This window comes from Hydrocarboniphaga daqingensis, from assembly GCF_900129825.1.
Taxonomy (GTDB): Bacteria; Pseudomonadota; Gammaproteobacteria; order Nevskiales; family Nevskiaceae; genus Hydrocarboniphaga; species Hydrocarboniphaga daqingensis.
Genome location: NZ_FQWZ01000003.1, coordinates 339,012 through 454,354, shown reverse-complemented (window position 1 = coordinate 454,354; position 115,343 = coordinate 339,012). Strand labels below are relative to the sequence as shown.

The following is a 115,343-nucleotide window of genomic DNA, read 5'->3' as shown; positions in this document are numbered from 1 at the left end:
AAGGCAATTCAAGTAATCGATCGCCTGCGAAGCGTCGGGAATGTGCACTTTGCCGATGACGTTGCGGGTGCGATCGACAAGTTCCGTAGTAGCTCCTTGGTTTACATAAACTCCGCTGCGTCATTGCGTGTTCCTGCCATTCAACGTCTTATTACGCTCAATTGCGTTCTCCATGTGCACGAAATGGCACATACCATAAACAAGTTATTAAGCGCTGACCAGCTTATGATGCTCGTCAATGGAACATTTCCACTTATCGCGTGCTCTAACTCCGTTCGTGACTCTCTTGCAAATGATCTGGGGATTGCCAGAGATCGACTCCGGGTGGTCCACTCGTTTGGACCGGTGGGTAAGTGCAACATAGACGCTGGCCAACGACTCGCAGCCCGAGCGCAAGTCGGAATCGACTCCAAAGATTTTGTTGTATTGCTTGTAGGATCAGTAAACTGGCGTAAAGGGCAGTATCTGGTTTCGCAGATCGCACATCACCTGCGGGCCTTTTATAATATAGATGCACGCTTTGTTTGGGTCGGCGAGAAGGGCGCAGAATTCAGTTTCGATGAGGTGAACTATGAATTTTCGATCGCGAATCTTGGTAAGATCGAGTTTATCGGTTATCGAACAGACACCGAATTGTATTATTCGGCGGCAGATATTTTCTTGCTTCCTTCTGTAGAAGACCCGTTCCCGCTTGTCATGATCGAAGCCGCATCGTTTGGACTACCAGTGTTTGGCTTCAGGCAATCGGGTGGCGTTGCGGAGTTTGCTGCAGCGGGGGGAGGGTTTGTAAGTGATTTTCCTGACTGCCACGGCCTGGCGGGACATATCGCCACTTTTTTCAATATGGAGTCAGGGAACAAACAAGCAGTAATGCAGAACGCATTAAATGCAGCGAATCAGTTCTCAACCGCTAATCTTGCAGATGAACTGTTGGGCCTGACGGAAAGCCTTCGCGACAATAACTTCTTTTAGTTTATGCCAAATGTAGCCGTTATCGTACCGAACTACAATCACGCAGCTTATCTCGATGCCCGCCTTCGCTCTGTGTTCAATCAAAACTACGTTGATCGATCCGTGTTGCTGCTCGACGATTTCTCAACCGACAATAGCCGGGATATTCTTTCGGCTTATTCGCATCGTTATCGAGCCAAAACTATTTTCAACGAGGTAAATTCAGGAAATGTTTTTAAACAGTGGCAAAAGGGCATCGACGCTACGGATAGCAAATATGTATGGCTCGCAGAATCTGACGATGCTGCGTCTCCGTGGCTTCTTACTGAGCTTGTATCGCTATTGGAGTGCAATCCATCAGCCGGGCTTGCATACTGTCAGTCGTGGCTAATGTCAACTGACGGACTGATACTGTCGGATGCGACCGGTTGGACTGCCGATCTTTCAGCAACCCGTTGGCGAGAGTACTTCGTCAATAGCGGCCTAGATGAAATTCGTTCTTATCTTGTACACAAAAATACTATACCTAACGCAAGCGGTGTTCTTATACGGCGAAGCTGCATACCAGATAGGTTTTCAGATGCGTTATCTCAATACCGGCTGTGCGGTGATTGGTTACAGTGGATTAATGTTCTTGAAAAATCGGACATCGCTTTCTCACCGCTACGACTCAACTTTTGGCGGCAGGCGAGTTCGAATGCACGCCTGAAAATCCACGGACTGCTTGAGTGGGAAGAGGGGCTTAAGATACTTAATCACGTTGTAGAAACTTGCAGTATCCACGAGTCAGATGCGCGCAAGCTCGAAAATGCGCTTGCTCGAAAATGTATCGGCTGGATCAAGGAATCTGTCATTTCGTTAACGTACTAGTCATTGATTGTTTTCTGCTATCAATATCATACCAAGGCGTACTGATCGGAGGTTCCTTACCTGACAGTACATTGGCTCAGGCAATCTTGATCTTTTCACTGCCACCTATTTCAGGCAGATCAGATCATCGGGCGGTGCTTTTCTGTTGGACACACGACGCGTCACGTTCGATCAACCTTTCATCGGAATCACTGACCATGGCCTTGAATGGTAGAGACAGCAAATGGTTACTCGACTATCCTTGTACGGCGACTGCCGATGAAACTGCCATGATGCTTCCGATTGCGTCCCGTACCAGTCAGCATTGGGCCGATGACTTATACTCTCGTTTGTACGGTGGCACCGTGCGCGCAATTCGATAAATTGTCGTATCTATAATTTTAGCTTAGTCTCCACATTCGTTGCGAGAAACTTGTGAGCAATCCCTACAGCAGTCTTTTTTTAAGGTCACAAACCGCACTAGTTCTTCCCAATACAAATCAGGATGCTTTTGACAGAACATTCGTAATTTATATCACTGGCCGCTGTGGAAGTACCCTGCTCACTAGGTTGCTAACAAAGCTCCCCGGTATAGGGTGTGTCGACGAGTTTTTTAATGAAGATTTCGTTAAGCCTTATCTCAGTAGAAATCCAAGCATTAGTACAATTCAAGAATACTTTTCTCACATTAGGCTGACAGAGACTGGCGATGCCGGTTTTGGCTTTCAAATTGACCCGGGCAGGCTTTCTGCACTATTCAACACTGGGCTGCTCGACGAGGAAACCACGCTATCATCCAGCAGGCCAAGCGTTTGGATGACGCGTAACGATATCTGTGCGCAGGCGCTTTCTTATGTTATCGCAAAAAAAGCACACCTATGGCACGATTTTTCGGCGGAATCCGATCGAACGTCGCGCGATATGCCACAGCTAAATGACATAGATCTTTGGAGTGAGATATTTTCGATACTTTATTCTGAAAGGTGGATGCAAGATAGATTTAGGCGTCATGCTGTTCAGCCACTGTCTATAACCTATGAGGATCTGATTACGGACCGCGCCGCAACGCTACAAAAAATACTGGTGCTTCTGGGCCAGGGCGATAAACTTAGCGAGTCGTTTCTTGAAGATATCAGCGATGCGGGCATCTCCAAACTTCGCTACGACGGCAAGTTCCTACTTCTGCAACGATTTCGCGAAGAGTACGAAATTGGCATCCGTAGAGTTGAATATTTACGAAATGAGCGTGCAAGCTTTGATCGAATTATATTGGAAGCCTCGACCACAAACATTCCCGTTAGCTCGCTTTCTATCGTAAAATTTTGATGTAGAGAGCGTTGTAGTATGACTTGTCAACAATCATGAACGTGACCGCGAATGAAGAAGAAGACGAAACAAGCATTGAATATAAAAACGCGACATCCATCTTTTTTCTCTGAAGATTTCTTTAAGATCGACGATCTTCGAGTTTTCCCATGCTCGAATTATTCCTTCAAGCCGAGTGTCATTAGAGTTGGCGTCGCGTCAGTTAAAACATTCGAGCCCGTTGTTCTCATCAGTTTAGACAACTTGGAAGAAGGGTTTTACGATACAGTCCAGAGACGTCTTGTTGCATCTTTCTCTGCTCCGATACTATTCAGACATGGTGAAGTCACGAGCGTAGCCGTGGTGGATTTCAACGGCGTTATTCGCCAAGAGAACTGCCTTGCAGCTGTAGTCGGATCACCTTTATTGGCACAGATGAATCCCAATATTGAGTGGGCTCACCACTCCCGGCTTGTGATTAAGGTCGATTGCTTTGTCACCGCGGAGGCACCCGTAGCACTTTTGTTAATTGCCTTCAGCAAGGGCTCACCATTCCCAATTAGTGTTATCAAGTCACCATTGGATGACATTGAACGCTCAAGTTAAGTGTTAGCGTAAGCGTGCCCTGCTGGCGGGGAATCCCCCCACTTTTAGCTGGCGTGAGAAGTTGAGCGGTAATCCCCCATTTGTAGCTAGCGTGAGATGTGGAGCTATATGGCGTTTGCAAGTTTCTGTAACGACCACTGAAACCTGCGCAGATCAGGCCGCTAAGGCGAATGCCTCAGCGGGTGTTTTCATCTTCAGCGCCTGATGCGGGCGCCGATGGTTGTAAAACGCGATCCAGTTACTGATCACTCGGCTGGCATGCTGCAGGGTTTCGAAGAGATGCCGGTGCACGCATTGCTCCTTCAGCGATCGGATCACACGCTCCACCATGTCGTTCTGCTGCGGGCAGTGCGGCGTGATGAATTCCTGCTGCAGACCGTAGCTGCGAACCAGTGCCGTGTACTTCCGACTCGTGAAAACCAAACCGTTGTCGGATCGAAGCAGAAACGGCACTGAAACACGCCCCAGTGTGCCGAAACGGGCGATCAGGGCAAGCTCCAGGGCAGCGCTCGCCGTGGTTGCACGCCCGGTTCGTGACAAGTGCCAGCCCAGCAACTCGCGCGTGTGGCAATCGATGACCAGCGCCAGGCTCGCCCAGCCGTCCCGGCCTGCCCAGACGCGGCACAAGTCGGTTGCCCAGCGCTGATTCGGCGCCTGTGCCTTCGACGGCAGGGCTTCGATCCGCGGTCGGCGCCCGATCGGTCGCTTCTTCACTTACCAGCCTTTGATCTGAAACAGCCGCTGCACCGTGTTCTTGTTGAAGCCCAACAGCGCAGCCACGGTGCGGTAGCCGAAGGACGGCTCCTACTCGATCAAGGCTTTGACCGGCTCGGCGAAGCGGGTCTGCACTTTCGGCGCTGCCTTTTGCGGTCGGTAATAGATCGTCCGCCGTGCAAACCCGAATCAGCGGCACAGGTGACTGATCGATACCTCTAAGCCGTAGGCTTTAAGTGCCTGGCGGATCGCTTCGATCACTTCTCGTCCTCGCCCAGCAGGGACTGCATTTTTTTCGCGAGCGCAACGCCAGCATCGCCTCGCCGTACGCTTCTTGCAGATCCTTGAGCTTGCGCTCGCACTGCTTGCGAGCGTCTTCGGGTTTTGCCCTCAGCGCGTTTTCCATCCCGGCCTTGGCTTGGTCAACCCAGTCTTCCAGCGCCGATGGAGGCAGATCGAACTGCCGAGACGCCTCCGCCACTGTCTTCTTACCCTGGATGATCTCCAGCACCAGCGCACTCTTGCGCTTGGCCGTCCATCGTTTGATCTCGTCTTCCATCGCAACGCTCATGGCTCACTACTTTCAAAGTATCGCCTGAGCAGAATTTCAGTGGGTCATTACATGACCTGCAGGATGAGCCGGTCCGACAACGTCTGGGATAGCTCAGCGATGGAGAGCTTGCTCTCGTCGCTAAAGACCGAGCGCACGGCGCGGAAGGTTTACCGAACCAGAAGGGATGCCAAGGCCGCTGTCTTTGACTACATCGAGCGATTCTACAATCCGACGCGGCGGCACTCGACGCTGGGCAATCTCAGCCCGATTAAGCACGAGCAACAAACGCAATTAGCTTGAAGGTGTGTATACGAAACCGGCAGCAGCTTGTGAGTTACTAACCTAGCAGAACATGGGGTGGGTGTGAGAACGCTAATGGCATTTGCTGGACACCGCAATATGGCGACTGCACCACATATTGAATTGCACCCAGCAATACTTAGCGGCCGCTAAGTTGATTTACATTCTTTCGTGTAAAAACGACTTCCAAATACTCGGCATCTATTCCTAAACTATCATCACGAGTTATATAGGTTACGGTAGGTTATCCGCATCATTTGTTTAGTAAAAACTCAAAGTCATCCCCATAGTTCCAAGTGACAAGTCACCTGCCGTCACCAAAAGAATTTCTGTGATATCGCTCTTCTTTAAGTAAGTGGTTTTGCCATTTTATAATGTAGCTCTGACGCTGAATTTTCTTAGTGACTTGTGCTGCGGTGCGTTGACGACGTGCGCGCCACCTTTTCAACACAGTGTTATCTTATTTGCTGCTACTTCTGGATTGACAATATGCTCACCCACATCTTGCGTAATACAAATATCAAACGTCTCGTCGCTGAAAGTCAGCATTTCCACGTTTTCACATCTTGTATTGTTGCGATATTCACCAAGCTTGACGTCATTAAAAACCCGACTAAAAGAATAGTTTTCACCAGCATAGCGCGCGAAAAGGCTATTAGAAGGAGACGACTCGTGTATTTTTTACTGTCCCAGCTTGGAAAACAAATAATCTAAAATATGCTGTAAATGCCTTTGTCGAGGTATAGAATAACAACATGAGCACTTATAGCGATCCCTTAGCCAAGTTTCACTGCTGGAAAACTCAACGTTACTTAGGCAGCAGTGACAGTATCCTGAGTTTTTCTTAATGATTGCTTTATCATTCATTTTTTCTCAAATCTTTGAACCACCCCAGTTTTTCCGTAGACTCGTTGGGTTGAGTCACGCCGCGATGGCAAGGCTCGGGATTTGCGAATAGTAACGTGCTTTTACCTAGGCTGGTGTGGTTTAGCCGAGCGGTCCCATTAATCGCCGCTTGTTGTGCCAGTCGACCCACCGCAGCGTGGCCCATTCGACTTCTTCGAGACTGCGCCAGGGCCTGCGAAGGTGGATCACTTTGGGCTGCTGTCGATTTCGTAAACACCACCGCAAGCTAATCATGTCTGCTGTTCGCACTTAATCGGGCTTGGACAGCCCAGGGTCGAGTGCCGCTGCGTCGGCCTGTAGCAGCCGCGATGTAGTCAAAGACACCGACCTTAGCACCGCTTCTGGATCGCTAAATCTTGCGCGCCGTGCGCTCGGTCTTTAGCGACGAGAGGAAGTTCTCCATAGCTAAGTTATCTCAGACGTTGCCGGACCAGCTCATGCTGCAGCTCACGCCGGGAGACCGAATCTTAAGCGTCAACGAATCCGAAAGTCCCAGGGCAGCTACAATCTCCTCGAACAACTTACAAGAATATTCCATCTCCCAACTCAGCAAGTAAGCGGACGGATCACCCTACACATTATCCTTCGAGTATCTCCTCGAGTATTGATCCAGCGCTACTGGGTTTCTAGTCCAAGTCCGATTACTCTTTATTACTCGCGCTGGGCAACCTACAGCTATGGCCATTGCAGGCACTGATCCGGTTACGATGGCGCCAGCACCTATAATTGAGCCGTCGCCAACATTCGCAGAAGCCGTTAAAATGCTTCGCCGACCCAACCAAACATGATCTCCAAGAATTATAGTTCTATATATATTATTCACTATTGAACCAGTTTCAGTGTCGACTATTCCATGTTGATCTGCAGACTGTATCAGTATCTCGTCTGAAAACATGCAATCCTCACCACAGATGAATGCTAAATTATCGCAAACTATTCTTACACCGTTTGATGTTGTCGCCCTACCTATGCTTACTTTACTGCTTCGCCAAAGACGGAGCTCGTACGAGCCGGATGACATCGGATTAAACACTATGTCGGCTCCATCCGCGCCGACGAAGATATTTAAGTAACCGGATACAGCAGCGATACAAACTGACAAGTTTGAGATTACCGCCTGGCCACCTTGCTTGGTTATAGCAACCGACAATTCGCTTCGATTAATTGCACTCAATGCCTCCTCACTAAAACTTAAACCACAACTTTCATCAAAAGCCCCACTCACACGAACCTTGTCAGGTGGATTCAAAGCAGAACAAGAAAACATCGCCAACGCAGCTCCCAATCGATTTTATGTATAACTTGAGTTGTGCAGTATCCATCGAAATATAACATATCATTATCAGGCGATACTGGTTATAAAAGATTTGCATTATATTTTGGCGGATCACAAACTGATCTCGCAATGCGCTCGGCACCCAGAACTGCAAGGCGAAAAGCAAAATCACAGCTTCCCCTACAGGCACCAATAAATCCTGCAATGACTTCACATCAAGAAGCAAGCAGTATAAAAGCCACCTCCGTTCATTAATGGTTGATTGTCATTTATATAAACCAAGCGAAGAACTTAATCAATCTGCAAAGGAACGGAAAAATATTCGATCTCAACATACAGTTTCCTAGCTTCACCCCATCGAGCAATTATCCAATTTGCTTAATGCACCATTGAAGCTAGATTGGTCCGCAGTCCTGTCGATAGATACGAGAATCCGCGATCACAGGTCTGCATAGCGCCTGATCCACCGAACCACTTCATTCTCGTTGCTGATCTTATCGATCTTATACCGACTCAAATGAGGCAAGCCAACGACGGCAATATCGTCACCGTTGGCGCGATTCCACTTGAACGCCTTACATTGCCAATTACCGTGGCCAGCTGGCTGGTACGTTTCCGGCGTGCGATGGCCGCTGATGCTTCGGAGATATGCATAAGGAGATACGCCCGAATTTCCATACGCAATAATGAGCTTTGGTTTCACCATCTCGATAATTTTTTCATGGACTGGCCAACATATATCGGCGTAGCTTGGATACCCGCACCCACTGGCATCAACACTCCGCACGAATATCAGATTTGATGCGCAAACTTCTTTCGGATCGCAACCGAGGCCAGCAAGCAGGTAAATGATCCGCTTCTGCAACGGACTCGCAGCCTTATTACGATTAGCGCATCTGTACTGCCAACGCTCCTCCACATACGAGTTCTTTTCGCGTGTAGCCAGTTCGTCGATGGCATTAGCGATCGTCGAAGTCGGGTGATCATTTGGGTTTCCACCGGGATTGAGGCCAAGCAGGTAAATCGGCCCGAGCTTTAATGTTTTGTGGCTACTGTACAGAATTGCACCATTGATAGACATCAATGAAGCCAGCTGCACTTTAGCAAATCTCATAAGATCTGCAACGCCCATTTATCCCCATTTTTTAAGTTAATTATCTCGGCCGATGATCGCTTTTTGCGGGACCTGATAACAAGGCAACAAATCAATAGCTCATTCGCCTGCAAAGGTTGTCACAGCATGTTCGCAACCAAAGCGAGTTGAAATAGATTTTCCTGCTTCATGCGTGACGCCGATACCTGATGAATAGCAACCGAGCTACCAATATTGAGATGCAGCTGATCGGCGGCGTCCGTTTTCACATTGAACCGAACATCATTATAGGCGACAGGACTACGCAGCTCGTCCAGACCATGTAATCGAAGATAGCGTGCGCGATTCAGGGCCACCAGCGCGTAAGTATTTCCAAATACAGCTCGAATCGTCTGGCTCAGATACGGATCATGCGCTTCATCCACAATCTTATGTGCACATAAAAAAGGCGAATTCCTTTCGACATGGCCGTAGCAATTTCGGGCCGGATCATCGTTGATCAGCGTGCAGCCAACGGTGCCAATATCGGGAATTAGCGCCCAGGCCGCCATGTCTTCCAGCGCGTTGCGGCTGATCAGCTCCAGGTCGTTGTTGGCCAGTACGACCACGTCGCCAGTGGATTGCCGGACCGCGAGGTTGTTTTGCCTGCTGTGGTTGAATGGCTCGTCAAAATCGATCCACTGCGTTGTCCAGGCGGCGTCCAGTGTCGTCAGTTGCGCCTTCACACTGTCGACGGCTGCGGTTGCGGACCGGTTGTTAACCAAAATTAGCTCCACCTTTCCGGCGGTAACAGCCGTCTGTTCGGCCAGGGACTTCAAAAACGTTTTGGTTAGCTCGGGTTTGTCGCGAAAGCACACGATGACCGAAATCCGTTGGGCGTCAGCCCGGGGACGAGCCAGAAATGGGCTCTGGGAGCCGGGCGGCGGCGGACCCAGCGTCATTTCGGGCGCGCCGTTTTCTAGCAGCCTTCGGTAGAACATCAACGGTCTGGGTGGTGCGTTCCGATAGCGAGCCAGCGCCGGAGCTGAGCACTGCGCCATGCAGCCGGCGAAGACTTCCCACCGTTTCTCGATCCGCGTGCTGAGCCAGATCAGAATTGGGTGCAGGTCGCCCTCCACTAGCGCCTTGATTGCGGCATTAGGGCATTCGGCCAGACTGTTGCTGCGAACGGCGTACACCAGTGACTGGTCCCGCACGTGCCATGCGGTGTAGCGGTCAAAGCGCCGAAGCCGGATCAAGGTCTCGTCTTCGCTAAGGCCGTCCGGAGCCTGCGGCAGCGACAAGCCGGGAGCGGCGGATGTCTCGTTGACGTACACCGGCCAACTTATCGCGTCAGTGTCGGCGCCAGCGGATGCCACGAGGTAAGCCGCTGATGGATGCAGGTCCACTCCCGGTGCAGCCAAGATCAACCAGTCACTGGCGGCCAGCACTTGGCGCGCGGCCCCAACGGTCAGGCCCGCAACGCTGCGCTGGTCGCAGTTGACGTGCGATTGCAGAGCCCAGCCCCTACACGCGGCCGTCGAAGCGGCAGCATCAACGTCAATCAGTTGCACACGCACCGAGCCGAGCAATGTTTCGCACAACTCGCGCTCAGCGCGCAGCCGCGTTGCCATCCGCTGGCGCCACGACGCCGCTTTCTTGGGAGCCGCTGTGCGCATAGCGGCATCGACGTGCAGTAGCCGCCAGTTGTCCAGCACGGCCTCGTCGGTCAGATACACGGATGACTCCTTTTGATGTTTTGGTCGCGACTCAGGCGGCATCACGCTCAGGTGCGCCATGCGCCAACAACTGGCGCCACAGCGCTTGGTTCACATCCAACATCCGCCTCGCGTCAATACGCTCAAGGTTGGCTTGAGCGAGCTCCAGCATCCGGGCTGGGTCGGCGACTAACGTACTTAAGGAGTCGAACCACGCATCGGCCCTGTTGGGCACCATCAGGCCGCTGATGCCGTGCTGGACGCAGGTGTCATACGGCTCGACAGCCGATAGCACGGGCGCAGCGCCGAGCGACGCGCAGTCCAGAACTTTGACGATCGAGCGGCTGTCGTTGTACGGGCCGGGCAGCAGCGGCACCACGGCCGCGTGAGCCGGGTGGGCTTGAGCATGCTCGATGTAGTCCGGCCAGTTGAGTTGCTTGTGCAGGCGCACCCGCGGGTGGTCCGCCACGAAGCCGGCACCCCGGTCGGACACGATCACATCTAGATGCAGGTCATCGACAGCTTGAACCAGGCGCATTAACACCGGGGCAATGAAGGCGGCGTCATCGGCGTGTGACGCGGTGGCGTGATACGCCAGCCGTACGGACCCGGCCAGCGTGTGATGCGCAAAGCTGGCCGGCCGCCGCAGTAAACACGGCTCGATTAACTGGGTTTTGGGCGACCGGTAACGGCGCATCAAGCCCGGCGACGTCACCAGCAAGTGGTCGCAGGCACTCAGCATCAGCGCGAAGTCAAAACGCGCGGACTCGACCATCCGCTGCCGGTAACTGGGTGGCAGGCCCACCGCATCGGCGGCCGCCGGAAGGTCGTCGTCGATCAAATACACGAGCCGGGGGCGCTGTGGCAGCGCTAGCAGTGCCGCAAGCCACTCGGCAGGCAGGTAGCGGACCACAACGATCGCGTCGCTGGCGCGCGGCGCATGTTGCAGCCAGCGCTGCAAGGCACCGGTCTGGGACACATCGAACCGGCGGACCTTGATGCCGCTACCGTCGGAAGCCAGCGCTTCGAGCGGTGCGGTGACGTAGAGCGCTTCCGTCGGCGTGCGCTTGTGTGTCAACACGAAGATGCGCCGACTAGCGGGCAGCGTCCTGCGCGGCGGGACGGCCAGCACGACGGGGCTCGGCGGGTAGCAAAGCTGGCGGGCGCTGTCGTCCACCACGACCGGGCTTTTGACGTGATGCCCCATCTTTGCCGATGGCGGCGGGCCACCGGCGAGCGGCGCGATGTGGGCGGCGGCATCCAGCCGCACCCATAGCGGCGCTGATGGCGAGTAAGCCTGTCCGCGTAGTTGCCATGTCGCGTTCTGCAGGACGAGTTCGGCCCGCTCCAATCGATGACGCTGCCCGTCGAGCAGATCAACCTGCAGCGTGCTGCTGGTGCCCAACGCAACGCCGGCCGCGCGGAAGATGCCGTGAGGATCGTTCAGCAGACGCTGTTCCAGCACGGAGCGTCCAGCCGCATCGATCACGTCCAGCCATAGGTCGACGGGCTGATCTCGCAGGTGCAGGGTTGCAGGTAGCACTGCCATTGGGCCTGCCAAAGGACGGCCGTTGATGATCAACGCCCCACCCGCCCTCAGTTCAGCGTCGGCGCGTTGGCGCCACGGGGTCGATGGATTCCACTGCCCTAAGGCTGCCAGTTGCGGCTCCGCTGCCGACTTGCGCGGGGTGTCGGCAGCCGCGGGCAGGCGCCGATCGATGCGAGCGACGAACAGGTTGGCCGGGGTCGCCGCGTCCGCGCACACCAGCCACAGATAGGCAACCGGCGCCGCACCCGCAAGCGTTAATGCAAAGTGGCCGTCACCTTCGACCCTGGCTCTTGCCAGCACCTTGCCGTTAACCCACAACTCGGCGGCGCTGACGGTCGTTGCAACGCACCGGACGCAGCCGCTTAACGTTGATCCAACCGCTGCCGAAGGCGCTCCCTGCACCGGCTCGACCGACCACTCGACCACCACGGTGGATTGCGAACCGAGGGCAGACGGCAGCAGCGAGCGATCAGCAGGGCGCGACTCTGCGGCGCCCGACGGCGCCGTGGCGCGCGCCGCCCTCAATGGCGCCAACACGCGACGCTCGATCGCTGCCGACAAGCTCTGCCGATCGCGCACGTTGACCAACACGTGGCGGCGCATCCAGTACAGGAAGCGCTTGATCGTGTCGTCATCAACCGGCGCTCGTAATGGGCTGGACAGCTCGACTAGCTGCTCGTAGCGGTGGATCTCGTGACACACATGGCGGTAGTCCGCGCGGCCAAACAGGTACACCGGCTTGAGATGCAGCAGCGCCTCCGAGCCCACGCCGGAGTTGACGGTGAACACGGCCAGCGCCGGCTCGATCAGTTGATGGATCGACGCATCGCTGATCAGGATCTCGCCGCGCGCCGCGAGCTCGCGCATGCGATGCACCACGCGAGCCGACTTGCAGCGCGGATGACGTTTGACCACAACGCGGATATCGGTGCCACGAAAGCGCTCAACGGCCCAGTCGAGCATCGTCAGCATCGGCACATGCGCTAGGGTCTGCACGTGGTCGACGCTGGTCTGCAAGGCGACAAACACGTAGCGATCGGGCAACGACAGTGGCGCGCCCAGATCGCGCTGGGCGTACTTGGATACGTTGCCCGCGAGCACCGTCGCGCGCTCGCCGGCAAAGAAGCGCTCGACATCGTCACCATCCAGCGTCTGCAGCTGTTCACGCACATCGTGGCGGAACGTCAGCTCCGACCATCCCGAATAGCCCTTGCCGTCAAAGTAGGCCAGGTGGGGCAGATCCGCCTCCTTGATGCTGACCAAGCGAGGCTTGTCGCTGATGGCGTGGTAGGCCACCGTCAGGTGATCGCCCTGATCGGTCACGACAAACTCATTGGTACCGATCTGCGGCACCAGCTGAATCGAGAAGCCCTCCGCCTGCACCCGCCGCAGCACCTCGAAGAATGGCGGACGGACGTCGGCGCCTTCTCGGTCCAACCGGGGGTCGGTGGTCATCCACCGCCCGGGCATGTGCATCAGCAGATCAACAGGCGTGTCCACCTGCCCCAAGCTGGCAACGCGACCGTCAGCAAAGTCGCGCAAGCGCCGTCGGGCGCCATCAATCAGCGGCATCAGACTCGCCAACTCGTTGGCGACAATGGCCAGATGAGCGCGCTCGGCTTCGATTGAGGCCGTGTTGTCCACGCGTGAGGCGACACGCTCGATGATCGCGGCCGCGGCCGCCACGTCAAAACAGCGGAGCCGGAACTTGTACAGCGCAAACCAATCGTCGACCTCGTCGTCGGTGCCCATCACGGCATCGGCATGAGCAAGCGCCCAGCGCAAGGCGTCTTCGGTTTTACTCGGGGAGCCGGCCATGCATGCGGCCATCGCCACGTCATAGGCCAGCGTTGGCGGCGCCGCATTCGGCGGCCGAATGTGGTCGAGGCCGAAGTCCACCGCCAGCGCGTAGCGACGCTGACTACGGAGACTGCGGTACATCTGTCGCGGAACATCAAGGTCGTGGTACGCAGGCGCCGGTATCGAGCGCGCAATATCGGCGGCCTGTTCGTACTGGCCAACCGCAACGAGCCAGCGCGCTCGCAGCAGGCTACGGCCGTGCTGATCAATCGGCGCCCGCTCGACGAAGCGCTCGGCCTCTTCCAGATTGGCGCGGCCGATCAGGTCTCGCTGGATGGCCGACGCGATGACAGGCTGCTGCCAGCCGGTCTGGGCCAACGCCGCAGCAGCGCGCGCAGCGGCTATGGGCTGGCCTTCGAGCATCGCGCGTCGACAGAAGCGCTTCAATGGCGGCAATTGTCGCGGCAGCCGCGTCATGCGCTGCCACGCCTCATCCGTCAAACGCTCGGCGATAGCGGCCAGCGTCGGCATATCGACGGCGTCCCAGTCGACGACCGTTGGCAGCGGTGTTTCGGATGCCGGGGCGACAGCACGCGACGTGGTCGCGGGGGGCGCCGGCATGACTGCTTCTGGATCGATCACGCCCAGCAGCATCACGACGCGCTGTTCCAGCGCCGGACGCTCTGTGTCGTCGTTGGGCACACAGGCCAGCAGACGCTGGCAGACGGCGTGATCGGCGGGCTGCGCGCGCAATGCAGCGCGCAATGCCGCTTTGACCAGCGGAGAGGCGTCGTCGGTCGCCGGCACGGCCGACCCCCGACCGAGTGCCGCCTTCGCAACGCTCAATAGTTGATGCAGCCGCGCGGCGGCAGGCCGCAAAAGAAGCAGGCGCTCAGCGCGTTCGATGGTTTCTTCAAACGCCGCCCGCTGCAGAGCAGAACGCGCCAGCGCCGTTTGTTCAGCAAAGTCATCCACTCAAGCAGTCTCGATCATGCAGTGCGGTCGGCGCCAAGGTGGTGCGGCCGTCGATTCAGCCGGTGCGAGGCGCCATGCCATGCTGACGTTAACTCGCCGGCGCCCCCGGTTGCGCTGCGCAAGCGTACCGCGCCGGCCATTGCGCGCGTCACGTCGCGGTGTTCGGCGCCGCGCAATGCCGACACGGCACTCGCTCGGTGCAGTGTTGTAGAAACAGACTTGCGGCGGCATCTCGGCAACAGCCGCCGGCAATGCTTCATCTGTCGAGACCCCTTTGAAGGCGGCCGCTGCGCCATTGACCGCTAGCGACGTGACGCGAAGCGAACCGCCTGCCCGCGCAACTCCGCGTCCTCCCAGCTCGCCTCGGCTTTGACGGTCCACAACATCATGTAGCGCTCGGCCCCATCGGCGCCCGCAATCACGTTCAGACGGGGATACTTGTTGGTGTAGCCCTTGGGGGCCGGCCCGATCAGCACTTCGGGGTCCGTCCAGGCAAGCAGGTCGCGGGAATAGCGCACGGCGATGTCACGCTCAGGCCGTCGCAGTGCGGTCATCACGTAGAGGTCCTGCCGAGGCAGCCACGTCACGTTGGGCGTCGTTTCGCCGCGATTCTCAAACCGGTCGACGATTGGCGTGTAGCGCCCGCCCACGCCCGCTGACCCGGCTGTCTTACCCACGGCCTTGGAGCCGGATCCGAGCAAGCCGGGCTGGGTGAACGCGCCCTTGTAATACTTGAACCACGGCGCCGGACTGCCGGTTCCGGCCGCGCTGCAAACCTGGCTCACGGCGGCGCGGGCGACGGCGGTGCATGCGCGCTTGTCGCAGTCTTGGCCTTTGGCTTCGTACGCGGGATCGTCGGTGCGGTCGGTGTAGTACAGGTACAGGTACTCGCCACTGCGATCCGGCACGACATTCGGATTGCCGCTGATCGGCGGGCCCTGCAAGGTCTTGTAGCGGCCGTTTTTGTCCTTGCGCCATGTGTTGTCGACCGCCATGCCGATGATCTGGCCGTCTTTGGCGAAGCGGCCGGCACGGGCATTCCACGTCGCCATTCCGATACCAGTCCAGCCATTCTTGGGCCCGCGGATGTACCGACCTGTGGGGTCGGTGTGGTTTTCACCATGGTAGAAGTACAGCGTCTTGCCGTTTGCCCCCGGGCAGGTGAACACATCCCCGCCGCCAGCGTAGTCATAGTCAAAACCAGGACTGCGGCGGTCTGCCTGCAGCACCACGGTGGCGCGTGGCGCGGCGAGGTCGATCTTCAGATCGGGCCCGACCCGCACGACCATGGTGCCGCGCCCCTGCTCCAAGTGCGATCCGGAAAAGATCAGCTGTAGCCGCCCCGGCTCGGACCGCCAAACATCGACGATGCTATCGGGCCCGTTGCGAATGCCAGCAGCGCGGCGCTGCGCGTTGGTCATCAGCGGCGCGGATACGCCGTCGATGACCAGCCGGTCACCAATCATCGGTGCCGGACCCGACCCCGCCGGCGATGACGGCGAAAGCAATGCCAGGGTCGCGATACCGAGGACGCGCCATGCGTTAACTGGGAAGTTCACCGTGATCCTTATTTGACGTTTGAGCGCGGCGACGAAGCCGTGCCGATACCGACACCTGCAGAACTACCGTCTGCAGTGGGTAGCACACGCGCCATGACAGCCCTCCAAACGCGGCGCAGCACCCGCGTTGCCGGAGGATCGTCGTCGCACGATCCTTGATAAGCTTAGAAGATTCTGCTTTCTGGGGCCCTTGATGCGGTGCGTCGTTCATATCGGGTGTGAAAAGACCGGCACAACACTCCTTCAGCGCTGGCTTTATCAGAATCAGGCCGCCCTCTCGGAGCATGGCATCGCGCTCAGCGACTGCTTGGACAAGCCCGAAAACCGAAAGCTTTGTGCCTACTTTCAAACGGCTCCGGATGATTATTTTCTGGACCGTCAGCTATCGAATCCAACCCGGCGCAGCCAGTATTTCACCAACCTGCTCCAAGACTTTTCCGCTGAGGTTGCAACCAAATCGGTCAATCACGACTGCTTTGTCATTACGTCGGAGCATTTTCACAGCCGACTCCGCACGCTTGGCGAAATCGAAAAGTTTGGCGCCTACCTGAAGAGCATTTTCAGCCGCGTGGAAATCGTGGGCTATTTCCGTGAACAGTCTGCGGTCCGCGATAGCTTGTACAGTACCGAATTGCGATCAGGCTACTGGGGAGCCATCGAAGGTTTTCAGCGCGATCTCACGCCGTCGGACCCTTACTATAACTATTACACCTTGGCCGTCCGGTGGGCCAAGGTATTTGGCCGCAACGCGATTAAGGCAGTCCTATACAACCGGTCTGAATTTTCCGGCGGCGATCTCCGGCGGGATTTCCTTGAGCGCGTTTCACCCGGGCTCTCGTTCGATACTTTCGACCCTTCGGTCAAATCGGCCAACGAGAAGTTCACGCAGACACAGGTGATCCTCGCCAGAGCCGTCAATAGCGTCCATCGTCGCTACCTCGCCGATGGCACAATTAACGATCAGCGCTGGAAGATGATCTATGAGATCGACGCGTTAAGGGACGACAGCAAACTGGCTCGTCGCATCATCGACCCGCTGCCGATCTATGAGCGGTTTTCTGCTTCCAACATCAAGTTCGCAAACGAGTTTCTAGGACGTTCCAGTCACCCGTTCGCAAAGCCGGCACCGCTGCAATCGACGCAACGGCCCAACGCGATGACCTGGGGCATGGAGGACGAACTCGTGCGGGCTTACGCTCGACTGCTGTTACCGCTCGTCGACAAGTCACGGTTGCGTCCGACGGAAAGCCTGTGCAGTACAAAAGTATCGGCTTGATCGCTGCTTGGCGGCAATCCAACCTCCGCTGACGGCCCAGCATTCGCAATAAAGGCCAGGGCTCTAGTCGAATCCTGTTGGCGTCAGCACCTATATAAGAATCATTGCGGCACTGGAATATTAATGATTATTTGTAACTCAAAAAAATTCATATTTATCCATATTCACAAAACGGGCGGCTCCAGCTTCGAGTTGGGCATGGAGCCTTATATGGCATGGAATGATCTCATTCTCGGCAGCACTGAGCATGGGGAGCGAGTCAATAAATACTACAATTCCCGTTTTAAGCTGGGGAAGCACTATTCGATTCGTGACGTCGAAACGGCCTGCGGCATAGAGCTCGTTGATTCGTATGTGACCTGCACAATGGTGAGGCACCCTGTCAATCGAGCTGTATCGCTCTTCAATTTTGTCGGCTCGATCATTCAGGAATGGGCCAATAAAAACTCGCTATCACTGGCAGACGTGCGCAAAGGCTTCCGGAGGCACGCCAAGCGGTTTCCTGTTCTTGAATGGCCTGCTTCGCGGGCCTTTATTGAATCAAGCGACTTTTCAGATTTTATCCGGTCGCCGCATCTGGAAAAGGAAATTGCCTTCCGTCCACAGCTCGGTCGCATCCAACGGGCCGATGGATCGCTAGTTCAACACGTCTGGAAGCTCGAAGAGGTTCGTACTTGGGAACCCAAGGTGGCGGACTTGCTGGGCCTTGGTAGCGCCTTCGCGCTGCCCCGCGCCAATGAAAGCAAGGCGACGTTGATCAAGAGCAGCGATATCCCCGCCAAAGATCATCAGTTCATCGAAGATTTGCATCAAGTGGATCTGAAAGCGTTTTCCTACTGACCGCTCGGAGCGGCCCGGCAACTGCTGTTACAGGAGCGCGACGTTAATGATGACGCCCCGAGGGGCGTCATCGTGCAATTCGCCTTCCCGCCGATACCAACCTGAATGCAAAATGAGGGATGATATGACCGAACACGGCGTTTAGCCCGATGATGGCTCATCGGTGACAACGACCTCACGCGGGTTTACGTGACTTGGTTGTTGGTCCTCACTGGGCTGGCCGCGCCGACCGAATCAATCTCAGATGCCAGGAATGTCATTGGTGGAAACGCGCAAGGCGACGGCAATTCCGACAGCCAAAACCAAGCCCTCTACGTCATCCCGAGTACGTAAAAGAGAGCAATCATCGCCCTCCGGCGAACTGATTTACATCCACATCGGCAAGTGCGGCGGCACGTCCCTTTGGGACGCAATCCAGCGAAGCGCGCCCGTTGCCAAGCGATATCCGTCGATCCGCAAAGTGCACGTCGCGACCCCTCCGATCAGTCACGACGCAGACTATCTGATCGTAGTGCGAAATCCGATCGACCGCGTTGTTTCAGCCTTCAATTGGCGGCTGAAACTGGTCGTAGCGGATGGCGAGCAGAAGGATCGGTTCCCCGGTGAATACTCGGTATTGACGAAGTACCGCAGCCTTAATGCTCTGGCGGAAGCGCTGTACAAAAACGGAGTACTGGTGCCCTCGGTTGCCGAGGATTTTTTAAAGATTCACCATTTGCGAGAGAGCATCTCGTTCTACTTGAGTGACCTGCTAACAGCGATTCGTAGAAAGCAAGTATTCGCCGTTATGGCCACAGAACTTTTGGATGCAGACGTCGAGCGCGTATTGGGCGTCAAGCAAGTCAAGCGCATCCATGACAACAGGGCCGGGTCCAATGCGGAGAAATCCGCCCTCAGTGGTACGGCTCGGCGCAATCTCCGGCACTTTCTTGCACCGGACTACGACGCATTGAATCGCTTGACCCGCCTGTTTCCCGTCGCGCCAGAGACACTGAAGCTCTTGATGCAATAGCGTGCCCACACTCGCACAAACCGCTGACGACAAGAGACATTCGCAAGATGGCGGCCGGCGCCAGGGCACCGACACAAGTGAACAATGCCGAGCTCGTGAGCAGCGAAGTGCCAGGGCCACGCTCGTGGCGACGAAGCGGATAGGAAATCTATCCGCCGCAGCATGTAATGACGCTCGAGCGATACGTTACGAGCATCTCCGAAGCACGTATCACCCGTATTGCCCTGCTCTGTTCAGTGCAGCGCTGGGCGTGGGACCTTCGCACCCATTCGAACGACCCCATGCCATGCCTGACTCCGATCGTATTCACCACAACGAACTTCGAATTTTTTCGCTTCGAGCGAAAGCCTTTGGATCCAACTGGCGTCGACCATGAAAGTTTCTCTGATTATCCCTACCCGCAATCGCGCCCAGCAGCTCATGCGCTGCCTCGATTCGGTCAAGGCCGCATACGATCCATCGGTCGAACTGGAGCTGGTGGTGGCAGACAACGGATCGACCGACGATACCAAGGCCGTCGTCGACCGCTTTGCGGGCGAAGCCGGATTCGAGGTGCGCTACGTCTATGCCGAAAAGCCAGGCGGCAGCCACGCTCGTAACCGAGGCGTTGAGGCAAGTTCGGCGGAGATGCTGATTTTTACCGACGACGACTGCCTACTGCGGGGCGACTACTTCTCCGAGTTTGCGCGCACGGTCGATCTGGATCAGTTTCAGTACGGCATGGGCCAGCTGCTGCGACACAACAAGGCTGACGATATTCGCGTCGCGCACAAAGCGATATCAAACCTGCGATTGATTCCGGCCCACACTCGTGTGCTGGCGACAGGCTTGATTCACAGCGCCAACATGTTCTGCCACCGCCGCGTGTTGGACCGCTGCGGCCTGTTTGACGAGAACATGGGCGCGGGAACCCCTTTCCCCTGCGAAGACATCGAGCTGGCGAGTCGTGCATCACGGGCGGGTTTTGTTGGCGCACTGCTGCCCAGCATCGTCGTGTTTCATGACCACGGTCGCCGGACCGGCAGTCTGGAGGCTCGCAAGACCATCGAATCTTACGACTTGGGGCGCGGCGCTTATTACGCCAAGCTGCTGACCGAAGATATGCACGAGATCTGGGCGCACTGGGCGGTATCGTTTTCGCGCAGCAACGACTTGGGCGCCCTTTCTCGGGAGTTGCTGGCAGCGAGCCAATATCTGGCGCTTGCCGCCGAGCAGCGAGCACCTCAGAAGCCTGCCAAGCCCGGCGTCGGCAAGAAGCGAACGGGCCGCCCCCACCCCGGCTGACCGCCATATATCGGAGACGATAGCGCCGCCCGCTTCACACGAGGTACCTCAGCCCTGCTATACGAGGGATATGCGCGATCGACGCGAACACTCGTCGTGACGGCGCCAACCCGAGGCGTTGCGGTTCGAGCGCTTGCCGCCAACATGACCGTAAGGTCATGCTTTGCAGTATTCCCGCCTCGATCTTGTGGAGATCCACCGGAATGATGACCAGCAGCCGGACGAGTGTGCAATGAAACTGTCGCTAATCATTTGCACACGCAACCGCGCCTCGAGCCTCACCCCTTGCCTGCAGTCGATCGCCAAGGCACATCGACGGCTCAACGTTGATCTGGTCGATGTTGAACTGATCGCCGTCGACAATGCCTCGTCCGATGCCACACAGGCCGTCATCGAAGCATTCGCGCAGCGCCAGTCGTTTCCCGTTCGATATGTGCAGGCGCCGGTGCCAGGCTTGAGCCGTGCCCGCAACATTGGCGTCAAGGCCAGCAGCGGAGAGTGGCTCGCGTTCACCGACGACGACTGCATTGTCCGCCCCCATTACTTTTTGCGGCTGCAAGCGCGGCTCGATGTTCGCCGATTCCAGTATGGAATGGCGTCCATCGTGCGCTACAACGAGCTAGATGATCCGCGCATTGCCCAGTGCCAGATTGAGAAGGAAAGCCTGATCGCGAAAGGGACGCGGATACTGCCCGCCGGCACGATTCAAGGCGCCAACATGTTCATGCACCGGTCGGTCTTCGATCAATGCGGGCTGTTCGACGAGGCCTTGGGAGCCGGCACGCCATTCCCCTGTGAGGACATCGACTTGGCCTGCCGGGCGTCGCGCAGTGGGTTTACCGGCGCGCTGCTGCCCGACCCCATCGTCTACCACGACCATGGACGCCGCACCGGAAGCGCCGAAGCGCAGCAAACGCTGGAATCCTACGACGCCGGCCGTGGCGCTTACTACGCCAAATTGCTTATCAACGGCACGCCCGAAATCTGGGACCTGTGGCGCCGCTCGTTTGAGTACTTCAAGGACAAGAAGCAGTTCTCACGCGAGCTGATCGCCGCCGGTGAGTATCTTGCCCAGGCCAGCCTTTCACCGGGCCCCAATCGGGCGAACTAGTCCCGGACTTGAGGCCGCACCGCACATGCCGCACCCGCCGGAAACGCTTTACTCAAGCAATGCGCTCGATGTCGTCGCCTACAAGCAAGAGGCTTCCGCCGATGCGAAACCTCTGATTGTCATCAGCTTCCAGCCGCGCGGATCGCTAGCCGCCAAGGAGCCATGGGGTGCGACGTTTCTGCTCGAGGCCGGTTACGCCGTGGTGGGAATACAGCCCAAGCAGAACCACTGGTATCAGCCGCTGTTGCGAGCCGAGGTCCGATCCGCGATCCGCAGTGCAATCGACGCCTACTTTCCCGAAGATTACTCGAGGCTCACGTATGGCTCATCGATGGGAGCCTATGCGGCGTTGCGGTTTGCCGCCGATCTGGGCGCGACCAAAGCGTTTGCGCTAAGTCCACCAGCCCGGACCAAGGTGTGGGCACGGTGGCAGAACGACGTCGAAACCGAAATCGATCCCGTCAGCGCCGACTCGGTACTACCGGATTCGCATGTGCTGATCGCATATGACCCGATGCTAACCCGGCCTCGGCTCGGCCCACCCGACGCGATCGACGCACGCAACTTTCGATCAGCACTGATCAGTCGCAGCACCGTCGACATGCTGGAATGCCCCAACTTTGGTCACCCGGTGACCAAGGGGCTGTCCGACCGTCGCCAGCTGAAAAGCATCTTCCTGGCGTTTGCCGACGAGTCCCGCGTTCTGCGGCCCGACCTGAACGAGGAGACCGATCTAGGTCACAAGGAACTCAGGACCCGCGTCCGGAATCTACTGCTTGCCAATCAAGCGCCCAAAGCCGTCGACTTGGTGCTTAAAAACCAGGCGCTGACACTGCGCCACAAGAAAGTCGGAAGAATCGCGCTCTTGGCGCTACGAAAAGTCGGTCACTCAGGGCCGCTGATGCAGGAGTTGACCCAAAAGTTCGGCGCCAGCACGGGCACGATTGAGATTTCGACCGCGACACCAGCGCCGGCGAAGCCCAGGCCAAAGAAACTACAGGCCGGCGAGGCAAAAACACGCGACAAGTCGCCCGGCAGCGAAGCAAGCAAGCCACCACGCCTGCAAGCCAAGGACAAAGCGCAATTGCGATTGGCCCGGCAGGCTGAGCGCAAGGCAGCACGTCGAGCAGCCCGAAAGGATGACAAGCGCGGCCGCAAGCCGGCGTAATTCGATAGCACTTGCCAACAGAGGCTATCGGTTCACCCCCCGTTGCTGCCCTCGATAAGGTCAGCCTGCTTTGAGCGCTGCACCAGCCTTATTCGGCTTCAACGGCGTCGGCTTGGCGCCTCCCGCCTTACGCGCCGCCACTTTGTCAGTGCGCTTAGGCTTGGCGGCCGATAGCTTCATCGCGAACGAAAGTGCGGCGATCCATTGCTTGGGTGCCAGCAGAGAGCTCGGCATAGCCTGGCGCGGCACGTAAACCTTTTCGGGAAACAGCGCCGCGTCAGATGGAAAGAAGGCCGCGGCGACACGCTGGTTCGAGGCGGCAAACTGCTGGTCACATAGCGCCAGTTGCGCCTCGGTCAGCAAGCTGCTGCTGTCGCGAGCGCGTGTATCCAGAAAGTGCGTGACGAGCGGGTCGAACTGCTTGCGCAGTTCATCGTCGGGTACAGCACCATGAAGCTGCCAAAGTTGCCGTAGTACCTCAGCTTGGACGATCGAGATCGAGCGGTTGATGTCCGGCACCGCAGTCCAACGCGGATCTTTTCTGAGATCACCGGACTGCCCGACCGCCTGCAGAAAATCAGCCACGACATCTTGGTCGGGCAACAGCGCCCGGTCATAGCGGCGCACGACAATGTCGGCAAAGCCAGCGCGCTTCCAGCGATCGATCAAGACCTCATAGTCGAACCGCGAACGTCCGCCAGCGCCAACGGCGAACCGCTCAAACCAAGCGTCGAACGGCATCCGGGTTGCACAGCGCTTGATCTGCTGCAGGTAGGCCGACTGGATCGCATCTGGCTGCCGTCGCAAGTAAACAACGACGGTTGCCGGCTGGCGGCCCAAATGTCGACGCAAGGCTTTGACGCCATCGGCAGAAGCGGACTCGAAGGCTTCGGACGAAATGACCTTGACCGCCGCTTTTGACTTGGCGATTTGCGCAATCGCCGAGTCAGCCGGCAGCGGCGCCTGCATTGATGCCCCACGCAGGCCTTGGGCCAACCGGTGAACACCGCCGCCGTTGCCGTCAGCAATAAATTCACAGCCCTGCGCCAGAAGCAGCGCGCGGTTACGGATAAATGCCTGCTGGATGGCAGAGCTGCCGGTCTTGTGGCAGCCAATATGGACGTACAGCAATGAGTCTCTCCGTCAGGACGATTTCGAAAACTGGCGCGCCGACGAGTAGACGCGCCGCCAATGAGCGTCGATGGCGTCGCGCCCGCCGCCGGCGGCCAGGATCGATTGAATGGCCAGCGCAATCAGCTTGCGCGGCCCAGGTTTATCTATGCTGCCGACGCGCTGAAGCGCTACATCCGATTGCAACGGGGCGGCTACGCGCCAAGCCGCGATGACATCCGTGATGGCGCACGCCGGCGTCTCGCTCGAAGCAGTGGCAGCACCACCCATGACGCGCGGCCACGCCAGACCGATGCACAGGCACGCACCGATCACGGCGTTCGCTTGTAGCGCGAGGCGGTCCGCGATGCCAGAACAGCGGACCGCTGACATCCAAGCCGCAGCGGCCGCCGGAATCCGGCGTTGATCATCCAGCGGTGCCAGCCTTTGCAGTGCGTCTCGGGCCAGTGGGGTGGTTTGGTCGAGCGCGGCGATCGTCGATTCGATGACCAGTTGCGCTAGCGCAGCGTGTGGCACCAAGCGAATGTTCCAATCGAATGACTCGGCGGGCAGGCGCGTCCAGTCAGGCTCAGAAAACAAGGCCTCGTCGCCAAGCCCTAGCCACTGCCGCGCAATGGCCTGATGCGGCGCTGCTGCTGCGGCCTGATAACGGCGAACCTCGGGTGCCGACAATAAGGATGCGCGACCGTGGTCGATGGCCAGCGACTTCGACGCGCGCAACAACAGACCGCCGACATGCTTATTGACTTGCTTGTCGGCCCTGCGCAATTCGCGTGGCGGCTTGTCTCCCGGGGCCACGATCTCGGATGCGCAGCGAAGAATTCGCAGCTGATCGATACCGGGCATTTCGTTCTGGACGGAAATCGAACGATGCGCCATCAGAGCCGGGTTATCTGCGGCACCAATGGCGTCAATGAAATCGGCGATCAGATCGCCACCGACCAGTCGGGCACGATCAAGAACCCGAAGCTTGATGCTCGGCTTTCCAAACACTTTGGACCACGTGCCCAGCATCGACGGCAAGCTGCTGCGCCCCGCCAAACCGGGCAGCGCATCATCGGCGACGTCGTCCCAGTCACGTCCCCAACGGGTACGGTTCAATCGCTTTAAGTGCTCACCTAACATCGACGCCGAACGATCCCAAGGAGCGCGTGCATAAATGACGACGGTAACGTCACGATCACCGAACCAGCCACGGATGGCCTTGACCGTCCCCTCGTCAAGCGCGTCGAGATGCTCGGTGCTGATGATGCCGTTGACGGCGCGATCGGTCTCGCGCAAATAGGCAACCAAGCTGGGAGGAACCAAACCCTTGCGGGCTGCCACAATGGCTTGCCGGCCCAGAACGTGGTGATTCTCCTCGGTACCGGGATAGCAATAGCCAGCCGAGAGCAGCAGCGCACGATGGGCGGCGAGCCAAGCTTGCAGCGTTGATGTGCCCGTCTTGTGCGGGCCGATATGCAGATAAATCATCGGGAGCAGTCAATGAGGGTCCGCACCGGAATCAGAGCGGTCGGCCCCACTGATCGTTGGCGAGTCAAAAGTGCACACCAACATCGCCGGGCTCGGGAGTGCGGTCAGTACCGAACACCGGCTGTCCCTTGCGCTGGACTCGCGACGGGGCCAAGTCGTTGGCGATGCGAGACCCGTTGGCGCCCAGCATGACGCGACCTTGGCATAAGCTGGCATCAGTGAATGCACCGAGCCCGTCCTGCAACTGCCGGTCGTTGAAAGCGATCATGCAGACCGGCGCTGGATTCGTCGCGTACTGGTAAAAGCCGTTGGAGTACGCATGAACCGCCTCGGGACCACGCTTGTGCAGGATCAGCAGCAGCGACCCCGAAAACAGCGCGCATTGATGAGCGCCACCGCCCTGCACCGAAATGAAGTGGTGGCAGGCTGCATACAACTCGTTCTTGTACTGATTGATGGCAACGCCACCACCGTACTCGCGATGGTGCTGTTCGAAGTCGATCACTTCCGGATGGCGTTGCATCACCGATGTTTCATCAAAGTCGATCAACGAGTTATGGTCTGGGCTGTAGCCGTCTACGCTACCGCTGCGACCATGTCGGAGATAAACGATCTGGTAGTACCCTTTCAGCCGCGAGAACATCTGCTCCAATTGATCAATGGAGAAGAAGTTGACTGGCGTATCGGAGTTCCATTCGCGGTTGAACTTGTTGTGAACCACGAGCAAAGGTTTATCGAACGAAAAACGCGTCGACTGAAATTGCTTGCGATAATTCGGAAAGGCCTCATAGGCGTTCCGGGTTGCGATCAGTTCGTTCGGATTGGGAATGAATCCCCATATCGAAGGATCAGTGCGCTTTTGGTAGCCAACGAATCGACGCGGCTCGTCTTTTTCGATCAACTGATCATCGCTCAGAAAAAAATAAAGCGGGCGCATACCGCGATAGGTCGACACTTTGCGGTCACCTAGTTGGCCGGCGCGATATAGCCAATAGACGAAGGGCAGAAACGTAACCAGCTCCGCCCCAAATTCGCCGACGTAGTCAATCACGTCCGGCAAATCGCGCGCACCGAAATAGGCAGCCGTTTTGTTGTCGTGACTCATGCGCGCATCCCCAACCCGCGATTTATTGAACAAGGTGAACTGGCAACTCCGCCATGCCGTACTTCGCTGGCCGCTTGGGCTTGAACCGGTGCGGCGACAGACGCTTCATTCGGTTGATGTGCTTTGATCCGGGAATGAACCGTCCGCTGAACACGAAGCCACTACCGATAGCCTGCACACCTGCCATTAACTCAGCGCGGTTGGTTGCTACCAGCAACAACGGCGCTGGATTGGCGGTTCGCGTGAAGAATCCCTTGGAATACGAATGATGAATCTCAGGGCCGTCCTTGTGATAGATCAGCAGTCCCGACCCAGAATACATTGCGCATTGGTAGGCGCCGCCGCCCTGTACCGATATGAACCGATAGCTTTTGGCATAAAGCGCCGCCTTGAAGGCGTTGACCGAGAAGCGATCTTTGAAGCGTTCGTGGAGCGCGTTGAACGATAATACTTCGGGATGACGCGTCAGCAGATCGGCATCGCCGAAATCCATCAACTGATTGTGGTCCAGGCTGTATCCCTGCGAAACGCCGCCCATGCCGTGGCGGATGTACACCACCTGATATCCGCCCTTCAGTAGATTGAACATCTCCTCGAGGTCCTCGAGCGAGAAAAAGTTGCGTGGCGGTTCGTTGTTCCACTCAAGATTGTATTTGTTGTGAATGACAACCAGCGGCTTATCAAACGTCAGCTCCCCGGTTGAAAAAGCAGACCGATAATCAGGGAAGTATTCCATCGGGCTGCGCACCGACGTGTGTTCGTTGGCATTGGGCAGCACCAGCCACTGATCCGGCGATTTGCGCTGAGCAAACGGGACCCAATGCCGAGTGTCGTCCCGCTCGATAACCTGGTCGTCGCCTAGAAAGTAATAGAGAGGGCGCATGCCCTTGTAGGTCGACACCTTGCGTCCTTTGAACAGGCCGATGCAATGGCACCAGTAAACGAACGGGATGAAGGTGACCAGTTCCGCGCCGAATTCGCCTTCGTACTTGAGAGTCTCGGGCATTGCCGCGAGGCGGGCGAGTTGGGTTTGGTCGATCTGAAGGTGCATGGGTTCTATCGTTATTATTGGAGGCGGCCGATGTTGTCTGACCGGTCTATGAATCGTACTGCGAAACTCAATCCACCCAGAGGTGGCCGAGGCCTCGAGTGGCAAGATGCGCCCGGGCGACCTCGGGATTGACCAACTTGAGAGCCGTTTGACGCTTGTTTTGCTTGCCGATCCGCGGCGCCATATTGTCAGTCGGCTGAACCTGCAAGTAATGACACAGCGGTTCGTACCGATTCGCCTCTACGTCGGAATATCCAATCTCGAAAAACGGTTGCTGCGTCTGCTGCAGAAAAGCGCGGGTTTCGCTGCCTTGACGCTCGAGCCGCTCGACGAACAGATCAAACTGTGCCGGCACAAATCGGATCCGCGACACGCTTTTGACGGCGACATTGGTCGTGTCCCACATCTCCGAGCCCGCGGCGATTTTGTGAGATATGAACTGATCCAACACATTCTCGCGTTGGAGGATGACCTTGGCCCAGGAACGATCGTTGAGCAGGTACTCCCGCGCTTTGCGGTTGTGCGTGAAGAAAATCTTGAAGCCGTAAACGCGAGCCGACGGCTTGTGTTTCGACGCATTTAGAATTAGGTCGTCGAGAAACGCCTTAGGGTCACGATTGCGTTGCTGGATGGTCTTCTGCGTCAGACCGGCTGTGCAGTAAATCTGCTCCGGGTGAAACAGCTCGTAATCACAGTGGATCTCGCTGCTGGCGGCCAGAGATGAAACCAGGGCATTGGATCCGGTTCGCGCCGCCGTAAAGATGACGAACCGACGCTCAATCGCCATAGGTACCCCAGACGACCTGATCCGGAGCAGCACGGCGCTCGTCGATACGGTCCATCAACGCCGACGACAAATCAGGGTGCACTTTTCGGATAAACAGCTGCGACACCCAGTCCACTTTGTCGAGCGAGTCGACATCCAGATACTTTTTCCTGGCGATGCTGGCCGGTGACCAGTCAACGTAGTGGAACGCCTTCATACCCTTCTTGATTGGAAATGAGGAGTTGGCGATTAAGGTATGGACCATGGATTCGTCGGCGTGCAGCGAAAACCTGAAGTAGTCGACAAATGCAGGGTGCTGATCGCAATAATCGAGCACATAGCGAACGGCATCCGCGGTCAGACCCCACCATGTCGCACCACCGTGAAACGGCATACCCAAGTCGGGCTTGGGCGGGAGCTTTTCGAGGAACTCGCCGATGTATTGCTGTAGTTCCAGCAGCACGTTTCGGTCGGTGCGCTCACGCGCCATGTTCACCCACCGCTTGTTGAGGTACGGGTGGTCGGAGATGTTGTAGCGACTGGCACGCTCAGCGCGCGGCGTACCCGGCTTGAAAAACTTGGCCTTGATCAGCTGATCGTCGGTGTCGCAGGTCGCTAGCAACTGCGTATTGGACGCCAGGGGATAGCACGAGCCGCTGATCAGGTACATACGCTTCGAATCAGGCCAACAGGCCAGCGCCGTGCGCATTAATCGCATGATGGCTTCGGTCTGACTGAACCCACCCCAGTTGACCGATACCCGGTCATCGACGAACTGAACGTTCGGCATCCCGGCAAGCTCGATCATGAATGGAGCGAGGCTCGCCTTCTGGTCGATATGAATGCAGAACGCCACATCGTCGCAATTGAGCGCAGAAACCAGACGTCGCAATTGTTTCGGCTGATCGTGCGCGAGCAGGAGATAGATAAGTTTCATTTGGATGCGCTATCAAGGCGCCTCTGTTGGGGCGCGCGCTTGGTCGAGCCGCTCGAGCAGCTCAGCCGAACCTGCAGGATCGACCTTTCTTACGAACAACGCCGTCGGCGGGATGCGATCGAGATCGCTGATGTCGAGCGTTCGGCAGTGTCGCTTGGGGTGCTCCTCCCAGACATAGTAGTGGCCACAGCCGATACTCGCCTCGGCCCAATGCGAATTGCCGAGAATGGTATGGACCAGATGCTCGTCAGCGTGGGCGGAGTAACGGAACTCCGTTAGCAGTTCGGGGTGCTCTCGGCAGTGTCGCATCACGTACTCCAGTGCCGGGCGAGTCAATGACCACCACGTAGGCCCGTAGTAAAGCGGCACCGGGAACGGTGGCCGTGGCGGCAGTGATGACACGAAGTCCTTGATATAACGAATGTAACTGCGCTCGCGCGGACTCCGGTCGGTGCTGCCGCGCCGGTTGGTCAACGGATGGTCCGACAGGTGATAGTGCCGAACCCGCTCGTAGCGGGGCAGTTCGGGCGGCGTCAGCTTCAGGTCGATCATCAGGGCAGGAGATGACGCCAGCGCCTGCAGCCGCGCGTTGCTGGCGACCGGATAGCAGGCGCCACTTAGCAACGTAAAGCGATGAGCGTCGGTACATTGCTCAAGCCCTGCTGCGCAAAGATTGAGCATGGCCTGCGTCTGGCTATATCCGCCCCAGTTGACCGCGACACTCGCCGACGGCGGCAGCACGTGCACACCCGAAAGCCCACGCAATGCCACTACAAACGAAGCCCTGTCGGCCTTGGCATCGACATGAACGATGAAGCTAACACCCGGGCCCTGCAGCGCCGAAACCAGCCGACGGACCTGTGCAGGCTGGTCGTGAACCAGCAATAGATAACCAGTACTCATATCGCGGCGGTCGGGCGAGGTGCAGCAACCTGGTCGGCAACCGAGATCAACTCTAGGCCGCCAGCTTGTCCAAGCTGCTGAAGATCGGCCTCGTACAATCGGCGAAACGCGGCTTTGTCGTCATCCGACCAGGGACTGAAGCCCAACCGCGTTGCCGATTTGGGCAACAGCGCATCTAGCTCGGCAAACACCGACGCCGCTGCCGCAGGTCCGAGCGTTTGACTCAACAGTTCGGCGACTCGCATGGCGTCAGCCGACGATGAGGCACGAACGGCCTCTTCGATGTATACAAGCCGGGCGGCCCCCTCGCCGATCAGATGGCGTATTACCGACCGGTCGTCAGCGACGAACTGTTCAAACGCCCAAACCCTGACACGGGCGCCGGGAAACACGGTTCGGACATCGGCCAGAACTTGAGGCCAACGTCGACGCGACAGATCGACTCGGGCCGCCGTTGCATCCCATGACAAAAACTCTTTGGCATGTCGGTTTGCTTCGACATAAGCAGAGGCCAAAAAGTGGTCATAGGCCCGGACGGCAAACCAGATCTCGCGCGGCTCCTGGCCCAGCAACTCACGTAGGCGCCGTAGCCGAGTCAGCACGCGCGGATACAACTTCCCGGAGCGCATGATCTCGGCGCAGTCGCCAATAAGGTTTTCGTCGGAAAGCAGAACTCTGCGGCCGTCGGATGCGAGGCCGACGCCATAGCCGCGCAGCGCCTCGACCATCTGCGACCGCTCCGGCTGCGAATCGGCGCGATCCAGACGCGTGGTGACGTCAGCTCGAAGGCGGAACATGGGCACGTAGCCAAAACCGAGATCTGATTCGAGCAGCTGCCGATTTTTGAAAAACAGCCGCTGGAGGTAGGTCGTGGCGGTCTTATGCGCCCCGAGGTGAAGCACCACGGAATGGTCAGCCATCACCGAACCTCGGCCCCGGATACCAGACTCGGGGTCACGGGTTGACGAGTGGCCCAAGTGAAATCTCTGCAACTCAAAAATGCCTCCCATCGGTGGCGCGGTTTGCTTTGACGACACGCTGCTGTGCCAGTGGCGAGGCGCACGCACCGCGGTTCGCTGGACACCACAGACCTCCGAACATCTCGCCCGGCATCGTCAAGTGCTTGACCAAATTGTAACTTTATTGATTTGTTTGAGCAGAGCCAACTGGACGCTCGACCGGTATCGGCTGGGCGGCGCATGAAATGAACGCCGTTGACGCAACGAAAGCGGCGCAGGCAATATATTGCCCGTTATCGGCCCCAGCGGCATCGACTTTGCTGCACATCCCACATCACGTAGAGCTAACGCCCATGCATATCCGGCAGCGGAACAAGGTCATCCAACTGATTCGCACTGTGTACGACAACGAGTCGAAGAAGGGACGCGCCGTGCTCGTCGGGCACATGGCAGTCAAGAATCCGGAATTGTCGGCCGACCTCAAGAGTCAGTTGACGGACGACGAGAAGAAGCAGGTCGTCGCATGGCTGGCATCGCGGAACGCCCAAACCAACCTCGCGCGGGAGTACGCCGCGCGCACTCTGACCGAACAGCTTGCACAGGCTCGCGCATGGTTTAAAACGCAAGGTACCAGCGCCGACGCAAAAGCCTTAGCGCAGGACGTTGCGAGCTCGGCGAACAAGTTGATTCGCCAGTTGCGTTCTCAGAACCTTCTGACCATTAAGGAAAAAACGGACAGCAAGCCGGCTGAACAGGCCGGCGTACCGGCAAAAGCGCCCGCGGCGACGGAGTCCGCCAGCGCAGCCGCCGCCAGCGCCGAAGGTACATCTACCTTCCGAGCGCCGAAGAAATCAAAGTCGAAAAAGTCTCGCTGACCACCCGGCAGCACACCTCGGCAGCCGGCGCTTGTGATGCTGCTTGCGGCGGCGGCAATGCCAATGGTGCGCTCGTAATCAGCCTCGGTGTATAGACTTTTATGCGCGTAATTGGACACCTGGATCGTGTCAGCCCCCGCGAAATCCGCGGCTGGGCGATGGACGCCGAGGGCGACGGCGCGCCGCTCAGTCTCGACGTCAAGATCAACGGTGTGCCCTACAAGACGATTCTGGCGGATCGTCTACGGGCCGACGTTAAAGCGAAGGGACTCCATCCGACAGGGCTGTGTGGCTTCTTTTTAGCCATCCCCGAGGGCGAGCAACTCCAGGCTTCTGATCTTGTGTCGGTTCGGCCCGTTGGGGCAGAGCGCGATCTTTCGGGTAGCCCGGCCTTGTGCAAAGGCGCGGAGCATCAGACACCGGCTCCACCGCCGCAGTCGCCCACTCCTTCGCCTCCCGCTGCAACGGCAGCGGCCACCGAGACAGGCCAGCCCAAGATCAGCTCCGCTGTACTGACTTTGCCGGAGTTGCCGCCGCTGCCGCCTCCACCGCAACGCAACAGCTTGCGGATTTTCGCGGACTCATTCACGGCGTTGTTCCTGCGGCAAATGAAGCTGCGTTATGGCAGCCAGCGCTTCGGGTACTTTCTGGCGATCGCCGAGCCCCTGTTTTATATGGCCTTGCTGCGTGGCTCACGCATGCTGGCCGGCCGAGGGGGCGGCAAGTTCGGAGGAGAGGAAGGCGGCGTAGATGGGTTTTATTATCACTCCATCGGCGTGATCTCGTTCTTTATCTTCATCCGCGTATTCAATAGCTGCATGGGATCGATTTCGGCAGCAAAGGGCATCTTTAGCTATCGTCAGGTTCGTCCTATCGATGCAGTTTTGGTTGCCGCAGTCATTGAGTTGATGATGATGCTGGCACTCAAGTTTGTCATCGTATTCGTATTACTGTGGATTGGACGTCCTGTCGAGGCGGATAATCTGCTCGGATTCTTCGCCGCCATCGGTCTACTCTTTTCTCTGGCGCTCGGACTTGGTTTGTGGGCTGACGTCTACATCACCAAGAACCAAGAAATCCGCCGATTTGTCGACATGATGAACAGGCCATTGCTTTTTCTGTCGGGTGCCTTTTTTACAATGGAACAGATTCCGGATCTGATCGCGCCCTACATCATCTGGAATCCGATTCTGCACGGTGTCGATCTTGCTCGCGGAGAAATGCTGTCCGCATATGATTCACCGGGGAGTTGGGTTTACATCGGATTGTGGACACTGTTTTCGCTGTGGATCGGCTTTGTCGCCTACCGCAAACACCTTTCTCATTTGACCAACTAATGATCAAAGTCGAGGGCGTATACAAGTCGTACAAACTGCCGAACGGCAAGCGGCATCACGTCTACCGTGATCTATGGCTGACGCTGCCGGGCAAGACCAACATCGGAATCGTGGGTCGAAATGGTGCCGGCAAGAGCACGCTGGTCCGCTTGCTTTCAAAAATGGATCAGCCTGACCAGGGTCGCATCACCTGCGAAGGCTTGATATCGCCGCCGATCGGCTTGCAATCCGGCTTTTTACCGCAGTTGTCGGGGCGCGACTCAGCTCGGTTTATCTGCCGCATCCGCGGCGATGACTACAAGACGCAGGCAGCGCGAGTCGAGTACATCCGCGCACTGGCTGATATCGGCCCCTTCTTCGACCAGCCCACGCAATCCTATTCAACCGGCATGCGTGCGCGCTTGGCCTTTGCGATCAGCATGGCCTACGACTACGAGTATTACCTGATCGACGAGCTCACCGGTGTCGGTGATGAGTCTTTCAGACTCCGATCTGATGCTATTTTTCAAAGCAAACGCGGTCGGTCTAGCATTATCCTGATCAGCCACAGTCTTGAAACGCTTCGCCAGTGGTGTGATGTCGGGCTGTATGTTCACAACGGTACTGTGAAGTACTTCAATGACATCAATCAGGCAATTACTGAATACAAGAAGGAAACCGCGTGAAGGGCCTTATTGAAGCACCAATGCGACTGCTGAAAAGCATCGTTGATTATATTCGCGGACACCGGGCATATTCGACACTCGTCCTGTTGCCCTGCTTTTTGTTCGCGATTTATTACGGGTTCATCAGCACCGATCGGTACGTGAGTGAGGCTTCGGTACTGGTTCAGAATGGATCGGCCTCGACGGCTCCGTCGATCGCACTCAATGTGCTAGGACTCGGTGGTGGCAATGCCCTGCAGGACGCCCTGCTGATCCAACGCTTTATCGAGTCGCCGGCGATGTTGGATTACCTCGAAAGTGAGGTTCAATTACGCGCGCATTATTCAAGCGATGCATCCGACTGGTTTTCCAGGATGTCGCCGACGGCATCGAAGGAAGACTTCCTTGCCTTCTATCTCGACCGCGTTACGACGGAAATCAATGAAGAGTCGATGACCATCGAGTTGGCGGTGCAAGGGAGTTCTCGTGAGTACGCCCAGAAAGTCGCGTCCGCAATCGTCAAACGCTCGGAACAGTTTGTAAACGAAGTGAGCCAAGCCTTGGCCCGCGAGCAAATCGACTTCGCTCAGCGCGAATTGGAATCGGTCTACGAGCGGCTTAAGAAGGCATCCGCGGATGTCATTGACATTCAAGACAAACGGAACATGTTCAGTGCGGAGGTCGAGAACGAAACGCTGACCCGCATTATCGGTTCGCTTCAAGGCGACCTGGCGCGCGAGCGAACCACGCTGAAGGCACTGACCACCTACCTGAGCGAGTCAGCGGCCGAGGTTGTTGCCACCAAGACCAAAATCGCAGCCCTGGAACGGCAGATTGCCCAGGAGCGCGACAAGCAGGTCGGTGGACTCGAGGACAAGAAGATCAATCAACAGATGCTGGACTTTCAGGAAGTCAAACTGAATCAGCAGATCGCCGCCGATATCTACCAGACGGGTGTGCGTACACTGGAAACAGCACGCATTGATGCGACCCGCAAGGTCAAGTTCCTGGTGCTGATCTCTCCGCCGACGATGCCGGACAAGTCGACGGAGCCGGAATCGCTGTACAACGTGGCGACGATTTTCATTGTGTTGAATCTGCTCTATGCGATCGGCGGCCTGATCATTGCCACGATTCGCGACCATCAGGAATAAGAAGCATGCGTACCCGCCATTTGGTTTTCATCGCGAGCCTTGCGGCCATGTTGGGCAACCCGGCATGGGCTCAGACTGCCCCTGCACGCCTTGCGCCTGCCTCAAGTAGCAGTGCAGCGCCAGCGCCGGCCGGTGTCGCTCCTCGGGCCGGCACCGTCAATCTGCCAACGCCGTCTGACTTCGATGACTTCGCAACGACGACGGGGGTGACGACCGCCTCTCAGATCGTCGAGACCACGCTCAGTACGAATCCGGTCTTTGGCCAGGTCTTGTTCCAAGGCAATTTTGCGCGGGAGTCGTTCAAAGGCTTCAATCCCAACTACATCATCAGCGTCGGCGATACGATTGCGCTGCGGATGTGGGGTGCCGTCGAAAACCAACTGGAATTGACGGTCGACGCCCAAGGCAATGTATTTGTGCCCAAAGTAGGCCCGGTTCAAGTTGCCAACGTCCCCAACGAACGGCTCAACGAGACGGTGGAAAACCGCATTCGCTCGGTATTCAAGGCGGACGTCGGCGTTTACGCGACGCTGGCAGCCGCCGTACCGGTCAAGGTATTCGTGTCGGGCTTCGTGCAACGCCCTGGCCTCTACCCAGGCTTTGCATCGGATTCGATCCTGACTTTTCTCGATCGCGCCGGCGGCATCAATCCAAAGACGGGCAGTTACCTGGACGTCCGCCTGCTGCGCGGCGGTCAGGTCGTCAGCCAAGTCGATCTGTATCGGTTCATGACCGAAGGCTTCCTGCCGGCCCCCCAGCTCAAGGATGGCGACAGCGTGTTCGTCGGGCCGTCTGGGCCGAGCGTGAAGATATCGGGCCTCGTCACCAACACGGCTCAGTTCGAGTTCAAACCCGGGACCGTGATCCGCGACTTGCTATCGATTGCCGGCATCAGCGGGCGCGCCACTCACGTACGCCTTGCTCGCAACGTCGGCCCCAAGCGCGACGCGTTCTACGTCCCGGTCAACGATCCATTTCTCGATACCGAGGCCAAGACCGGCGACGAGATCGAAGTGACGGCCGACCGGCTGGTAAAGCAAATTGCCGTCGCGGTAGAAGGTGAACATGAGAGCGCTGGTTTTTACGTTTTGCCCTACGAGGCCACGCTGGCCGACCTGCTGAAGCAGATCCAGTATTCCGCCCAGTCCAACAGCGCCGGCCTACAACTGTTTAGAAAGACGGTTGCCGAGCGTCAGAAGCAGGTTCTCGATGAGACACTGCAGAAGCTGGAGCAATCCGTGCTCAACGCCAGATCCTGGACGCCGGAGGAAGCAGAACTCCGGTCCAAGGAGGCGGCGCTCGTGCTGCAGTTCGTCGAGCGCGCGAAGTTGATCCAGCCCAAGGGCCAAGTTGTGTTGTATGCGGGCGTCGACCCCAGCACGATTGCGCTCGAAGACGGCGACGTGCTGCGCATTCCACGCGTCAGCAACGTGGTGCAGGTCCACGGCGAGGTGTATTTGCCCAACTCGTTCATCTGGCGCAAGCGGCAGGATGCGGGTGATTACGTTGAGCAAGCCGGCGGTGTGCTCCAGAGGTCGTCGAGCGATAGAATCCTCGTGATCAGTCCATCAGGTGAGATCACGCAGGGCTCCGGCACTCTGGTCAATCCGGGAGACGAAGTACTGGTGCTGCCGACCGTTGACAGCAAGAAGTTCCAGTTCTCGAAGGACATCATCCAAGTCATCTACCAAATCGCGATTGCGGCCGGTGTCGTAGCTAGGCTGTAATATCGACCGCCAATCTACAATCAAATAAGAAGGGATCAATTGATGGAAACTCAGTCCAGCACGATGGACATCGCCTGCAAGATCGTGGTCGCGGCGCTTGAGTCGAAGACGCTGTCTTTGCAGCCCGACCCCCGCGTGCGGCAGAACACGCTGGATCATGATGCAGCCCAGATCGCCCGCGCGTTCACGCTGATCCACGACGCCGTTTTCAACGAACACCGGCGTATCTCCGGACAGAAGTGACCCGACTTCGCAGTGGCCTGAGTTGCCAACCAACGGGCGACGGCTGTACAGGCTGGTAGGGGATGCCGCTATCGGGGATCGCGCCCTCCTTACGCTCCGTACTTCGGCATAGCCTCGCCCGCCTCGATCACGGGGCGCTTGGTTTTATTGTCCGGTGGTGGGTTGGGCTGATTATTCTGTTGTTCAAGCCGTTTGCCCGATCGGGCGCCTTGCCCCTGCGCCCGTTACGCGGTCTGGAAGAACATCCCGAGTACGAAGAAGGGCTGCCACTGGAACCAGTCGGGTCGGCCTGGGTCGCCATCGATGCCGATCCATGTTTTGCCGTCGCGCTGCCATGGTGGCGCCTCCCACGGGGCTGGTGTCGCGTTCGGGTGTCGGTCGATGCGCTACGAGGCAGCGGCTGCGTGAAGCTGTATCGAGACAGCCGCGGGGGGTTCAGCGAGCGCACTCAGGTGTTGTTGGGTATCGCAGGACACCGCGGCGAAATCGAATGCGTCTGCTTCATGCCGCTGGGCTTGCGCCGGCTGCGTTTAGATCCGACCGAGCACGCTGGCCCGTTTAGCTTGGGCTGCCTTTCGATTACCTCTCTAGGCCTCGCGGACCAATTCATCCTGACGCTACGTGGCATCTACCGCCGCACACGTCACCGTCTTTCACCTCTTTACTGGCAGCTTCGTGGTGTGGCCAATCGCCCCCTGCTGCAGCCCTATCAGCGCATCGTTGACTACCGCGATTGGGTGAATTCTGTCGAGCCCACCGAAGACGATTGCGATCGGATGGCGATGAAGGCGGCCAAAGAGGAAGGTCCTACATTCTCGATCGTAATGCCGGTCTATAACCCAGAGCTTGCGCAGCTGATCGAGGCCATCGCGTCGGTGATGGCACAGACCTATCCCCACTGGGAACTGTGTATCTGCGATGACGCATCAACCGAACCCGATGTCTGGACCCAGATTTCCGAGCTGGCGGAGCGGGAGCCCCGGCTCAAAGTTCAGCGCCATGTCGTCAACGGTGGTATTGCGCGTGCTTCATCCGCCGCGCTGACATCGGCGACCGGGGACTACATCGCGTTCCTCGACCAAGACGACACCCTTGCGCGCTGGGCACTGGACCGTATGGCCCGTGCGCTTCGACAGTTTCCTGAAGCCGCGTTGCTCTACTCCGACGAGGATAAGATCGACGAGAACGGTCAGCGCTGCGAGCCGCATTTCAAGCCGGCGTGGAATCCGGACTTACTGCACTCAATCAACTACTTCGGTCATATGCTGGTGGTGCGACGCGACGTGGTCGAAGCGGTCGGCGGCTTCAGAGCCGGATTCGATGGCAGTCAAGACTACGACCTCGTACTGCGCTGCGTTGATGCCATAAGACCGGATCAGATTGTTCATGTACCCGGTGTGCTCTATCACTGGCGAAAGTCACACGGCTCGACCGCCCAAGTCCTCGGAGCCAAAGCCGGCGCACATCCGAGCGGGATCGCTGCGCTGAGTGAGCACATGGCGCCGATCGGTGCCCACGTTTCTGACGGGCCGTTTCCGACCAGTTATCGGGTTCGGTACCCAATGCCGTCGCCCGCCCCCCTCGTGTCCATCATGATTCCGACGCGCGACGGGGGTGATGCGCTTGAGCGCTGCATCGACAGCATCCTGAGGCGCACGCTGTACCCGGCTTACGAGATTCTGATCATCGATAACCAGTGCGCGGACCCCCGCACGCTGTCGTTGTTGTCGCGCTATCAGCTGGATCGTCGTGTTCGCGTGATTAGCTACGACGCTCCGTTCAATTTTTCCGCGGTCAACAATCTCGGAGCAAAGGAAGCGATAGGCGACGTCCTATTGATGCTCAATGATGACGTCGAAGTTCTGACAGGTGACTGGCTCAACGAGATGGTTCCGCGGCTTTACCAGCCCGGTGTCGGCGCTGTCGGTGCCAAGCTGATGTACCCCGATGGACGCATTCAACATGCAGGCGTCATCCTTGGGGTCGGCGGCGTCGCCGGCCACAGCCACAAGTACTATCCGCGCCACCATTTGGGTTACTTCGGCCGGCTGGTCCTGCCACAGACCGTCTCCGCCGTAACGGGCGCCTGTTTGCTAGTGAAGAAGGCCGACTATCTAGCGTTGGGGGGCCTGGACGAAGTCAATCTGGCGGTGGCGTTCAATGACGTGGACTTTTGCTTGCGGTTGGCAGAACGCAAGCTACGGACCGTGTGGACCCCTTACGCCGAACTCCTGCATTTTGAGTCTCTGTCCAGAGGGCAGGAGGACACTCCCGAAAAGCGGCTGCGCTTCGCCGCCGAAGTTCAGTACATGAAAACCCGTTGGCGTGATCTGCTGCTGCATGACCGGAGCTACAACCCGTGCCTGACGCTGGAGCACGAAGACTTGTCACTGTCTTTGGAAGCGCCCCATTACCTGCAACTCGACGCACGCTGATCCCAACTTGACCGCCCAAACCACCCAAGCTCCACCCGAGCTCGACCTCTCCAAGCTCGATAACACGGGCTTTCTTCGCATCAACTGGCCCGGCCCGCCGCCCGCCGAACGGACGCTGATCGTGCTCGGCGTGGCGCGCAGCGGCACGACGATGGTATCGGGCGCTCTCCATCACCTCGGCATCGATATGGGCATGGGCGGTAAGCCCAATACCGTCTACGAGGACGTCGCGCTGAGCGAGGCGGTAGAAGGCAAGGACACGAACCGCCTCAAATCTCTAATCGCACAGAAGAACGCTGAAAGGAAGGTTTGGGGCTGGAAGCGCCCATCGGCCTATGAGCACATCGAGCGCGTCAAGCGTCAGTTCCGCAATCCCGAGTTTCTCGTGATTTTCCGGGACGTCTTCGCCATCGCGAACCGCAACCGAATCTCGGTGCGCAGCGATCTTCTGGCCAACATGGCTCACACGGTAGAGCAGTACCGTCAATTGATGGCCATCATCTCCAAGAGCAACGAGCGAATGGCGTTGATCTCCTATGAGAAGGCGATGCTGAATCCGGGACGCTTCGTGGGGCAGTTGGCCGCCTATGCGGGTGTTTCCGACCAGAAACACATTCGAGCCGCACGCCGCTTCGTCCGCGAAACACCGGCCGATTATCTGATGACGTCGCGCACCTGGGGAGGATACGGCTTCCTAGACCGCGCAGAAGCCAGCTTCGTATCAGGATGGGCCATGATGCGAGGCACCACGGAACCCGTGTCGATCGACGTCTGGATCAATGACCAACACGCGGGAACGGTGCTCGCAAACCAGTTTCGCAAAGACTTGGCACAGAAAGCTCACCCCACCGGCGAATGCGGCTTTCGGCTGGTGTTGCCCGACGACCGTCGACTCAAGGAAGGTGACGTGGTCCGCGTGCGCATCAAGGGCGAGGTTAAGGACGTCAACAACAGCCCCCGAACCTACGTCGGCAAGGCCTAGGCTAGCGCCCACGGCGCACGCACGACGTAGCGCTGGCAACGATATCCCTGTCTGAGAAAGGCCATGTCTGAGTTGCCGCAACCACCATCGTTTCTGTTGCTTTGCTCGACCGGGCGCGCCGGCAGCACGCTGACGATGCGGATTCTGTCGCAGCACCAGGATGTCATGGTGCGTGATCGCTTCCCATACGAAACACGATTTCGCCAATACGCCGAAGCAGGCGCACTCAACGGCAGCGTCAGCGTCAGCCAGGCGCCCGAACCGCATGGTCCGGTGGCCTACGCCCCGTGCCAGGGTGAAGACCAAGAGGCAATTGAATGGATTCGGGAACAGGGTGCCCGGCACGCACCTTCAGCCGGCGCCGCCCTGGCTTTTTACAAGCACCTCGCCGACGCACAGGACAAGACCACGCCGAGATGGATCGCCGAGAAGGCCATCGGGATCAAACTCAGCACGCACCTGCTGGAAACCGACCCGCAGTGCCGCGCTCTGTTTCTGTTCCGCGACCCGCGCGACGTTTACTTTTCCATGAAGGCTTTCAACCGCAAGGCGCCGTACTCCTCCGGCTTTGGCGAGACGAACGGCAACGAGGCCATGTTTCGCAGCATCGTGTATTCGTGGCGCCGGTTCACGCAATTGCGCCAAGCATTTCCTGGGCGCATCTACCGGTGCAACTACGAATCGATCACGGCAGGGCGTGCGGCCTACTTTCAGCGCTTGTTCGAATGGCTCGGCGTCCGTAACGACTTACCGTATCTGCGGCAGATGCTCAGACAGGCTCTCGAGCGCGATCCACTGACCGAGCATCACAGCACCACCGAATCCGCAGAGCAGTCGATCGGGCGATGGCAGACCGAGGCGGACGACCAAGACCGCGCGCTGTTTCTGTCGTTCGCGTCGGATATCGCGGCGATGGGCTACGACGTTTAGCCACTAAACTGTCACGGATGACGCCGATCAGCTCCGCCTTGGATTACGTGCGCGCCACCGGCGGGCCAATCACGACGTATGCGACGTCGCAGTCCTATCGACGCCGCCCTGCAAGGCTCTGGAACCAAGCGATTGCACCCCAGTTCGCGGCGCGCTACGGCCAACTCGACGCGGTGCTGGGCTGGCAAGGCTTAGTGAGGTTCAGCGAGGCCACCGTCGTCGGCGACGGGTATCTGTTCACGTCCGACGGCACACTGATCAGCGATTCGATCCCTGGTGGGCCTCACGCGCCGTGGCCCACCAACCAACGCGCTGCACACGAGCAATTCGATCGATTGCGGGCGAGCACACAAGCCATCACCAGCGAGCGCCCTGCCCTGTTACTGCGTCAAGTCGGCGCTGGCAACTACGGACACTGGTTGATGGATGCGCTGCCCCGATTCATCGCGGCACAGCGTGCATTACCCGAGCTTGACGCGGTGTGGGTCCATCCTCGCAATCTGGATCTTGCGCAGCGAACGCTCCAAATGATCGCGCCTGGGGTCGCCGTCAGGCCCCTCGCCGATAGCGTACGGTTTGCTCAGTTGTGGTGGCCGGCGCTTTGCAGCGATCCACCGGCCGTTCACAGTCCGGCCAGCGTTCCTGATCTGCGGCGTGCCTTCGCTGGTTGGGCTCGCAGGTCTGCATCGCCCCGGCGCCTGTTTGTCGGACGCGATGATGTCGGCAATCGACGGCTGACCAATGACGACGCGGTGTGGACGGCGCTGGAGAAGCGAGGATTCACCCGAGTCAACTGTGGTTCGATGTCGATCAGCGATCAGATCGATACCTTTGTCGGTGCCGATATCGTCGTGGGAATTTTGGGAGCTTCGCTGACCAATGCCCTATTCAGTCACAGTCTGAAGCGATTCATCGTGCTGTGCCCGTCCACGATGCCTGCGCTGTTCTACTGGGATCTGGCGCACCACTTATCAGTCGACATCGATCTGATCTTTGGCCGCGCGATCGACGCACATAATCCGACCGGCAGTGACTTCGAGTTGCCCATTTCCGTGCTGGAGCAGGTCCTGGACTCAACATGCTGAATCGCAGTCGCAGCGAAAGATCGTTCGGTATCGTGGTCGTGTGTTACGGACCGCCAGCCGATCTCGCCGATCGCCTCTCCCGCCTGCTGGATCAAACGCCCCACTTGGTACTGGTCGACAACGGACCTGCGGAGGAACAGGCGCAACGTGGCGCCGAGTACGCATTCTTTGCCTGCGACCGCTTCACTTGGATTCGGAATCCGCGCAATGAGGGCATTGCCAAAGCACTGAATCAGGGTGTCAGACATCTGCAATCGCTCGGACTGCATTGGGCACTGACGCTCGACCACGACAGCATGCCGATCGGCAGCATGATCGACACACTGCTTGACCAAGCCGATCAAGCGGTACACACCGACGTCGCCGCCTTTGTTCCGCGGGTGCGGTACCAGTTAGCTGACGTCGAATGCCGATGGCCGGTTACATCGGGCCGCTGTCGGCTGCGATTCAAACTGACATACGCAAACCGAATGACAGGGCCGACCGCTGTTGATCTGGCCATCAGCTCCGGCATGTTGCTGAGCGTAAAGAGCTGGGCCGAGATCGGCGGATTCCGGGAAGGCCTTTTTATGGACTTGGTCGATACCGAGTACTGCTTGCGCGCTCGCCATCATGATCAACGGATTATCGCCGTTCCCCGCGCGGAGCTACAGCATGCGATCGGGAACATGGAGCGGCGATCGATGCTCGGCCTACTGAAGGCGTACCCCACGCACCATGCAGCGATCCGCCACTACTACCTCGCAAGAAACCGAGTGTTTCTGTGGAAGGCACACGGCCGACGCTTTCCGAGTTGGGCCGCTTACGAGTTGATCTCAGGCGCGAAGCTGCTCGCCAAGTCACTCGCGTACGAACCAGATCGCTGGACCAAGCTCAAGGTGACGGTCCGCGGCACCTACGATGGCTTGATGACTCGAGTACCTCCGCTACAGGGTGGCGGTGCTGCGGCAACGCGTCGCGACTAGCGATGCATCGGAGTCCTAGTCGGCAATCTCGCGGAGATAACGGCCATAACGGGTTTTGCCGAGTGATGCGGCGCGCGCCAACAGGTCTTCGCGGCCGATATTGCCCATGTTGTAGGCAATCTCTTCGGGGCAACAAATCAGCTGGCCCTGACGCTCCTGGAACACCTGTATGAAGTTGGACGCATCGAGCAGGGCTTCCGGCGTTCCGGTGTCGAGCCACGCAAAGCCGCGACCCATCCGTTCGACATAAAGCTGTTGCCGCTCCAAGTAGACAGCGTTCACATCGGTAATTTCCAGCTCGCCTCTGGCCGAGGGCTTGAGCTTTTGCGCGATCTCAGTGACTTCCGCGTCGTAGAAATACAAACCGGTGACCGCGAAATCGGATTTCGGATGCTTGGGCTTTTCTTCGAGACTTACCGCACGGCCAGTGGAATCAAACTCGACGACGCCGTAACGCTCCGGATCTCTCACTTTGTACGCATAGACCGTGGCGCCCGTGGTACGCATCGCGCCTTCTAGCAACAACTCCTGAAGGCCGTGACCAAAGAACAGGTTGTCGCCGAGCACCAATGCACAGGGCTGCCCCTGCAGGAAGTCGCGGCCGATGACGAAGGCCTGAGCGATGCCGTTCGGACGTCGCTGAATCGCGTACTCGATTTTCAGCCCAAACTGACTGCCATCGCCGAGCAGGGACTGGAAGTGGACTCGGTCGCGCGGCGTGCTGATCAGCAATACCTCGCGAATGCCCGCGAGCATCATTACGCTCAGCGGGTAGTAGATCATCGGCTTGTCGTAGACCGGCAGCAGCTGCTTGCTGGTGGCGATGGTCATCGGATGCAAGCGGGTACCGGAACCACCCGCGAGGATGATTCCCTTGCGCGGCGGCACTGTTGAGGCGATCGGCTTCAAGTCTTCTCCAATTCGATTTGGCAGTAAAACGCGGGATTAGGGATCAGAGTTCAATCGGCCGCTCGGACGCTAGAACGCATGCGACGGCCAACACCGCAGTGCTGCGTAGCAGCGATCAAGCCTCAGACGGCGCTTCGATGCTGGCTTTCTTGCTACGAAGCAACGGAAGCGAGACCGAGCGAAAGCGAACCAGGGAGCGGTAGAGGACGACATAGCTGAGGGCAAACAGGCCGCAGCACAGCATCAGGCTTTGAGATTCATCCCAGAACAACAGCGCAGGAATTGCACAGGCGATCGCCAGAAGCCAGATATGCGCCGAGGTCGTCGAACTACGCAGTACCTGACGCCGTACCAGATCGGTCGTCACGTCGACACGCGGGACAACCCGGAAGTACACCAAGTTGTGCAGGTGTAACCGGTCCGCCGTTCCGGGGGAGATTTTTTGAATGACGACCCGGCGATAGGCAGAGTAAACCGTCTCCCACACCGGATACATGACCAGCAGCATCGGGAACCAAGGGGATACATCGGGATTTCGTGACACGAGCATGATCGACAGCACGGCTATCAACATGCCGGTGAAGTAAGCCCCGCCATCACCCATGAAGAGGCGGCCAAACGGGAAGTTCCAAACGAAAAAACCGAACATCGAGGCAGCGCCCACGGTAGCAGCGCACATGACGAACGTATCGTCGACCTGAAATGCAACGGCCGCCAAACTGCTCAACACGATCATGGCGATAAAGCTGCTCAAACCGTTGCAGCCGTCAATGATGTTGAAAGCGTGCGACACACCAGCCACAGCAACCAGCATGAATCCGAAGCCGACCGCCGGATGCAGCAGCAGCAGATAATCAAGCGCATCGATACCCAGGCTGAGCAACGAGACATCAAGCAACCAGTACGCGAGCGCGGCAGAGATCATGGTCACCAGCAATCGGATCATGGTGCTGACCGATTGGGTAAAGTCCTCAAGGAGCCCAATCAGCAGCGCAGGCATCAAAGAGAGCGAGAGAACAAAAAATACGTCGGTCTGATAGTTGCCCAACCAAGACAACACCGCCCCACCAGAAAAAAATCCAGCCGATACGGCGATGCCGCCCAGCCGAGGAACACAGTGATCGTGGCTCTTATATTGAGCTTGGTTGCAATCGACGCCGATCCCAAACGCACGAGCGCCCAAGATGGTGACGTAGCCGACGATTATCCCCAGCACGGTCGCTGCGGTAGCCCCAATGAGCAGCTCCACTCCCACCCCCAAATCCCTCAATCGTCGACGACGGCCGGTTCGCGGCCGACCCCAGGCATCAGTCGTCACACCTTCGATGATAGCAGAGCGCCCTACTCACACCTATGACGACGCCGTCACTCTTTCGCCTCACGACCTAGCAACTTTCTCGCCATGGCGCGTCCGACCCTGCACCGGCTAGCAAGCCACCGGCACCCACCATGGCCTGTTGCTGGGGTTGCGATATCGATCCAATCGTCAAGCCGTGCACCACCGAAGAAACAAAATACATCGAATCGAGTGTGGCGCAGGACCGAGCCAATAATCGACACAATTCGTTAACCAATTTGATATCCCACTGGCGGTCGTTGAGCACACCGGAATAAAATCAGGCGGGAATTGACAATAGACATTGATTCCCGTAATAAAACCAACGCATTCTCCCAAAAAACTGGATTAATAATGCCTTCCTATAACGATCTTTTGAAGCAAATTGAGTCACTGACCCAGCAGGCTGAGGAACTGCGCAAGCAGGAAATCGCAGCGGTTATCGCCGAAATCAAACAAAAGATGCATCAGTACGGGCTGAGCATGTCCGACATAACCGACGGTCGTGGCGCAATCCGTTCGGTTAAGAAAAGCATGTCCAAAGGCGCGAAGGTCGCCGCAAAATATCGCAATCCGGCATCGGGTGAGACTTGGTCGGGCCGCGGCCGCACGCCCAAGTGGCTGGCAGAAGCTGAATCAGCCGGCAAAAGCCGGGACTCCTTTGCCGTGTAACGGTGCCGCAGCAGGTTTGCTGATGTAGCCTAAGTCTCGTTAGAGGCGCGGAGAGCCATGACGGTGTCGGCTTGTTCGACTTAGACTGTCCACGTCCACCTCGAATTATCCCTCATGACTCTTATCGTGACCGGCGCCGCCGGCTTTATCGGATCCTGCGTCGTACGGCAGTTGGTCGCCGAAACCGACGAGTTGGTGGTCAGCGTCGATGCGCTGACCTATGCAGGCAACCCGCTGTCCTTGGGCGATGCGCAAGCATCGCCCAAGCACCGCTTCGAGCACGCCGACATTCGAGACCAGCCTCGGATGCAGGCCATTTTCGAGCAATATCAACCGCGTGCGATCCTTCATCTGGCCGCCGAAAGCCACGTGGACCGGTCCATTCATGGACCTGCAGAGTTCGTCAGCACGAACGTCGTCGGGACGCTGACGCTGCTGCAGGTTGCGCTCGATTACTGGCGCGGTCTGCCGGAACCCCGCCGTAGCCAATTCCGGTTTCAGCACATCAGCACCGACGAAGTGTTCGGCTCGCTGTCTGCGACCGACCCTGCGTTCGAGGAAACCACGGCCTACCAGCCCAACTCGCCGTATTCGGCCAGCAAGGCAGGATCGGATCATCTGGTCAGGGCTTGGCACCATACGTATGGTTTGCCGACGCTGATGACCAACTGCAGCAACAACTACGGGCCTTACCACTTCCCGGAAAAACTGATCCCGCTGATGATTCTGAATGCCTTGGATGGCAAGCCGCTCCCGGTTTACGGAGACGGCCAGAACGTGCGCGACTGGCTCTACGTGGAAGACCATGCCCGCGCGCTGCGGCTGGTACTGGAAAAGGGCCGCCCTGGCGAGACCTATAACGTCGGAGGCGCAGCCGAGCGCAAAAACATCGAAGTCGTCGATACGCTCTGCAACATTCTGGATGAATTGCACCCGCAGTCCGGTCCTCATCACCGCCTGATTACCTACGTAACCGATCGACCGGGACATGATCGGCGCTACGCGATCAATTTCACCAAACTGGAATCCGAACTCGGCTGGCGGCCCCAGGAAAACTTCGAAACGGGACTGCGTAAAACGGTCCAGTGGTATCTGGATAATCCGGAGTGGGTCCAGTCGGTCCGCAGCGGCGAGTATCGAAACTGGCTCGAGATGAATTATGCGGGGCGAACACAAGCGGCCTGAAGCCCGCCCCACTTCGTCGTGCTCCGCCAACCACCCTGATACCCCATTCGATGAACGTCCTTCCAACCGCCATTCCTGATGTCGTGATCTTTGAGCCGAAGGTTTTCGGCGACGCCCGCGGATTCTTTTTTGAAAGCTTCAACGCAAAGGTGTTCTCGGAGGCGACGCGTACGAGCGCCGAGTTCGTCCAGGACAACCATTCTCGATCCACACGAGGTGTACTCCGCGGGCTCCACTATCAGATCGTGCAGCCCCAGGGAAAACTGGTGCGCGTGGTCAGTGGCGAGGTGCTCGACGTGGCTGTCGATCTCCGGCGCAGCAGCAGCACGTTTGGCCGCTCGGTCGCGGTTCGTCTGTCGGGCGACAACAAACGCCAGCTTTGGGTCCCGCCCGGCTTTGGCCACGGCTTCGTGGTGCTGAGCGAATCGGCCGATTTTCTGTACAAGACAACCGACTTCTATGCGCCGGCGCATGAGCGCTGCATCGCCTGGAACGATCCCGACCTGGCAATCGATTGGCAGTTGCCCGCCGATCTTTCACCGTCGCTGTCTGCCAAAGACGCGGCGGGCGTTCGGTTTAAGGATGCCGAGGTTTACGCCTGATGCGCCATAACAAGCCGACCATTCTGATCACCGGGAAAGACGGGCAGGTCGGCTGGGAATTGCGCCGGACGGTTGCGGCACTGGGCAACGTGGTGGCGCTCGACCGTCACCAAATCGATCTGTCCCGGCCCGAGATGGCGGCTGATGTCGTGCGCCGTCTGAAACCCAGCGTGATCATCAATGCGGCCGCACATACAGCGGTCGACAAGGCCGAATCTGAGGAAGCGCTCGCCTATCAGATCAATGCGGCGTCACCGGCCGCCATGGCCGAGGAAGCCCGGAAACTCGGCGCGCTGTTCGTGCACTACTCCACCGACTATGTGTTCAACGGGCGTGCGTCCGAGCCTTACACCGAAGGCGCCGCAGTCGCACCCGTTTCGGCTTATGGACGATCCAAGGAGGCTGGAGAAGCGCTCGTGCGCCAAACTGGTGCGCGCCACCTGATTCTGCGTACTGCTTGGGTCTACGGAACGCGCGGCAAGAACTTCATGCTGACGATGCTGCGCCTTGCCAAAGAACGCGACCGCCTTCGAGTCGTGGGCGACCAGGTTGGCAGCCCGACCTGGAGTCGACTCATTGCCGAGACCACCGCTGCTTTGGTCGTCAAAACGCTCGACGAGCCGGTCGCCGACACCCTGAACCTGACCTCGGGCGGTCAGACCAGCTGGCATGGCTTCGCCTCGGCCATCATCGAATCGGGCGCTCGGCATGGCCTGTGTCCCCTGATCCCCGTTGATCCAATCGCATCGTCGGAATACCCGACGCCGGCGCACCGGCCGGCATACTCGGTGCTTTGTCCCGACAAGCTCCGCAATCAGTACCGGCTGGAAATGCCGCACTGGACCGATACACTGGAGCTGGCACTGGCCGATCTAGCCCAACGCTGATCCGCTTCGAGACTGCCCGGCAGGGGGCCGGCAGTCGTTTCAACATCACTACGATAATAACGAACCAATGAACGATCTTTGGCTGAACGCCGGTGCTGGCTTGGGCGTGGGCATCCTGGTGGGGCTGACCGGCGTCGGAGGCGGCTCGCTGATGACGCCGATCATGGTGCTGCTGTTCGGCGTCGCGCCTGCAACCGCCGTCGGCACTGACCTTTGGTTCGCCGCCATCACCAAGATCGTGGGCGGCTGGGTGCACGGCAAAAAGGGGACGATTGACTGGGAGGTGCTGCGTCGTATGTTCTACGGCAGCCTGCCAGCCGCGATACTGACCTTACTGTGGCTGCACTACTCGGGTGCCGGCACCAGCCACAGCAAACTGATGATGCAGACCTTGGGCTTCGTGCTGATCCTGACCTCGGTTGCAGCGGTCTTCCGCACCAAGTTCCATGCGCTCGGCGAACGCATCCGCAGTCGCAAGCCGATCGAGTTCAAAACGGCTCAGCCCGTGATGACCGTGGTGGCCGGCGCGGTGCTCGGCTTTCTGGTCACGTTCACGTCGATCGGCGCCGGCGCTTTGGGCGCGGTGATGTTGCTGTACCTGTATCCGCGCCGGCTGACTGCCAGCAGCTTGGTGGGTACGGACATCGTGCATGCGATCCCGCTGACGATTCTCGCGGGCACAGGACACCTGTTGATGGGCAACGTCAACGTGAATCTGCTGGGAGCCCTGCTGATCGGCTCAGTGCCCGGCATCATCATCGGGTCTCTTGCCAGCGCAAAGGTGCCAGAGAAGCTGCTGCGCTCGGGCATCTCGCTGATCTTGGTCGCCGTCGGGCTGAAGATGATCCTGAGTTAGCCGCCGTCCACAGCGCCGGCGCGGCCGCCTCAGCGGCCGGCTTTGTACTCCGGAATCTGGAACGTCTTGCGCATGATCGTTTCGAGCTGCGCGTCCGACAGCAGGCGCTTCATGATGCCCATCGGTTTGACGTCATTGCCGACGTAATGCATCGGCTTCCACTTCTTCAGGTCGAGAATCTTCAGCGTCTGTTCGACGGCCTGTTCCGGTGAGCTGCCTTTGGCTTCCAGGAAGTCAGGCAAAACCTGCAGCACGGTCTTGCCGAGCACGGGTTCGTAGATCTTGCGGATCGCCTCGGGCTGCTGATTCCAAGTGACCTTGGAATTGGCGTGTGAATTGGCCGACATCGCGGTCAGCACGCCGCCGGGGATGATCGATGTGACCTGAATGCCGAACGGCGCCAGCTCGTGACGCAGCGTCATTGTCAGGCCGTGGATGGCGTGCTTGGTCATGTTGTACGCACCCGCCGACACCGGGTTCGACAAGATCGCGCCCGAGCTGTAGTTGGCGATGCGCGAGCCTGGCGCGTTCTGCCGCAGCATCGGCAGGAAGGCCTGCACGACACGTACCTGGCCGAACAAGTTGATCTGGAACAGCCGTTCCATCGCCTTCAAGTCCGCCGCCTCGACGACACCGACGGCGACGTTGGCGACGCCGGCGATATTCATCAGCAAATCCAGGCCGCGACCGCCAAGCGCCTTGCGCACGACTTCGGCGCTGGCGTTGACCGACTCGGTGCTGGTGACGTCCTGCTCGACGACGGTGATGTTGGGCCCGTTGACCAGATCGGTCGGCGCGCCCGGCAGCACGCCGGCAAACACATGCCAGCCGCGTGCGGCGAGTTGCTTGGTCAGGAGGTTGGACTGGCCGACGTTGGCGCCGGTAAGGAAGGCGGTCTTGTTCATGACGCCATCGTCGAGCACTGCCTGCGCGCCGGCTTCGTCCGAAGCAAGTAGCGCCCGCCCGCCACCGCTGCGTTAACCCGGCTTGGGCGCCGTAACCAGCATGGACTGCGCGACGGTCTTGACCTGGGCCGCGCTGCTGCCAAAGTCGACCGGCTCGGGAATCACGATGCCGCGCTGCACCGCCGGGCGGGCGCGGATGCGCTCGACCCAAGCCTGCAAGGCCGACAGATCGTCGATCGACACGCCCGCCCAGTCGTGCAGCGATACCCAGGTCCAGTTGGCGATATCGGCGATCGAGTAGTCGCCACATAGAAACTCGCGGCCCTGCAACTGCGTATCGAGCACGCGATACAAGCGCTTGGTTTCGGCTTGATAGCGGTCGATCGCGTACGGAATCTTCTCCGGCGCGTAGCGAAAAAACACGTTGGCTTGGCCCTGCATCGGCCCGATGCCGCCCATCTGGAACATCAGCCACTGGATCACTTGCGACCGGCCTTTGACGTCGGCCGGCAGCAGGCGGCCGTATTTTTCGGCCAGATAGATCAGGATCGCGCCCGACTCGAACACCGCAAAGTCGCCCGCGTCACGGTCGACAATCGCCGGAATGCGGCCGTTGGGATTGATCTTCAGATAATCAGGCTGCTTCTGGTCGCCGCGACTCAGCGACACGGCATGCACCTGATACGGCACAGCCAGCTCTTCGAGCAGGATCGAGGCCTTCCAGCCGTTCGGGGTTGCGGCGGTGTAGAGGTCAATCATCGGCTGTTCTCGTCAGAATCCAGCAGTGGCACCCGCTGGCATTGCACCCGATCGCCAACACGGATGACGCCACCCGCGATCACTCGGGCTGTGACGCCGCCATGCCCGCGCATCGCGTTGTAGGCGCCCTCGCCCAGCGTGGCTTCCATCTTCGAGCAGGGATCGCAGGGGCCGGTGATCTGCACGCGGACCGCCTCGCCGATACACAACTCCAGCGGCTGGTCCTTGAACAGTGACCGCGCGGCGACCAGGTTCAGGCCCGACACCACCAGGTTGCGCCGCAACAGCGCCGGATCGACGGCGGGCACCCCGATCAGCGCCGCGATCACCGGCAGATGCTCGGCCTGGATCAACGTCAGCTGCCGGTTGCTGCCGCCAGCGCGCGACGATGCCCGCGCGGCGATCCGGTCACCCTGCAGCCCGCGGCCGGCTATCGCCAGCACCTCGTCGACGGCCGAAATCGGCACGTCGCGCGCCGGTCGTAGCAGGATGGCGTCGATGCGTCCATCGCGCGGAAAGCAGCGCGTCAGTTCTCGTAGTTCAGACATTGCCAGAGCATAGAGGAAGGCGCGCACGATTCCTGCGCCGACCCGTTATTGAGGCGTCGCGTAAACTGCCTACCGTTCCTTCCCCTCATCTTGGCTTTGAACATGATCACCACGGCATCCGGCTTGACCTACGAAGACACCATTGTCGGCACCGGCGCCGAAGCGGTCGCCGGGCAGCGCGTCAAAGTGCACTACACCGGCTGGCTTTATCAGGATGGCGCGGCGGGCGCCAAGTTCGATTCGAGCAAGGATCGCGGGCAGCCTTTCGTGTTCGGCTTGGGCGCCGGGCAAGTGATTCGCGGCTGGGACGAAGGCGTGCAAGGCATGAAGGTCGGCGGCACGCGCCGCCTGGTGATTCCGTCGGATCTCGGCTACGGCCCGCGCGGCGCTGGCGGCGTGATTCCGCCCAACGCCACGCTGCTGTTCGAAGTCGAACTGCTCGGCGTCTGATCGCAAGCCGGTTCGACCGATACCCGGCGCCGCGGTGCGGCGCCTCCATGCGGATGCTTCGACGATGAATGTTCTGGTGTTTCTTGGTGCGCTGATCGGCGCGCTGTCCGGAGGATGGCGCGGCATGCTGATCGGCGGTGCCATTGGCTATCTGCTGGCCCGCGTGCTGCCGCCGCTACTGTTCAAGGCGGCGGCCGGCAAGCTGCAGCAGGTTCAGACCCAGTTTCTCGATTCGACATTCGCCGTGATGGGCGCGATGTGCAAGGCCGACGGCCAGGTGACGCACAACGAGATCGACGTCGCCGAGCGGCTGTTCGCTCAGCTGCGCTTGTCGCCCGCGATGCGTGAATCGGCCATCGCGGCGTTCAACCGCGGCAAGAGCGATGGCTTCGACCTGGACGCCGAAGTCACCCGATTCGCCGCCGCATCGCGCGGCCAGCGGATGCTGCATCAGATGTTCATTCAGGTGCAGTTGTCAGCCCTGGCAGCCGACGGCCAAGTACACCCGGCCGAGCACGCGTTGCTGGTCCGTATCGCGCGCGGGCTGGGCCTGAGCGAACAAGAGCTGCTCAGCCTGGAAGCGATGCTGCGTGGCGGCGGTGATGCGGGCAGCAGCAGTAGCGGCCGAGCCCATCAAGCCAGCGCGCTGGAAGACGCCTACCGCGTGCTCGGCGTGTCGCCGTCGGCCAGCGACAGCGAGGTCAAACGTGCCTATCGCGTGCTGATGAGCCAGAACCACCCGGACAAGCTCGCGTCCAAGGGGCTGCCGGACAGCATGCGTGAAATGGCCGAGCAGAAGACCCGCCAGATCACCACGGCCTACGATCGCATCGAGCGCTCGCGCCGTGCGTCGGCGGCCACAGCCGCCGGATGAACGCGGCTCCGGGCAAAGCGGCGCGGCCCAACCAGATCAACCCCGACAAGCTCTACCTGAGCAAGTGGACGGCGGTGGTACCGCAAAACCGCGAGAAGCATTTTCTGGTGACCAAGCTGCTGCTCGACGAAGAGGAGAACGTCATCGGCTGCGTGCTGGAAGCGGTGCTGACGAATCGCGAACAGCGCCTCGACTGGCGTGTGCTGAAGGACCGCGCCTGCTGGCAACCCGGCTGGCGCTGAACCGCGCAGCGCCGCCGTGGAAGATGGTCAGCGTAGTTGCAGGCTGTCGCCGACGACGCGCACCTTGGCGCCGATCGCGATGCCTTGCAGGTCGGTGAGCTTGACGCTGCGATAACTGCCGTCATCCATCGTCACGCCGACGCTGTACAGGTTGCTGGCGCGCACGCCGCGCTCGATCTGGTGACCGGCCATGCCGCCGGCAATGGCGCCGACGCCGGTGGCCACGTCCTTGCCCCTGCCGCCGCCGAACTGGTGGCCGATCACACCGCCGAGCACGGCACCCGCAACCGCACCCAGGCCCGAACCCTCGCCTTTCTCGCGGACTTCGTCGATTGCGCTGACGGTGCCGCAGTCGGCGCAGCGCATCGGCTGCGGCGGAGGTGGTGGCGCGTACTGCGGCACTGCGGCTTGCTGCTGCTGCGCCAACTGTGCGGCGCGCGCTTCGGCAGCGGCCTTGTCGCGCGCGGCTTGGGCGCGCTTGGCGGCGGCAGCCTTCTGTTGCTGCTCGGCACGTGCCGCAGCAGCGGCAGCTGCCGCCTGTTCGGCCTTCAACTGCTCGGCCTGTTGCTGCGCCAAGCGCGCTTGTTCCTGCGCCGCCAGCGTTTCGGCTTGAGCCTTGGCCAGCGCCTCGGCATTGGCCTTGGCCAGCGCCGCTTGCTCCGCTGCCAGCGCTTCGGCGGCGGCCTGCTCGGTTTGGCGATCGGCAGCGGGCTGGCAGCCGGCAACGAGCGCGCCGAGCAGCAGGCTGGTCAGCCACAAGCGAATCGGTCGTGATGTCATCGGCAGGCTCCGGCCGCAGGCTTCCAACAAAGAGAGTTCAAGCAGGCGAATGCGACTTGCGCGGGGTCCATCACCGCACTCGATCGCTCACCACATCAGGTCATCGGGAACGACGAAGTCCTTGTACGGATCGTTCTCGTCGACCTGGGCCGGCTCGTCGTTGCGGGGCGGGATCACGGCGTGCGGATCTCGCTCCTTGATGCGCTCGGCGACCGCGGCCGGCACCAGCTCGTAACGGCCGTCGCAACGGACGATCGCGATCGTGCCGGCGATCAACTGATCGCGCTGCTGCGGCGTCACCGGCAGCCGGCGGATGCGCTTGCCGTCCTTGCCGTCGACGAAGTTGTACAGCAGGTCGCTCTCGACTTTCGGCAGCCGGTTCTGGTCGACCAGCTGCTTGACCTGGGCGCGGCGTGCCTTATGCTCGGCCTTTTCTCGCTGAATGCGGTTGAGTTCGGCGTCGCGCGCAGCCTTGGCCTCGGCGGCTTTCTGCGCCGCCAGCTTTTGCGGGTCGACCGCAGCGGCGGCCGGATTGCGGGCTTGATCGCGCCGCTGATGATGCTGCTGCTTATTAGCGGCTTTGGCCTGCTTTTCGTTGATCAGGCCGGCCTGCAACAGCTGGTCGCGTAGGGACAGACTCATGGTGTGCTCGCATGCAATGACGGGTCCCAGTGGCGCCGTGGCACCGCCGGACGTGCATCGTCGGCGCAGCCGGGGGTCGGTCGCAAGCGCAGAGGCTCACACACCGGCCGCCAATACCCGGTGAAGTCCTCAGGCGCCGACCTCGCGGAGGGCGTACAAGCCCTGATGCGCCGCGGCATTGCATCGCCGTGTGTGGCCGCCGTCCACCGCGCGCGCAGAACGGATGCACAAGGGACGCATCACTGGATCGGCACCCCCGATCGCTCAATCAAAGGGATTTTGCGCATGCAACACCACAAGCTTCTGGTCAGCCTCGGCTTGGCCCTCAGTCTGCTGGCCGTCAACAACGGCGCCCAGGCCGCCCCGGATCTCAATGCCGCGCCGGTCAAGCGCGCTTTGGCGCTGATCGCGGCCCAACCCAAACGAATCAACGGCAGCGGCGCCGACACCTACGCCGCGCGCGATTGGATCGTCGACCGCAGCGGCGCCGAACATGTGCGCTTCGACCGCCGGTACCGCGGCCTGCCGGTGCTCGGCGGCGATTTCGTCGTGCATCAGGACGCCTCCGGCCGGCTCGCCAGCGTGTCGCAGACGCTGACGCGGCCGCTGAATGTCGATCTGAAGGCCGCGTTCACCGAAGCCGATGCGATCCGGGTTGCCGAAGCGGCATTCACCGGCACGCGCGAAGGCCGCGCGATCGTGTCCAAGCTGATCGACGCACGGAGCACGCCGGCCGTACTGGCCTACGACGTGCGCTTGGCGGGCGTTACCGAAGACGGCACGCCAACGCGGCGTCACTGGCTGGTCAACGCCGGCACGCTGGCGCTGATCGACGGCTGGGACGAAGTCCAGACCGCTGCCGCCACCGCGACCGGCAACAGCCTGCTGTCCGGCGTGATCGCCCTGACCACCGACAGCCAAAGCAGCGGCGGCTACGTGCTGCGTGATCCGAGCCGGGGCGGCCAAGCCACGGTCGACCTGCGCAACACGCGCTTGGCGGTGCTGGCCAAGGCCTACACCGACAGCGACAACGTCTGGGGCGACTTCACCAACAGCGACCGGGCGACGGTCGGCGTCGACGCGGCCTACGGCGCCGCGCTGACCTGGGATTACTTCCTCGCGCAGTTCGGCCGGCGCGGCATTGCTGACGATGGCGTGGGTGCTACATCGCGGGTGCATTACGGCCGAAACTACGTCAACGCGTTCTGGGACAACGGCTGCTTCTGCATGACCTATGGCGATGGCGACGGCGGCAGCTATCTGCCGCTGGTGGCAGTGGATATCGCAGGCCACGAAATGACCCATGGCGTGACGTCGCGCACCGCCAATCTGACCTACTCCGGCGAGTCAGGCGGCCTCAACGAGGCGATGTCCGACATCTTCGGCACGCTGGTCGAGTACGCGGCCAACAACAGCATCAGCACGCCCAACTATCTGATCGGCGAACGCATCTATACCGCCAACAACGGCAGCCCGACGCCGACGCAAGCGCTGCGCTACATGTTCAAGCCCAGCCTCGACAACAAGTCGCCGGATTGCTACGTCGGCAACATCGGCAACCTCGACGTGCACTACTCGTCCGGCGTGGCCAATCACTTCTTCTACCTGCTGACGCAGGGTGCGGTATCGCCCCCTGGCTTCACGCTGGCGCCGTCGGCACTGGTCTGCAACGGCAACACCGCAATCCGTCCGATCTCGCGCGACCAAGCCGCCCAGATTCTGTACCGGGCGCTGACGGTCTACATGACCTCGTCGACCGGCTATGCCGGCGCGCGCAGCACCACGCTACAAGCAGCAGCCGACCTGTACGGCACCCAGTCAGCGGCCTACACGGCGGTCGCCGCGGCTTGGGCGGCGGTCGGCGTCAACTAACGGGCCCCACGGCACCGCAAGTCGCCACGGCAATCAAAGCGACGTTTAGGCCGCATCGCCCCCAAACCGGCGATGCGGCCCTTTTTGTGCGTGCGACAAGCTCATGAAACTGCTACTCGAGGCCGGCCCGCTGCTGGGCTTTCTGCTGGTCTATGCCGCGGCCGGGATCTATGCGGCGACGGCCGCGATGGTGCTGCTGTCGACGCTGGCCGTGTTGATCGGGCGCTGGCGCAGCGGGCATTACAGCCGGCTGTCGCTGTTCACGTTACTGGTATCGGCGCTGCTCGGCGGGCTGACGCTGACGCTGCGTGACCCGCGCTTCATCCAGTACAAGCCGACGATCGTGCTCGGCGCGTTTGCGCTGGCACTGGGCGCCACGCAATGGACCGGCCGGCGCGTTGCGCTGCAGACGATGTTCGGCGCCGTGCTGACGCTACCCGAGCCGTTGTGGCGCCGCTTGAATCTGGCGTGGGCGCTGTACTTTGCGGCCCACGCGGTGATCAACATCGCCGTCGCGCACTACTGCAGCCTCGAAACCTGGGTCTACTTCAAGGTGTTCGGCTTCGGCGCACTGACCGCGCTGTTCGCGGTGCTGCACTTGCCACTGATCTGGGGTCCGCTACGCGCGGCGGTCCAAGCCCGCCGCGCGGCGACTGCGGTGCGCTAGACCACGACCCGATAACACGGCACATAGGCCTTGCCGGGCAGCTTCATCCGGTTCTGGCGGACGAAGGCTTGCAGCAAGGCGTCAAGCGGCTTGAGCACCGCCTCGTCACCGTGGATGTCGAACGGCCCGTGATCCTGCACGGCCTGGATCGTGTCGGCTTTGACGTTGCCGGCGACGACGCCCGAAAACGCGCGGCGCAGGTTGGCGGCCAGCTTGTGCTTGTCCTGGTCCAGATGCAGATCGAGCTGTCGCATCGCCTCGTGCGTCGGTCGGAACGGCCGCTGCAGATCGTGCGGTACTTTCAGCGCCCAGTTGAAGTAGTAGGCGTCCTTGCTTTGCTTGCGAAACGCGCTGACGGTCTGCATGTCGTGGGCGATGCGCTGCGCCACCGCGGCCGGGTCGTCGAGGATGATCGTGTAGCGGCGACGCGCCGCCTCGCCGAGCGTGGTGCCGATGAAGGCGTCGATTTGCTCGAAGTACGCCGCTGCGCTGGCCGGGCCGGTGAAGATCAGCGGGAACGGCACATCAGCGTTGTCCGGATGCAGCAGGATGCCGAGCAGGTACAGGATTTCTTCGGCGGTGCCGACGCCGCCCGGGAACACGACGACCACATGGCCGACGCGCACGAACGCTTCTAGCCGCTTTTCGATGTCGGGGCAGACGACCAACTCGTTGACGATCGGGTTGGGTGATTCGGCCGCGATGATGCCCGGCTCGCTGATGCCGATGTAGCGGCCGGTCTTGATGCGCTGCTTGGCGTGGGCGATCGTGGCGCCCTTCATCGGCCCCTTCATCGCACCTGGCCCGCAGCCGGTGCAGATGTTGAAGCCGCGCAAGCCGATCTGATAGCCGACCTGCTTGCTGTAGTCGTATTCCTCGCGCGATATCGAATGACCGCCCCAGCAAACGACCAGGTTCGGCTCGATCCGCGGCAGCAGCAGGCCGGCATTGCGCAGGATATGAAACACCGCGTCGGTCAGACCTTCGGTCGTTTCGAGATCGAAGCTCGGGTTCTCCATCAGGTCGTTGCTGACGAACAGAATGTCGCGCAGCACAGCGAACAAGTGCTCGCGAATGCCGCGGATCATCTCGCCGTCAACGAAGGCGATCGCCGGGGCACCGGTCAGCTGCAGCTGGATGCCGCGCTGTTCCTGCACGATCTTGATGTCGAAGTCCGGATAGCGCTCCAGCAACTCTTTGCCGTCGTCGAGAAAGCTGCCGCTGTTGAGCACGGCCAGCGCGCTGTTGCGGAATACCGGGTACAAGCCACCGGCGCTGTGGTCGAGCAGCTTGTGGATCTCGGCTTTGGACAACACGCGCAGCCGGCCTTCGGGCGAGACTCGCGCATCAACGACGTCGTGCTTCATGAGCAGGGCGCTCTCCTGGATAGTTGGGTTTTGTTGCGACCGCGGCCTGCGTGATACGCGCAAGTCGCGGCCAGGGCAAGCCGGCAAGGCCGCGCGCCGTCAGGCGGCGGCCGCCAGCCGATCGCGTACCTGCGCGGCGATCTCGAACGAGTGCAGGCGCTCAGCATGGTCATGGATCATCGCGGTCAGCATCAGCTCGTCGGGCTGGTACTGCTCGAGGAACGCGCGGATGCCGCGTTCCACGGTCGCGGGCGACCCGACCACCGAGCAACGCAGCGCTTGGGCGACACCGGCTTCCTCCAGCGGCGACCAACGGCCGTCCATCGTCGTCACCGGCGCCGGCAGCAGGCCCGGCCGGCCTTGGCGCAAACGCAGAAACTGCAGCTGAAGCGAGCTGAACAGCTGCTGCGCGCGCTCGTCGGTGTCGGCGGCGTAGACGTTCAGCAGCAGCATCAGATGCGGCCTTGGCTGCGCGGCGGACGGCTCGAAGTAGCGGCGGTAGATCGACACGGCCGCGTCGATCTGGTCGGGCGCGAAGTGCGAGGCAAACGCATAGGGCAAGCCCAGCTGCGCCGCCAGTTGGGCGCCGAAGGTGCTGGAGCCGAGAATCCAGACCGGCACATCGAGCCCGTGGCCGGGCACGGCGCGCACCGACTGCTGCGCGGTGGCCTGGCCCAAGTAACGACGCAACTCGATCACGTCCTGCGGAAACTGCTGGCCGGCCGTGGCCAGGTCACGGCGCATCGCCCGCGCAGTGACGCCGTCGGTGCCGGGCGCGCGGCCCAGGCCCAGATCGATGCGGCCGGGATACAGCGATTCGAGCGTGCCGAACTGCTCGGCGATCACCAGCGGCGAATGATTCGGCAGCATCACCCCGCCGGCACCGACGCGGATCGTCGTCGTTCCGGCCGCAACATGGCCGATCACCACGGCCGTGGCCGCGCTCGCGATGCCCGGCATGTTGTGATGCTCGGCGAGCCAGTAGCGCTGGTAGCCCCAACGCTCGGCGTGGCGCGCCAGGTCCACCGTGTCGCGGAACGTGTCGGCGGCGCTGCCGCCTTCGACCACCGGGCACAGGTCCAGAACCGAATACGGAGTGCTCGTCATGTGCGTCCTTGCCGAATCAAGCGTCTCGACAACATGGGGACGCCGCCGCTCGATCAAACCTTGCGCGCCGACAACAGAAAAATGCCGCCCAGCACCAGCCCGGTGCCCGCGAGCTGCAAGGCAGTGATCGGTTCGGCCAGCAGCCACCAGCCGAGAAACAAGGTCGACACCGGGCCGACCATGCCGGCCTGCGCGGTCAAGCCGGCGCCGATCCGGCGCACGGCGAACATCGTCACGAACACTGGCAACACGGTGCACAACGAGGCATTGATCAGCGACAGCTGCCAGACCGCCGCGCTCTGCTCGAACAAGCCGGGCAGCGGCCGCAGCAGCGCGTACTGCAGCAGCGCAGCGACCGACGAGCTGCTCATCGCCAGTGCGACCAGCCGCAGCGTGCCGACTCGCTCCAGCAGCTCGCCGGACAGCAGCAGATAGACCGCATAGGCCAGCGCGGCCGCCAGCACCAGCGCACTGCCCAGCGCCACATCGCGGCCGCCGACACCCAGGTCGTGCCAGAACACCAGCACGATGCCGGCGTAGGCGCACAGCAGCGAGGCCAGTTGCCGGCGAGCGACGCGCCGCTGATAGAACAGCACGCCCAGCAGCAGCACGAAGCTCGGCGTCAGGAACAGGATCAGCCGCTCCAGCCCGGCGCTGATGTACTGCAGGCCCATGAAGTCGAGCATGCTCGACCCGTAGTAGCCGACCAGCCCCAGCGCGACGATCCGCAGCCGATCGCGGGCACCGAGCCGTGGCGGGCGGCGCCAGGTCCAGATCGCAACGCCAACGAACACCGGCATCGACAGCAGCATCCGCAGGCCGATCAGCGTGACGGCATCGATCCCATGCTGATACAACAGCTTGGCAACGATGGCCTTGCCCGAAAAGAACACGGCGCCCAGCACCGCCAGGCCGAGCCCGGACAGCAGGCTGACGTCGGGCGAACGGATTTTGACCTCGGACACGGCCGATACCGGCAAAAAAGTTGGCGCAGTTTAGCCGCAGACCGATTGTCGCCCCCGACCGAGCACCCTATAATCCGCGGCCGCGCCGGGATAGCTCAGTCGGTAGAGCGACTGATTCGTAATCAGTAGGTCGGAGGTTCGATTCCTCTTTCCGGCACCAAACAAGCGGTTCAAGACGTCTGCGGAAATATTACAAGCCCACGGAAACGTGGGCTTTTTCGTTTCCGCAGCGCGCCTTCGCAGCGCCGTGCGTGCCGGCACCGGCCCTCAACGCGGCGGTAGCAGCGAAGGCCCGCGGATCAACGCCAGAGACGACAACGGCGGGTCGCTGACCGGGATCGCCGTCCGCAGTTCAAGCTGCTGGCGCCCGGCGCCGGACGCGCCCCACTGCAGTTGCACGCTCAATTCGATCAGATCAGGCCGGCTGCGATCGGTGCAGACGCCCGGCGACGGGCCAGCGCCAAGCTCGCACCACGACAGCGGGGCCGTCTGCCAGTGTCGATCAAACACGAACCCTGACAAGGCGACGCTACCCGCCGGCACCAGCAAGCTGCCGTCGGCCGCCTCGGCACCGCCGCGGTCGGTGCCGATCTCATCGAATCCGTAGACGCCATTCGGCCCGGCCGGCAGTTGTGTGTACTGGCGCAGGTCGTCGAGTTTTTCGCGCGCCAGCAGCATCGCGATGCTGCGCGCACGAGCGTCCACGCCACTGACGACGATCACGCCCTGCAGATGCAGCAGCGCGCAGAGGCCGACTTCGATGACCACCAGCGCGATCAGCACGTCGATCAGTGCCACGCCGCGCTGGTGTATCGGCCATGACATCAGTAGTCCCGCCAGCTGCCCGGAATCGGCAGCACCCAATACGACGCCGTCGCGCCCGTTCTCAGCGCATCGATCGCGGCGGCATCGGCTTGCAGCTGATAGTCACCGGCAACGACCCTCAACGGGCCGTCGGAAAGCAGCGCGCCTTCCAACCGCAAGCGTCCGTCGAGCCGTAGCGCACCGGGCGGGTCCGACGGTGGCGACAGCATCAAGACGATGCCGCGCAGCGTCGCCACGTGGCTGATCAGCCGGCCGTCGGCGACCACCAGCAATAAGGGCCCGAGCAAAGCACCCGCCGGCAGTTCGCAATCGCCGTCGATCCAGTAGGCCGCGTGCGATTGCGAGTCGAGCTGCAGGCAACTGTCGAGCCGCTGCATCGCGTCGCGCAGCGACGCACGATAAGCCGCGCCGACACCGAACAGGCGCTCGACGACGTCACCCGGCGCCACAACGCCGTCGGGCGCCCCCAGCCCGCCATCGACATCGACGATGTCGACGGCGTCGATGCCGGCCGTACTCAGCGGCGCACCGCAGACGCCGGCTTGCATGATGCAGCTGTGAGTCGCGTCGGCCAGCTGGGCGTCGCCCGATGACCAGACCGATATCGACTGCGATGACGCCAGCCGCAGCTGTCCCTGTCCGCCGAGCCGTGCCGAAGGCGCCGTCAACAACGCCTCGGGCGCGCGATACAGCAATGGTGTCACGCGAACGTCTTGGCGGATCAGCGCGGCGGCGCCGGTGTCACCGCCACGGCCGTCGCCGACGATCTGCAGCAGGCCGTACTGCGGGGCTGCGTTGAGATCATCGGTCGCCAACGCAAGGTAATGCACTCGCGATTCGATGCCGTCGGCCTGCAAGCGTAAGGAGGCGACATCGCGTAACGCGGTCCAGTGCGCGCCGTAACGATTGACGACGCCATCGCCGCAGGGCACGGCGATGTCGCCGGCATCGCAGCGCTGCCAGCCGATGTCGTCACTAAGGGTCAGCGTCGTGACGTTGCGGCGTGCATAGGCCAGACCGCGTGCCAAGGCGGTCTCGGCAGCGGCTTGTACCTGCTGTGCATGAACCTCGGCAGCCACGCTGCGCAAATCGCCGATACCGATTTGTGCCGCGCTCAGCGCAATCAGCGTCAGCATGACCAACAGCATCAATGCCGTGGCCAGCGCGATCGCACCCGTTTGGCCTTCAGTCGTGGACATCGTTGCGCATCGCAACGGTCGACTGCAGCCGCAGCTCCATTGTGCTGTCGCGTCGCGATCGCACCTGCAGACGCCATGACAAAGACGGGCGCTGCAACGACAGCGTCGCGCCGCCGATCATGCCGGAGCGCAGCGACAAGGCCAGTGAGCGCACATCGAGCACGCGCTCGTCGCTGATGTTTTCCCAACTGCCGGCGCTGCAACTGGCGCTGTTGTTGACGGCGCGGATCACCCGATCGGCGCTGTGATAGCGATAGCCGAAACGCTCGTTGCTGTCGTTGCGCTGGCCGTTGCTGTCTTCGTCGTAGCTGAGCAGCAAACAACTACCGTCCACCTGCATGCCATCGAACGGATCGAGCACAGTCCAACTGCCAGCGGCGATCAAGCGTGACGGCAGCGGTGGCGACGAGGCCGGCAGACTGATCTGCAGCGACTGCGGATCGAGCCGCCGATCGATCTGCATCGTGTAGGGCCGCGTCGATCCGCCGACATCGCGCAGCAGCGCGGTCAAGCTGCGACCTTCAAGGACGCTGGCCGACAGGGGCTCAGCGAACGCAGCCGTATCAGTGGCGCCGTCGATCGCGGCCGCCACGGCCACGATGGAGCCCGAGTCGGCGCTAAGTTGCAGTTGATGGCGCATCGACACGCTCGCCACGTCCGCTGCCAAGCCCCAGCTGCCGGCACGAGCCGCATCGCGTTGTAGCGCATCGGCGATCTGGCGGATGTCCTGATTCATCCGCGTGCGCTGGACGGCGCTGCCGTGCATGGTCAGCGTCGTGGTCAGCAAGGCGATCCCGGCCGTGATCACGAGCAGGCCCAGCGCCAGGCCGATGATCGCTTCGGTAACGCTGAAGCCATGCTGCGAGGTCAACACGCGGCGGCACCGACCACGGCTTGAGCACCGGACGGCGAGCACAGCCGTACACGCCCCTGGCGACTCGCCAACACACGCAGCACTTCGGTCGGTGTGCGAGTCGTGCTGAAGCTGGCGCTGCCGGCGATCAGATCGGCACGGACCGGCGACAACCGCAGCAGGCCCGAGAACGGCAGTGCGTCGAGGCGCACCCGACCCTGGTAATCCGCGCTGACGATGCGGCGCGGCAACGGCATGTCGTCATCGGCACGCCGTTGCACCGCACACAAACGCGCATCGCTTGGGTCGGACACGCGGCAGTCGCAGTCGGCCGTCACGCTCAAACCCCAACACCAGTACTGGCCGTCGCTGCTGCGCTGAAAACTGACGTAGATGAACTGGCGTCGCTCGCGTGCCAGCGCGCGCGCTTCGGTTAAATCGCTACGGAGTTGTTCGGCGACCGACCGGAGCGCGGCGCGGTACAGCATCGACTGGAACGACGGCAGCGCGGCCGTGAGCAGCAAGGCCGCGATCGCCAGCGCGATCGCGATCTCGGTCAGCAGATAGCCGCGCCAACAGGGGACTACACGATGGTGGGCGTGGAGGGCGAACATCGGGGCTCGGCGTCCGGGACGGCCCAATCTAGGCCCGCCATCACGGACGAAATGCGCGCCGGTTCACCTGCTGCCCCACTCAGGGCCGCCGAACTGCGAAACGGCGCGCGAAATCGATCGCGCAACCGCTTGCGACGCCCCGCCTACAAGCGTCCGGGCTCCAGCGCATACGGACGCGCGTCGATGGCCGGCGTCACGCCGCACAGCAAGTCGGCCAGCAGCACGGCCGATGCCGGCGCCATAACGAGGCCATTGCGGAAATGCCCGGTGTTGACCCACAAGCCCGGCAGCGCGGGGTGCTCGCCGATCAGCGGAACGCCGTCCGCGGAGCCGGGCCGCAGCCCGGTCCAGTGCGCTTCGACCGCATCGGCAAGGCCTTCGTCACCGAGCAGGCCGGTAGCGAAGGCCAGCAGCTCGTCGCGCGCCTCGGCTGTGGTGTGCTTGTCGAACGAGCCCGGCTCCACCGTGCTGCCAACCAGAATGCAGCCGTCGCGGCGCGGGATCAGATAACGGCCGCGGTCAAGCACGATGCGCTTGAGCCGGCTCGGCGCGGCGCGTATCGCCAGCATCTGGCCGCGCACCGGCTGAACCGGGACCGGAGCCAGCGCGCCGCTCCATGCGCCGGCCGTCAACAACACCGCATCGGCGCGGCATTCGCCCGCTGCCGTGACAACGCCGACGATGCGGCCGTGGTGTTCGCACCAGCCGGTCACGGCCGTGTGCTCATGTAGTTGGACACCATCGAGACGCAGCTGCGCCGCCAGCGCGCGGCCCAAGCGGGGCGTGCGGATTTGCCCGATCCACGGCAGCAACAGCCCAGGATGCAAGGGCCCGCGCGTTCGCAGGATCGCGTCCATCTCCATCGCCGTAAGGCCGGCGTCGGCGCACCAACGCGCACCGACCGTCAGCGCATCGGGGTCGAGCACCAGGGCACCGGACGGCGTCAACTCCGGATCGATACCGGTCGACTGCGCCAGCGCCGGGGCCAGTGCCGCATACAGCGGCAAGCTCGCTTGGGCCAAGGTCCAGACCGCTTGCGGATAGTGCCAGGGCAGGATTGGGCTCAAGATACCGCCGCCGGCCCAGGACGATTCCTGCGCCGCCTGACCGCGATCGAATACAGAAACACGCCAGCCGCGACGACGCATCTCGAGCGCGCTGAGCATGCCGACGACGCCGGCGCCGACGACGATCAAGTGCCGCGGAGATGAGGATTCAGACGACGATGACAAGACCCGTTTCCTTGGGAGGGCAAGCCGGCCGGCGATTCTCCGGGCTTTCCCTCCAGCCTGCAAAGCCGCACCGCCCGTCCGCGCTGAAACGAGGCTCGCGCCAGCGTTGGTATAACGGGCGTATGACCGACACCTTTGCGTCCCTCGACAACCAGGCTGGATTCACGCTGCTGGAACTGCTGGTGGTGCTGGCCATTGCGGCGATCCTGATGGCGACGGCGATGCCGCATTTCCGCCTGATGATGTTGTCGTCGGCGCGCGCACAAGGCAGCACGCAGCTGGTCGCCGCATTCAACCAGGCGCGCAGCGAGGCGATCGAAAAGAACAGCAACGTCGTCGTATGCCGCCGCAACTACTTCGCCAGCAGCAGCTACCCGACCTGCGGCATCAGCAGTGGGACCTGGGCACAGGGCTGGATCGTCTATCGCGACAGCGACGGCGTCGTCGACGCCAGCGAGCCTGACGCCGCTGGCGACATCTTGGCGGTCTACGAGCCGATCGGCCGCGTCACGGCATCGGGCGACAATGCATTCAACGTGCTGCCGAGCAGCAATCCGGCCTTTCTGGCGTTCGGCAGCAACGGTCGCCCGAGCCAGGCCCTGAGCTTCACGCTGTGCGACAGCAACCGGCAACTCGACAAGGCGCGCCGCGTCGACGTCGCGCTTAGCGGTTATGTCAGCTTGCAAGCGCTGGACGTGGCGACCACGACCAGCGTCTGCGGCTGATGGAGCGCCACATGCATCGCGCTCCGGCCATGGGCTTCACGCTGGTGGAGGTATTGATCACGATCGTCGTCACCGCGATCGGCTTGCTGACGGTTGCCGGCCTGCAGGCCGCTTCAAAGAAAGTGAACTTCGAAGCCGCGCAGCGCACCGTGGCCACGGCATTGGCGCAAGACATGATTGAGCGCATTCGCGCCAACCCCAGCGCCAAGACGTCCTACCTGACCAGTGATGCCACCGCCGTCAGCCTGAGCACCGACTGCGGTGCCAGCGGCGCAACCTGCAGCAAGGCCGACTTGGCCGCGTACGACTTGTACCAGTGGGGACGCAAGCTCAGCGGCAGCGCCGAAACCGACGCGTCCGGCAACCTGACCGGGGGCCTGCTCAACCCGACCGGCTGCATCACCGTCGCATCTGGCGTTTATCGAGTGGCCGTCGCGTGGCGCGGTCTGAGCGCGCTTGGCGCCATTCCCAGTTCCACTCCAAGCAATTCGCCATTGCGCAGCACCTGTGGACAGGGCCTGGGTCGCTATGACGACCCACAGACCAACGGCAGCGACGAGCGCATGCGGCGACTGATCGTCGTGGAGTTCATATGAGGCGCTCCTTCACCGACCACCAGCGAGGACTGACGCTGGTCGAACTGATGATCAGCCTGACGCTTGGCCTGATTCTGGTCACCGCGGTCGCGACCCTGTTCATCTACAGCAATCGCAACAACCGTCAAAGCGAATTGCTGAACGGCATGCAGGACCAAGCACGCTTTGCGCTGTCGCAACTGTCGCGCGACATCACGATGGCGGGCTACTGGGGTGGCATGTCGTCAGCGGGCCTGATCCGCCCGAACTTGAACAATACGATCGTCACCGACGATGACAGCACGGCCAGCACCGCGTTTGGCACCAGCAGCGACTGCGGTATCAATGCCACGACTCGCTGGGCTTTCGAGCTGACGGCAAAAGCGTCGTCGACACAGACCACCAACGGCGTCACGACGACGACGGTCACCACGTGGCCGAGTCGCCTTGAATTCCGTAATCAGGACGCCAGCAGCACGGTCGCCTCGCAGTGGCGCTGCATCGGCAATCACCGCAGCGGCACCGACGTGGTCGCCATGCGTCGCGTCGCAGCACAGGTGACGGCCACGCGCAGCGCCAGCGCCACATCGGAAACGCTCCGTCCGTACCACTACTACCTGAAGACCAATGGCCTGGTCGGCACGATGATCCGCTGGGGTTCGTCGCCAACGACGCCGCCGTCCGACACGCTGACGGAGGAGCCGCTGAGCGCGCCCTACGGCTTCTACCGTTACGTTCCCCGCATCTATTACGTGCGCAACTACGCGCGCACTGCCGGCGATGGCATACCGACGCTGTGCCGCAAGGAGCTGTGCTCCAGCGGCTACAGCGCCGGCAGCGACAGCGAGAACGGCAGTTGCAGTGCCGGCGGCGGCAATGCATCGGCAAGCGGTTTCTACAGCGAATGCCTGGCCGAAGGCGTCGAGGATATGCAGATCGTCTGGGGCATCCGCAGCAGCGAGGACAGCTTCCGCTACACCAGCACGCCCAGCGCGCAGGAACTCGCCGAGAACGTCACCACCGCACAGATATTCTTGCGGATGCGATCGGTACAAAGCGACCCACTGTATCGCGACCTGAAGAGCTACACCGCCGGCGACAGCGGCACCTATACGCCGAGCTCGATCACCGATCCCTCCGGCACCGCAGAGGCCGACAAGACGGTGCATTTCTACCGGCGCATCTACTCGACGACTGTTTATGTCCGCAATCCGTCCCGACTCTGAGCTTCGCGCAGTCATGCGACGCCAACACGGCGCCGCCTTGGCGACGTCGCTGCTTTTTCTGGTGATCATGACGCTGCTCGGCTTGGCCGCAATGCGCTCGGGCACGATTGGCCTGCGCTTGTCACAGAACGAAGGAAGCCGACTCGACGCCCAGCAGAACGCGCAAACGCTGCTCGAAGCGATCAGCAACCGCAGCGCGTCGTTCACCGTGCTGCCCGGTTCCGACTACATCCAGAGCTGCGTGATCGGCAGCAGCCTGAGTGCGTCGAAGCTGTCGACGCAGCAAGGTTTCTCCTGCCCCAGCGCCAATGCCGACACGGCGCTGCTGCCGGCCACGCATTACAGCAGCTACCTGTACGGATCAGTCCGCCGCGAGGCCATCAATGGCGGTGATTTCGCTCCCGTCACGGCGATGCGGGAAGGCGACAGCGGCGATCGCTATGACTACGCGTTGTTCACCGTCACCGCCGGCTATGACCGCGTCGCCACCACCGACGATGAGATGGCGCAAGGCGGTGCCGAGATCGCGCAAGGGGTTTACGTCAAGGTGGCGCGCGTGCGCGGCTTGACGCAGCAGTAGGAGCAACACGATGGCGATTCGTAAACTCAGGCACCGGTTGCTCGCGCTGTTCATCGGCATGTTCTGCTGCATTCCGGCTGCGCTGCCCGACGACACCGAGATCTACACCAACCCAGCGGTCAACTCGGTACAAGCGCCCTACACGGTGCTGGTGATCGACCTGAATCTGCTCGGCATCTGCAACAGCGTATTGACGCAGACCAGTAACCCGAATAATCCCGACTCGCCGCAGCTGTGTCTGAACGTGACCAGCTCGATCATCCTGAGTGACTTGCTCGGCGGCGTGACCTCCAATCCAGTCGACTACCTGTACAACCTGCTGTTCGGTGCCTACGGCTGCACATCGGGATCGACCCCCGCGCAGTGCAGCGCCAAGGCCCAAGGCTTGTGCAATCTGTATGGCGTACTCGGACTGATCCCGCCCGCGATCCCAATCCCCGGCATCTCGTTTCTGCTGTCGCTGGTACTCAACGGGGTCACGACGCTCAGCTGTACAACACTGAGCTTTCTGCTCAGCGTGCCGCTGGTCGGCACAATTCTGAACAGCATCATGGCCAGCTTCGTCGGTGACCTGATCCAGGGCTTGATTACACCGCTGCTGAGCACGGTGGTCGGGCAGCTGCCATCCGTGCTGCTCGGTGTTCTGCAATCGACGATCAGCGGTGTGCTGAACCTGGGCCAGCAGAGCCTGGTCACCACGCTGGAGTCGATCCTGAACAATCTGATCGGCAGCAACGTCGCCATCATGGTGTCGCACGCCGACCGCGCGACGCTGCTCGGTGCGCCAGCCAGCAGTTGCGCATTCGGCGACTTGGCCGCGATACCCGGTACTCGGCGCAGTACTTCGGGCTGCAGCAACGGCGCTTATATGATCGCCGGCTTCACCCAGTTGGTCGACGTCGGCTCGGTCAACTCGATGGTGTCGCTGGTCAGCAATCTGCTGACCAATGCGCTGAGTCCCACCAACCTGCTCAATGCAACGACGGCGATCGCCGGCACCGCATTGACCACGCCAGCGAGTCTGCTGCCGCCGTACCAAGGCAAGGAAGTCTATGCCGAACTGGCGCAATTCCTGGCCGGCAAGGAAGTGTTCAATGCACCGCTGGCACGCTGGGACGGCCTGACCGGCCTGATCACGCGGGACACGTCGATCGAGCTGTCCAACGGCAACTATCGGAAGCCGGCACTCGAATGCTCGACCGCCAACATTCTCAATCTGATGTTGACCAACAACATCCGCGACAGTGAGTCCGATGCGCGGCTGCGCAGCATCTGGCCGGCGCTGCCCAGCGGCGCGATCACGCTGGCCGATGTCGTACGACAAGCCGCCGATGTCGGCGTCACCGACATCAACGGGCGCCAAGTGAATATGCGCTCGTACTTCCTGATTCAGAACCTGCTGACCAGCACCACGACACTGGGCAATGCCGGCGCCACGTTGCTGACGTATGCCAACTCGCTAGGCTTGCTGAATCTCGGCAAGTCCACCGCCTCGCTGCTCAAGCCGGTGATCGACATCGACGCCTCGCTGCTGACGCCGAGTCTGACGGTGGATCTGACCACGCCCAGCGCCGTCCGACCCGAATCGTTCTTCGGCTTGTTCAAACCCGACACGCTGCAAAAGCCGCGCTGGAACGGCAACCTCAAGCGGCTGCGCGTCGCCGCCGACAGCAGTGGCAACTACCAGTACTACGATGCCAACAGCACGCTGGCGATCGACACCGACGGGCGCATCAAACCCACGGCGCTGAGCTTCTGGACAACCAGCAGCCAGCTCGGCACGTCCACGCGCGACGGCCGCAGCGTGACGCTCGGTGGCGCCGGACAGAACATCCCGGGCTACCAGTTCGGCGGCGGTGGCAATCCCGGCCGCGTCAATAGCGACGGCAAGCGAACGTTGTACTACGACAAGATCGCCAGCGGCAGCTTTGCGTTGGCGGGGCTGGACGCCGACACCCAAACGGTGCGCGACGAACTGGCGACCGATCTCGGCGTAACCGGCACCACAACAGCCGACGACAAGCGGCGGCGCGAACTGCTGCTGTACGCACGCGGCTTCGACGTCGGCAGCGCAGCAGCACCGCTCGGTAGCGGCGACACCGTCACCGGCGTCACGGCTCGTAGCTGGATGCACGGTGCCGTGCTGCATTCGCGGCCGGTGGCGATCAACTACGGCGCTCGCGGCACGGCCACGACGACGAGTCCCGACATCCGCGTCGTCTACGGCGCCAACGACGGCCTGCTGCGAATGGTGCGCAACAGCGACGGCGTTGAAACCTGGGGCTTCATGCCACGCGTACTGATGTCACAGCAGAACACGCTGCGCGAAAACACCGCAGGCAGCGCACTGCCCTACGGCGTCGATGGCGCGCCAGCCGTGTTGCTGCAGGATCGCAACAGCAGCGGCGGTCCTGCCGACGGCAAGATCGAATCGAGCAACAGCAACGACCGGGCCTGGATGTACTTCGGTCTGCGTCGGAGTGGCCGTTACTACTACGGCATGAATCTGACCAACCCGGACGCACCGTCGCTGCTGTGGCGCATCGGACCCGACGGCTTGTATCGCAGCACCGGCTTGATCAGCGGTACCTCGGGATTTTTCAGCGAGTTGGGGATGACGTTCAGCAACCCGCAGATCGGGCGGATGCGGGTCACCGACAGCGGCACGACGACCACGCGCTCCGTCGTCGTGTTCGCCGGCGGCTACAACGGCGGCGTCAGCGGCAGCAGCAAGGTCGGCAAGGACTTGAACCGTGGCAGCGACAACCGCGTGGGCACCGACGATACGGTCGGCAACGCGATCTACATCGTCGATGCGCAGACCGGCGACCTGATCTGGAAAGCGCGGCAGGGTACGTTCAGCAGCAGCACGCCGTACAACAGCAGTACGCGCGCGTTCCAGCATCCGCTGTTGCTCGACAGCATCCCGTCGGACGTCAACATTATCGATACCGACGGCGACGGCTTGATCGACCGGCTCTACGTCGGCGACACCGGTGGCCGTTTGTGGCGCGCCGACTTCCCCGCCGCCGATCGCAGCGCTTGGGTGCTGACGCCGCTGGCGAGTCTGGGCCGCCACCGCAACAGCAATGTCGCCAACGACCGGCGCTTCTTCCAAGCGCCGGACTTTGCGCCGCTGCGCAGTAACACCGGCAATTACGACGTGATCACGATCGGCTCCGGTGACCGCGAAGATCCGTTGAACACGGCCACGCAAAACTTCCTGTACTCGTACCGGGATTTCCGCGTCGTCAGCAACCGGACGGCCAGCGAGGTCATCACCAGTGACAGCACGCTGAAGGGCCAGACCGACTTCGTCGATCTGACGACGACCTGCGCCTCGGGCAGCACCAGCTGCGGCTCGACACTGGACCTGGGCACCGGCTGGCGCATCCAGCTGACCGGCAGCGGCGAAAAGACGTTCTCGCAGCCGTTGAGCGCATCGGGCACGACGTTCTTCAGCACGTACACGCCACCCAGCACCAGCACGGTCACTTGCACGCCGAGCGAGGGCACGAACCGGATCTATGGCGTGTCGCTGACCAATTCGCGGCCTACCGTCGCCAGCTTCATCAACGACGGCGACGGCACGCAGCGTAGTCAGGCGACGGCGACGCCGGGCCTGCCCGGCGAGTTCAACGCGCTGACGGCCGATGCACTGGCCGTCAACACCAGCACGCAGAAGATCGAGTCGACGCCGCGATATACGATCTACTGGCGCGAACGTCGCAGTGATGAGGAGACCGCACCATGACCAGCGCAGCCAGACAACCGAACCGCCAGCGCGGATTCACGCTGGTCGAGTTGATCGTGGCCGTGAGCATCGTCGGCCTGCTGACGGCGATCGCGCTGCCGACGTACCGCACGTACACGATGCGCGCGAACCGCGCGGTGGCCAAAGCCGCGCTGGTCGATCTGGCAGCACGCCAGGAAACCTATTTCGTCGACCGAAAGGCCTACGCCAGTAGCCTCAGCGACATCAACGCCAACGGCTTTCTGTCGCGCGACAGCACGATGACGTCCGCTCAAGGCAACACGACGATCTATTCGCTGAGCATGGCCGCTCACAATACGTCGACCTGTCCGGCAACGGGCTCGGTCGGCAGCACCAGCTATACGCTGATCGCCACTCCGGTGGGCAACCAGGCGTCCGACAGCTGCAGCTCGCTGTGCATGACGTCGACCGGCATACGACTGACGTCGGCGAGCACGCCGGCCGATTGCTGGTCGCGCTGACCGGTTCGCGCCAGATGTGGCGCCGATCGCATCGGCGCCACATCTGGCCGCTGTGACTCAGTCCGCGGTGTCGCTGGATGAGTCGATGCTGGCGTTGCGGACCGACGTGGCTCGACGCAGAGCCGGCGGCAGCGAAAACACGATGTGCTCGGCGCGGCCCGGCAGCTCGCGTGCCGTCGACAGCTGACCGCCGAGCTGCTTGAGCCGCATCACCACCTGCTCGACCAGAATCTCGGGCGCGCTGGCGCCCGCGGTGACACCGACGCGCGGTTTGGCGTCGAGCCATTGCGGCTGGATGTCCTCGGGCCCGTCGATCAAGTAAGCCGGGGTGCCGCGACTCTCGGCCAGCTCGCGCAGACGGTTGGAGTTGGAGCTGTTGCGGGAGCCCACCACCAGCAAAACGTCACACTGAGACGACAGCTCTTTGACCGAGTCCTGGCGGTTCTGCGTGGCGTAGCAGATGTCGTCTTTGCGCGGCCCGCTAATCATCGGAAAACGCTGGCGCAGCGCATCGATCACGCGGGCGGTGTCGTCCATCGACAGCGTGGTCTGCGTGACATACGCGATATGGTCCGGCCGTGGCACCGACAGCTTCTGCACGTCGTCGGGGGTTTCGACCAGATAGATGTGGCCGCCGTAGCTTTCGTCAAACTGCCCCATCGTGCCCTCGACTTCGGGGTGGCCGGCGTGCCCGATCAGCACCACTTCGCGGCCTTCGCGAGAGTAGCTCTTGACCTCGATGTGCACCTTGGTCACCAGCGGGCAGGTCGCGTCGAACACGGTCAGCTTGCGCCGCGCTGCATCGTCGCGCACCGACTGCGGCACGCCATGCGCCGAGAAGATGCAGACCGCGCCTTCGGGGACCTGGTCGACTTCGTCGACGAACACGGCACCCTTCTCGCGCAGGCCATCGACGACGAAGCGGTTGTGCACGACTTCGTGGCGCACGTAGATCGGCGCGCCGAGCAGTTCGAGTGCGCGCTCGACGATTTCGATCGCGCGATCAACACCCGCGCAGAACCCGCGCGGATTGGCCAGCAGGATGTCCATATCGATCAGGCTCCGGCTTTGGGCGCAGAGGAGCTGCGCAGGCTTTCGATCAGCGAGTCGAGCACCATCAGCGCGGCGCCGATGCTGATCGCCGCATCGGCGACGTTGAACGCCGCAAAGTGCCAGGTGCCCCAGTAGAAGTCGACGAAGTCGACGACGTGGCCGCGCGTAACGCGGTCGATCACATTGCCGAGCGCGCCACCCATGATCAAGGCCAGCGCGATGGCCACCCGCGTCTGACCCTGCGGATTGCGCCGCATCCACATCAGGATGCCGATGCTGACGGCCACGCCGATCAGCACGAACACGATCGGCGACGAGTCGCTGAACATCGAAAACGCTGCTCCGGTATTTCGCAAGCTGGTCAGGTTCAAGTGCGGCATCAGTGGCACCGTTTCGAACAGGGCCATGTGCTTGACCACCAGCTGCTTGGTGACCTGATCAACCAGCATCACCACGGCGGTGAGCCATAGCCAATGCACGTTGCGGAACGAACTCATCGACACGGACAACTCCTGGTACCGGGCCGGCTTGGCAGCCGGCGTTAGATCACGCGGCGGATTTCACCGGCGCCATCGATGTTGGTGTGGCAGCGACCGCACAGACCGGGGTGTGCCGCGTCGGTTCCGACGTCGGCCACTTGGTGCCAGCAGCGCTCACACTTCGGATACGGCGAGGCTTCCGCATAGACCCACAGGTTTTCGCCACTGGACAGCGTGTGCTCGCGCGCTTCGGCCGGCTTGGCCGCCAGTGGCGACAAACGTGCGCCCGAGGTGATGAACCAGAAGCGCAGCTCATCGCCCGGCGTGCCGAGCGCGGCCGCCAGATTCGGCTCGGCGTACAACGTGACGACGGCGTTCAAGCCCGAGCCAATCGTGCCGACCGCGCGCAATTCTTCGAGCGTCTTCTTCACCGCTTCGCGGCTCGACACCAGCAACGCCCAGTCAACGCCATCGGCGGCCAGATCAATCGACGGCAACGCGTACCAGCGCTGCGCGAACACGCTGGCGCTGCGATCGCCCGGCAGCAGCTGCCAGATCTCGTCGGCGGTGAACGACAGCACCGGCGCGATCCAGCGCACCATCGCCTCGGCGATATGCAGCAGCGCGGTCTGCGCGCTGCGCCGCGCCAGGCTCTTGGGCGCGCTGGTGTAAAGCCGGTCCTTCAGCACGTCCAGATACAGGCCGCCGAGGTCGGTTACGCAGTAGTTGTGCAGCTTCTGGTAGACCAGATGGAACTGCGCATCGGCGTAGGCCTGGCGGATCTCGTCTTGCAACTGCGCGGCTTGGGCGACGGCCCAGCGGTCGATCAGCAGCATCTGCGCCGGCGGCACCGCATCATGAGCCGGATCGAAGCCGTCGAGGTTGCCGAGCAGATAGCGCGCCGTGTTGCGGATGCGGCGATACGCATCGGCCATGCGCTTGAGCAGGTTGTCGCTGATCGCGATCTCGCCGCTGTAGTCGCTGGCGCTGACCCACAGACGCAGCACGTCGGCGCCCAGCGTCTTGGTCACCTGCTGCGGCGCCACGACGTTGCCGAGCGACTTGCTCATCTTGCGGCCCTGCTCGTCGACCGTGAAGCCGTGCGTCAGCACCGCCTTGTACGGCGTACGACCGCGCATTGCCACGCAGGTGAGCAGCGAGGAATGGAACCAGCCGCGATGCTGGTCCGAGCCTTCCAGATACATGTCGGCGATCGGCGCCAGGCCTTGCGCGTCGAGCGCCGCCGGGTTGGTCGAGACGAACGTGCACTGGTGGGCGCTGCCCGAGTCGAACCAGACATCGAGCGTGTCCGGGCACCGGTCGTAATCGGCCGCTTCGGCTTGCGGCAGCCAATCAGACACCGACGAACCGAACCAGGCTTCGAGCCCGCGTGCTTCGACGGCATCGGCCACCGCACGCAGCAAGTCACCGGTACGCGGATGCGGCGCCTGCGTGGCCTTGTGAACGAACAGCGCCAAGGGCACGCCCCAGGTGCGCTGGCGCGAGATACACCAGTCGGGACGCTCGGCGATCATGCCGCGGATGCGTTCGCGACCCCAGCCGGGGATCCAGCGCGTGGCATCGATCGCCTCCAGCGCCGCGTCGCGCAGGCCGGCTTGGTCCATCGACACGAACCACTGCGGCGTCGCGCGGAAAATCAGCGGCGACTTGTGGCGCCAGCAATGCGGGTAGCTGTGCGTGATCGTCGCTTGATGCACCAGCGCGCCGGCATCGCGCAGCGCGGCCAGGATCGGCTCTTCGGCCTTGCGCACGTGTTGGCCACCGACGGCCGGCTCGTCGTCCTGAAACTTGCCGGACGACATCAGCGGGCTGGCCACCGGCAGCCCATAGGCCTTGCCGACCAGATAGTCGTCGACACCATGCGCCGGTGCGGTATGCACCAGGCCCGTACCGGCCTCGGTGGTCACGTGCTCGCCGAGAATCACCGGCACGCTGATGGGTTTGAGCGGATGGCGAGCGGTCACGCCCGCGTCGCGCAGCGCTTGGCCTTTGGCCGTGGCCACGACGGCCGCGCTCTGCTGGTAACGCTGCGCCACGCTGTCGACCAGGTCGGCGGCCAGCACCAGCAGGCCGGCGTACTCGAAACGCACCAGTGCGTAATCCAGGTCGGCGTTCAGCGCGATGGCCTGATTCGCCGGCAGCGTCCACGGCGTGGTCGTCCAGATCACCAGACGCACCGGCTCGTCGATCGCCACGCCGAACACGGTGGCCAGCGCTGCGTTGTCGTCGGCAACAAAGCCGACGTCGATCGCCGACGACTGCTTGTCCTGATATTCGACTTCGGCTTCGGCCAGCGACGACCCGCAGTCCAGACACCAGTGCACCGGCTTGAAGCCGCGCACCAGATGGCCGTTGTCGGCGATGCGCGCCAGCACGCGCAGCTGCTCGGCCTCGTAGGCCGGCTGCATCGTCAGATACGGCTTGTGCCAGTCGGCGAGGATGCCCAAGCGCTGGAAGTCGACGCGCTGACGCTCGACTTGTTCGAGCGCGTACTTGCGGCATTCGGCTCGAAAGGCAGCGGCGTCGAGCTTTTCGCCAACCTTGCCGAACTTCTTTTCCACCTGCAGTTCGATCGGCAGGCCATGGCAGTCCCAGCCCGGCACGAACGCCGCGTGGTGGCCGTCGAGGCGCGCACTCTTGACGACGATGTCCTTGAGCACCTTGTTGACGGCGTGGCCGATGTGAATATCGCCGTTGGCATACGGCGGGCCGTCGACGAAGTGATACAGCGTGCCGCCAGCGGTCGCCGCCATCACCTGCGCGTACAAGTCGCCTGCCTGCCAGCGCGCCAGCCATTCGGGCTCGCGCTTGGCCAGATTGGCCTGCATCGGAAACGCCGTTTGCGGCAGATTGACCGTGCTCTTGTAGTCGTTGCCGAGATCGCTGGCAGCGTCACGGGCGGTTTCGGGCTTGGCGTCGTTCACGTCGTTGCACTTGGGTTTTGTTGCGGGTTGCGCGCGAGGATGCCTCGCGCGTCGTCGGCGTCCTGCTGCATCCGCGCGGACAACTCGTCCAGCGAGGCGAACTTCAGCTCCGGACGCAGCCAGGCCACGAACTCGACTTCGAGCTGGCGCCCGTAGATGTCGCCGGGCTGGCCGAACAGATGGGTTTCGAGCAAGCAGCGGGTGATGCCGATCGTCGGGCGTATGCCGAGGCTGGCGACGCCATCCCAGGCCGGGCCGCCGTCGATGCGCGCACGCACCGCGTAGACGCCCTGGCGCACGGCCAGCGGACGGACCAGATCAATGTTGGCGGTCGGCATGCCGAGCTGGCGGCCGAGCTGCAAGCCGCGACGCACGCGCCCCAGCACCGTGTAGGGCCGGCCGAGCAAGTCGCCGACGCGGGGCAGATCGGGCACGGCCAGTGCTTCGCGCAGCGCCGTCGAGCTGCAGCGCAAGTCGCCGACGCAGACCTTGTCGACGATGCTCAGCTCGAATCCATGCGCTGCGGCTGCCGCCCGCAAATGCGCTTCGTCGCCGCTGCGCTGGCGGCCGTAGCGAAAGTCGTGGCCGACAACGACGGCGGCAACGCCGAGTTGGCGCACCAGCAGGTCGTCGACGAAGGTCTCGGCCGACATCGTCGACAGCGCCTGGGAGAAACGCGCGATGACGACACGCTGCAGACCGCTATGCGCCAGCGAATCGAGCTTGCTGCGCAGCGTCTGCACGCGCGGCGGCGCGTCGGCGCGGCGGAAGTATTCACGCGGCGTGGGCTCGAACGTCATCGCCGCCGCGGGCAAGCCGAGCCGGCCGGCGATCTGCAGCGTGCGCTGCACCAGAGCCTGGTGACCGCGGTGCATGCCGTCGAAGTTACCGATCGTCAGCACGCAGCCGCGATGCTGCGCGCGCAGGTTCTGCAGACCGCGGATCAGCTCCATGCGTGGCACTTTTGGCATTGGCGAAGGGGGAAGCCCCAATTATACGCGCTGCGCTCAACGCGCCCGGCGCATCAGCAAATGCCGCGGACGCAGGCCCATCGCCAGCAGCGCCGCCGAGTATGCAAGGCCGCAGGCCGCGATCACCACGCCCAGGCGACCGGCGCGGTGTAGCGCATCCATCGCGATCCAGTCGTTCAGATCACCGGCGCCGGCCAGTGCGACCACCGCCATCAGCCCGTTGGCGATCAGCAATTGCAGCGCAAAGCCCGCCCAGCCCGGACCCGGCCGGTAGATGCCGTCGCGGCGCAGCCGGCGATACAGCAGCACGGTATTGACCCAGGCCGTCAGCGACGTCGACAACGCCAGCGCGACATGCGCGCCGGGCATGCCGAGCCCGCGCACGGCGGCAAAGCTGAGCAAGCTCATCGTCATGCCGGCAATCAGTCCGATCGTCGCGTAGCGCACCGGCAAGCGCGTTTCCTGGCGTGCATAGAACCCCGGCACCAGCACCTTGACCAGTGCAAAGCCCATGAAGCCGGCGCCATAGGCCCAGACCACCCAGGTCGTCATCTGGATGTCGTGAGCGCCGAAACGGCCGTGGCCGAAGATCGTCGCCGTCAGCGGCCCGCCGAGCGTGATCAGGCCGACCGCTGACGGCAGTCCCAGCAGCAACATCGTCCGCAAGCCCCAATCCAGCGTGTCCGAAAACTGCTCGGGCGCCTGCTCGGTATGCCGGGACGACAGCGCCGGCAGGATCACGGTGCCCACCGCGATCGCGAAGATGCCGGTCGGGAATTCCATCAGCCGGCTGCCGAAGTTCAGCCAGCTGACGGCGCCGTCTTCGACCAGCGTCGCCAGGCTGGTGTTGAGCAGCAGGCTGACTTGCGCCACCGACGAGCCGATCACCACCGGCAGCATCAAGCGCAGGATGCGTCGGACGCGGGGGTCTCGCGGCGCAAATCGCGGCGCCGGCAACAGACGCAGCCTCATCAGCCAAGGCAGCTGCGATAACAACTGCAGCACGCCGGCGGCGAACACCGCATACGCCAGCACCATCACCGAATCGGCGGATATCCACGCCGAGGCGATGATGCACAGGTTCAGGATCACCGGCGCCGCGGCTGGCACCGCGAATTGCCCGTAACTGTTCAAGATGCTGCCGGCCATCGACGTCAGCGAGATGAACATCAGGTACGGAAAGGTCCAGCGCAGCAGGTCGGCGCCCAGCGCCGCCTGGGCCGGGTCGTCACGAAAGCCGGGGGCGAACGCCCAGACCATCAGCGGCGCGGCCAGGCAGCCGATCAGCGTGACCACACTCAGCGCGACGCCCAAGGTACCAGCGACCACGGCCGTCAGGTCGCGCACGTCGGCGTGCGGTTGCTGCGTGCGGGTCTCGGTAAACACCGGGACAAAGGCCTGAGAGAACGCGCCCTCGGCGAAAATTCGGCGGCCGAGATTGGGCAGCATCAGCGCGATGAAGAACGCGTCGAGCATCGGCCCTGCCCCGAAGGCGCGAGCCAGCGTGATCTCGCGGACCAGCCCGAGCACCCGCGATGCCAGCGTCAGGCCACTGACGATGCTGGTGGATTTGAGCAACGATCGGGACATTCGGGCAGCCGGCAGACCTGCCAGCGATGGATTGACAGATTGACAACTCGGGGGTCGATCACAATACTAGCGCCCCTTCGTTTTGTCGCCTCATTTTTTGCAGTTCTAGGAGTCCGTCTTGGCCAACACCGCTAGTGCCCGCAAGCGCGCACGCCAGTCCGAAGTTCACCGCGCCCGCAATGCCAGCCAGCGCTCGATGATCCGCACCTACGTCAAGAAGGTGGTCAAGGCCGTCGAATCCAAGGACAAGGCTGCCGCCGAAGCCGCCTACAAGGAAATGGTCCCAGTTCTGGACCGTTACTCCGACCGCGGCATGATCCACAAGAACAAGGCCGCTCGTCACAAGAGCCGCCTCGCCGCTCACATCAAGGCGATGGCCTGATCTGATCCGGTTGTAACGCTGCACCAAAACGCGGGCCGAAAGGCCCGCGTTTTTGTTTGAGCGCGATTTGTCGGGAACCTGGCGCCGGCAGGCCAGTCACGACGCTGCTGCTAGCCGGTCAGCACCAGATTGTCCCGGTGAATCAGCTCGGGCTCAGCCGGATGGCCCAAGCGCTGGGCCAACTCGTCACCGCGAGCGCCGAGGATGCGCTGGGCATCGCCGCTGCCGTAATTCGACAAGCCGCGCGCGATCTCCCGACCGTCGGGTGCGATGCACGCGACCAAGTCGCCGCGCTCGAAGTTACCGCTTGCCTGCCGCACGCCAACCGGCAGCAAGCTCTTGCCCTGGGCCTTCAGCACCTGCGCCGCGCCCTCGTCCAGATGGAACTGACCGCGCACCTGCAGCTGCCCCGCGATCCAGCGCTTGCGCGCCGCCATGACGCCTTGCGCCGGCTTGAGCAGGCTGCCGATGCTCTGACCGCGCCCGATCTGCAGCAGCGCGTCCGGCGCGCGGCCATGCGCAATCACGGTCGCCGCGCCGGAGCGCGCGGCAATATGGGCCGCCGACAGCTTGGTGCGCATACCGCCGCGGCCGAGCACACCCTTGCTGTCGCCGGCCATCGCCACCAGTTGCGGCTCGGCCAGCGAGGCTTCGGAGACCAGCTTGGCGTCGGGGTTGCTGCGCGGATCGGCGTCGAACAAGCCATCCTGGTCGGTCAGGATCACCAGCAGATCCGCCTCGATCAGATTGGCCGTCATCGCGCCGAGCGTGTCGTTGTCGCCCAAGCGGATTTCATCGGTCGCCACCGTGTCGTTCTCGTTGACGACCGGCACCACGCCCAGCTCCAGCAGCGTGTTCAAGGTGCCACGCGCATTCAGATACCGGCCGCGGTCGGCGACATCTTCGTGCGTCAGCAGAATCTGCGCGGCGCGCGTGCCGTGCGCCTCGAAACCCAGTTCCCAAGCGCGCACCAGGCCCATCTGCCCGACGGCGGCAGCGGCTTGCAGCTCATGGATATCGGTCGGCCGCTTCTTCAAGCCGAGTCGCGCCATGCCTTCGGCAACGGCGCCCGAGGACACCAGCACGATCTGCCGGCCTTCGGCGCGAAGCGCTGCAATCTGCGAGCACCAGTCGGCGATGGCCTCGCGATCCAGCCCCTGGCCCTTGGCCGTCACCAGCGAGCTGCCAATCTTGATCACCCAGCGACGGGCGCGGGTCAGCTTGTCACGTTCCATGAAAGCGTCGTGTCGGTTGTTCGGTTTCGGCGGGCTCAGTCGGCTTGGGGCTCGCCGGCATCGGAAACAGGCGGCTGCGGATCGTCGAGTCCAGCGGCGGCCGGCGGGTCGAGCTGATCTTCGCTACGCGGCGCCTGCGCGTCGACCCAGGCCATGGCCTCACGGCACAGCACGTCGCAGCCTTGGCGTGTCACCGCCGAGATCGCAAACCAGCGCCCCGACCAGTTCAGCGCCGCTAGGGTGCGATCGATCAGCGGCTGGCGCTGCTCGTCCGGCAGCAGGTCGATCTTGTTGAATACCAGCCACTGCTCGCGATCGGCGAGCTGACCGCTGAACGCGATCAGCTCGTTGCAGATCACGCGCACGTTCTCGGCGATGTCGCTTTCGTCCGGCGGCAGCACGTCGACCATGTGCAGCAGCAGTCGCGTACGTTGCAGATGCTTCAAGAAGCGGATGCCGAGCCCGGCGCCGTCAGCTGCACCTTCGATCAGACCCGGTACGTCGACCATGACGAATGACTTGCTCTGGCCCACGGCGACGACGCCCGGCTGCGGGTACAGCGTCGTAAACGGGTAATCGGCGATCTTGGGCCGTGCCGCCGACACCGATGACAGCAGCGTCGACTTGCCGGCGTTGGGCATGCCGAGCAGACCCACGTCCGCCATCAGCGACAGTTCGAGGCGCAGCTCACGGCGTTCGCCCGGCGTGCCCGGCGTAGAGCGCCGCGGCGCGCGGTTGGTGCTGGATTTGAACCGTCGATTGCCGAGGCCGTGGAAGCCGCCTTGCGCGATCTTGATACGGCTGCCGATGTGCGTCAGTTCGCCGATCAGCTCTTCGGTTTCGATGTCGTAGATCAGCGTGCCCAGCGGCATCGGAATTTCGAGATCATCGCCGCCGTGGCCGGTCATCTCGGAGGTCTGGCCGTTCTCGCCGCGCTGTGCACGAAACACGCGGTTGAAGCGGAAATCGGCCAGCGAATTCAGGTTGGGGTCTGCGACGGCGAACACGCTGCCGCCATCGCCGCCGTCGCCGCCATCGGGGCCGCCGAACGGAATCGCACGTTCGCGACGGAAGCTGACGCAGCCAGCCCCGCCGTCTCCGGCGATGACTTCGATCTGGGATTCGTCGACGAATTTCATAACAGCGGCACCTTCAGTCCTTCATGCACAAAAAAGCCCCGTCTGGACGGGGCTCTTTCGGGTACCACTCGAGGTCAGGCCGCGACGACGTCGACGTAGGTACGGCTCTTCGGACCGCGGGTCGCAAACACGACCTTGCCGTCGGTCTTGGCAAAGATCGTGTGATCCTTGCCGATGCCGACGCCGGTGCCCGGGTGATACTGGGTGCCGCGCTGGCGGATGATGATGTTGCCGGCGATCACGGCCTGGCCGCCAAACAGCTTGACGCCGAGGCGCTTGCTCTGTGAATCGCGACCGTTACGAGTACTGCCGCCTGCCTTCTTATGTGCCATGAGTCTGCTCCAACCTTAGCCTGAGATACCGGTGATCTTCACTTCCGTGAAGTTCTGCCGATGGCCCTGTTCCTTGTGATAGTGCTTGCGGCGGCGGTGCTTGATGATGCGGATCTTGTCGCCACGGCCGTGACGCAGCACTTCCGCGGTGACCACGCCACCGTTGACCAGCGGTGCGCCGACCTTGACGGTCTCGCCTTCGCCAACCAGCAGAACCTGGTCAAAGGAAACGGTCGCGCCGACTTCGGCCACCAGGGATTCAATCTTCAGCTGTTCGCCAGCGGCAACGCGATACTGCTTGCCTCCGGTCTTGATGACGGCGTACATCGGCTGCTCCAAAAGACGGGTCCGAACGATGGCGAGCGCAGGGGCCGGCCATTAGGGAGGCGGGATTCTAGAGATCGAGGCCCGCCTCGTCAATGTATGAAAGCGTTTGAATGCCGGAGCCGGGCGGAGAAACGATCCGCGCCGGCTCCAGGCGTCACATCACATCAAAAACCGCGGCTCAGCGTCGTGCTGCCTGAAACCGCATTGACGCCGGTACCACGCGTTGCGCTGATCGTCGTCGACGTCAGTGCCGAACCACCGGCCGTGGCCAAGCCAGCCTGATCGATCGTGGCGGCATTGGTGTTCGACGACGCCCAGCTGACCTGCCGAGTCAAGTCCAGCGTGCTGCTGTCGCTGAACGTACCGACCGCCTTGAACTGCAGCGTGTCGCCGGCGCCGAAGCTGGCGTTCTTCGGCGTCACGTCGACCGAGCGCAGCGTGGCATTGGTGACCGTCACGCCGGTCACGCTTTCGACCGAGCCCAGCGTCGCGCGGACCGTGGTGTTGCCCACGGCAACCGGCGACAGCAGGCCCTTGGTGCCGCTGGCGTTGGAGATGTTGGCGACCGCATCGTTGAACACGGTCCAGCTCACCTCGGCGGTCACGTCCTTGCTGCTGCCATCGGCGTACTCACCGACCGCGCGGTACTGCAAGGTGTAACCCAGCGCGACGCTGGCATTGAGCGGCGACAGGTTGATCCGCTGCAGCGCGGCGCTGCTGACGGTCAGCACGGTCGATCCGGACACCGCGGTATTGCCGGTGCCGCTGGTGGCGCTGATCGTGGTCTGGCCCGCCGACTTGGACGTAGCCAAGCCCTTGGTACCCGACGCATTGCTGACATCGGCAACGCTGGTGCTGCTCGACGCCCAAGTGACCGACGCCGTGAGGTCGGCGGTGCTGTTGTCCGAGTAACGCGCGGTGGCGGTGAACTGCTGCGTCGTGCCGCTCGGAATCGTCGGCGTTGCCGGCGTCACGGTGATCGACGACAGCGTCTTGGCGGTGACCGTCAGCGTCGCAGCCGGGCTGGTCACGCCAGCAGACTGCGCCGTGATGCGAGCCGTACCGACCGCCGAGGTCGACGCCAGGCCGTTGCTGCCGGTGGCATTGCTGATGGTGGCCACCGCCGACGCATCAGACGCCCATGTGACCGACTTGGTGATATCGGCCGTCGTGCTGTCGGAATAAGTGCCGATGGCGGTGTACTGAACGCTGACGCCTTGGGCGACCGAGCGCGTGGCCGGCGTGACGGCGATCGAATTGAGCACTGCGGACGTCACCGTCAGCGGCGCAGAGCCGGTCACCGATCCCAGAACGGCCGACACGGTCGCGCTGCCTTCCTTGACGCCGCTGACCTGACCGGCAACGGTCGAGCTGAACACGCCGCCGTCATTGGTGACCGTCGCGATCGTGGTGTCGGACGAGGACCACGTTGCATCGGCCGTGATGTCGGCCGTGGTGTTGTCGGAGTAGGTGCCGGTGGCCGTCATCTGCAGCGTGCGCCCCTTGGCGACGCTGGCCGGGTTCGGCGTCACGGTGAGCTTGGTCAGCGTCGCGGCCGAGACCGTGACCCGCGTGGCGCCATCGACGCCCTTGAGCGCAGCCGTGATCGTCGCATTGCCGGTGGACTGCGAGGTGACCTTGCCCTGCGTACCCTTGGTGTTGCTGACCGTGGCGACACCGGTGGCGCTGGAACTCCACGATGCTTGCGTGCTGAGGTCCTGCGTCGAGTTGTCCGAGAACGTGCCGATCGCCGTCAACTGCGTCGTCGTGCCCAGCGGAATCGTCGGATTGGTCGGCGTGACGCTGATCGAACTGAGCGTGGCGGCGGTGACCGTCAATGGCGTCGAGCCGCTGATGGACCCGCTGGTCGCCACGATATTGGTCGTGCCGGCGCTGACGCCGTTGACCAGACCCTGGCTGTCGGCCGCGTTGCTGACCGTTGCAAACGCGGTGGCGGTGCTGGACCACGTAACGCTGGTGGTCAGATCGCGCGTGCTGTTGTCGCTAAACACGCCGGTGGCCGTGTATTGGCGGGTGAAGCCCGACGCCAGGCGCGCACTGGCCGGCGTGACCTGGATGCTGCTGAGCACAGCGTCGGTGACGGTCAGCGTCGCACTACCCGACTGGCCCTCGAAGCTCGCCGTCACCAGGGTGCTGCCGCTGGCCTTGGCTGCGACCAAGCCGCGCGTGCTGGCCGAGTTGCTGACGTCGGCGATGGCGGCATCCGCGACCGCCCACGTCGCGCTCTTGGTCAGGTCCTGGCGGCTGTTGTCGGTGTAAAAGCCGGTTGCCGTAAACGACTGCGTATTGCCCTTGGGCAGATTGAGCGTCGCTGGCGTGATCTCGATGCGGGTCAGAGCCTCGGTGGTCACCGTCAGCGTGGCGCTGTTGCTGACGATCTGCGTTGCAGGGTCGATCGCGCTGATCGTCGTCACACCGACCGTATTGGTCGTGGCTTTGCCATTGCTGCCGGAGGCATTGCTGATGTCGGCGACAGCCGACGACGACGAGGACCAAGTCACGGTGGATGTCAGGTCGACCGTGCTGCCGTCGGTGTAGACGCCGGTTGCCACGTAAGCCTGGACCAGTCCCTTGGCGACCGAACTGGCCGACGGCGTGATCTGGATGCTCTGCAGCACGGCCGGCGTCACCGTCAGGCCGGTTTTGGCCGCGAATCCGCGGTAGTCAGCGCCGATTTCAGCCGCGCCCTCAGCGACGGCGATCGCCTTCCCTTTAGATGCCGCTTCGTTGCTGACGCTGGCGACTGCGGTGGCGGAACTGCTCCAGTTCGCGTCGGCCGTCACGTCCTGCGTGGTGCTGTCGGAGAACGAGGCCATGGCCGTGTACTGCTGGGTCGTGCCCTTGGGCTTGCTCAGATCGGCCGGCGTCACCGCCAGACCGGTGACGGCGGCGGCGCTGACGGTCAGGTCAGCCTGCCCGGTCACGCCTTCGTAAGCGGCCAGCAGCCTGGCAGTGCCGACTCCGACACCGATTGCGAGACCCTTGTCGGGGCGCGCATCGGACACCGTCGCCACCGCCGCATTCTGGGATGACCAGGTGGCATCGGCGGTCACGTCGAACACGCGATTGTCAGTGAACGTGGCCAAGGCCGAGAACGCCCGGGTGGTGCCCTTGGCGATGGTCGCCGTCGTTGGGCTGATGGCCAGCGAGCGGATCACGGCATTGGTCACCGTCAGCGTCGTGGTGCCCACCTTGCCTTCGAAGCTGGCACTGATCGCCGTGGTGCCGGGTGTCAGCGTCTGCGCCAAGCCCTTGTCGGCAGCGGCGTCCGATATCGTGGCCACGCTGGTGGAGCCCGACGTCCAGGTCGCGGTCGCCGTGACGTCCTGACGACTGTCATCACTATACAAGGCAGTGGCAACGAACGGGACCGTGGTGCCGGCCGGGGTGGAACTCGCCGCCGGCGTTACTTCGATGGCTTCGAGCCGGGTGCTGCCGCCCCCTCCACCGCAGGCCGTCATCAGGGCCAACATCGTGGCCGCCAGCACAGCCCGGGACCGGGCGCGATCAATGAATTCGAACATGGACGATCCGCTGCGCCGGCACACGCGCGCTAGATAAGAAGTGGAAGTTGGCTGCCCCCCCTGGGCAACGCGTTCGATTATAGAGACTTGTCGACACAGGTCTTGGGGGCCAGCAAATGTAGAGCTAGGAAATTGGGCGAGCAGCGGCATTAATTGAGCTGGTTGTGTGACGCACCGCAAGAAACTTGCCGCCAAAGCTTCGTTTGACCCTGCCCGCTCATCCCCCTAGCATCCACGCCCTATTCTTGGCGCGTCTCAATGGACCTCAAAACTCTGCTATCGCCCATCGCCGACGACATGCTCGGCATGGACCGGATCATTCGCAGTCGTCTGTCGTCCGAAGTGGCCCTGATCAACGAGATCGGCGGTTATATCGTCTCCGCCGGCGGCAAGCGCTTGCGTCCGGCGCTGGTGTTGCTGGCAGCCCGTGCGCTCGGCGCACAAGGCGAGGAGCCGAGACTGCTGGCGGCGGTCATGGAGTTCATCCATACGGCAACGCTGCTGCATGACGATGTGGTCGACCATTCCGACCTGCGTCGCGGCCGTCGCACCGCCAATGCGCAGTGGGGCAACGAGGCCGCCGTGTTGTCGGGCGACTTCCTGTATTCGCGCAGCTTCCAGATGATGGTCGACAGCGGCCGCATGGCGATCATGCGCTTGATGGCCGACACCACCAATGCGATCGCCGAAGGCGAGGTACTGCAGCTGCTTAACGCCGGCGATCCCGATGTCGATGAAGCCCGCTACTTGCGGGTCATCGAATTGAAGACCGCCGTGCTGTTCAGCGCCGCGATGCAAGCCGGCGCCATCGCCGCCGACGCCAGCCCGGCGCAGCAGCAGGCGCTTGGCCGCTACGGCCACGACCTGGGCATGGCCTTCCAGCTGATCGACGACGTGCTCGACTACACAGCCGACCCCGAAGTCAGCGGCAAGGCGGTCGGCAACGATCTGGCCGAAGGCAAGCCGACGCTTCCTTTGATCTACACGATGCGGTCCGGCAACGCCGAACAAGCGGCGCTGGTGCGCAGCGCGCTCAGTGGCTCCGGCGTGCCGGAACTCGATCCGGTGCTCAAAGCCGTTGAAGCCACCGGCGCGATCCCGTACACTCGCGCGCTCGCCGAGGCCTACTCGGGTTCGGCGACCTCAGCGTTGGGCGATCTTCCCGATTCGCCGTTCAAGAAAACGCTGATCGATCTGGCTGCTTTTGCCCTGATACGGGCCAACTGACAACCGATCATTCGGGGCGTAGCTCAGCTTGGTAGAGCGCTTGCTTCGGGAGCAAGAGGTCGCAGGTTCGAATCCTGTCGCCCCGACCAACTCGCAAGAGTCGTGTCTCCCCGAATTCGTATCCTGCACAAAGGCCCAGCGTTCTTCTAAAGAACACTGGGCTTTTTTGTGCCCGCAGCGTGCCGGCATCAAGGCCAGACCCTCCGCGTACGCCAGCTAGCCGTGTAGCCGCCAGGATTCGGGCGCTGCCGCTTGCCGGCGCAGCACGCGCTCCTTGATGCCGCGCACCAGGCCGACAACGCCCACCATCAGCATCGATCCGATGACGCAGCAGGCCATCGTCAGCCCACCGGCACGATGTGGACGCTGCGCACGTCTGCGCCTAGCGCGACGCGCAAGCTAGCGCCTCCATCGGCCCCGGCAACGAATGCGACGGGGTCAGTGTCGGCGATCCGGTACCCGGTGCCGGGTTTGAGCCGGGCCAGCCGGATCGTGTACTCGCCGTCGCCGATGCCGCTCGCCAAGTGCAGCTTCAGGTCGTCACCATCGGACACCGCGCCGGCGACCAGCACGTCCGGATAATCGGCATGCGCCAGCACCGGGCCGGTTCTGCACGCGTCCGGCATGCCGACATTGACGAGGTCATACAGCGTGTTCGCGCGCAGCACGCGCGCCGCATGGATCACCGCATGCGCGCTGGTGGACGCCTTGGGGTAGTGCCGAACGCCGCCGATCGTCTGACTCGGAAACTCGCGGTCGATCCGAGCCAGCAGCCCGTCGGCCACTTCGTCGTCGCCCATTTCGCGGGCCGCAACGGCGATCAGGCCGTAGCTGGTGACCAAGCTGGGCCGGTAGTTGCCGAAGTCGATCTTGTCCCAGCCGTTGAGCTTGAGCCGCACGTCGCCGTCGACGATGCGGACCAGATCGTGGCGGATGATCGCCCAGCTGCGCGCTGCGATATCCGGAAAAACCGGGTGGATGAACATCGCCGTGATCGCATCGGCCATCGTCGCGGTCAATGCCGGCAAGGTCACGCCGGTGTGTGCGTCACGAATCGCGGTGATGCGTCCGACCAGCGTGATGAACTCCTGTTCCAGTCCGGTGCGATAGCGATCCTTGACGGCGTCCCACATCGTCGTGCCGTAGAGGCGATCGTGGCAGCGCAGCGCCAGCGCGCCGAAGTTGTTGCAGATCGGGTAGATCCAGCGCGGCTCGCAAGGGAACAGGCAGAAGTCGGAGTTCTGCATGTTGTTGAAGATCAGCTGGCAGATGTCCGGAAAGCTGGTTTCGTACACGGTGCCGTTGGGATGCTCCAGCCGGATGCCGCCTGGCCGGCTGAAGCGATCGTCGCCGTAGTTGAGCTGGTGCAGGCCGAGCATGGCCGCATACCAGCCGTAATACATGATGTTGTCCTTGATGAAAGGATTGGGGTCGGTCTTGAAGTTGCCCCAGATGTTTTCGAGCCGCCAGTAGCTCCAGCAGCGGTGATCTATCATCTTCAGCGCGAGGTTTTCCTGCGCCTGCAGCTGATAACCGTGAAACGACGGCGTGCGCGCGTAGGCGTGCATCGACAGCATGTAAGAGATGTTGCAGATCTGGTAACGCTTGGCGGCTTCGCGGAATTCGTCGATGCGGTCAAAGCCATTGAACTCGCCGACCGGCTGCAGCGCGCGGTCGAGCAGGAAGCGCCATTGCTGCAGATCCCGGACATCGACCGGTCTGACCCTGGCCACGCCGGTGACGGCATCGACGTCGCGCGTAACCGGCGTGCGGGCGTCGGCAAGAAACGCATTGATCCGCACCGCCTCGGCCCGCATCGCCGGCAGTCGCCGCCGAAAGCGCCACGTGACGATCAGCGATACGACCGCAATTGCCAGCGGCAGCCACAAGCGGGCGTCCTGCCCCTGCGTGGCCAGGCGGCCGCTGCCGCAAATATCGGCAAGGCTGCTGTAAGGCACGCCGGTCCAGTGATCCATCGTCGCGGCGACCACCGCGCTGCCGAGCCAGACCAGCAACGGAGCGGCGATGTTGCCGGTGGCGATCCATAGAAACAGCGCGATCACGAACAACAGCAGCGTGCCGGCGAACAGCGCGACATGTAGAGCGGTCGACGTCAGCGGGCTGGCCGCGTGCAGCAAAAAGCCGCCGCCCGGTATCGTCAGGCCCAGCCCGAACGCCGCCCAGGCCGGCTGCGCCAGCCATGCCAGCGCGGTGCCCAGCAGCAGCAAGGCAGCGTAGATCAGCGCCGTGCGCCGCCAGCGTGCCGCCGTGGCCGGGCCCGCCAGTGTTTTGCCGACATCGAGCAGCGCCACCGGCTCCGGAATCAGCCGATACGGTAAGTGGCTGGCGCTCATCGGACGCGCTCCGGCGCGTTGACCGGCTCAGCAACCAGGCCCTGGCGGGCACCGTGGCGGAAGTAATCGGCAAAGTGCCGTTCGGCGGGGTCGGGCAACAGCCGCTTGGCGTGAAAGAACAGGTTCACCAGCAAGCCGGTGAACGCGCGGACCAGGCCGTTGGGCTGCGGCAGTTGCAGGCGCTTGCGCAGATCCGCGTCGATCAGGCTGTAGAACACGCTGCGTCCCAGCGCCTGCAACGGCCGTGGCAGCCAGTAGCTGGCCCATTCATGGGCCAGCGCCTGCGTGATCGCCGTACATTCGGCCGACGGCCGCATCTCGCGTCGCTCGAAGTCGATCATCCACGCCAGCAGCGCCTCGGCAGTATCGGGAATGCCCTGGATCTGCATCAGCCCGCCGATCTTCTTCCAGAACAGGAACTGCGCCTGGCTCTCTTTGGCCGCGATGCCGTAGCGGCCCAGATACCGCTGAGAAAACCGCTGCGGCAAGCAACACAGCGTCGACAGCGTGTACAAGGACATCGCGTTGTCGATTGGAAAGTTGGAATGCACGCGCACCAGGTGCTGCGCAATCGCCTGCGTCTGGGGGCCTTCGCCGTGGCGATATAACTCGCCGAAGAACGTCAGCGAGTCGAAGTTGCGCCGGCGCGTGTCGCGGATAATCGGGCCGCGCCCGTCTCGATACAGGATCTTCGCCATCGCCGGCATGCCGACGTTGTGGACGAAGGCCACCGAAAACAGCGCATGCAGAAAAATCGGCGTGCCGTAGCGCGTCGAAAACGACAGATGGGCGATCCGGTGGTAGTCCACCTCCGCGTTCAAACCGGCAATCTCCTGCCGCGCCCAGGTCCAGCTTCGTATCGTCATCGGTCCCGCACTCCGGCTTGGCGACCCGTGTGTCGCCGATGCCCGGACGTTATTCTTCCGCCCGCCGACACATCCACCCAAACTGTCCAATTCCCTTGAGCCGCGACGATAAATCAGTGGACAGCCGCCTCGGTATCCACGCCTTGCTGGTCAAGGCCATGGAAAAGCTGCTGGCCGGCGGCGAGAGCTTCCGGTCGATCAGCGTCGAGGCGCTGGCACGCGAAGCCGGTATCTCACGTTCCAGCTTCTACCTGCACTTCAAGAACAAGAATGAGTTGGTTGCCTACTCGCTGGATCAGGTCAGCCACGCGATCACGCTGGCGGCTGGCGAGTGGTTCGAGCGCCCGGAAACGGTGAGCCGCGACGGGCTCGATATCGCCGTGCGCGGGATCATCGAAGCCTACGACCAGCATCGCACCATCATGCAGGCGGCGATCGAAACCGCGGCGTCCGATCCGGCCATCGGCACCGCCTACCGTGAGACGCTGCGGCGGTTGATGCAGATGAACCGCGACATGCTGCGACGCGCGGCCAGCGGTCACACGATGCACAGCCAGGTGACGCAGGAAGTCAGCGACGTGCTGCTGCTGATGATGGAGCGCTGCAGCTACCAACTCCGCCTGATCGACGACCCGGCACAGCGCGAGCGCATCATCCAGGCGCTGAGCCATGTGGTGTGGAACAGCTTGTTCGTCCCGGACGGCCACGGACGCAGACCTTAAGCGGCGCGGAGGCCGGCGGCCGTCCCGTTGGCGGAATCAACCGGCCGGCAGCAGGCCGCCGCAACATTCTGTTACTCATTATCTGTGAACTAGTTCGCAGATCTGGACTCAGAGATGGTGAACGTGGCCCCGCCCCCCCCGGGCCGCGTTCCTCGCCGCACTCCCAGGCGAGTCTGGCTCCCCCAGCCAGAGCCCCGGCCTCGCACGTTCCCCCGACGTGCGGGGCTTTTTTATTGACAGCGCCGCCGATGCCAGACGGCACGCAGCCGCAGGTCAGCGGATCGCAACGCCCCAGGGGCGCTTGCCGACGGCGATCGTGTCGACCACTTGATTCAACGCGGTGTCGATCACCGACACCGAATCGCTGCGCCCGTTGGCGACATACAGCCGACTGCCATCGGCGTTGAATGCCATGTTCCAAGGCCGCTGACCCACGGCGATCGTCGCGACGACGAGGTGGGTGGCCGGGTCGATCACCGTCACGCTGCCGGCGCCGCCATTGCTGACGTAGACCCGCCGGCCGCCGGGCGCGACGGCGATGCCCGCTGCTCGTAGTGCCGTCGGGATCGACTGGCGGACCTTGCGTGCCGCGATATCGATCACATCGACCGCATTACTGCCCTCGTTGGCGACGTAGGCGGTCTTGCCGTCGGGTAGAAAACCGATGCCGCGCGCGGCGCCGTTGACGGCGATCCGGGCGATCGAACGCTGCGACGCGATGTCGATCAGATCGAGGTCGTGGCTTTCTTCGTTGCTGGCCAGCAACAGCTTGCCGTCGGGGCTGTAGACGCAATGCTCGGGATTGCGTCCCTGCATGTCGACACGGAAGCGCTCGGCGAGGGTCGCCGCATCGAAGAACAAGGCCTGGTTCGATTCCTCGGCGCAGACAACCAGTGTCTTGCCGTCCGGCGACAGGCTGGCGGCCTCCGGCGACCGACCTGCCGGGATCGTTTTGAGGACGGCGCCGGTCAGGGCATCGACAACCAACACCACGCTGGCATCGGCATCGACGACAAACAGCCGGCTGCCGGTCGCGTCGACCGTGATGCTCTGGATCTTCTTGCCCAGCGGTGCCGCGGTCAGCACACGCGCGGTCGCAGGGCGCTGCGACAGATCGACGACGCTGATCGTTCCGTCGCCCTCATTCGGCACGTAGGCGCGCGCCGGCGATGCGGCCTGCGCCAACGGCGACAGTGCAGCGGCAAGCAAGGAAATCGTCAGCAAGCTACGGATCATCGGGCACTCTCCATGACGGCATCAGCATCCACGCATCGTACGCAGGCGTCACCGACGATAGCGGTCCGCAAAGCGGCGGCGCAGCGCGCAGCAAACGATGCGCCCATTTGCAAAACGCTGCATCGGGAAAAACTCCCGACTCGCATCGCGGCGCTGCTCAAGCGCTCAGCATGCCGCTAGTCTTGCGCCACGCCGCGTCAGACGGCAACGAGCGTGAACGAGGAGAGAGCCCTTGCGACACCTATTGCGAAACAGCGCCGTCCTGTTGGCGGCAGCGATCGGGGGCAGCGCGATCGCTGCGGACCCGGCAGTGGACGCCGACCGTCAGCCGAAGACCGATCCGGCATCGATCGAACTGCCGACGATCTATGTGATCGGCCTGACGCCGACTGCCGGCGCCGAAGGCGACTTGCGGCGGTATCCAGGCAATGCGCAGGTTTTTGGCAGCGACGACATGCGCGATCAGCAGAGCCGCAACCTGAGTCGTTACCTGGCAGACAATGCCAATGGCTTGCACCTGGCCGACGCCGCGAACAACCCGTTCCAGGCCGACGTGTTCTATCGCGGCTACAGCGTATCGCCGCTGCTCGGTCTGCCGCAGGGGCTGGCGGTTTATCAGGACGGCGTGCGCATCAATGAAATCTTCGGCGATACCGTCAACTGGGACTTGGTCCCCGACGATGCGATCGACCGCATTGAGCTGATTCCCGGCGCCAACCCGGTGTTTGGTCAAAACACACTCGGCGGCGCGATATCGGTACGGACCAAGACCGGCTGGGACCAGCCCGGCTGGCAGGCCGAAGCCGGTGCCGGCTCCTTTGGCCGGATCAGCAGCTCGCTCGGCTACGGCGTGGCCGGCGAAGACACCGCGCTGTACGCGCTGCTGCAGACCGAAGACGAAACCGGCTGGCGCGATTACTCACAGAGCCGGCTACGTCAGTTATTTACGCGCGCGTCGATAGGCCGTGGCGACTCCGGCGCCGACCTCAGCATCACCGCCGCCGACAACAGCCTGCGCGGCAATGGCGCGGTCCCGATCGAGCTTCTCGATGCCGAAGGGCGCGATGCGGTGTTCACGCATCCGGACATCACCGAGCCGCAGATGTTGTTCGTCAACCTGCAGTGGCGGCATCGCATCAGCGAGGCATCGACACTGTCGGGCGGTGTTTACTGGCGCCGCAACGACTCGCGCAGCTTCAACGGCGACGGCACCGAATTTGCCGCCTGCGCCGATCCCGCCAACGTCGATGCCAACGGCGCCCCGCTGCTGTGTGAATTCGAGGACGACGGCGATGAAGAAGAGGTCGTCGTCGACCAGAACTCGACGCCGGTCACCGCCAGCGAGGCCAACGACAGCGCCACCGAGAACAGCAGCCGGACTCGGCAAACCGGTCGCGGGCTGAGCCTGCAATGGGCTCACGAGCAGCCGCTGCTGGGCCGACCCAATCGCCGCTACGTCGGCATGAGTATCGACGATGGCTTCACCCGCTTCAGATCGCAGACCGAATTGGCCCAGCTGAGTGACGATCGCGGCACGACCGGCAGCGGCATCGTCGTCGGTGAATCCTTGGTGGGCCTGCATGCCGCCAATCGCAATCTGGGCGTGTTCGTATCGGATATCTGGCAGGCAACCGAGCGACTCAGCATCACCGCGGCCGGCCGCTATCAGCGCGCCGAAGTGCAGCTTCGCGATCAGGGGCCCGACGACGACCTCGATGGCGACCATCACTTCACCCGCTTCAATCCGCTGATCGGCGCAACCTTCGATCTGCGGCCGACGCTGACGCTGTTCGGCTCGGTGTCGGAAGCGTCGCGTGCGCCGACACCGGTGGAGCTGACCTGCGCCAATCCGGAGGCACCGTGCAAGCTGCCCAATGGCTTCGTCGATGATCCGCCGCTCGATCAAGTGATCACGCGCAACATCGAGATCGGGTTACGCGGCGGAAAGCGGGCTCTGCGCTGGAACGGCGCGCTGTATCGCGGCATCAGCCGCGACGACATCCTGTTCATCACCGACGGTCGCCTGACCAATCAGGGTTATTTCAGCAACGTCGGCGATACGCTGAGGCAGGGCGCGGAGATCAACCTCGACTGGGCGATCAGCACCTCACTACGGCTATCGGTGGGCTATAGCTGGGTCGATGCGCGGTTCCGCGAGGACTTTCTGGTCAACACGCCGAACCATCCACTGGGAAACAACGAGCAGACGCGGCAAGTGCGGTCGGGAGACCGCATCCCGCTGGTACCGCAGCATCTGGCGCGCGCCAACCTCGGCTGGACGACGGACGCGCTCTATCTGGGTCTCGGCGTGACCGCGCGCAGCAGCTCGCACTATCGCGGAGACGAGGCCAACGTCGACGACCGTCGCATCGGCGGGTTCATGTTGGTCAACGCGCTCGGCAGTTACCGCGTCAGTCGGGCGGTGACCCTGTTTGCGCGCGTCGACAATCTGCTCGACACCGACTACGCCACGTTCGGCTTGTACGGCGAAGCCGACGAAGTGCTCGGGGATCAATACGAGGACTCGAATCGCTTCATCGGCCCGGGAGCGCCGCGCGCGTTCCATGCCGGTGTCCGGATTGCGCTACCCGCAACATGACCGATTTCACCGCAGCGATACCGTCGCTGCGGTGTGTCATCGACGTGACAAGCTGTACCAGCGGCGCGGGTGCGTGACAGCTGCGCCGGCTGTTTTCAGCTGATTCCGATCTGATTTCGCCCTGGAAACGCGCTGGCCTGGTCCTTGCGGACCGCGGCGGCAGAGTCCCGGGAGAGACCATGAGCCAGCCAGGCCACCGCTGCACTGCAGCGCCAATCCGCGTCTTGCTGATCGACGACCACGCCGTCGTTCGCGAAGGCTACCGACATCTGCTGTCGAGCCGTGCGGCGATCGACGTCATCGGCGAAGCCAGCTCCGGTGCAGCCGGATACCGACGGTTCTTGAAAGGCGGTGTCGATGTGGTCGTCATCGACCTGTCGCTGCCGGGCGTCGGCGGACTCGAAGTGCTGCGTCGCATGCGACACCGCGACGCTGGACTGCGGGCGCTGGTGGTCAGCATGCACGAAGAGCCGGTGATCGTGGAACGCGCGCTGGCGGCCGGAGCGGCAGGCTACTTGAGCAAGCGCTCCAACCCGAGCGCCTTGGTCGACGCGGTGCATCGCGTGGCCTGCGGCGAGACGGTGATCGACACCGCGTTGGCCACCGCGTCACGATCGGCGCCGGCGACACCCGAGCGCTTGCGTCAGCTGTCGACACGCGAGTTCGAGATTTTTCGCCAGCTCGCCGAGGGCCGCAGCGTGTCGCAGATCGCCCGCGAATTGTCTTTAAGCGGCAAGACGGTGGCGAACTACAACACGGCGATTCGCGGCAAGCTTGGCGCCGGCAACGCAGCCGATCTGGCTCGGATCGCCATCGCATCCGGTGTCGTCCATCTGAGTGCCGCATGAATATCAGTCGGCTTTCGCTGCGCTGGCAGCTGTCGGTGACGATGATGCTGGTACTGAGCCTGACCTTGGTCGTGGCCTTGAGCCTGGTGTTACGCAATGCGCGCAAGGCCGTCGATGACGAGGTTCGCGCCAGCTTCGAAGCGGCCAGCAGCAGTCTGGATGCCACGATACTGCTGCTGGCGCTGCGCCCGCACTCGTCGTCGCGCGAAACCTGGCGGAGCTGGGCCGACGCGCAGCAGCGACAACGTCATCTGTGCGTATACCTCGGCGAGCCGGTGGCAGGCGCTGGCTGCGAGCGCCCGGACACGAAACCGCTGACGGCGCCCGCCTGGTTTGCCGGCGACATCATCAGTGCATCGAGGCGGCACAGCCGCTCGCTGCCGGTCGACAACGGTCGGTACCAACTGGTGCTGAGCGCCGACCCGGTTTCCGAGCTCAACGAAGCCTGGAGCGAAACCCGCGTTGTGATGCAGCTGATCGTGCTGATGGCCTTCATCGCCAATCTGCTGATCGTCCTGCTGGTGCGTCGCGCGCTACGTCCGCTGCAGGCTGCGCGACAGATGCTTGAGCAGATGCAGCACGGCGATATCAATGGACGTCTCCCGCGGTCCGGCGCGGCCGATCTGCGGCAGCTGTTCGACGGCATCCTTCAGCTGCAGCGGCGCTTGTCCGATGGCATTGCCGAGAATCGACGGCTGCTGCTGCGGAACCTCGACGCACAGGAAGACGAGCGTCGCCTGATCGCAACCGAACTGCACGACGAAATGGGGCAGCATGTGGCGGCGATCGAGATGGCAACGATCCTGCTGCAGCAAGCTCAGCACGCGGATGGCGACGCTGCACTGCAACGGATTCGCGACTCCGTCGCCGAGATTCATCAGCTGAGTCGTCGGATGTCGCGCCGTCTGCGTCCCGCTGCACTCGATACGCTGGGTCTCGCCGGTGGACTGCAGACGCTGATTGGGCAATGGCGCAGCATGCCGACGCCGATCACCATCGTCGATGATATCGACCGCGACTGCGATCAGGTCGAGCCCTATGTGGCCACGCACGTCTACCGTATCGTGCAGGAAGCGCTGTCGAACGCACTGCGTCACTCCCGAGCCGAGCGAATCACGATCCAGGTCCGCATCGTCGCGGGTGCCCAGCTGCATTTGGGCATCGCGGACGACGGTCATGGCTTCGATCCGTCGGTACAGCGACCCGGGCTCGGCTTGCTCGGCATTCATGAACGCATCAAGGCGCTCGGCGGCACGCTGGATCTGCGCAGCAGCGCCTACGCTGGCTGCGCCCTGCAGGTATCGCTACCCTTGGCGGCGCCCCGGTTTCGGCGTCATTCGATGGAGAAGCGTCCATGGCGGCCCCACGCGGCTCGACCTCAACCCGCGTTGGCCTGATCCAGTGCGTCGCCCTGATCGCCGGCGTCGCGCTGGTCGTCTTCGCGCAACCGGGACGAGCGGAATCATCGCCGCCATCGCCATTGGCCCAGATGTGCCGGACCTGTCATGCCGAAGCGCAAGCCGAGTTCGCCTTCGGTGCCTCACTCGACAGCCTCGATGCGAACACCATCTTCGATCGTCTGCGCGTCTATCGAAGCCGCAGCGATGACGGCAGCGTGATGCCGCGATTCGCACGCGGTATGAGCGATCAGACGATGCAGCAGTTGGCCGCCGAACTCGGGCGATCGGCCCCGTGAACATCACGCTGAGCCGTCGACAGTTGCTGGCGGCCGCATTGCTGCTGCCCGCAAGCACTGCATCGGCGCGAAAGCGAGGTCCGCGGATCATCGTCGTCGGCGCTGGATTCGGCGGCGCCAGCTGCGCTCGACAGCTGCGTCTTTACCTGCCCAACGCCGACATCCTGCTGATCGACCGACAAGCGCGGTTCCTGACCGGGCCATTCAGCAACGGCGTGATCGCCGGCCTCGATGAGGTCGCGATGATCACGCGGCACACTCGCGATGTCGCAACGGCGCACCGCGTCCGCGTGCTGATCGACGAGGTCGTCACGATCGATCCGGTCAAACGCGAAGTGCGGACCGCACAGCACGGCGTACATCGTGCCGATCGCATCGTCGTCGCACCGGGCGTGTCGATGCGCTGGGATCGCATCGAAGGACTCCATCCGGGCAACAGTGATGCGATGCCCCATGGCTGGCTCGGCGGCACGCAAGTCACGGGGCTGCGCGACCGATTCGCTGCACTGGCCGACGGGGCTCGCATCGTGATCGCGGCGCCGCCCAATCCGTATCGCTGTCCGCCCGGTCCCTATGAGCGCGCCAGCCTGATGGCGGCCGCACTACAACGTCGAGGCCATCGCAACAGCCGCATCCTGATCGCCGATGCCAAGGACGACTTCACCAAGCGGGCGCTGTTTCAGCTGGAGTGGGACCGCCGCTATCCCGGCGTGATCGAATGGATTCCGCGAGCGCTCAATGGCGAAGTGGTTCGGGTCGACACACAGCGGCATCACCTATGGCTGCGGGATGCCACGATGCCGATCCAGGCCGATCTGGCGTCAGTGATACCGGCCCAAACCGCGGCGCAGCTGGCGATTGATGCTGATCTGACCGACGAGACACAGTGGTGCCCGGTGCATCCGCAGCGCTTCGAGTCGACGCGACATGCTGGCATCCATGTGATCGGCGACGCCGCAATCGCCGCCCCGATGCCCAAATCCGGTTTTGCTGCCAACAGCCAGGCCAAGCTGTGCGCGGCCGCGATCGCAGCCGATCTACTCGGTAAGCCGATGCCGAAGGCAATGCTGCTGAACACCTGCTATAGCCTGCTCGACACCGACGCGGCGATCTCGGTCAGCGGCTACTACGCGGTGGTGGCAGATCGCCTGTCGGTGCTGTCGGAGGGCATCAGCGCGCTCGGTGGCGACGCAACGCAACGCCGCAGCGAAGCCGAGCAGGCACGCGCCTGGTACCGAACGATCACACGCGACAGCTTCGGTTGACGCGGTGCGCGCAAGCCGCGAGCACGGCTATCGTCGCGGCAGTGTCGTCAGTTCAATCGCCGGATACAGATGCGATACCGACCGGCGATATTCCTCGTCGTGTACGGCCAACTTCTGAAACCGCTCGGGCAACGGCTGGTTCATCACTTCGACCATATCGCGGCCCTGCTCGGCTGCAGTGTGCAAGCTCGTCGATAGCCACTGCAGGTAGTCACGTGTCTGCTCGATCGCGCTGGCATCGCGGACCACGGCGCCATGCCCTGGAACCAGCACCTTGAAGTCGATCTGACGGATCTGATCCAGTGCATTGAGCCATTGCAGCAGATCGGCATTGGGCGTCGTCGGCGCGCGATCGTGAAACACCAGGTCACCGGCAAACAGTGTGCGACTCGCTTCGTCATACACCATCAGATCGCCAGCCGTATGCCCGGCAGTGCCGATCAAGCGCAGTTTGCGTCCGCCGATCTCGACCACGCCCGGCGTCGCCGTCGAGGTCGGCGACTGCGACTGGGTGCCGGCCATCCAGCCGCCGACCAATCGATATAGGTTGTCGGCCAGCGCGTTGCCCTGGGTCTGGATCGCGCTGATCGTGGCCGGCAATGCAGCAATCGACGCATCGGCGTATGCCGCGTCACCGAGATAGTGGTCGGGATGTTGATGCGTGACGTAAACCTGCCGCACCGGTACGCGCGTGATCGCCGCAATCGCCTTGCGTTGCTGCTCGCCGTACTGCAACGACGGACCGGTATCAATGACGATGACGGCGTCAGTGCCGACGATGAATCCGGTGTTGACGATGTTGCCGCCGTTGTCGCGCGTGAAGTGCTCGTTGCGGCCGCTGAATACATAGACGCCGTCGGCAACCGCTTGGGCGCCAAGCCGGTAGTCGTTGGCAGCGTGGGCGACCGCCATCGACGATGCCGCGACCAGCACGGCGGCGCTGATACGAAAGCGGCGTTTCACGGCGTCACCGTCGCGGCAAAGCGATTGCCCTGGATATCGTGCGCGTCGATCCGTACCGGTCCGCTGTGTTGCAGGTCGACGCTGATCACCGGATTCTCGGACACCGGCTCGTACGTCTGCAGGCTGGCCAGCAAGCGGCCATCGCTGGCACGCATGTCGATCCGGTCGATGTGAAACACCGGGATGCCGGCAGCCAGGCCGGTGTCCATCGGATGGATCATCCGCAGCCGCAAGCGCTCGAGTCCTGGTTGCTGCGGCCACAGCCGTGCCGATATCTCGCCGAGACGGTCCTGCCAGAAGCCCTGGCCGGTACCGACGCTGGGCGCCGTGCACCCACCACCGCTGGCGCGCAGCCAGGCGCCCCCTACATGCCAGACGCCATCTCGGGTTCGCATCGCGGCACGCACCGGCGTCGACTGCTCGACCTTGAAGCGAAAGCCGATGTCCGGCGCGGCGGACGTGGGCTGATAGCGCAGAATCTTCGGCAGCGGATTCAAGTCGGCGAACACCAGCACGTCGACGACATCGGTCAGGCCCGGCGCGCTGACGTGTACCGGCACCTGCATCTGATCTTCGGCAGCCGACGGCATCTGCACTTGCACACGCGCGTCGAACACCATCGGGTCCTTGCCCAGAAAGCGCTGGCGCATGTACTGCCAGCTCGGCGAATTCAATGGATCGACCGGCGTGTCGACCGCCGTCGCTGCATGCGCCGGCAGGCTGCCAGCGCACCACAGCGCGCAGACCAGCAGCGCAGCCCTGGCGCGTGACATCAGTGCGATGCCGCCGCCGTCGATGCCATCTCGGGCGCAACGTAGTCGACGCCGTACGCAGCGTAGATCGACTTCAACTCGCCACTGGTCTGCAGCTCCTGCAGCGCTATCTGGATCGCTGCTTTGAGCTTCGGATTGCCGGCCTTGATCGCGATGCCGACATCCCAAGCAGTGCGGAACAAGCCTTGAAACTCGGTCGTCCGCGTCTCGATCGACAGCCCGCCGATCATCTTCATCAAACCCTGCAGCTCGCCGCGCGGCGCCATCACCGAGTCGATCTCGTCGTCAGCCAGGGCTTGGACCGCCGCCTGCGTCGTCGGCAAGCGCACGGCCGACGTGCGCAGACGGCCGCCGTAGGCACCGCTCATGTAGTAGTCGCTGATCGAGCCCAGTTCGACGCCGACCTTGGTTCCGACCAGCGCCATCGGCGTCGTCAGATTTTTGTAGCGGCCGGGCCGATACGCGATGCTCACGGCTTCGCGAAAGTACGGCGAAAATAGGTCGGCCTTGTCCTGGCGCGCGACGTACTGCGGGTCCATGCCGACATGGAGCATCACGTCGGCAACACCGCCGCCGAGATAGTGCCCCTTCCAGATGTTGTTACGCAGATCGTCGTCGGCATCGTCGCCCGGCATGATTGGACGCACTTTCAGCGGCAGGCCGATCTTGCGTGCCAGCGCGGCTGCGAGATCGACATCGGCACCAACATACTTGCCCTGCTGCGGATACGAATACGGAGGAAAGTCGCGATACACCGCGACCTCCAGCACACCGCGCTCGCGTGCCTGGTCGAGTTGGTCGAGGACGGCTTCGTCCGCATCGTCGTCCGCTGCCAAAACGCTGGTCGGCAGCCATAGCGCCAATAGCATCAGCGATACACGCGCCAGCACTCGGTTCATGAGCTACTCCTGATGAACGCTGTCGAGATAGGTGCGGATCGCCCAGATCGCTTCTTCAGAGAAGATGTCGCCGAAGGCAGGCATGTAGGTCACGCCGTTGCGGATCGCGCCGTTGCGAACGCGCATCTGGAAGTACTCGTCGCCATCGTCACCGGTGGGCAGCATTCTCAGATCGGGTGCGATACCGCCAGATACGGCGCCCAAGCCATGGCAGCGCGCGCAGTTCTGGCCGTAGGCAGCCGAGCCGACATCGATCGCCTTCTTGTTGCCGCGATACGGGTTCACCGTCAGCGGGCCATTCTTGATCGCCGGCAGCGCGGCCGTATCGACCGTTTGCGGTGTGACGTTGCCATGCGCCAACGCCAGCGGCGACACGGTGAGAGTCGCGACAGCCGACAGGGACAGGGCGGCCAGAATAGAACGATAAGTTTTCATGACAGGGACAACCGGTTATGGAGTCGTTAGGCGGCCGGCGACCGTGCAGCGCGCCGACCGTTTTCAGAAATTCGTCCGCTGCGGCATGGCGCCGCAACGGTCCGTCGAATCAAGGCTGCGGTGCGATGCACCGCAGCCTTGCAGCGGCTACTTCAGCGCAACGCTGTTGGCCTTGCTCGTGTGGAGCTTAAACACCCACAGCATGCCGCCCTGTGTGATGTCCTTGACCTTCTTGGCCACTTCACCACCCCACAGCGGTACCGCACCGCCCCAGCCGGAGGCGACGGCCACGTACTGCTCGCCGTCCTGCTCCCAGGTCACCGGCTGACCGACGACGCCGGAGCCCGTCTGGAACTTCCACAGCTCGGCGCCCGTCTTGGCATCGAAGGCCTTCAGATAGCCTTCCGGCGTGCCAGTGAACACCAGATTGCCGGCCGTGCTCATCACGCCACCCCACAGCGGTGCTCCGTTCTTGGCTTCCCAGACAATCTTGCCGGTGGCCGGGTCCATCGCACGCAGCACGCCGATGTGGTCTTCGTACAGCGGCTTGATCGTGAAGCCGGCGCCGAGGAAGGCCGCACCCTTCTTGTAGGTGATCGGTTCGTTCCAGATATCCATGCCCCATTCGTTTGACGGCACATAGAACAGGCCGGTGTTCTGGCTGTACGCCATCGGCATCCAGTTCTTGCCACCGAGGAACGACGGTGCGGCGAACACCGAGCTGCCCTTGTCTTCCTTGCCCGGATCGCCAGGGCGATTCGCGGTTTCGATCGGACGGCCGGTCTTCATGTCCACGCCGCTGGCCCAGGTTTGCTGCGACACGAACGGCGAAGCGCCGAGCAGCTTGCCATTGGTACGATCGAGCACATAGAAGAAGCCGTTACGATCCGCCTTGGCGCCGGCCTTGATCGTCTTGCCATCCTTCTTCATGTCGAACGGGATGAACTCGTTGACGCCGTCGAAATCCCAGGAATCATGCGGCGTGCTCTGGTAGCTCCACACGATCTTGCCGGTGTCGGCCTTGATCGCCAGCGTCGACGACGAATACAGGTTGTCACCCGGACGCGTGTGCGCATTCCACGGCGACGGGTTGCCGGTGCCGCAGTAGATCAGGTCGACGTCGGCGCCGTAGGTGCAGCCAAGCCAAGTCGCCGCGCCACCCGACTTGTACTGGTCGCCTTCCCAGCTTGCGTTGGTCTTGCCAGTGATGCCGTTGTCCTTGCCATTGAGCGTGCCCATGTGGCCTTCGACGGTCGGACGCGACCACACCAGCTTGCCGGTCTTGGCGTCACGCGCATCGACGCGGCCCACAACACCGAACTCACCGCCGGACACACCCGTGACGATCAGGTTCTTGACGATCAGCGGAGCGGCCGTGTTGGAGTAGCCAGCCTTGTAATCATCCAGCTTTTCGTTCCAGACGACCTTGCCGGTTTCCTGGTTCAGCGCCACCAGATGCGCATCGAGCGTGCTGAAGATCACCAGATCATCAAACAGCGCGGCACCGCGGTTGACCACGTCGCAGCACGGCATGATGCCGTCGGGCAGACGATGCTCGTAGGCCCACAGCTTCTTGCCGGACTTGACGTCGAGCGCCCACAGACGCGAGTACGAGCCGGTGATGAACATCTTGCCGTTGTAGATCAGCGGCTGGGTTTCCTGGCCGCGCTGTTTCTCGTCACCGAACGAGAACGTCCAGGCCGGCACCAGATCAACGACGGTCTGCGTGTTGATCTTGCTCAGCGAGCTGTAACGCTGACCGCTCTGACCCATGCCCACCGTCAGGACATCGGACGGTGTGGTGGCGTCAGTCGAGATCATGTCCGGCGTGACGCCGGCTTGCGCCGACATCGACATCGCGGCGAGCACGATTGCGCTCAGCGCCCCGACTACGGTGTTGCGGCTGCGGCGCTGGGCGCCGCGGTAACGTGGAATGGTTTCCATCTGTTCTCTGCCTCCAGAATGTTTTGATGGTGTTGAGCCCCTGCGGCTGCACCGGCGCGCCGTTAAGCACGATCGATGCCACGACGCTGTTGCACGGCAGCGGACCACAATGACGCGCTCACACGGCGCAATCGTCGACGTTATAGGCCTTTTTCTCGTGCTGCATTGCAGCGAAATGCGCGTCGATTGCCGGGTCGGTGCCATTGGCATCCGATCGTGTCGCGCCGGGTGTGTCATCGGCGCGTCCCGCCAGCGGCGACTGTCACGTTTGCGTTACGCACCTGGCGTCAGCCAAAAAAAAAGCCGGACCTCTCGGTCCGGCCAGGGTCGCGGAGAGACGACTCAGAACGACAGGAAGGCACCGACGTTGACGTTGTTGCTGCTGTTCTTGGCGCCGTCGTGCGCTTCGGTCGAGACATCGCTGAATTCGGCCAGCAGCGTCAGGTTCTTGGTCAATGCGTGATAGACGCCCGCAGTCACCTTGCTGTTGGTCTCCAGAAGGTTCGGTGTTGCAGCGCGATCGGCGCTACCCGCGAAATCCAGATTGCTGACGCCATAGTTCAAGCCGAGCTTGGTCTTGCCCAACGTGTAGGTGCCCTGCAGCAGATAACCGTCGGAATCGCGCTTGTTACCCAGGCCGTCGTCACTGAGGATGAACAGGCCGGTCGTGCCGATACCGCTGCCGGTGTAATAGCTGGCCATCAGATCCGCAGCCCCGAGCTTGAGCTTGGCCGTGACATCGACGCCGGTACCGGTGTAGTTCTGACCGGTCGGCAGGTTCTGGGTCTGTGAAATGAAGGCCGAGGACAGGTACAGCGCGCCGGCCTTGTAGACCAGCTTGCCGTGAAAGCCGGGTGCGCTCTCGGCGGTCGCGGCTCCCTGAAGCAGCGGCTCGATCGGGTCGAAGATGCCCAGGGTCAGCGTCAGGCCTTCGATCAGGGCCGGGGTCGTGTAGTTCATCTGCGCCAGCGTGTCGGTGTACAGATAGCCGAAGCCGATCGAACCCAGCGTCGTGTTCGCTGGCGCACCGCCGGACATCGCACCACCGACACCGACGCCGGGCAGCGTCATGTCGTTGATGATCGCGTCGAATCCGAACAGGCCGAAGTTGCGGCCCAGCGAGAAGGTGCCGATCTGCTTGTTGCCGAAGGTCATGAACACTTGGCGCACATCCAGTCCGGTGGTGCCGAGGGCGACGTTGGTGCCGAGGCCACCGCCCTGCTGCAAGTTGGGACTGCCGCCGTCATTGGTGCTGACGCCGGGATAGAAGCCGAAGGTACCGGTGATGTCGTAGCCGTCCTGCGTGGTCGCCACGCCCAGTACCAGCGCGGCCGGCAGCAAACCATTGCTGACGGTCGACACGTTCTTTTTGCCGCCGACGTCGACGGCACAAGCGCTGCCGACCGTCACGATCGCCTGCGGCTTGTTCTCGCAGGTCGAGTGGATGTAGTGAACGTTGACGTTGCCATTGGCGGTGAACTTCCAGTCGCCCGCCTGCACCTCAAGGGCGGATGCAGCGGTGGAGGCCAACATCGATCCGATACCGAAGGCAATGGCGTGACGCTTGAACGAGTGCTTCATAGTGTTCCCCAAGAAGGAAGGTTGTTTGGCGCCAGAACCCGGACGGACCCTGGCCGCTGTGCCGAGGCGTCTCTCTTCAACGACGTGCGGTGCATCGCCTGTTTTTGCGATGTTCTGCAGGGCACGTCGCTCGCACACGCTGCGGCGGGGCGCGCTTGAGCAACGCTCATGCCACGCACTCCAGTGCACTGCATGTCGCTGTTTCTGTTTGTATTCCTCAATGCTGGCCAACCGCGCGCGTACGCCGGGCTGTCACGGCAGCGGTGAAGGACGCACTGCAGACGCGACGCTTTGCTGCAGTTACGCCACAGCCGTGACAGCGGGCTGCTTGCGCGCCGGCTCCGCGCGCCGCCATCACGGCAGGTCCTCCGGTGTCACGCCGATGACACAGCCCATGACAGTCATCGCGGCGGGGTCGCCATGCTGCATTGCAGTACGACCAAAGCCGCGTTGACGCCGCGTGATGCCGGGACTAGCGTTCGGCACGGTGTCGCTGTGCCGGTGCGTGATCGTCGGCGGCTACCGCGGATGTGGCGAGGAGAACAACGAGCCGATCACCGATACGGTGACGGCCAACACGAGGTGCAGCATGGGTGACACCGCATTGGTACAGCACGCGCGCGGCGTGCTCGGCTTGGTCAATGGACTGGGCGCGGCACCGCGAACGGCGATCGAAGAGCCGATCAAGAATTCCTGGCAGCGTTGCGTCAACGACTATCGTCTCGATCCGGCGCGTTCGCATCCGACCTGCGTCGTCGACACGCGCAACCTCAAAGAGCTGCAGGGCCAGCATGAAGAGCTGGTCGATATCGCGCGCGCCGAGATGGACACCTTGTATGACCAGATCAGCGGATCGGGCTACGCGCTGCTGCTGACCGACGTCAACGGCATCATCCTGTCAGAGAAGATCGATCCGACGCTGACGACGATGTTTCGCAGTGCGGGCCTGATCATTGGCGCGAACTGGAGCGAGCAGACCGAAGGGACCAACGGGATCGGCACCTGCATCGCCGAAGGTCGCTCGATCACGATCCATCGCGCCGATCACTTCCGCGCGCGCCACATCGGGCTGTCGTGTTCCGGTGCGCCGATCCGCGATCCAAACGGCTCGATGATCGCCGTGCTCGACGCTTCGGTGGTCGGATCGCACGACACGCGATCGAGCCAGATGCACACGATGGCGCTGGTCAATACTTCAGCGCGCCTGATCGAGAAGTGTCTGTTTCTGCGCCGCTGCCAGCCGTACCGGATTCTGCGTTTCCACAGCCGTCCGGAGTTCGTCAATCTGCTGCACGACGCAGCGCTGGCGCTGTCCGACGACGGCACGATCGTCGCTGCCGACGATATGGCGGTGGCGCTGTTGCAGGTGCCGGGCCGCACCGCGTTGATCGGCAGCCGCGTCAGCGACCTGTTCGATGTCGGCGAAGCGGAGCTGGCCCAGCTGGCCAGCACCCGCCAGGCCTTGTTCCCGGTGCGCGATGTGCGCATGGGCCGCCGCTACTTCATCAGCATGGTGCCGGCACAGCGCTCGGCACAGCTGATGGAAGTGCATCGCCCGCGTCAGCGCGGTTTTGTCGATCGCGTCCACGTAACGCCGCAGCCGCGGCCCGCCGTGATGTCGCTGACCGAGCTGGCGGGTGAAGATCCGGAGATGCTGCGCAACGTCCGCGCTGCCGGTCGCGTCGTCGATTCGCAGGTGCCGATGCTGATCCAGGGACCGACCGGCGCTGGCAAAGAAGCCTTTGCCAAGGCCGTTCACCTGGCCAGCGCACGCGCGTCCAAGCCGTTCGTGGCGGTCAATTGCGGCGCGATTCCCGAAACGCTGATCGAGTCGGAGCTGTTCGGGTATCGACCGGGTGCGTTCACCGGTGCGCGCAAAGAAGGCGCACGCGGCTACATCCTGCAGTCCAGCGGCGGCACGCTGTTCCTGGATGAGATCGGCGACATGCCGCTGAATCTGCAGACGCGACTGCTGCGCGTACTCGAAGAACAAGAAGTGCTGCCGCTGGGCAGCGACACGCCGATCAAGGTCGAACTGCGCGTGATCAGCGCCTCGCACCGCAACCTGCGCGACATGATCCGCGCCGGTACCTTCCGCGAAGACCTGTACTACCGCCTCAACGGCATGACACTGGAGCTGACGGCACTGCGCGAGCGCGGCGATCGCGAACGCGTGATCCGGCAGATGATCGCCACTGAATCGACACAAGCGGTGTCGATCGACGGTGACGCCTTTGCACGGCTGATGGCCTATCCGTGGCCGGGCAACATCCGCGAGCTGCGCAATGTGATCCGCACCGCGCTGGCGATCTGCGAAGGCAGCGTGGTCCGCATGGTCGATCTGCCATCCGAACTACGTCACTACCAGAGCGAGCCCGCCGCCAACGCGGCCATCGCATCGACGCCGCAGGCAGTCGCGACCGTCGACATGCACTCGACGCCGGCCACAACGCCCATGTCGGACAACCCGCTGCTCGACGCCGAACGCGCTGCGATCCTGCATGCGGTCGAGCAGTGCCGCTGGAACATGACGCTGACCGCGCGCCAGTTGGGAATGAGTCGCAACACGCTGTACCGCAAGCTGAAGCGCCACGACATCGCCGTCGGCGATTCGCGACGCGATTAGCTGTGTCGCCGATGACACAGTCTGTGTCATCGGCGACAACGTCGGCCGGCGACGCGGCCTCGATCAGCCGCGCAGCTGATCGAGGATTGCCGGGTTTTCCAGCGTGCTGGTGTCCTGCGTCAGGTGCTGGCCCGCGCCGATCGAGCGCAGCAGGCGCCGCATGATCTTGCCCGAGCGAGTCTTGGGCAGGCCGTCGACCAAACGGACTTCATCGGGACGGGCGATCGCGCCGAGTTGCTCGGCGACCCAGCCGCACAACTCGCGCTGCAGCCCGCTGGCGATCGCGTGTTCACGCTCGCCGCGCACGACCACGAACGCCAGAATCGCTTCGCCTTTGATGTCGTGAGGCCGCCCGACGACCGCCGCCTCGGCGACGCGGGGATGCGCTGCCAGCGCCGACTCGACCTCCATCGTACCCAGTCGATGGCCCGACACATTCAGCACGTCGTCAATGCGGCCCAGAATCCAGACATCGCCATCTTCATCGCGCTGAGCCCCATCACCGGCCACGTACACGGAGTTGCCGAAGCGGCCGAAGTAGGTTTCGGCATAGCGCGCATCGTTACCCCAGATCGTGCTGAGCATCGACGGCCACGGCTTGGTGACGACCAGCAGTCCGCCCCGCCCGATCTGCGTCACCGGTACGCCGTCCTCATCGACGATGTCGATGCAGATACCGGGCAAGGGCCGTGTGCACGAACCTGGTTTGATCGGCATTGCACCCGGCACGGGCGCGATCATCATCGCGCCGGTTTCGGTCTGCCACCAGGTATCGACGATCGGGCAGCGTCCACCGCCGATGACGCGGTGGTACCACAGCCAGGCTTCGGGATTGATCGGCTCGCCGACCGTACCGAGCAAGCGCAACGACGACAGATCATGCCGCGCCGGCAACTCGTCACCGAGCCGCATCAGCGCTCGGATCGCCGTCGGCGCGGTGTAGAAGATGCTGACCTTGTGCGCAGCAATCATCCGCCAGAAGCGCTCACCATCGGGATACGTCGGCACGCCCTCGAACATCACTTGTTCGATGCCGTTGGCCAGCGGCCCGTAGGCCACATAGGAATGCCCGGTGATCCAGCCGACATCGGCCGTACACCAGAACACGTCGCCCGGCTTGAGATCGAATACCCATTGCATCGTCACGGTTGCGCCGAGCAGGTAACCGCCAGTGGAATGCTGCACCCCCTTGGGCTTACCGGTACTGCCCGAGGTGTACAGCAGAAACAGCGGATGACCGGCGTCGACCCATTCGGGCTCGCAGTGCGTCGGCTGCGACGGCACCAGATCCTGCCAGCGCAGGTCGCGCTGCGGGTGCATCGGGCAGCCATCCATCCGTTGATACACCAGCACGCGCTCGACACTGGCGCAGCCGCCATTGCTCAAGGCCTTGTCGACTGCGCCCTTTAGGTCGACGCGCTTGCCGCCGCGCGGCGCTGCATCGGCGGTGATCACCAGGCGCGCGCCGGCATCTTCGATCCGGTCCTTCAGCGAATCGGCCGAGAAGCCGCCAAACACCGCCGAGTGGACCGCGCCGATCCGGGCACAGGCCTGCATCGCGATCACCGCCTGCGGCCCCATCGGCAGATACAGCACGACACGGTCACCCTTGCCGATGCCCAAGCTGCGCAGCGCATTGCCCAGCTGGCAGACCTGGCGGTGCAGCTCGGCGTAGGTGTAGCGGATCACCTGGGCGTCGTCGGTTTCGAACGTGATCGCGACCTGCTCGCCGCGCGTATCGAGGTGCCGATCCAGGCAGTTGTAGGACGCGTTGATCAGGCCGCCGGAGAACCATTGGTAGTGCGGCGCCCGGCTGTCATCGAGCGCGTGGTCGAACATCCGTTGCCACGTCAGGTGCGTGCGCGCCTGCGCCGCCCAGAAGCCGACATGATCCTCCGCCGCGTGACGATGCAGCGCCTGCAGGCGCTCGGCATCGACAGCGGCCGCTACGACGAACGCTTCCGACGGCGCGAAACGACGCGTCTCGTGCATCACCGACTGGATGTCGTGTTTACGGGCGTCCAGCTCGGCACAGAGCTGGTTGAAAATCGTCAGTACATGACCGACGCCGGGCATCGTGAACAGCTTGGACTGCGCGCCGTAGTAATCCAGCAGCGGAGCGGTATCGCGCTGATAGACCTGGATGCGGCGCATGATCGTGTCGTGGTCGTCGTCGCTGCGGCCCTCGGCCAAGCCGCGGTCGATCAGCCGGCGATGCAGCTCGGCCGCGTCGACGTCCAGGTGCAACACTTTGTCGATCGGCGGCAACCGCTGGGCCGCAAGCAGTTCGTCGAGAATCTGCGCCTGCGCCACGTTGCGGGGAAAGCCGTCGAGGATGAAGCCGCCGGCAAGTCGCGGGTCGGACAATGCATCACGGACGATGCCGATCACGATGCGGTCCTCGACCAGCAGGCCGGCATCCATCGCGGCCTTGGCCTCTAGGCCTAGCGGCGACTGCTGGCGCACTGCGTCGCGCAGTACATCGCCGGTCGACAACTTGGGGATGTCGTAATGCGCGGCCAGCTTTTCCCCTTGCGTTCCCTTGCCTGATCCCGGCGCGCCGAGCAGTACGATTCTCATGGGTCTTCCTTTGGCTTCGATGACGGTGACGAGTCTTGCCCCGGTGGGGCGGGCGGCCGGGGAGCAATTCGGATGCCATCACGATGCCGCGCTGTTTTAATGGGCGAATCGGCTGCCGACGGCGCTTGGTCTGCGGTGATGCACCACGCGCTGTATCGAATGCGCCACACCCTGTCCCGATCCGTGTCGACAGGAATGGCGCAACGGATCGGCGCGGGCAGCGTGATCAGCGGCCACAGCAGCTAAGATGCTCGACGCCACCGCATTGGAGGCTGCAACGGCGGGTGGCACGGTCGTTGCGCCCCGCGGCGCCGCTGCCAGGCCACGATCGCGTCAGACGATCGGCGGCAGCGACGAAGACCCCACATGACACCGCGACGGAGAGAGCATGCGTAAACCCTTATCGACGAGCACGGCGCGCCTCGGCGCCAGCCTGCTCGGCCTGGCCTGCTGCACAGCAGGCGCCGCCGACACGACCGAAGTCGCGGCCATCGGCAACACGGCGGTCATCAGCAGTCCCGCTGCCGTCGAAATGGAAACGGTGACCGTCACGGCCACGCGGCTGCCGGTCGCCAGTTTCGACGTGCCGGCGTCGATCAGCACCGTCAGCGGCGAAGACCTGTACGGCAATACGCTGGGCGTCAACCTGAGCGAGGCGCTGGTGGCCATACCGGGTCTGATCGCGCGCGACCGCCAGAATTACGCGCAGGACACACAGATCTCGATCCGCGGCTTTGGCTCGCGCGCAACCTTCGGCGTGCGCGGCTTGCGCTTGTATCTGGACGGCATACCGGCCACGCAACCGGACGGCCAGGGACAGGTGTCGCATTTCAATCTGGGGTCGGCCGAGCGCGTTGAAGTGCTGCGCGGGCCGTTCTCGTCGATGTACGGCAACTCGTCGGGCGGCGTCATCCAGATGTTCACCGCCGACGGTGCCGGTGATCCAATGGTCGGCGGCGCCTTCGTCGCCGGCAGCTTCGGCACGCAGCGCAGCAGCATCACCATGCGCTCCAGCGTCGATCCAGCCCGCACGATCGACTACATCGCCAACTACATGCGGTTCGACACCGACGGCTTCCGCGACCACAGTGCAGCCAAGCGCGAATCGTTCAACACCAAGCTGAACTGGCAGATCAGCGAGGCATCACGACTGAGCCTGGTGCTGAATACGTTCTCGTCGCCCGACACACAGGACCCGCTGGGCCTGACGCGCGCGCAGTTCAATGCCGACCCGAGCCAGGCCACGGTGCAGGCCACGCAATTCAATACGCGCAAGAGCGCCGAGCAAAATCAGGGCGGCCTGATCTACGACTTGCGCTTGAGCAGCACCCAGAGCGTGCGCGTGCTGGGCTACTACGGCGAGCGCACGGTCGAGCAGTATCTGGCGATCCCGGCGGCCACGCAGGGCAATCCCCGCCACGGCGGTGGCGTCGTCGACCTGAGCACGCAATACGGTGGCACCGACGCGCGGTGGACCTACGAGGGTTTGCTCGGAGGCCGGCAGCTGACGCTGGTCGCGGGTCTGAACTACGACGAGCTGTCGCAGCACCGCCTGGGTTACAACAACTTCGTCGGCAGCGAGCTCGGCGTCCGCGGCGCGCTGCGGCGCGACGAGCGCAACGTCGTCGGCAACCTCGACCAGTACCTGCAAGCCAGCGTCGCACTGACCGAGCGCTTCACGCTGATGGCCGGCGCGCGTCACAGCCGCGTCGATATCGAGTCACGCGACCGCTACATCGTCGGCGCTAACCGCGACGACAGCGGCAACACCGACTATTCGGCGACGACGCCGGTCGCTGGCCTGACGTATCGCGCCAATGACGCGCTGCGGCTGTACGCCTCCTACGGTCGCGGCTTCGAAACGCCGACGCTGGCCGAGGCGGCCTATCGTCCCGACGGCAACGCGGGCTTGAACCTCGACCTCGAGGCGGCGCGCAGCAACAACGCCGAGGTCGGCGCCAAGCTGCGCTTGCAGCCCGGCACGCTGGCCGAGCTGGCGGTGTTCCACACCGACACTCGCGACGAGCTGGCGGTGGCCACCAACAGTGGCGGCCGCTCGACGTTCCGCAACATCGATGAGACACGGCGGCAGGGTGCCGAAGCGTCGGTGACGACGCTGCTGGCCAAGGACCTGCGTCTGCAACTGGCTTACACCTGGCTTGATGCCACCGTGCGCCAGCCGTATGCCACCTGCGTCGGCACGCCGTGTACGGCGGCCAATGCAACGGTCGCCCGTGGTTCGCGCATTGCCGGTGCGCCCGAGCACAGCGGCTTCGCCGGGCTGAACTTTGGCGGCCGCAGCGGCTTGAATGCCGAACTGGATGCCCGCTACATCGACTCGGTGTTCGTCAACGACGTCAACAGCGAGTCGGCCCCGTCGTATACGCTGATCGGCGCCGGCCTGGGCTATATCGTCGAGCGCGCCCACTGGCGTCTTCGCGGCTTCCTGCGCGCGGACAACCTTTTCGACAAGGACTATGTCGGCTCGGTGATCGTCAACGATGGCAACGGCCGCTTCTACGAGCCCGGCCCCGGCCGCAGCGTGCTGGCCGGCGTCAATCTGGACTGGAACGGCTAAACGCAAGCCATGCAGCCGCGGGCCACTACCCGGCCTGGGTAGTGCGCCGGCGCGCCGACACGGGCAGTCTTCGCGCGGGTAACGGGCGAGGACCTCGATGGGCTTGCGGCAACGAATAGCGACTTGGGTGCTGGCCCATCGGCGGGCCGGTTTGGTGTTGTTCGTCGCGATCACCGCGTTCTTCGCCGCCGGCTTGCCGCGCGTCGACTTGCGCACCGTGTTCTCTGATCTGCTGCCCGGCGACGATCCGTTCGTCCAGACGTTCAAGGACCATCCCAGCTTCGGCAATCCGTTGACCGTGATGCTGATGCTCGAGCGCGTCGACGGCGACATCTACAACGCCGACACGCTGGCCAAAACCTGGAAGCTGACGCGCGATATCGACCTGGCACCCGGCGTCGATCACGACCAGATCCTGTCGATCACCACGGAAAAGGCACGCTACTCCGAAGCCACACCGCTGGGCATCGACATGCGCCCGCTGATGGGCGATGCACCGCCGCAGACCGACGCCGAACTGGCGCGGTTCCGCCGCCATGTCGACATGGCGCCCAATGTCCGCACGTTTCTGATCTCCAACGATGATCGCGCCACGCTGATCCTGGCCACGTTCATCGAGCAGCGCGTCGACTACGGCGAGGTGTTCGCCTATGTCGAGCGGCTGGCCGAGCAAGCCCGCGACGAACACCACCGCGTCTACGTGGCCGGGCAGCCGATGCTGATCGGCTGGGTGTACCGCTACGAGCGGCAGATGGTCGCGATCGCACTCGTTACGGTCGGCCTGCTGATCGGCGCACTGCTGCTGTACATGCGCAGCTGGGTCGGCGTACTGACGCCGATCATCACCAGCGCGACCGCGGCGATCTGGGCATTCGGCCTGGTCGGCTGGCTCGGCGTGTCGATCGAGCCCTTGCTGATGGTCGTGCCGCTGCTGCTG

At 62.3% G+C, this 115,343-nt stretch carries 98 protein-coding genes, 2 tRNA genes and 4 pseudogenes (2 of these 104 cut by a window edge); 51 read left to right on the top strand and 53 right to left on the bottom strand.

The window, feature by feature from the left end:
* The 4 genes from BUB09_RS08020 to BUB09_RS16945 all read left to right on the top strand — a co-directional run.
* Positions 1-972 carry the end of a glycoside hydrolase family 99-like domain-containing protein gene (locus BUB09_RS08020; RefSeq protein WP_175550134.1) on the top strand. It extends 1,971 nt beyond the left edge of the window, so 972 of the gene's 2,943 nt are visible here — the last part of the coding sequence; its start codon lies off the left edge, out of view; its stop codon occupies positions 970-972.
* Positions 973-975: 3 nt separating this feature from the next.
* Positions 976-1,821: a glycosyltransferase family 2 protein gene (locus BUB09_RS08015; RefSeq protein ID WP_072896416.1), complete on the top strand. Its 846-nt coding sequence runs from the start codon at positions 976-978 to the stop codon at positions 1,819-1,821.
* 414 nt (positions 1,822-2,235) lie between these two features.
* Positions 2,236-3,126 carry a Stf0 family sulfotransferase gene (locus BUB09_RS16950; RefSeq protein ID WP_139250187.1) on the top strand — a complete coding sequence of 297 codons (891 nt, stop codon included), beginning with the start codon at positions 2,236-2,238 and terminating at the stop codon, positions 3,124-3,126.
* 51 nt (positions 3,127-3,177) lie between these two features.
* Complete coding sequence (locus BUB09_RS16945) at positions 3,178-3,711, top strand: hypothetical protein (protein WP_139250186.1); 534 nt, start codon at positions 3,178-3,180, stop codon at positions 3,709-3,711.
* Positions 3,712-3,864: 153 nt separating this feature from the next.
* On the opposite strand, the gene BUB09_RS17345 is transcribed toward BUB09_RS16945, so the two are convergent.
* Together BUB09_RS17345 and BUB09_RS08000 are read right to left on the bottom strand one after the other, a co-directional pair.
* Positions 3,865-4,425 carry an IS3 family transposase gene (locus BUB09_RS17345; protein ID WP_072896412.1) on the bottom strand — a complete coding sequence of 187 codons (561 nt, stop codon included), beginning with the start codon at positions 4,423-4,425 and terminating at the stop codon, positions 3,865-3,867.
* 257 nt (positions 4,426-4,682) lie between these two features.
* Positions 4,683-4,996, bottom strand: a pseudogene (locus tag BUB09_RS08000) (transposase).
* Between the two features lie 54 nt (positions 4,997-5,050).
* On the opposite strand from BUB09_RS08000, the pseudogene BUB09_RS07995 reads away from it, so the two are divergent.
* Positions 5,051-5,278: pseudogene (locus BUB09_RS07995) on the top strand (IS3 family transposase); the annotation flags it as partial.
* 444 nt (positions 5,279-5,722) lie between these two features.
* Here the strand turns inward: BUB09_RS07995 and BUB09_RS17645 are convergent.
* The 6 genes and pseudogenes from BUB09_RS17645 to BUB09_RS07960 all read right to left on the bottom strand — a co-directional run bounded on the left by BUB09_RS17645 (position 5,723) and on the right by BUB09_RS07960 (position 15,995).
* The gene (locus BUB09_RS17645) at positions 5,723-5,827 is read right to left on the bottom strand and encodes a hypothetical protein (RefSeq protein WP_366486231.1); all 105 of its coding nucleotides are present in this window, start codon (positions 5,825-5,827) and stop codon (positions 5,723-5,725) included.
* 587 nt (positions 5,828-6,414) lie between these two features.
* A pseudogene (locus BUB09_RS17490) lies at positions 6,415-6,638 on the bottom strand (IS3 family transposase); the annotation flags it as partial.
* A 1,261-nt stretch (positions 6,639-7,899) separates the two neighbouring features.
* The gene (locus BUB09_RS17185) at positions 7,900-8,592 is read right to left on the bottom strand and encodes a uracil-DNA glycosylase family protein (RefSeq protein WP_072896407.1); all 693 of its coding nucleotides are present in this window, start codon (positions 8,590-8,592) and stop codon (positions 7,900-7,902) included.
* A 101-nt stretch (positions 8,593-8,693) separates the two neighbouring features.
* Positions 8,694-10,271, bottom strand: coding sequence for a glycosyltransferase family 2 protein (locus BUB09_RS07970; protein ID WP_175550133.1), 1,578 nt, complete (start codon positions 10,269-10,271; stop codon positions 8,694-8,696).
* Positions 10,272-10,302: 31 nt separating this feature from the next.
* Entirely contained in the window at positions 10,303-14,445 is a 4,143-nt protein-coding gene (locus BUB09_RS07965) for a capsular polysaccharide export protein, LipB/KpsS family (RefSeq protein WP_139250183.1), read from the bottom strand.
* Between the two features lie 431 nt (positions 14,446-14,876).
* Positions 14,877-15,995, bottom strand: a complete 1,119-nt coding sequence (locus BUB09_RS07960; RefSeq protein WP_139250182.1) for a hypothetical protein — start codon at positions 15,993-15,995, stop codon at positions 14,877-14,879.
* Between the two features lie 331 nt (positions 15,996-16,326).
* Here BUB09_RS07960 and BUB09_RS07955 point away from each other — a divergent pair, with 331 nt between their 5' ends.
* From BUB09_RS07955 to BUB09_RS07930, 6 genes are all read left to right on the top strand, one after another.
* The gene (locus BUB09_RS07955) at positions 16,327-17,409 is read left to right on the top strand and encodes a hypothetical protein (protein ID WP_072896400.1); all 1,083 of its coding nucleotides are present in this window, start codon (positions 16,327-16,329) and stop codon (positions 17,407-17,409) included.
* Between the two features lie 123 nt (positions 17,410-17,532).
* The gene (locus BUB09_RS07950; protein WP_072896399.1) at positions 17,533-18,249 is read left to right on the top strand and encodes a sulfotransferase family 2 domain-containing protein; all 717 of its coding nucleotides are present in this window, start codon (positions 17,533-17,535) and stop codon (positions 18,247-18,249) included.
* Positions 18,250-18,511: 262 nt separating this feature from the next.
* Positions 18,512-19,261, top strand: a complete 750-nt coding sequence (locus BUB09_RS07945; RefSeq protein WP_139250181.1) for a hypothetical protein — start codon at positions 18,512-18,514, stop codon at positions 19,259-19,261.
* A gap of 372 nt (positions 19,262-19,633) precedes the next feature.
* Positions 19,634-20,545 carry a glycosyltransferase family 2 protein gene (locus BUB09_RS07940; protein ID WP_072896395.1) on the top strand — a complete coding sequence of 304 codons (912 nt, stop codon included), beginning with the start codon at positions 19,634-19,636 and terminating at the stop codon, positions 20,543-20,545.
* Between the two features lie 232 nt (positions 20,546-20,777).
* Positions 20,778-21,656 carry a glycosyltransferase family 2 protein gene (locus BUB09_RS07935; RefSeq protein WP_072896393.1) on the top strand — a complete coding sequence of 293 codons (879 nt, stop codon included), beginning with the start codon at positions 20,778-20,780 and terminating at the stop codon, positions 21,654-21,656.
* Between the two features lie 25 nt (positions 21,657-21,681).
* On the top strand, positions 21,682-22,824 hold the full coding sequence (locus BUB09_RS07930; RefSeq protein WP_072896391.1) for an alpha/beta fold hydrolase: 1,143 nt from the start codon (positions 21,682-21,684) through the stop codon (positions 22,822-22,824).
* A 60-nt stretch (positions 22,825-22,884) separates the two neighbouring features.
* On the opposite strand, the gene BUB09_RS07925 is transcribed toward BUB09_RS07930, so the two are convergent.
* The 8 genes from BUB09_RS07925 to BUB09_RS07890 all read right to left on the bottom strand — a co-directional run bounded on the left by BUB09_RS07925 (position 22,885) and on the right by BUB09_RS07890 (position 31,110).
* On the bottom strand, positions 22,885-23,955 hold the full coding sequence (locus BUB09_RS07925) for a hypothetical protein (RefSeq protein ID WP_072896389.1): 1,071 nt from the start codon (positions 23,953-23,955) through the stop codon (positions 22,885-22,887).
* 12 nt (positions 23,956-23,967) lie between these two features.
* Positions 23,968-25,428 (bottom strand): hypothetical protein, encoded by a 1,461-nt coding sequence (locus BUB09_RS07920; protein ID WP_072896387.1) that lies wholly within the window; start codon positions 25,426-25,428, stop codon positions 23,968-23,970.
* A gap of 64 nt (positions 25,429-25,492) precedes the next feature.
* On the bottom strand, positions 25,493-26,533 hold the full coding sequence (locus BUB09_RS07915; protein WP_072896385.1) for a hypothetical protein: 1,041 nt from the start codon (positions 26,531-26,533) through the stop codon (positions 25,493-25,495).
* 22 nt (positions 26,534-26,555) lie between these two features.
* Entirely contained in the window at positions 26,556-27,584 is a 1,029-nt protein-coding gene (locus BUB09_RS07910) for a hypothetical protein (protein ID WP_139250180.1), read from the bottom strand.
* Positions 27,585-27,651: 67 nt separating this feature from the next.
* A complete protein-coding gene (locus BUB09_RS07905; RefSeq protein ID WP_072896382.1) occupies positions 27,652-28,371 on the bottom strand; it encodes a hypothetical protein in 720 nt (239 codons plus the stop codon).
* Complete coding sequence (locus tag BUB09_RS07900; RefSeq protein ID WP_072896380.1) at positions 28,361-29,287, bottom strand: beta-1,6-N-acetylglucosaminyltransferase; 927 nt, start codon at positions 29,285-29,287, stop codon at positions 28,361-28,363. Before BUB09_RS07900 ends, BUB09_RS07905 begins: the two co-directional genes overlap by 11 nt.
* A 12-nt stretch (positions 29,288-29,299) precedes the next feature.
* A complete protein-coding gene (locus BUB09_RS07895) occupies positions 29,300-30,172 on the bottom strand; it encodes a beta-1,6-N-acetylglucosaminyltransferase (protein WP_175550132.1) in 873 nt (290 codons plus the stop codon).
* Positions 30,173-30,186: 14 nt separating this feature from the next.
* Positions 30,187-31,110: a hypothetical protein gene (locus tag BUB09_RS07890; RefSeq protein ID WP_072896377.1), complete on the bottom strand. Its 924-nt coding sequence runs from the start codon at positions 31,108-31,110 to the stop codon at positions 30,187-30,189.
* 392 nt (positions 31,111-31,502) lie between these two features.
* Between BUB09_RS07890 and BUB09_RS07885 the strand changes: the two genes are divergently transcribed.
* The 11 genes from BUB09_RS07885 (at position 31,503) to BUB09_RS07835 (ending at position 43,526) form a co-directional block, all read left to right on the top strand.
* Positions 31,503-32,024 carry a hypothetical protein gene (locus BUB09_RS07885; RefSeq protein WP_072896375.1) on the top strand — a complete coding sequence of 174 codons (522 nt, stop codon included), beginning with the start codon at positions 31,503-31,505 and terminating at the stop codon, positions 32,022-32,024.
* Positions 32,025-32,182: 158 nt separating this feature from the next.
* A complete protein-coding gene (locus tag BUB09_RS07880; protein WP_072896374.1) occupies positions 32,183-33,361 on the top strand; it encodes an ABC transporter permease in 1,179 nt (392 codons plus the stop codon).
* Entirely contained in the window at positions 33,361-34,026 is a 666-nt protein-coding gene (locus BUB09_RS07875; RefSeq protein WP_072896372.1) for an ABC transporter ATP-binding protein, read from the top strand. Before BUB09_RS07880 ends, BUB09_RS07875 begins: the two co-directional genes overlap by 1 nt.
* On the top strand, positions 34,023-35,159 hold the full coding sequence (locus BUB09_RS07870; protein ID WP_139250179.1) for a KpsE/RkpR family capsule polysaccharide export protein: 1,137 nt from the start codon (positions 34,023-34,025) through the stop codon (positions 35,157-35,159). Before BUB09_RS07875 ends, BUB09_RS07870 begins: the two co-directional genes overlap by 4 nt.
* 5 nt (positions 35,160-35,164) lie before the next feature.
* On the top strand, positions 35,165-36,886 hold the full coding sequence (locus BUB09_RS07865; protein WP_072896369.1) for a polysaccharide biosynthesis/export family protein: 1,722 nt from the start codon (positions 35,165-35,167) through the stop codon (positions 36,884-36,886).
* Between the two features lie 42 nt (positions 36,887-36,928).
* Complete coding sequence (locus tag BUB09_RS07860) at positions 36,929-37,129, top strand: hypothetical protein (protein ID WP_139250178.1); 201 nt, start codon at positions 36,929-36,931, stop codon at positions 37,127-37,129.
* 179 nt (positions 37,130-37,308) lie between these two features.
* Entirely contained in the window at positions 37,309-39,564 is a 2,256-nt protein-coding gene (locus tag BUB09_RS07855) for a glycosyltransferase family 2 protein (protein WP_175550131.1), read from the top strand.
* Between the two features lie 7 nt (positions 39,565-39,571).
* A complete protein-coding gene (locus BUB09_RS07850) occupies positions 39,572-40,546 on the top strand; it encodes a sulfotransferase (RefSeq protein ID WP_072896364.1) in 975 nt (324 codons plus the stop codon).
* Between the two features lie 63 nt (positions 40,547-40,609).
* Positions 40,610-41,476 carry a sulfotransferase gene (locus BUB09_RS07845; protein WP_072896362.1) on the top strand — a complete coding sequence of 289 codons (867 nt, stop codon included), beginning with the start codon at positions 40,610-40,612 and terminating at the stop codon, positions 41,474-41,476.
* Positions 41,477-41,493: 17 nt separating this feature from the next.
* Positions 41,494-42,561: a glycosyltransferase family 61 protein gene (locus BUB09_RS07840; protein WP_072896360.1), complete on the top strand. Its 1,068-nt coding sequence runs from the start codon at positions 41,494-41,496 to the stop codon at positions 42,559-42,561.
* Positions 42,555-43,526 (top strand): glycosyltransferase family 2 protein, encoded by a 972-nt coding sequence (locus BUB09_RS07835; RefSeq protein ID WP_072896358.1) that lies wholly within the window; start codon positions 42,555-42,557, stop codon positions 43,524-43,526. The genes BUB09_RS07840 and BUB09_RS07835 overlap by 7 nt, the downstream gene beginning before the upstream one ends.
* Before the next feature lie 15 nt (positions 43,527-43,541).
* On the opposite strand, the gene rfbA is transcribed toward BUB09_RS07835, so the two are convergent.
* Together rfbA and BUB09_RS07825 are read right to left on the bottom strand one after the other, a co-directional pair.
* Complete coding sequence (gene rfbA, locus BUB09_RS07830; RefSeq protein ID WP_072896356.1) at positions 43,542-44,435, bottom strand: glucose-1-phosphate thymidylyltransferase RfbA; 894 nt, start codon at positions 44,433-44,435, stop codon at positions 43,542-43,544.
* Positions 44,436-44,550: 115 nt separating this feature from the next.
* Positions 44,551-45,684, bottom strand: a complete 1,134-nt coding sequence (locus BUB09_RS07825; RefSeq protein ID WP_139250177.1) for an MraY family glycosyltransferase — start codon at positions 45,682-45,684, stop codon at positions 44,551-44,553.
* A 441-nt stretch (positions 45,685-46,125) separates the two neighbouring features.
* On the opposite strand from BUB09_RS07825, the gene BUB09_RS07820 reads away from it, so the two are divergent.
* From BUB09_RS07820 to BUB09_RS07800, 5 genes are all read left to right on the top strand, one after another.
* Positions 46,126-46,443: an H-NS histone family protein gene (locus BUB09_RS07820; RefSeq protein WP_072896355.1), complete on the top strand. Its 318-nt coding sequence runs from the start codon at positions 46,126-46,128 to the stop codon at positions 46,441-46,443.
* 114 nt (positions 46,444-46,557) lie between these two features.
* Positions 46,558-47,628 carry a dTDP-glucose 4,6-dehydratase gene (rfbB, locus tag BUB09_RS07815; protein WP_072896353.1) on the top strand — a complete coding sequence of 357 codons (1,071 nt, stop codon included), beginning with the start codon at positions 46,558-46,560 and terminating at the stop codon, positions 47,626-47,628.
* A 50-nt stretch (positions 47,629-47,678) separates the two neighbouring features.
* Positions 47,679-48,230 (top strand): dTDP-4-dehydrorhamnose 3,5-epimerase, encoded by a 552-nt coding sequence (rfbC, locus tag BUB09_RS07810; protein WP_072896351.1) that lies wholly within the window; start codon positions 47,679-47,681, stop codon positions 48,228-48,230.
* Positions 48,230-49,117, top strand: coding sequence for a dTDP-4-dehydrorhamnose reductase (gene rfbD, locus BUB09_RS07805; protein ID WP_072896350.1), 888 nt, complete (start codon positions 48,230-48,232; stop codon positions 49,115-49,117). Before rfbC ends, rfbD begins: the two co-directional genes overlap by 1 nt.
* A gap of 67 nt (positions 49,118-49,184) precedes the next feature.
* Positions 49,185-49,973, top strand: a complete 789-nt coding sequence (locus BUB09_RS07800; RefSeq protein WP_072896348.1) for a sulfite exporter TauE/SafE family protein — start codon at positions 49,185-49,187, stop codon at positions 49,971-49,973.
* A gap of 29 nt (positions 49,974-50,002) precedes the next feature.
* Here the strand turns inward: BUB09_RS07800 and BUB09_RS07795 are convergent, their stop codons facing one another.
* The 3 genes from BUB09_RS07795 to BUB09_RS07785 all read right to left on the bottom strand — a co-directional run bounded on the left by BUB09_RS07795 (position 50,003) and on the right by BUB09_RS07785 (position 52,185).
* On the bottom strand, positions 50,003-50,878 hold the full coding sequence (locus BUB09_RS07795) for an SDR family NAD(P)-dependent oxidoreductase (protein ID WP_072896690.1): 876 nt from the start codon (positions 50,876-50,878) through the stop codon (positions 50,003-50,005).
* 72 nt (positions 50,879-50,950) lie between these two features.
* Positions 50,951-51,637: a glutathione S-transferase family protein gene (locus BUB09_RS07790; protein ID WP_072896347.1), complete on the bottom strand. Its 687-nt coding sequence runs from the start codon at positions 51,635-51,637 to the stop codon at positions 50,951-50,953.
* Complete coding sequence (locus tag BUB09_RS07785) at positions 51,634-52,185, bottom strand: MOSC domain-containing protein (protein ID WP_072896345.1); 552 nt, start codon at positions 52,183-52,185, stop codon at positions 51,634-51,636. The genes BUB09_RS07790 and BUB09_RS07785 overlap by 4 nt, the downstream gene beginning before the upstream one ends.
* A 102-nt stretch (positions 52,186-52,287) precedes the next feature.
* Between BUB09_RS07785 and BUB09_RS07780 the strand changes: the two genes are divergently transcribed.
* The 3 genes from BUB09_RS07780 (at position 52,288) to BUB09_RS07770 (ending at position 53,751) form a co-directional block, all read left to right on the top strand.
* Complete coding sequence (locus BUB09_RS07780) at positions 52,288-52,635, top strand: FKBP-type peptidyl-prolyl cis-trans isomerase (protein WP_072896343.1); 348 nt, start codon at positions 52,288-52,290, stop codon at positions 52,633-52,635.
* A 64-nt stretch (positions 52,636-52,699) separates the two neighbouring features.
* The gene (djlA, locus tag BUB09_RS07775) at positions 52,700-53,509 is read left to right on the top strand and encodes a co-chaperone DjlA (protein ID WP_072896341.1); all 810 of its coding nucleotides are present in this window, start codon (positions 52,700-52,702) and stop codon (positions 53,507-53,509) included.
* Positions 53,506-53,751, top strand: coding sequence for a TIGR02450 family Trp-rich protein (locus tag BUB09_RS07770; RefSeq protein ID WP_072896340.1), 246 nt, complete (start codon positions 53,506-53,508; stop codon positions 53,749-53,751). Before djlA ends, BUB09_RS07770 begins: the two co-directional genes overlap by 4 nt.
* Positions 53,752-53,778: 27 nt before the next feature.
* On the opposite strand, the gene BUB09_RS17485 is transcribed toward BUB09_RS07770, so the two are convergent.
* Positions 53,779-54,531, bottom strand: coding sequence for an outer membrane lipoprotein (locus BUB09_RS17485; RefSeq protein ID WP_072896338.1), 753 nt, complete (start codon positions 54,529-54,531; stop codon positions 53,779-53,781).
* 87 nt (positions 54,532-54,618) lie between these two features.
* Positions 54,619-55,173, bottom strand: coding sequence for a DUF2058 domain-containing protein (locus BUB09_RS07760; RefSeq protein ID WP_072896336.1), 555 nt, complete (start codon positions 55,171-55,173; stop codon positions 54,619-54,621).
* Between the two features lie 285 nt (positions 55,174-55,458).
* Here BUB09_RS07760 and BUB09_RS07755 point away from each other — a divergent pair, with 285 nt between their 5' ends.
* On the top strand, positions 55,459-57,045 hold the full coding sequence (locus BUB09_RS07755; protein WP_072896335.1) for a M4 family metallopeptidase: 1,587 nt from the start codon (positions 55,459-55,461) through the stop codon (positions 57,043-57,045).
* A gap of 103 nt (positions 57,046-57,148) precedes the next feature.
* On the top strand, positions 57,149-57,712 hold the full coding sequence (locus BUB09_RS07750) for an inner membrane-spanning protein YciB (RefSeq protein ID WP_072896333.1): 564 nt from the start codon (positions 57,149-57,151) through the stop codon (positions 57,710-57,712).
* Here the strand turns inward: BUB09_RS07750 and ppnN are convergent.
* The 3 genes from ppnN to BUB09_RS07735 form a co-directional block, all read right to left on the bottom strand.
* Entirely contained in the window at positions 57,709-59,079 is a 1,371-nt protein-coding gene (ppnN, locus tag BUB09_RS07745) for a nucleotide 5'-monophosphate nucleosidase PpnN (RefSeq protein WP_072896331.1), read from the bottom strand. The two genes, BUB09_RS07750 and ppnN, sit on opposite strands and share 4 nt — an antisense overlap.
* Positions 59,080-59,178: 99 nt before the next feature.
* On the bottom strand, positions 59,179-60,186 hold the full coding sequence (locus BUB09_RS07740) for an LLM class flavin-dependent oxidoreductase (protein ID WP_072896329.1): 1,008 nt from the start codon (positions 60,184-60,186) through the stop codon (positions 59,179-59,181).
* A gap of 53 nt (positions 60,187-60,239) precedes the next feature.
* A complete protein-coding gene (locus BUB09_RS07735) occupies positions 60,240-61,151 on the bottom strand; it encodes a DMT family transporter (RefSeq protein ID WP_139250176.1) in 912 nt (303 codons plus the stop codon).
* 84 nt (positions 61,152-61,235) lie between these two features.
* On the opposite strand from BUB09_RS07735, the gene BUB09_RS07730 reads away from it, so the two are divergent.
* Positions 61,236-61,311: transfer RNA gene (locus BUB09_RS07730), tRNA-Thr, on the top strand.
* A 107-nt stretch (positions 61,312-61,418) separates the two neighbouring features.
* On the opposite strand, the gene BUB09_RS07725 is transcribed toward BUB09_RS07730, so the two are convergent.
* The 5 genes from BUB09_RS07725 to BUB09_RS07705 all read right to left on the bottom strand — a co-directional run bounded on the left by BUB09_RS07725 (position 61,419) and on the right by BUB09_RS07705 (position 65,874).
* Positions 61,419-61,976, bottom strand: a complete 558-nt coding sequence (locus BUB09_RS07725; RefSeq protein WP_139250175.1) for a type IV pilus modification PilV family protein — start codon at positions 61,974-61,976, stop codon at positions 61,419-61,421.
* Positions 61,976-63,175 (bottom strand): pilus assembly PilX family protein, encoded by a 1,200-nt coding sequence (locus tag BUB09_RS07720; RefSeq protein WP_072896324.1) that lies wholly within the window; start codon positions 63,173-63,175, stop codon positions 61,976-61,978. The genes BUB09_RS07725 and BUB09_RS07720 overlap by 1 nt, the downstream gene beginning before the upstream one ends.
* A complete protein-coding gene (locus BUB09_RS07715; protein WP_139250174.1) occupies positions 63,162-64,049 on the bottom strand; it encodes a hypothetical protein in 888 nt (295 codons plus the stop codon). Before BUB09_RS07715 ends, BUB09_RS07720 begins: the two co-directional genes overlap by 14 nt.
* On the bottom strand, positions 64,043-64,642 hold the full coding sequence (locus BUB09_RS07710) for an ATP synthase subunit B family protein (protein ID WP_072896313.1): 600 nt from the start codon (positions 64,640-64,642) through the stop codon (positions 64,043-64,045). The genes BUB09_RS07715 and BUB09_RS07710 overlap by 7 nt, the downstream gene beginning before the upstream one ends.
* Before the next feature lie 143 nt (positions 64,643-64,785).
* On the bottom strand, positions 64,786-65,874 hold the full coding sequence (locus BUB09_RS07705) for an NAD(P)/FAD-dependent oxidoreductase (protein ID WP_217650260.1): 1,089 nt from the start codon (positions 65,872-65,874) through the stop codon (positions 64,786-64,788).
* Positions 65,875-65,996: 122 nt separating this feature from the next.
* Between BUB09_RS07705 and BUB09_RS07700 the strand changes: the two genes are divergently transcribed.
* From BUB09_RS07700 to BUB09_RS07675, 6 genes are read left to right on the top strand one after another with little or no spacing between them, the layout of a single operon-like run.
* Positions 65,997-66,599, top strand: coding sequence for a GspH/FimT family pseudopilin (locus tag BUB09_RS07700; RefSeq protein ID WP_072896310.1), 603 nt, complete (start codon positions 65,997-65,999; stop codon positions 66,597-66,599).
* A gap of 11 nt (positions 66,600-66,610) precedes the next feature.
* Entirely contained in the window at positions 66,611-67,195 is a 585-nt protein-coding gene (pilV, locus tag BUB09_RS07695) for a type IV pilus modification protein PilV (RefSeq protein ID WP_175550130.1), read from the top strand.
* Positions 67,192-68,400 (top strand): PilW family protein, encoded by a 1,209-nt coding sequence (locus BUB09_RS07690; protein ID WP_072896308.1) that lies wholly within the window; start codon positions 67,192-67,194, stop codon positions 68,398-68,400. Before pilV ends, BUB09_RS07690 begins: the two co-directional genes overlap by 4 nt.
* Positions 68,401-68,413: 13 nt before the next feature.
* Complete coding sequence (locus BUB09_RS07685; protein WP_072896307.1) at positions 68,414-68,980, top strand: pilus assembly PilX family protein; 567 nt, start codon at positions 68,414-68,416, stop codon at positions 68,978-68,980.
* 10 nt (positions 68,981-68,990) lie between these two features.
* Positions 68,991-72,734 (top strand): pilus assembly protein, encoded by a 3,744-nt coding sequence (locus BUB09_RS07680; RefSeq protein WP_084083245.1) that lies wholly within the window; start codon positions 68,991-68,993, stop codon positions 72,732-72,734.
* Complete coding sequence (locus BUB09_RS07675; protein ID WP_072896300.1) at positions 72,731-73,216, top strand: type IV pilin protein; 486 nt, start codon at positions 72,731-72,733, stop codon at positions 73,214-73,216. Before BUB09_RS07680 ends, BUB09_RS07675 begins: the two co-directional genes overlap by 4 nt.
* 57 nt (positions 73,217-73,273) lie before the next feature.
* Here the strand turns inward: BUB09_RS07675 and ispH are convergent, their stop codons facing one another.
* The 5 genes from ispH to murJ form a co-directional block, all read right to left on the bottom strand.
* Positions 73,274-74,266: a 4-hydroxy-3-methylbut-2-enyl diphosphate reductase gene (ispH, locus tag BUB09_RS07670; protein ID WP_072896296.1), complete on the bottom strand. Its 993-nt coding sequence runs from the start codon at positions 74,264-74,266 to the stop codon at positions 73,274-73,276.
* A 5-nt stretch (positions 74,267-74,271) separates the two neighbouring features.
* Positions 74,272-74,766: a signal peptidase II gene (gene lspA, locus BUB09_RS07665; protein WP_072896292.1), complete on the bottom strand. Its 495-nt coding sequence runs from the start codon at positions 74,764-74,766 to the stop codon at positions 74,272-74,274.
* A 44-nt stretch (positions 74,767-74,810) separates the two neighbouring features.
* The gene (gene ileS, locus BUB09_RS07660) at positions 74,811-77,597 is read right to left on the bottom strand and encodes an isoleucine--tRNA ligase (RefSeq protein ID WP_217650272.1); all 2,787 of its coding nucleotides are present in this window, start codon (positions 77,595-77,597) and stop codon (positions 74,811-74,813) included.
* 92 nt (positions 77,598-77,689) lie between these two features.
* Complete coding sequence (locus tag BUB09_RS07655; RefSeq protein ID WP_072896287.1) at positions 77,690-78,646, bottom strand: bifunctional riboflavin kinase/FAD synthetase; 957 nt, start codon at positions 78,644-78,646, stop codon at positions 77,690-77,692.
* 54 nt (positions 78,647-78,700) lie between these two features.
* Positions 78,701-80,254: a murein biosynthesis integral membrane protein MurJ gene (gene murJ / locus BUB09_RS07650; protein ID WP_072896281.1), complete on the bottom strand. Its 1,554-nt coding sequence runs from the start codon at positions 80,252-80,254 to the stop codon at positions 78,701-78,703.
* Positions 80,255-80,372: 118 nt separating this feature from the next.
* On the opposite strand from murJ, the gene rpsT reads away from it, so the two are divergent.
* On the top strand, positions 80,373-80,636 hold the full coding sequence (gene rpsT / locus BUB09_RS07645) for a 30S ribosomal protein S20 (protein WP_072896275.1): 264 nt from the start codon (positions 80,373-80,375) through the stop codon (positions 80,634-80,636).
* Positions 80,637-80,746: 110 nt separating this feature from the next.
* Here rpsT and proB read toward each other — a convergent pair whose 3' ends face one another.
* From proB to BUB09_RS07620, 5 genes are all read right to left on the bottom strand, one after another.
* Positions 80,747-81,871 (bottom strand): glutamate 5-kinase, encoded by a 1,125-nt coding sequence (gene proB, locus BUB09_RS07640; RefSeq protein WP_072896273.1) that lies wholly within the window; start codon positions 81,869-81,871, stop codon positions 80,747-80,749.
* 35 nt (positions 81,872-81,906) lie between these two features.
* Positions 81,907-83,010, bottom strand: a complete 1,104-nt coding sequence (gene cgtA / locus BUB09_RS07635; protein ID WP_084083244.1) for an Obg family GTPase CgtA — start codon at positions 83,008-83,010, stop codon at positions 81,907-81,909.
* 74 nt (positions 83,011-83,084) lie between these two features.
* On the bottom strand, positions 83,085-83,342 hold the full coding sequence (gene rpmA / locus BUB09_RS07630; RefSeq protein ID WP_072896271.1) for a 50S ribosomal protein L27: 258 nt from the start codon (positions 83,340-83,342) through the stop codon (positions 83,085-83,087).
* 15 nt (positions 83,343-83,357) lie between these two features.
* Positions 83,358-83,669 carry a 50S ribosomal protein L21 gene (gene rplU / locus BUB09_RS07625; RefSeq protein ID WP_072896687.1) on the bottom strand — a complete coding sequence of 104 codons (312 nt, stop codon included), beginning with the start codon at positions 83,667-83,669 and terminating at the stop codon, positions 83,358-83,360.
* 164 nt (positions 83,670-83,833) lie between these two features.
* Positions 83,834-87,214, bottom strand: coding sequence for a beta strand repeat-containing protein (locus BUB09_RS07620; protein ID WP_072896270.1), 3,381 nt, complete (start codon positions 87,212-87,214; stop codon positions 83,834-83,836).
* A 258-nt stretch (positions 87,215-87,472) separates the two neighbouring features.
* On the opposite strand from BUB09_RS07620, the gene BUB09_RS07615 reads away from it, so the two are divergent.
* Together BUB09_RS07615 and BUB09_RS07610 are read left to right on the top strand one after the other, a co-directional pair.
* Positions 87,473-88,441: a polyprenyl synthetase family protein gene (locus BUB09_RS07615; RefSeq protein ID WP_072896268.1), complete on the top strand. Its 969-nt coding sequence runs from the start codon at positions 87,473-87,475 to the stop codon at positions 88,439-88,441.
* Between the two features lie 12 nt (positions 88,442-88,453).
* Positions 88,454-88,530 (top strand) — tRNA-Pro (locus BUB09_RS07610).
* A gap of 127 nt (positions 88,531-88,657) precedes the next feature.
* On the opposite strand, the gene BUB09_RS17580 is transcribed toward BUB09_RS07610, so the two are convergent.
* The 3 genes from BUB09_RS17580 to BUB09_RS07600 are packed head-to-tail and all read right to left on the bottom strand — an operon-like array spanning position 88,658 to position 91,661.
* Positions 88,658-88,780, bottom strand: coding sequence for a hypothetical protein (locus BUB09_RS17580; RefSeq protein WP_281249920.1), 123 nt, complete (start codon positions 88,778-88,780; stop codon positions 88,658-88,660).
* Between the two features lie 2 nt (positions 88,781-88,782).
* Entirely contained in the window at positions 88,783-90,795 is a 2,013-nt protein-coding gene (locus BUB09_RS07605) for a linalool dehydratase/isomerase domain-containing protein (protein ID WP_072896266.1), read from the bottom strand.
* A complete protein-coding gene (locus BUB09_RS07600; RefSeq protein ID WP_072896264.1) occupies positions 90,792-91,661 on the bottom strand; it encodes an oxygenase MpaB family protein in 870 nt (289 codons plus the stop codon). The genes BUB09_RS07605 and BUB09_RS07600 overlap by 4 nt, the downstream gene beginning before the upstream one ends.
* A 116-nt stretch (positions 91,662-91,777) precedes the next feature.
* On the opposite strand from BUB09_RS07600, the gene BUB09_RS07595 reads away from it, so the two are divergent.
* The gene (locus tag BUB09_RS07595) at positions 91,778-92,383 is read left to right on the top strand and encodes a TetR/AcrR family transcriptional regulator (RefSeq protein ID WP_072896262.1); all 606 of its coding nucleotides are present in this window, start codon (positions 91,778-91,780) and stop codon (positions 92,381-92,383) included.
* 273 nt (positions 92,384-92,656) lie between these two features.
* Here BUB09_RS07595 and BUB09_RS07590 read toward each other — a convergent pair whose 3' ends face one another.
* Positions 92,657-93,619: a beta-propeller fold lactonase family protein gene (locus tag BUB09_RS07590; protein ID WP_072896260.1), complete on the bottom strand. Its 963-nt coding sequence runs from the start codon at positions 93,617-93,619 to the stop codon at positions 92,657-92,659.
* A 310-nt stretch (positions 93,620-93,929) separates the two neighbouring features.
* Here BUB09_RS07590 and BUB09_RS07585 point away from each other — a divergent pair, with 310 nt between their 5' ends.
* The 5 genes from BUB09_RS07585 (at position 93,930) to BUB09_RS07565 (ending at position 100,027) form a co-directional block, all read left to right on the top strand.
* Positions 93,930-96,218, top strand: coding sequence for a TonB-dependent receptor (locus BUB09_RS07585; RefSeq protein ID WP_072896685.1), 2,289 nt, complete (start codon positions 93,930-93,932; stop codon positions 96,216-96,218).
* A 179-nt stretch (positions 96,219-96,397) separates the two neighbouring features.
* Positions 96,398-97,066, top strand: a complete 669-nt coding sequence (locus BUB09_RS07580) for a response regulator transcription factor (protein ID WP_072896258.1) — start codon at positions 96,398-96,400, stop codon at positions 97,064-97,066.
* On the top strand, positions 97,063-98,463 hold the full coding sequence (locus BUB09_RS07575; protein ID WP_072896257.1) for an ATP-binding protein: 1,401 nt from the start codon (positions 97,063-97,065) through the stop codon (positions 98,461-98,463). The genes BUB09_RS07580 and BUB09_RS07575 overlap by 4 nt, the downstream gene beginning before the upstream one ends.
* Positions 98,421-98,762, top strand: coding sequence for a c-type cytochrome (locus tag BUB09_RS07570; RefSeq protein WP_072896255.1), 342 nt, complete (start codon positions 98,421-98,423; stop codon positions 98,760-98,762). Before BUB09_RS07575 ends, BUB09_RS07570 begins: the two co-directional genes overlap by 43 nt.
* On the top strand, positions 98,759-100,027 hold the full coding sequence (locus BUB09_RS07565; RefSeq protein WP_072896253.1) for an NAD(P)/FAD-dependent oxidoreductase: 1,269 nt from the start codon (positions 98,759-98,761) through the stop codon (positions 100,025-100,027). The genes BUB09_RS07570 and BUB09_RS07565 overlap by 4 nt, the downstream gene beginning before the upstream one ends.
* Positions 100,028-100,054: 27 nt before the next feature.
* Here BUB09_RS07565 and BUB09_RS07560 read toward each other — a convergent pair whose 3' ends face one another.
* From BUB09_RS07560 to BUB09_RS07535, 6 genes are all read right to left on the bottom strand, one after another.
* On the bottom strand, positions 100,055-100,990 hold the full coding sequence (locus BUB09_RS07560) for a quinoprotein relay system zinc metallohydrolase 1 (RefSeq protein ID WP_245793184.1): 936 nt from the start codon (positions 100,988-100,990) through the stop codon (positions 100,055-100,057).
* Positions 100,987-101,763, bottom strand: coding sequence for a quinoprotein dehydrogenase-associated SoxYZ-like carrier (locus BUB09_RS07555; RefSeq protein WP_072896252.1), 777 nt, complete (start codon positions 101,761-101,763; stop codon positions 100,987-100,989). Before BUB09_RS07555 ends, BUB09_RS07560 begins: the two co-directional genes overlap by 4 nt.
* The gene (locus tag BUB09_RS07550) at positions 101,763-102,662 is read right to left on the bottom strand and encodes a substrate-binding periplasmic protein (protein ID WP_072896250.1); all 900 of its coding nucleotides are present in this window, start codon (positions 102,660-102,662) and stop codon (positions 101,763-101,765) included. Before BUB09_RS07550 ends, BUB09_RS07555 begins: the two co-directional genes overlap by 1 nt.
* Before the next feature lie 3 nt (positions 102,663-102,665).
* Entirely contained in the window at positions 102,666-103,097 is a 432-nt protein-coding gene (pedF, locus tag BUB09_RS07545) for a cytochrome c-550 PedF (RefSeq protein ID WP_072896248.1), read from the bottom strand.
* Between the two features lie 147 nt (positions 103,098-103,244).
* Positions 103,245-104,948, bottom strand: coding sequence for a PQQ-dependent methanol/ethanol family dehydrogenase (locus BUB09_RS07540; RefSeq protein WP_436232910.1), 1,704 nt, complete (start codon positions 104,946-104,948; stop codon positions 103,245-103,247).
* A 435-nt stretch (positions 104,949-105,383) separates the two neighbouring features.
* Positions 105,384-106,622, bottom strand: a complete 1,239-nt coding sequence (locus BUB09_RS07535; RefSeq protein ID WP_072896245.1) for a porin — start codon at positions 106,620-106,622, stop codon at positions 105,384-105,386.
* A 463-nt stretch (positions 106,623-107,085) separates the two neighbouring features.
* Between BUB09_RS07535 and BUB09_RS07530 the strand changes: the two genes are divergently transcribed.
* Positions 107,086-109,248: a sigma-54-dependent Fis family transcriptional regulator gene (locus BUB09_RS07530; protein WP_245793183.1), complete on the top strand. Its 2,163-nt coding sequence runs from the start codon at positions 107,086-107,088 to the stop codon at positions 109,246-109,248.
* 63 nt (positions 109,249-109,311) lie between these two features.
* Here BUB09_RS07530 and acs read toward each other — a convergent pair whose 3' ends face one another.
* Together acs and BUB09_RS17640 are read right to left on the bottom strand one after the other, a co-directional pair.
* Positions 109,312-111,240 (bottom strand): acetate--CoA ligase, encoded by a 1,929-nt coding sequence (gene acs, locus BUB09_RS07525; protein WP_072896680.1) that lies wholly within the window; start codon positions 111,238-111,240, stop codon positions 109,312-109,314.
* A gap of 39 nt (positions 111,241-111,279) precedes the next feature.
* A pseudogene (locus tag BUB09_RS17640) lies at positions 111,280-111,828 on the bottom strand (adenylate kinase); the annotation flags it as partial.
* Positions 111,829-112,216: 388 nt separating this feature from the next.
* On the opposite strand from BUB09_RS17640, the gene BUB09_RS07515 reads away from it, so the two are divergent.
* Together BUB09_RS07515 and BUB09_RS07510 are read left to right on the top strand one after the other, a co-directional pair.
* Positions 112,217-114,406, top strand: a complete 2,190-nt coding sequence (locus BUB09_RS07515; RefSeq protein ID WP_084083239.1) for a TonB-dependent receptor family protein — start codon at positions 112,217-112,219, stop codon at positions 114,404-114,406.
* Between the two features lie 97 nt (positions 114,407-114,503).
* On the top strand, positions 114,504-115,343 hold the beginning of the coding sequence (locus BUB09_RS07510; RefSeq protein ID WP_072896243.1) for an efflux RND transporter permease subunit. 1,527 nt of this gene lie beyond the right edge of the window; only the first 840 of its 2,367 coding nucleotides appear in the window; its start codon is at positions 114,504-114,506; its stop codon lies off the right edge, out of view.

Coding starts and splice junctions, on each gene's coding strand:
- BUB09_RS07905 (WP_072896382.1), bottom strand. CDS start 28,371: ATGGCGATTGAGCGTCGGTTCGTCATCTTTACGGCGGCGCGAACCGGA.
- BUB09_RS07915 (WP_072896385.1), bottom strand. CDS start 26,533: ATGAGTCACGACAACAAAACGGCTGCCTATTTCGGTGCGCGCGATTTG.
- BUB09_RS07655 (WP_072896287.1), bottom strand. CDS start 78,646: ATGGAGCTGATCCGCGGTCTGCAGAACCTGCGCGCGCAGCATCGCGGC.
- ispH (WP_072896296.1), bottom strand. CDS start 74,266: ATGGACATCCTGCTGGCCAATCCGCGCGGGTTCTGCGCGGGTGTTGAT.
- BUB09_RS07675 (WP_072896300.1), top strand. CDS start 72,731: ATGACCAGCGCAGCCAGACAACCGAACCGCCAGCGCGGATTCACGCTG.
- BUB09_RS07590 (WP_072896260.1), bottom strand. CDS start 93,619: ATGATCCGTAGCTTGCTGACGATTTCCTTGCTTGCCGCTGCACTGTCG.
- djlA (WP_072896341.1), top strand. CDS start 52,700: ATGAATGTTCTGGTGTTTCTTGGTGCGCTGATCGGCGCGCTGTCCGGA.
- BUB09_RS07580 (WP_072896258.1), top strand. CDS start 96,398: ATGAGCCAGCCAGGCCACCGCTGCACTGCAGCGCCAATCCGCGTCTTG.
- BUB09_RS07750 (WP_072896333.1), top strand. CDS start 57,149: ATGAAACTGCTACTCGAGGCCGGCCCGCTGCTGGGCTTTCTGCTGGTC.
- BUB09_RS07780 (WP_072896343.1), top strand. CDS start 52,288: ATGATCACCACGGCATCCGGCTTGACCTACGAAGACACCATTGTCGGC.
- BUB09_RS07720 (WP_072896324.1), bottom strand. CDS start 63,175: ATGTCCACGACTGAAGGCCAAACGGGTGCGATCGCGCTGGCCACGGCA.
- BUB09_RS07885 (WP_072896375.1), top strand. CDS start 31,503: ATGCATATCCGGCAGCGGAACAAGGTCATCCAACTGATTCGCACTGTG.
- BUB09_RS07820 (WP_072896355.1), top strand. CDS start 46,126: ATGCCTTCCTATAACGATCTTTTGAAGCAAATTGAGTCACTGACCCAG.
- BUB09_RS07550 (WP_072896250.1), bottom strand. CDS start 102,662: ATGAACCGAGTGCTGGCGCGTGTATCGCTGATGCTATTGGCGCTATGG.
- rfbD (WP_072896350.1), top strand. CDS start 48,230: ATGCGCCATAACAAGCCGACCATTCTGATCACCGGGAAAGACGGGCAG.
- BUB09_RS07950 (WP_072896399.1), top strand. CDS start 17,533: ATGATTATTTGTAACTCAAAAAAATTCATATTTATCCATATTCACAAA.
- BUB09_RS07690 (WP_072896308.1), top strand. CDS start 67,192: ATGAGGCGCTCCTTCACCGACCACCAGCGAGGACTGACGCTGGTCGAA.
- BUB09_RS07960 (WP_139250182.1), bottom strand. CDS start 15,995: ATGACCAACGCGCAGCGCCGCGCTGCTGGCATTCGCAACGGGCCCGAT.
- BUB09_RS07680 (WP_084083245.1), top strand. CDS start 68,991: ATGGCGATTCGTAAACTCAGGCACCGGTTGCTCGCGCTGTTCATCGGC.
- BUB09_RS17185 (WP_072896407.1), bottom strand. CDS start 8,592: ATGGGCGTTGCAGATCTTATGAGATTTGCTAAAGTGCAGCTGGCTTCA.
- BUB09_RS07930 (WP_072896391.1), top strand. CDS start 21,682: ATGCCGCACCCGCCGGAAACGCTTTACTCAAGCAATGCGCTCGATGTC.
- BUB09_RS07555 (WP_072896252.1), bottom strand. CDS start 101,763: ATGTCACGCGCCAGGGCTGCGCTGCTGGTCTGCGCGCTGTGGTGCGCT.
- BUB09_RS07620 (WP_072896270.1), bottom strand. CDS start 87,214: ATGTTCGAATTCATTGATCGCGCCCGGTCCCGGGCTGTGCTGGCGGCC.
- rfbB (WP_072896353.1), top strand. CDS start 46,558: ATGACTCTTATCGTGACCGGCGCCGCCGGCTTTATCGGATCCTGCGTC.
- BUB09_RS08015 (WP_072896416.1), top strand. CDS start 976: ATGCCAAATGTAGCCGTTATCGTACCGAACTACAATCACGCAGCTTAT.
- BUB09_RS07835 (WP_072896358.1), top strand. CDS start 42,555: ATGCTGAATCGCAGTCGCAGCGAAAGATCGTTCGGTATCGTGGTCGTG.
- BUB09_RS17485 (WP_072896338.1), bottom strand. CDS start 54,531: ATGACATCACGACCGATTCGCTTGTGGCTGACCAGCCTGCTGCTCGGC.
- BUB09_RS17645 (WP_366486231.1), bottom strand. CDS start 5,827: ATGCTGACTTTCAGCGACGAGACGTTTGATATTTGTATTACGCAAGAT.
- BUB09_RS07910 (WP_139250180.1), bottom strand. CDS start 27,584: ATGCACCTTCAGATCGACCAAACCCAACTCGCCCGCCTCGCGGCAATG.
- BUB09_RS07540 (WP_436232910.1), bottom strand. CDS start 104,948: ATGTCGGCGCAAGCCGGCGTCACGCCGGACATGATCTCGACTGACGCC.
- BUB09_RS07740 (WP_072896329.1), bottom strand. CDS start 60,186: ATGACGAGCACTCCGTATTCGGTTCTGGACCTGTGCCCGGTGGTCGAA.
- BUB09_RS07795 (WP_072896690.1), bottom strand. CDS start 50,878: ATGAACAAGACCGCCTTCCTTACCGGCGCCAACGTCGGCCAGTCCAAC.
- rfbC (WP_072896351.1), top strand. CDS start 47,679: ATGAACGTCCTTCCAACCGCCATTCCTGATGTCGTGATCTTTGAGCCG.
- BUB09_RS07845 (WP_072896362.1), top strand. CDS start 40,610: ATGTCTGAGTTGCCGCAACCACCATCGTTTCTGTTGCTTTGCTCGACC.
- BUB09_RS07700 (WP_072896310.1), top strand. CDS start 65,997: ATGACCGACACCTTTGCGTCCCTCGACAACCAGGCTGGATTCACGCTG.
- BUB09_RS07760 (WP_072896336.1), bottom strand. CDS start 55,173: ATGAGTCTGTCCCTACGCGACCAGCTGTTGCAGGCCGGCCTGATCAAC.
- BUB09_RS07725 (WP_139250175.1), bottom strand. CDS start 61,976: ATGTCATGGCCGATACACCAGCGCGGCGTGGCACTGATCGACGTGCTG.
- BUB09_RS07935 (WP_072896393.1), top strand. CDS start 20,778: ATGAAACTGTCGCTAATCATTTGCACACGCAACCGCGCCTCGAGCCTC.
- pedF (WP_072896248.1), bottom strand. CDS start 103,097: ATGAAAACTTATCGTTCTATTCTGGCCGCCCTGTCCCTGTCGGCTGTC.
- proB (WP_072896273.1), bottom strand. CDS start 81,871: ATGGAACGTGACAAGCTGACCCGCGCCCGTCGCTGGGTGATCAAGATT.
- rplU (WP_072896687.1), bottom strand. CDS start 83,669: ATGTACGCCGTCATCAAGACCGGAGGCAAGCAGTATCGCGTTGCCGCT.
- BUB09_RS07710 (WP_072896313.1), bottom strand. CDS start 64,642: ATGTTCGCCCTCCACGCCCACCATCGTGTAGTCCCCTGTTGGCGCGGC.
- murJ (WP_072896281.1), bottom strand. CDS start 80,254: ATGTCCCGATCGTTGCTCAAATCCACCAGCATCGTCAGTGGCCTGACG.
- BUB09_RS07535 (WP_072896245.1), bottom strand. CDS start 106,622: ATGAAGCACTCGTTCAAGCGTCACGCCATTGCCTTCGGTATCGGATCG.
- BUB09_RS07865 (WP_072896369.1), top strand. CDS start 35,165: ATGCGTACCCGCCATTTGGTTTTCATCGCGAGCCTTGCGGCCATGTTG.
- BUB09_RS17580 (WP_281249920.1), bottom strand. CDS start 88,780: ATGGCCTGCTGCGTCATCGGATCGATGCTGATGGTGGGCGTTGTCGGC.
- BUB09_RS07900 (WP_072896380.1), bottom strand. CDS start 29,287: ATGAAACTTATCTATCTCCTGCTCGCGCACGATCAGCCGAAACAATTG.
- BUB09_RS07570 (WP_072896255.1), top strand. CDS start 98,421: ATGGCGGCCCCACGCGGCTCGACCTCAACCCGCGTTGGCCTGATCCAG.
- BUB09_RS07840 (WP_072896360.1), top strand. CDS start 41,494: ATGACGCCGATCAGCTCCGCCTTGGATTACGTGCGCGCCACCGGCGGG.
- BUB09_RS16945 (WP_139250186.1), top strand. CDS start 3,178: ATGAAGAAGAAGACGAAACAAGCATTGAATATAAAAACGCGACATCCA.
- rpmA (WP_072896271.1), bottom strand. CDS start 83,342: ATGGCACATAAGAAGGCAGGCGGCAGTACTCGTAACGGTCGCGATTCA.
- ppnN (WP_072896331.1), bottom strand. CDS start 59,079: ATGAAGCACGACGTCGTTGATGCGCGAGTCTCGCCCGAAGGCCGGCTG.
- BUB09_RS07920 (WP_072896387.1), bottom strand. CDS start 25,428: ATGATTTATCTGCATATCGGCCCGCACAAGACGGGCACATCAACGCTG.
- cgtA (WP_084083244.1), bottom strand. CDS start 83,010: ATGAAATTCGTCGACGAATCCCAGATCGAAGTCATCGCCGGAGACGGC.
- BUB09_RS07685 (WP_072896307.1), top strand. CDS start 68,414: ATGCGACGCCAACACGGCGCCGCCTTGGCGACGTCGCTGCTTTTTCTG.
- BUB09_RS07875 (WP_072896372.1), top strand. CDS start 33,361: ATGATCAAAGTCGAGGGCGTATACAAGTCGTACAAACTGCCGAACGGC.
- BUB09_RS07575 (WP_072896257.1), top strand. CDS start 97,063: ATGAATATCAGTCGGCTTTCGCTGCGCTGGCAGCTGTCGGTGACGATG.
- lspA (WP_072896292.1), bottom strand. CDS start 74,766: ATGAGTTCGTTCCGCAACGTGCATTGGCTATGGCTCACCGCCGTGGTG.
- BUB09_RS07790 (WP_072896347.1), bottom strand. CDS start 51,637: ATGATTGACCTCTACACCGCCGCAACCCCGAACGGCTGGAAGGCCTCG.
- BUB09_RS07770 (WP_072896340.1), top strand. CDS start 53,506: ATGAACGCGGCTCCGGGCAAAGCGGCGCGGCCCAACCAGATCAACCCC.
- BUB09_RS07515 (WP_084083239.1), top strand. CDS start 112,217: ATGCGTAAACCCTTATCGACGAGCACGGCGCGCCTCGGCGCCAGCCTG.
- BUB09_RS07615 (WP_072896268.1), top strand. CDS start 87,473: ATGGACCTCAAAACTCTGCTATCGCCCATCGCCGACGACATGCTCGGC.
- BUB09_RS07955 (WP_072896400.1), top strand. CDS start 16,327: ATGCGGTGCGTCGTTCATATCGGGTGTGAAAAGACCGGCACAACACTC.
- ileS (WP_217650272.1), bottom strand. CDS start 77,597: ATGCAGGCCAATCTGGCCAAGCGCGAGCCCGAATGGCTGGCGCGCTGG.
- BUB09_RS07940 (WP_072896395.1), top strand. CDS start 19,634: ATGAAAGTTTCTCTGATTATCCCTACCCGCAATCGCGCCCAGCAGCTC.
- BUB09_RS07785 (WP_072896345.1), bottom strand. CDS start 52,185: ATGTCTGAACTACGAGAACTGACGCGCTGCTTTCCGCGCGATGGACGC.
- BUB09_RS07530 (WP_245793183.1), top strand. CDS start 107,086: ATGCCGGGACTAGCGTTCGGCACGGTGTCGCTGTGCCGGTGCGTGATC.
- BUB09_RS07880 (WP_072896374.1), top strand. CDS start 32,183: ATGGACGCCGAGGGCGACGGCGCGCCGCTCAGTCTCGACGTCAAGATC.
- BUB09_RS07600 (WP_072896264.1), bottom strand. CDS start 91,661: ATGACGATACGAAGCTGGACCTGGGCGCGGCAGGAGATTGCCGGTTTG.
- BUB09_RS07755 (WP_072896335.1), top strand. CDS start 55,459: ATGCAACACCACAAGCTTCTGGTCAGCCTCGGCTTGGCCCTCAGTCTG.
- pilV (WP_175550130.1), top strand. CDS start 66,611: ATGCATCGCGCTCCGGCCATGGGCTTCACGCTGGTGGAGGTATTGATC.
- BUB09_RS07890 (WP_072896377.1), bottom strand. CDS start 31,110: ATGGCTGACCATTCCGTGGTGCTTCACCTCGGGGCGCATAAGACCGCC.
- acs (WP_072896680.1), bottom strand. CDS start 111,240: ATGCACGAGACGCGTCGTTTCGCGCCGTCGGAAGCGTTCGTCGTAGCG.
- BUB09_RS07605 (WP_072896266.1), bottom strand. CDS start 90,795: ATGAGCGCCAGCCACTTACCGTATCGGCTGATTCCGGAGCCGGTGGCG.
- BUB09_RS07860 (WP_139250178.1), top strand. CDS start 36,929: ATGGAAACTCAGTCCAGCACGATGGACATCGCCTGCAAGATCGTGGTC.
- BUB09_RS07800 (WP_072896348.1), top strand. CDS start 49,185: ATGAACGATCTTTGGCTGAACGCCGGTGCTGGCTTGGGCGTGGGCATC.